Genomic DNA, 115,343 nt, shown 5'->3' with positions numbered 1-115,343 from the left:
TAGCTGATAAGTAAACAACGACAAATTTGTCACTTCGCGGTAGTAATCACTGGCAAGCTGATAATAAGCCTGCGCGTTAGTATTTTGTTGCCCTGCTTTGTTAGCATAACCAATCAAGGAAGATGCTGAGCCCGCCATTTGCCTAAGTGCATTATCAAGCAATGCTGTTTCATTACCTGAAAGTTTACCTAAAGCACGATACTTACCTTTTATATCAGTATCGAGTTGGCTTAATTGCAGATCTAACTGTTGTTTTAAATCAATTGGTAAAATGGCAAGTTGGGTGTCTTTTACTTGGCTAATTAAATCCGACGCTTTCCCTAAATACTGACTATCGCCCTGTGCTAAGTAATCTTCTAGTAAGCCTTTTAAATCAACAAGTATTTTATTTTTTAATTGATTATAAGATTGGTCTTGTTGTTCGAGTTTAACTAAGGTTTGACTTGCCCAGTACAAGGTTCCGCCTAACAGCAGGCTAGCCAATGCCAGCAAAATAGCCAGCAACCGAGTGAATGATGACACGCGCATGAAATTAAATTCCTTTGGGTAACTGCGCGTACACTATTAACTATTTATGACAATTTAATGAAAGCCGATATGAAACACTTATAACTTTATAGGAACAAAAATAAAAAATACGAATAAAGCTTCACACCATGGCGGCTTTGACATACACATCAAAGCGATTCTTTTTGGTTTTTATTTGCATGCTTGGCGTTTGGTTGTTTAAAAACGGTGCGTAGTCGGGGCGTTTAACTACCACTCGCTTGCTGGCAAGTGGGTAGGCAAATGCGAGTAAGTCATCAGCATCATTATCTGCGCCAACCAAGTCTTGAAACACCCGCATTTCTTTTTTAACCAGTGCTGACTTTTCACGGTGTGGAAACATTGGATCCAAATAAACCACATCTGGCATACTTTCGCATTGCGCGAGTAAGGTATGACTGGAGCCAAACACTAGGCTCATGTTTTGCTTCATCCACGGACCAATTTCATTATCGCTATAAGCACGTTGCAAACCATCATAAAGTAATGCTGCAACAACCGGATGGCGCTCATGTAAAATCACTTTACAACCCAGCGATGCTAACACAAAACCATCACGGCCAAGCCCTGCGGTCGCATCTAGAACAACGGGGGTCGCTCCTTTATTTAAACCAACCGCTTTGGCGATAGACTGCCCTTTACCGCCACCAAATTTACGACGGTGAGCCACTGCACCGGTAACAAAATCAACACTAATAGCGCCAAGTTTTGGTTCATCGGTTTTTCGTAAGCTTAAGCCTTGATCATCATAATGAAGTGAAAAGCCTTCGCTTTGTGCCGCCCACTCAGCGAGCCCAAAACGCAGCTCAATTTCATTAAGATAAGGACGTACTTCTTTAAAAGGACACTGTATAACCAAAATAAACTCCGACCGTGAATAGCTCGCGAAGTATATCAACTGCTAAGCGCCATAGCACTAAAATAGCTCAATATCCGTTTGCGAAGTAACGTCTTGAGTGTGCTCCGGCGTAGCAATTTTACTCAGGCTATCGATCAATTCGCTACGCGATTCAATAATGTGATTGAGCTGATGCTTAATAAAAGCCAAGTCATCATTCAAGACTGTTAACTGTAATTGTGTTTGCTCTAATTGCTCAACCTGCAATGCCAATGCTTGGTTCGCAGCAAAAGCGGGTTCATGCTGCATAAGTGCACGTAATTCAGATAACTGAGTTGTCAATTTAGCTACGGCTTCTTCGCGCGCCTCGCTACTGACAAATAATTGCGAAGAAAGCTCATTAAAAGCATTACCAACCGCATGCGCTTGGGCCAGTGCTTTTTCGTTTACTTCCATATCTTGGATTTTGGCATTGGTTACTTCCAAAATATGCGGGAATAAATCTTTATAGCGGCCATACAACACAACATCATCTAAAGGCATATTTTTAATTAAAATAGACACTTTCGGGTAATTAACAATAGTATGACTACTAAAATCAACAAAGCGATTAGAATAACGGTGCTTTTCTAATAACTCTTGCTCTAACGGACAAACACCACCGTCATCAGTGCACACAACCCCTAAATCTTGATACCAAAAAGCCACAACTACATCGAGATTTAACGGTCGGAAGAATTCAAAAAAATGGGCCGATAATGATTGCACATCATGGGCGTGATAGGTTTGCCCTACATAACGCATTATGCGACCCATATCGCCGGAGTCAGTCATGGCTATTTCAGCGGTGATCTGCGCGCGCTCTACATCATTTTTTAACTTAATAGAATGCTGACGATATTGATACAACACCCGAATACGCGCCATTAATTCCTCGGTATTAAAGGGCTTTACAATGTAATCGGCAGCACCGGCATTATAACCTTTAACACGTTCTGATAATTCGCTTTTACCCGACAAAAACATTACTGGGGTATCTTTGGTTTGCTCATTATTTTTCAGCTCACGACACACTTCGTAGCCCGTTTTCCCGGGCATTTCAACATCCAATAAAATAATGTCAGGGCTATATTTATAAGCTTGCCTTAAACCTTCTTCGCCATTTTTAGCATGAATTAACTGACAAAACCCCGCTAATGATTCCTCTATTACACGATGAACATATTTATCATCATCAATCGCCAGTACCAGTTTTGTCATGCCCAATTCCTTTTTATTAATTACTTAAAAAAGCATAGTACGGAGCCCTGATTTTGCGACAATTTATTACTCTAAATAGTAAAAAAGCGCCAAACGGCGCTTTTTAAAGATTAAATATACGTAGTGCTTAAGCTGCAATACCACTGTGGCGCAATAGTGCATCGACACTTGGCTCACGACCACGGAAGTTTTTAAACAACTCCATTGGCTCTTCACTGCCGCCTTTTTCTAAAATATGCTGCATAAAGGCTTGCCCAGTTTCTGGGTTAAAAATACCTTCTTCTTCAAATTTGGAAAACGCATCAGCTGAAAGCACTTCGGCCCATTTATACGAATAATAACCCGCGCTATAACCACCAGCAAAGATATGGCTAAAACCATGTTGAAAACGGTTAAACTCTGGTGCTTTAACAACTGATGTATGGCTACGTACTTCATCTAAACGCGCTTGAATTTGGCATTCTTCACCCGCTTGATAATCGTTGTGAATTCTAAAATCAAATAACGAGAACTCGATTTGACGCAGCATTTGCATGCCTGAGTTATAGTTTTTAGCTGCTAGTAGTTTATCCAATAACTCTTTAGGCAATGACTCGCCCGTTTCATAGTGACCTGAAATAAAGTTAAGTGCTTCTTCTTCATAACACCAGTTTTCTAAAAACTGACTTGGCAGCTCAACGGCATCCCATGCAACACCATTAATACCCGCAACTGGCGCGGCATCAACTTGAGTTAGCATATGGTGAATACCATGGCCAAACTCATGGAATAAAGTGGTGACTTCATTATGAGTAAACAGTGCAGGCTTATCGCCTACCGCTTTATTAAAGTTACACACTAAATACGCTACAGGCGTTTGTAACTCGCCATTGGCGCGTACTTTGCGACCCATGCAGTCATCCATCCACGCGCCACCGCGTTTGTGATCACGCGCGTATAAATCAAGATAAAAACGGCCACGCAGGGTATTGCTACTGTCGTAAATTTCAAAAAAGCGTACATCTTTATGGTAACTATCAATGTCTTTTAACTCTTTAACACTAATACCAAATAAACGATTTACTGTTTCAAACAAGCCGCTTAGTACTTTATCTGCGGGGAAATACGGGCGCAGTACTTCGTCTGATATTGCGTATTTCTCTTGCTTAAGCTTTTCACCGTAATAACCATAATCCCACGCAGCGAGTTGCTCAATGCCATGTTTTTCTTTAGCGTAAGCTTGTAGCTCAGCGAGCTCTTGCTCAGCTTGTGGTTTAGATTTAGCGGCTAAGTCTTCTAAAAATGAGAATACTTGCTCTGGCGTTTCAGCCATTTTAGTGGCTAATGATTTTTCAGCATAACTGGCAAAACCTAATAGTTGCGCAATTTCATGACGTAGTGCGAGTTCTTCGCTCATTATTGCTGAGTTATCAAATTCGCCCGCGTTAGGTCCTTGATCAGACGCACGGGTTACAAATGCCGTATACGTTTCTTCACGTAGTTCACGGTTATCTGCATAGGTCATAATAGGTAAATACGACGGGAAATCTAACGTAAATACCCAGCCATCTAATTCTTTGCTTGCTGCTGTATCTGCCGCTAACGCTAACGCCGACTCAGGTAAACCTGCGAGTTCGCTTTCATCAGTAATGTGCTTTTGCCAAGCCAATGTGGCATCCATCACGTTATTGCCAAATTTAGCCGCAAGTTCTGATAAACGTGCGCTGATCTCGCCGTAGCGCTTTTGCTGCTCAGGCGCCAAGGCGATGCCCGATAATTCAAAGCTACGCAATGCATTAGTAATAGTTTTTTGTTCAGCCGTACTTAACGTTTTAAACTCATCGCTGTTGTGCAGTGCGTTGTAGGCTTCATACAACCCTTGGTGTTGACCAACAAAGGTTGAATACTCTGAGATAAGTGGTAAACATTGTTCGTACGCTTCACGTAATTCATCGCTATTAACTACGGAGTTCATATGCGATACCGGAGAAAACATTCGCGATAATTTATCGTCAACTTCTTCAAGAGGTAACACTAAGTCCTGCCAAGTGAATGATTTATTAGCCAGCACTTCGTCTATTTTAGCGCGGCATTCGCTAATACCCGCTTTTAGCGCCGGCACAACATGCTCTGGCTTAATTTTTGAAAACGGTGGTAAGCCTTCAAGGCCTATTAGTGGGTTATTTTGTAAATCGCTCATATTAGCTCTCAAATCGTTTCGAATATGATTTTTAAGTTGGGGCGTACGTCTCGAAATACAAGGGGCTTTTAACGGGTCTGCCATGTGTTATTATCAGAGAAATACGTTTTATATAAACTTGAGGACTAAAGATGGCTCAGCATTTTGATTACATTGCGATTGGCGGCGGCAGCGGCGGGATAGCGTCAGCTAACCGTGCAGCAATGCGTGGCGCGAAAGTGGCACTAATTGAAGCAAAACATATGGGTGGAACCTGTGTAAATGTAGGTTGTGTACCAAAAAAAGTAATGTGGCATGGCGCTCAAGTTGCTGAAGCAATTAACTTATACGCCCCTGATTACGGCTTTAATGTTGAAGTAAAAGAATTCAACTGGAGTAAACTAGTAGAAAGCCGTGAAGCCTATATTGGCCGCATTCATAAAGGTTACGATAATGGCCTTGCTAAAAACGGCGTAACAGTTATTAAAGGCTTTGCTAAATTTGTTGACAGTAAAACAGTCGAAGTAGACGGCGAGCACTACACCGCCGATCATATTTTAGTGGCCGTAGGCGGTCGCCCTAGCATTCCAAATATCCCAGGTGCTGAACACGGCATCGATTCAAATGGCTTTTTTGAGCTGAATGAACAACCAAAACGCGTTGCCGTTGTTGGTGCCGGTTATATCGCGGTAGAGATTGCCGGTGTACTACATAGCCTAGGTACAGAAACCCATTTATTTGTTCGTAAAAATAAACCACTGCGCACCTTTGACCCATACATCATCGACACCCTTGTTGATATTATGGCCAAAGAAGGCCCGACGCTGCATACCGAATGCTTACCAAAAGAAGTAGTTAAAGAAAGCGATGGCAGCTTAACTATCCACTTTGAAAATGGCTACAGTCAAAATGTTGATCAAGTCATTTGGGCCATTGGCCGTACACCGACGACTGATAAGATTAATTTAGTCGCAGCGGGTGTTGAAGTAAACGAAGGCGGTTACGTTAAGGTAGACGAGTACCAAAATACCACGGCTAAAAATGTTTATGCTGTGGGTGATATCATCGAAGGCGGTATAGAGCTTACCCCTGTTGCAGTAAAAGCAGGCCGTACTTTATCAGAGCGTTTGTTCAATAAAGACCTGCCAGATGATTTAAAAATGGATTACAGCTTAGTTCCTACCGTGGTATTTAGCCACCCGCCAATTGGTACCATTGGTTTAACTGAGCAAGAAGCAATTTCGCAGTACGGCAACGAGAACGTAAAAGTGTATAAATCAAGCTTTGCTGCTATGTACACTGCGGTTACTCAGCACCGCCAAGCATGTAACATGATGCTAGTGTGCGCAGGCCCTGACGAGAAAGTTGTAGGCTTACACGGCTTAGGTTTTGCTGTTGATGAAATGATCCAAGGCTTTGCAGTAGCTATGAAAATGGGCGCAACCAAAGCAGATTTTGATGCCGTTGTTGCACTGCACCCAACTGGCTCAGAAGAGTTTGTTACTATGTAAATTTTTCTCTGGAAAAGTGAAACTTTACATTTGCTAACTCTGGAAAACGAACTAAGCTGACCAAGTAACGTACAATTTTTGGTCGGCTTTTTCATGCTCACAATAGTTCAATCAGATGATTTTAAAACTGAGATCCAAACTCCCTTTTGCAAAACAAAATCAAGCATTCAGCTAAAAGGCTTTCCAACTTTTTATGAAGATGGTGAATACGTCATGCCAATAAACCTTTGGATGAATCACCTCATTAACGTTAAGCGCGCAAAAAACATCAATTCAAACGTTCGTGCCATAAGTCGATATTGGCGCTTTTTAAAAAGCCATGAACTCTCTTGGAAAGACTTTCCAACTATCAAATCAAATAAGCCCACATATATTTTCCGAAACCAAGATCTTTTGGCCTCAGTGAAAGCCGGTGAGCTAAATAGTTCAACAGCAGCTGTATATATGAACCATATAATTAAATTCTACGAGTGGGCATATTACGAGAGGTTAATTAACTTCTCTAAGGAAAATAAACCATTTGAAGTAGAGTTTGTTAGCATCAAAACGACTGGGATGCTTGCGCATATCAATCGTAATTATGTTGTTAGAAGCTCAGACTTAAGGATCAGGGTCCCAAGGCGTACACCAGAGCAAAGCTTGAATCCCCTTACAGAAGATGAGGTAAAATTATATTCGCGAGCACTCAAAGAACAGTCAATTGAGTTCCAAATACATCAACTATTACAACTCATGTGCGGCCTTCGTATAGAAGAAGCCTGCACCTTTCCTGCTAATCTAGTGAATAGATGTGACCCGAATAAATACCATATTCAAGTTAGTATAGGACCTCATAACGGTGTACTCACCAAATTTGGCTCAGTCAGAACTATCGAAATTCCAACACTGTTAATGAACAAGATGCATCGCTACTTGATTAGTGAGCGTCGCCAGAAAAGAGAGTCTAAAACCGATAAACCGATTACGGAATTATTAATTACCAATCGAGGTAAACCATATACTACCAATGCAATACAGCGTCACTTTAGCTTAACTCGTAATTACATACGCAATGAGCTAAATACCCACTTTCAGCATAGAACTCACGATTTACGTGCAACTTACGGTACATTTCGCCTTGCGTCCCTTTTAGACGAAAAAGTTGGGTTGTCACCATTCGATGCTATGTCATTAATCATGGGGTGGATGGGACATAAAGATGAGAAAACAACTTGGCGATACCTGAACTTTATAAACCGAAGCAAGGCATCGATACGTGCAGTTTGCTTTTTAGATCAAGTTATGGAGTCAGTCATTAATGAGGATCTCTCGTGATTAACAAATCAAATTTAAATATTGACCTTAAACTTAAGTTAAATATTTATGGTGATCAATTTGTATACCCAGACTTTCAAAGATTTAGATACAAAGGCGTGCCTAAACTTTTTGAAATGCATCGGGGTACTTTGCTTAACCGAGACAACCAAATTATTAAGTGGTATCAAGCATTCAAAGCTAATACAGAATATACTGACACAACAATGAATACCCTTTTTAGAACATTTACACGGTATGTGAATATTTGTGACAGTATTCCAGTAAATCCAGATTCAAAAGAGGGTATCAATGCATTTGAAACAGCTCTAGTTCACAGCGTTAGAATTGGCAGCAAAAGTTCAAACACAGCAAAAGGTGAATTAAGTAGTATAAGAACAATAATGAAGATGCTAGATCACCCTGTTGATGAGTGGTTTTCTAAATTCAAACTATTTCGCAGCCAAATAAATCCAACTCAAGCATACTCAGAATCTGAATTGAAAAAGTTAATTAAAATACTAAAAGAACTATATTTTCAGCTTTCCAAGCAAATTCAAACCTCACCTAAAGAATACATTCAAGCAAGGAGAAGCGACCAATACGCGAACTTTTCTTTTAATAAAATCGAAGTGCCTGTAAGTGGTGCTATTACCAAGTGTTACTGTGCTGCATATTTCTTACTTGCCTATTACACATGGGCAAACGCTAGTACGATAAGAGATATGGATATCCCCAAATCTTCACAAAAAAAGGGACAGCAAGGTAAGTGGTTTGTGCAAACAGCGTTAAAGAAGAGAGCTAATAAATTTGTTACCATCGAGCTCGGCGATAATCTTAGCACAGACATTCCAAAGCATGCGCTAAATTTTATTAATGACCTTATCACCCTTACGCACGTGCTGTTTCCAGATGCCAATAGACTACTTCATCAATGTCTTAACGGGATAAATAAGCCCTTGTGCCCAACGCATATTCGTTCCAATATGAATTGGCTAATTAACATATTCGATTTGACTGATGACAATGGTCAACAACTTAGGCCTGAAGCTAAACGCTTTAGAGCTACAGGTGCATCTAATTACTTAGCGCTCACAGGAAACTCACTCGAAACATCCATGTTGCTCAATAACACACCTGATGTAGTGCGAAAACACTATAGCAGAGGTAACGAGTCAGAAAATAACGCCCAACTTCAAGCCACAGCTAACACCTTAGAAAATGCAATTAAATGTGGTGATATTAGTAGAGCACGAGAACAAACTCTTGAGCAAATGAATCTAGAAATACTACCCTATGATGAATTCGTAAACCGCTATGCTAAATCAGGGAATGGTCAAAAAACACCTTTAGGTACAGGTTGCAAAGACCCCTTTGATAACCATGGAGATCGTTTTCGAAGAAAGGCCTCAATCGATAGTGTGGACATGAGTCATCTCGCTTGTGCTGATTTATTGAATTGCTTTTCTTGCCCAAACCAAGTGCTGGTTGAAGAAGTTGATGATATCTGGTGTTTATTGAGCTTTTACGAAGCATTAGAGGATGCCAAAGAAGATCACCTCAACATGTCACACTTTAAAAACAATTTTGATCGAGTACTAAGCAAAATAAAGCAAGTGCTTTTTAGTATCGACTTAAAAGTACGCAGGCAAGCTGAGCGGAAGCTACATACCAATGGTCGTCACCCTTTTTGGCCCGATACGCTTAATTTGGTTTTATAAGAGGTGATTATGAGGCCACTACTAGCTACTCCAGAGGAAATTATAAAAGAGAACACTGTTCTTGTAGAGCGTGCAATACAGTATTATAAAAGTAAAGATTGGGATAACCTCAACAAAACCCCTGTAATGATAGATCAGGATGGGAACGTTTTAAGCCATTTCGGCGACCAAACCTGGGATGTAACACATTATATAGATGTCAAAATTGTTTCGAAAAAGCGGGCTTCTTTTACTCATTTAACAACCATTTCCTTGTTGCAAGAACAAAAATTACTCGCATTCCTTGGTTTATTTGCGGTTGGTACCCTAAGGCAAGGAGCAACGATTAAAACTACAACATTTTTAGAGAGAAATCTCAATTTAACCCAAGTATATAAATACATAGAATCTATCAAAGCAGATTCGATTTGTGTTCTGAACCATCCCATACAGTTTTCTAGGTTTTGCGAATATTTAAAGTCACTTAAAATGAGTGGACCATATATTTCTAAACTCATTGTTGCATTAAATTGGATTCAGGCTGTAAGAAAACAAACCCCCATAAAACTATCATTACCTTTGACGACATCAATTACAGAATTAGGCCGTCAATTAGGTTGCCCAACCAAACTAGAAAGTGAGCAGTTTTACGCTATACCATCACGCTTGATGCAACTCATATACTCAAAGGCTATCGAGTATATAGATACTTACTATCCTATTCGAGATACATTATTAGCTATCCAGACCGAGCAACAAGATAACTATGAAATAGGCAAGGCTGTTGTCGACAGAAAAATAAAAACAGGCCAGTGGAACTGGCTCACATCAAATTCACCTCACTACAAAGCTGAAATAACCAAAGCTAAACCACAAAAGCCAACTGACATACTTCAAAGTTACGCTTCAAACATTGAAATTAAGGGATTAATTCCCCTCAAGATCACTGAATTTGATTGGCTGTATTCTCACATTTTAATGTGTTGTTTTTTAGTTTGCGGTGCGTTTTCTGGTATGAGAAGAAGCGAGCTTTATGGACTACATTCTGATAGCTTTAAAACATTAAAACTTAAAGAACAGACATTTTATTCTTTGCAATCAATGCATAGTAAAATGACTCCTGCAGTTCCAGAAAAAGCTGAGTGGCTAACATCTCCAATAGCAGGAAAAGCGATAGAACTCGCATCAGCTTTAACTCAGAATATGCGTATTCAGCTAATGCTCTCTGATGATAGGCTGGATAACGAGCGTGCCTCCAGTATTTGGTTAGTACAGAAACTAAAAAGTCGAACACCAAACATATTTACAGGACCTCCTTTTGTCAAGCACTATCAAAGACTTGTAAAGGAAGCTGGCGCTATTGTAAACGAGCAAGACTATGAAGAATTTAAGCTTCTAAACCCCAACCTAAACATACACGCCTACAAACAGAAAATTATTGTTGGCAAACCATGGGCATTGACAACTCACCAACTCAGACGAACCTTTGCAGTATTTGGTAAACGCTATAATTTACTTTCTGACGTTGCCATTAAACAACAGTATAAGCATATATATTTACCAATGTCTCAATGGTACTCAGAAGGAGGCGTAGCAGCCAAAATAAAACATGTAAAAGTGGACTCAGAACTCAATAATTTACTTCAAGAAGTAGATAGAGAAGTCACTACACAACTGCTGCATCAGTGGTATAACTCAGATGACAAGCTATTTGGTAAGAAAGGTATAGATGTTGTTAAAGATAGAGAAAATACCGCTGTAAAATACTCATCTTGGGATGCATTATATGCTCAAGTATCTGCTGGTAGAATATCTATTGCTGGTACACTTCACTCCTACTGCATGGCTGGTTATGAATGCAGAATGGAAAAGGTAGTATCACCAACCAACTGCTTTAACTGTGAAAACGTTGTTATAGACGAAACAAAAGCACAAGCTTGGCAAAAACGACATCAGTGGATTGTTGAGACTATAACTGAAATGGAGCAGCATACTAAACTATCTCAATCGCAGCTAAGCCATTTTATTACGCAATTACGTGCAGCTGAAAAGGTTATGGACTACTTTGAGATAAGCTACACTCCATACAAACCCGAAATTGAGATCAGACAGCTTTGAGTAAGTCAGAGAATACAAGGTTAGAGCTTCTAAGCGCAATTGACAGGATACTTTCTGGCGATACAGTACGTATTGATGCCAAACGAGGTTTAAGTGCCATTGCAGTTGAGGAAGAAGCTAACCTTGGTAATGGCTCAGCTTACTATTACTCAGACGTCATTGAAAAAATTAAACTACTAAAATCAAAAGCTATAACAAAAAAGCAAGCACAGCAAAACTCAGATGTTACTAAGTTACGTGAAAAGCTTGCCAACGAGAAACGGTTAAAAGAAAAATATCGAGCGGAAATAGCCAGCTTAAAAGAGCAAATGGCACAAATGGCTTCTACCCACAATGCCCTAGCGCTTTCAAATCACCAGCACTTAAAAAAGATAAATGATCTTGAGTCAGAGTTATTTTTACTGAAGAAAAATTAATATATCTTCAATTGCTTAAAGCATCGCCTAAAAAATGAAACAAGGTTAAATGAGATGTACCCTGATGAAGTTCAACAATTAAAAAGCCATATAACAAATATTGCAGCTCAACATAATGGGTTAGCACTTACGATACTACAATATCAATATAAAGCGGCTGAACTAACAATGTGGAAAAGGTAAAATAATTATTTAACTGAATAAGTACAATTGTCAAAGGCAAGTTTCAACACATGAGCCGATTATTAGTATAGCTGACATTAAATGAATACTATTTAAATAAATTTAAATAAATTTAAATAAACATTAAAGCAGGTATTCTGATCGTTTGAACAAACCTTTACATTCCCGCCATTAGCTTCAGCTAAGGCTTTAACTATAGCGAGCCCTAAACCAGCGCCATCACTATGGCGTTGACGAGACTTATCTGATCGATAAAAGCGATCAAATAAATAAGGTAAATGTGCAGAAGGTATTTTCTCACCGGTATTACTCACACAGATACATACTTTTTCAGCAGATGTTATTTCACTACATACCGTAATTGATGACCCCTTCGGTGCATATCTTATAGCATTCGATAACAGGTTTGATAACAATTGACGAAAATGTAGCTTGTCACAATAAAAGCTGATGTTTTCACCTGCTTTATGAAGTATCAGCGATGACTCTTCAGCTAATGCATCAAAATACTCAAACAGCACCTCAATTTCTTCATGGCTGGATAAAATATCTTGGGCTGGTTTAATTAGGCCGTTTTGAGATTTTGCCAGCCAAAGCATGTCGTTAACCATCTTAGTTAGCCGCTCAAGCTCTTCGAGGTTAGAAAATAATAACTCTTGGTACTCTTCGGATTGTCTTTTTTTAGATAGACCAACCTGTGTTTGAGTTATTATATTGGTAAGCGGTGTACGTAGCTCATGAGCAATATCACTGGAAAAATTTGATAGGCGGATAAACTCACCTTGTAACCTGTCTAGCATTGCATTGAAAGATTGCACCATATTAACAAGCTCAATCGGTACTTGGCCTTCATCAAGCCTTACATCCATTTTATTAGTTTGGATATCATGCATTTTCTGGCTTAAACCACGTATTGGGTTGAGTCCTTGATGTATAGCAAACCAAGCCACCAATAAAATGAGTACCGCTGAACCAAACATAATAGCCCAAAGGCTTTGCTGAAATTGATTGAGAAAGTGTAAATGAAAGCTCATATCAATAGCAGCTGTGATCTTATAAAGTTGCTGCTCAGTACTAAAGTCACTCACTAAAGCGCGATAAGTATGTGTGTTTTTTTGCCATTCAACTATGTTGTTTTGGTTAAAACGGTTTGAGGTGGTTACTTTTAAAACAAATTCGCTAAAGTCTGTTGCCGTACTTTTATATATAAGCCTTCCTTGAGCTGTATTAACTTGATAATAAACCCCATGATGACCCGCCACGGCTTGAGATAACGCATTTCTAAGGTTTTTTTCCGACGCGTATGGCTTAGATAAAACGGATTTGACAGACTGTGTGATAACTTTTAATTCACCACTATCTTGTTGTAAAAAATGATGATTTATTGAGCTACTTATAAGCGAAGCGACGAGGGTTAAGCAGCCTATCACTGTCAAAGCAACAAACAATACCACTCGCATTGTTAAAGATAATGGTTTTTCATTAAGGCTCATCGGTTATTACCTCAAGCTTGTAACCCATGCCACGCACAGTGTGTATTAGCTTTACTGGAAAACCATCATCAACTTTACTTCTGAGTCTGCGAATGGCTACATCAATGACATTTGTATCGCTATCAAAGTTCATATCCCAAACTTGAGAAGCGATTAGTGAACGAGGAAGTACTTCACCCTCACGGCGCAGTAATAGTTCAAGTAAACTAAATTCTTTATTGCTTAGGAGTATACGTTGTTCGGCACGAAATACATTCCGCTTTTGAATATTAACTTGTAAATCATAGGTTTGCAAGATGTCTTCGGTTTTATGCGCGTTTCCGCGACGAAGAAGCGTGCGTACCCTTGCTAACACTTCAGAGAATGCAAAGGGCTTTATTAAGTAGTCATCAGCGCCTAATTCAAGCCCTTTTACTCTGTCATCGACACTGTCACGAGCCGATAGAAAAAGAACAGGAACGTCTTTATTCACTTCACGAATAGATTGTAAAATTCGCCAACCAGATACATCTGGCAACATTACATCCAAAATTATGACATCAAATAACTCAGTCATTGCTAAATGATGCCCATCGAGCCCATTACGTGCTAATGAAACTTGAAAACCAGCTTCACTCAGACCTTGCTTTAAGTAATCACCTGTTTTCACTTCATCTTCAACAACTAGTAAGCGCATGCAAAACCTTTATTAAAGTTATAATTATTGTCTGTTATAAGATTATGCCGTATTCACCGTAACAGCAACATGACATCAAGATTACAACTTTGTAATGTTCGCGTCATGTTAAAGACAGGTCTATTTTCTATACTTAATAACTATTCTGCTATGAAGGAGTAAGGAAATGGGGTTTAAAAAGTCATCACAACAGGTTAGCACACCACGAAGACGATTTGTTCAAGGCATAATTGCAGGTGGTGTACTTGCTGCTTTTCCGAGCGTGTTACATGCTGCATCATCTTTAGTAGCAGGAACACTAACAGGCACTGTGCCCGAATTAAGCGGCGAAGTCATAGATCTGGTCATAGATGAATCGCCGGTTAACTTTACCGGCGTAGTACGTATGGCGACAACAATTAATGGTTCTATACCCGCTCCAACCTTGCGCTTAAAAGAAGGTGATGATGTTACTATAAGAGTAACAAATAACTTATCAGTACCGAGCTCTATCCATTGGCATGGCATCATTCTACCTTATCAGATGGATGGCGTGCCAGGTATCAGTTTTAAAGGCATTATGCCGGGCGAAACCTTTATTTATAAATTTAAGCTACAGCAAAGCGGTACATATTGGTATCACTCCCACAGTGGTTTTCAAGAAATGACAGGCATGTACGGTGCATTAATTATTGAACCGCGAGAAAACGATATTATTAGTGCAGATAACGAGCATGTTATTCAATTATCTGATTGGACTGATGATGACCCTATGGCGCTGTTCCGTAAATTAAAAGTACAGAGTGATGTATTTAACTTCAATCAACCTACTGTTCCAGAGTTTTTCGATGACGTTTCAAGCAGCAGTATTTCAAATGCTCTACAGCGCCGAAAAATGTGGAATCAGATGCGAATGAACCCTACAGACTTAGCTGATTTATCTGCATCAGCAATGACTTTTTTAATGAACGGTAGTACTCCAATGGCAAACTGGCGTGGATTATTTAAAGTCGGTGAAAAGCTTAGGTTAAGGTTTATTAATGGCTCTAGTAATAGCTTTTTTGACGTGCGTATCCCCGAGCTAAAACTGACGGTTGTACAAGCAGATGGGCAAAACGTTGAACCAGTGACAGTTGATGAATTTAGATTCGGCCCTGGTGAAACCTATGACGTGATTGTTGAGCCAAAAAATGATGCGTATACGATTTTTGCTCAAAGCATGGACCGCTCAGGTTACGCAAAAGGAACTTTATCAACGGCACCTAATATTGATGCGCCAATACCTGCTCTGGATCCTGTTGAGTGGTTAACGATGACCGATATGATGGGCAATATGACCCACGGCGGTGAGCATTCTGCAATGGCTGGTATGTCAGGCATGAACTCTAAAAAAATGGATCATAGCGCAATGGGCCACGGTGCAATGGCGATGGATCATAGCAAACATGGTATGTCTGAAAACCCATTGGCGGTTGCCAGCTCTAAAGTGCGTCATGCAAAAACGGAGTATGGAGCCTCAGTTGATATGCGCGTTGATATGCCTAGAACAAATCTTGATGATCCCGGTATTGGTTTACGTAAAAATGGTCGCCGTGTTTTAACACTTGCAGATTTACACTCACTTGAAGGGATCACTAACCAGCAAGAGCCAGAAGCTGAAATTGAGCTGCATTTAACCGGCAACATGGAGCGTTATAGCTGGTCATTTGATGGCTTAGAATTTGGTAAAAGCACGCCAGTGCATATGAAGCATAACCAACGTTTAAGAGTTATTTTACAAAACGATACCATGATGACACACCCTATGCATTTGCATGGTATGTGGAGTGATTTAGAAAACGAGCAAGGTGATGTGCAAGTGCGACGTCATACGATACCTGTTCAACCCGCACAAAGAATCAGCTTCTTAACCACCCCTCACGATGTAGGGCGCTGGGCTTGGCATTGTCATTTATTATTCCATATGGATGCCGGCATGTTTAGAGAGGTAGTCGTATCATGAAACAATTAAAACTATCTAAATCATTAGGTTTATTAATGTTAACTGGGGCTTCATTAATTAGCTTCCCTTTATTAGCGCAAAGTGAAATGGCACAAAAGAGTAGCGCTAAGATGCAACCACAAGGGGGAGATGCACCTAAAGATGCAAGAGACCCTCATGCTTACTCTGCGGGAACAACTTTAACAGAAGGCCCATATGTGCTTGAGGGCAATGAGCGATTAACACTCGCTGATGAGCATCCATTTTACGCATTACTAGGCGATCGTCTTGAATATAACGAGCAAGCAAATGCAGGTGTATTTGACTTACAAGCATGGTACGGCACTACCTTTGATCGATTGGTAGTTAAAACTGAGGGGGATTTCAGCGAAGGAAGCCTTGAGGAAAACCAAACCGATATTTTATGGGGTCACGCCGTATCAGCATATTGGGATACTCAAGCAGGTGTTCGTCTTGATTACAATAAAGAAGGTGAAAATCGGCAATGGTTGGCTTTTGGCTTACAAGGTTTAGCCCCTTACTGGTTTGAACTTGATATGACAGCGTACGTAGGTGAGCGAGGCAGTACCGCATTTACGTTAGAGGCAGAGTACGAACTACTACTCACGCAAAAGTTAATTATACAACCGCGAGCCGAAATTACACTTTATGGCAAAAACGATAAACAAAACGAACTTGGAAGTGGCCTATCAAGCAGCGCGATTGGTTTTAGGGTTCGTTATGAGTTTACACGCCAGTTTGCGCCCTATATTGGCGTTGAATGGAGCAATAAATTTGGCAGTACCGCCGACTATGCCACATCAAGTGGACAAAGTAGCAATAACACCGCATTTGTTGCGGGTATTAAATTTTGGTTTTAATCATTTTAAATAAGAGGTAATTATGAAGTTATTTAATTCTGCAGTAGTTATTTTAGGTTTAGTGCTTACATTTTCCGCATCAGCGCATATATCACTCAAGCAATCAACACCTACGCAAGAAGCCATGTTAATGCAAAGCCCAGAGCAACTTTCGTTAACTTTTGGTGGTGAAGTAAGGCTAGCAAAAGTCATCATCAAAGATGAAAAAAATAAATCAATAAACTTTGATTTCAAACCTAGCTCCACCCCAAGCACAGACTTTAATTGGTCGCTGCCGAGTTTAGCACATGGTACCTACACGGTTAAATGGACAGTACTTGGGGGGGATGGACATAAAATGTCAGATTCGTTTTCTTTTATGGTACATCAAAGTGAGTCAAGTAATATGATGCAAGAACAATCTAATGCCCACAGCAAACACAATCATTAAGTAGCAGCATGATACAAGTAAGTGAATGGTCAGTACTTTTACTATTATTAAAGCTAGCAAGCTATAGTGCTTTGGCCGCACTTGCTGGTACTTTTTTAATTCGTTTTATTATCGCCAGTAATTTATCTGGTCATCACTTTATAAGTTTCTCTCAGTATTTAAAGCGCTGGCAAATTCAATGTGTGGCATTGGGTTTTATTGCTGTCATTTTACAAGTACCAATTGAAGCTGGTGCAATTGCAGAATCTGGTGTAGCGGGAATGCTAGACCCTTTTATGCAAGAGATTGTTTGGCAATCAGTTATAGGAGAACAAGCTCTTTTCAGAGGCGCAGCGCTTTTTGTGGCTATGATTGTTGCACTTAATTGGCGCATTAACATAAAGCACCGTTTTGCAGTGGTTATAAATAATACAGTTATGTTGGTTTTGCTTATATCTATTGCATATAGCTTCACTTTCACAGGTCACAGTGCAAATGAAAATGGGTTAGTAAAAAGCATTTTAACTTTTCACCTTCTTGCAATAGCAAGTTGGGTGGGGTCACTGTGGCCACTATATAAAAGCTGTACCATATTATCTGTTCATGAAGTTAAGAAGGTAATGCACCTGTTTGGGCACTTAGCCATCATCGTTGTATTTGTGCTGCTTATTTCAGGTTTAGCGCTTTTGCTTAATTACCTGCATTCGTTATCAGCGCTGTTCACGTCAAGTTATGGGCAATTAATTTTGCTAAAACTGCTACTAGTGAGCGCGATGCTTATGATGGGGGCTTGGCACAAACTAATTTTAGTTCCGAGAATCACCCAAAAACAGCATGTAGGTACACTAAAACGTTCCATCAGTGTAGAAATGCTGATAGCTGCTTTTGTACTTATTACAACAAGCGTGTTCACCACACTTGTTGGTCCCCCAAATTAATTTAATAAAAAGAGAGCAACATGTTTAATAACTCTGCAAAAATAATCATAACATCGCTATTACTTTTTGGCGCATTGAACTCACTAGCTGTAAGCGCACACAAGAATGAGGAACATGCAAATGAGCGTGTGTTATTTGTTGGTACCGATACCCCAGCTGCGCAAGCAGTAAGTGCCTTTCACCAAGCATTAAATCAAAGTGATCAAAAAAAAGCTCGCTCATTATTAGCTGATAACGTCATTATTTTTGAAGGCGGAGGCGTTGAGCGTTCTGCCGATGAATATGCAAATCACCACATGCTAGCGGATATGAAATACCTCAGTTCGGTTAATAGCAAACTATTAGAACATCAGGTTTATATAAGTGGTGATATCGCTTACTCCATTTCGCGAAGTGAAACGATGGGCAGCTACAAAGGTAAAGCCATTAACACAACGGGTATGGAGTCAATGACTCTAAAAAAGACCCGCAATGGCTGGAAAATCACACATATTCATTGGTCAAATTAAGGAAGTAACATGCGATTAACGTACATAACAACTGCACTTTCAGTGATGTTGGCGGTGTCTATATCAGTAAAAAGTATGGAAAACCCACACAGTGTATTGCCAGTCCAAGAGGCCATAGAAAAAGATAAAACAGAGATTGAGTTGACAGTTTATAAAAGTAAAACCTGTGGGTGCTGTAAAAAATGGATTGAGCATATTAATGAAAGTGGCATTAAAACAAAAGCAATAGATGTTGCTGATATGGGGCTAATTAAAGCTCAATATCAAATAAAGCCAAATATGCGCTCATGCCATAGCGCTGTTTCAGCCGATGGGTATGTTTTTGAAGGGCACGTGCCAGCTAAATATATAAAGCAGTTTTTAGCTGAACAACACCCTCAGAAAACGATCGGGCTGACAGTTCCGGCAATGCCTGTTGGCACGCCAGGTATGGAGATGGGCAATCGTTTTCATAAATATAATATTGAAGTACTTACTCAAGATTCACAGCAACATACTTATAAGCATATCAGCAAATACGCAGTGCAGTTTTAACTCTTATGGCATAGTTATTGAATTAGCCGTAAGTATTAATGCGATGATTAAATATATAGTGGGCTTACGCCTTATAAATTGTAAGTAATACCCCTTAGTATAAATAAAATACAAGTTGAACAACTGAAAAGGAGCCATTGTAATGTCACAGTATTTAAAATTTTTCTTAATGATAGCCACATCAACATTAGTCATGTTTGTACTAATGTATTTGAATAGTTATCAGCTAAGCCATGTGTTTTTTAGTGAAACGCGTACCTATATGGCTATTTATATGGGGGCTGCAATGGCGGTAGTTATGCTGTTGTTTATGCTAAATATGTATAAGGATAAAAAGAAAAACAGCGTAGTTTTAGGGATCAGCATTATTAGCTTTGTAGGCGCATTATTTTTAGTACGTTCGCAAATAACGGTCAACGATCAGTCTTGGATGTCAGCCATGATACCGCATCATTCAATCGCTATACTGACTAGTGATAGAGCTAATATCAAAGACAAGCGCGTCCAAGAGCTTGCAACAAATATTATTGAAGCACAGCGTCGTGAGATTAAAGAGATGCAGTGGTTACTGAACGATATAGAAAAAAATGGCCTAGCAGAAACTCAGGAACAAGCACAATCTAGAGCTGTACCGGATTTTAATGCTAAGTAAAATTTTATAAGAATACGTAAAAGGGAGCTAAACATGAGTAAATCAGCAGAGCTTTATAGAATGGCAACAGATGAGCATATTTGCCCATTTGGCTTAAAGTCAAAAGACCTTCTAGAACGCGAGGGTTATGATGTTAATGATCACTTATTATCTTCTCGTGAACAAACAGATAAATTTAAAGCAAAGCACAACGTAGAGACCACACCACAAACATTTATTGCTGATAAACGTATCGGTGGTTATGACGACTTACGTGATTACTTTGATAAGCCAAAAGCTGGACAGCAAGGTACAACTTACACCCCGGTTATTGCAATCTTCGCGGTCGCATTTTTACTAAGTTTGGCATTTAGTTTTGCAATGGGTCATGGATTAATTTCCATGAAAACCGTGGAGCTATTTGTTGCGTTAACTATGGCTGTGTTGGCAATACAAAAACTTCAAGATTTATTTAGTTTCTCAAATTCATTTATCACTTATGACTTAGTGGCGATGAAAGTAGTGAGGTATGCCTATGTTTACCCATTTTTAGAAGCGTTTGTTGGTATTGGAATGATAGCTGGGTTGCCAGCATATAGTATTGCTCCTATTTCATTATTTATTGGTGGTGTTGGTGCTGTTTCTGTTTTTAAAGCCGTATATATAGATAAGCGCGAACTCAAATGTGCATGTGTAGGCGGTGATAGTAATGTACCGTTAGGCTTTATTTCACTTACAGAAAACCTGTTTATGATCGCTGCTGGGATATGGATGCTTGCCAGGTAGAAGGTAAAGTATTTAATTTAAAAATATAATGAACAGTTTATTTATGGGGGTACCTGACCCAGTCTAAAGTCTGAATTATCTCTTTGAGTCCAGCATCAATCTGTTCTGACACTTCGAAGACCTCACCAACTTCGATTGCTAAATAGCTAAAAGTGTTTTTGACGATAAATAGTTAATTGGCACTGTAAAAACTCACAGTGCCAATTAACAATTAGATTAGAAATCGTTTTTCGATTTTACATCTACAAGCTGACCATTTTTAGCTATTTTGAAATAAACTTGTTCACTATCATTTGATGCTTGGATAATATAAGTATCATCGCTCTCGTTTACGACAGTAAATGCTTCTGAAGAAATACCTTTCCAAGAATCATTTAGTTTTCCAACCTCAAAACCATAGTCTTTAAAGGCCAATTTCTTTATTGATTTAGCTGCAATACTAATAGCTTGTTGATCGCTAACGTGACCATGATCACTATGTGCTAGAACACCAGTACTCATTAATGAAATACAAACTAATGCTATTGGAATTAATCTATTCATTGTTTTCTCCTATTAAGTTTTAAGTTTATTGTTTTAAGCCAATTACTTTATATTGTCCTTTTACTAAAAGCTGTATAGCTACGGGGTTATCTGAGTTGTTTTTCCAGTACCAGCCATGTGAGCCCCCAAATGGGGCGGTAAAGCTGCCCTTCATTTCGCTTAAATTGGCAATTGCATAGCTTTCGAAGTAACCGGTTGTGTCTCCTGCTGGCTCTCCGTGTAAATCAAAATGTAAAGAAGCGCCATCGGTCATCCATTCGTAGGTCATTTTTTCATATTGTTGCATCTCAAATTTATATTCAACCCCGCGATTTGCAGGGATAGTGACTTCAATTGTTTGAAACTCATCACTGCCCACTTGCAATGAATCTGATGTTTTAAGTGGTTTTTGCGCTGATGTCTGAGCTATTTTAGTAACGCCCAGTTGTTTACCGAGCCCGGTTGGATCAATGTTATATTCTGCCGGAAGGATAAATAGCACAAAGGCGATTATCGCAACTAATGAAGCGGTGATACTGGCTTTTATAAGTGTTTTTGAACTAACTGTATGTTGCATATATTTCTCTAAATTAATTAATTATATAGCCGGTTAATTGAAGGCCGACTAGCATTAAGCCGGCACTCATTAACGCACCGTTGATAAATGTTGAAAAACGATGAAATGACGGCCGTTTACGCCACACATTAATGGCAATTAAGATAACTGCGAGCGCTAAAAATTGGCCAAGTTCTACGCCAATGTTAAAGGCAATTAAATTTGTCAGTAATCCATCTTCGGGTAATTGAAACTCTTGTAACTTGGTTGCTAAGCCAAAGCCATGAAACAAACCAAAAATAAGCACAGCCATTTTTGTATTTGGCTGCCAATTAAAACAACGCTTAAACCCACCTAAGTTATCAAAGCCCTTATAAATAACTGAAAAACCGATAATAGCGTCAATTAAATAGGCATTAATCTGAATATCGCCAAGCACACCAAGTAGTAAGGTTGTGCTGTGGCCGATGGTGAACATGGTGACATACAGCAATACATCTTTGCTGCGATATAAAAAGAAGATCACACCGATTAAAAACAATATATGGTCGTAACCGGTGATCATGTGTTTTGCCCCAATATAAATAAATGGCACAAACTGTACACCTTGGTTTTGCTCTAAAAAAGCGCGAGTACTATCATCGACTCCGTGTGCTAATGCCTCAAAGCTTAATAAAGCCAAAATAAGCATTAAAATCACTATGCTAAAGTTTATTATTTTAGTTGGCATCAGATCGCTCCAACGTTTCACTTTCAGTCAAAATAGACTCCTTTTCTTTGTGTAAAAGTCGATAGAGTGCGGGGATCAAAAATAATGTTAGTAAGGTCGATGAAATGATGCCACCAATCACCACGGTCGCTAGAGGTCGCTGTACTTCTGAACCAATTCCTGTATTAAGTGCCATAGGTATAAATCCTAATGAGGCAACCAGTGCTGTAGTTATAACTGGACGTAAGCGAGTTAATGCCCCTTCTGTTATCGCTTGATTAAGCCCCATCCCTGAGCTGCGTAACTCACGAATAAACGATACCATTACCAAGCCATTTAATATGGCGATACCAGATAAAGCAATAAAGCCAACAGCAGCAGATATTGAAAATGGAATATCACGCAACAACAATGCTGCAATTCCACCTGTAAGCGCTAAAGGCACACCGGTAAAAATAATTGCAGCATCTTTAAGTGAGTTTAAGGCTAAAATAAGTAAACCTATAATCATTAACAATGTAACTGGCACAACCACACTTAACCGCTCAGAGGCCGATTGTAACTTTTGAAACGTTCCTCCATATTCAATCCAATAGCCGGAAGGGATCGTAACTTCATTTTCAATAGTCGCTTGAATCTCACCAACAAAACTTCCTAAGTCTCGCCCTCTAACATTAGTGGTTACTACAATACGCCGTTTGGCATTCTCACGATTAATTTGATTTGCACCATTAGTTAGCTTGATGGTAGCTAATTCTTGTAATGGTATAGAGCTTCCATTTGGTAAGTTAATAGGTAAGTAACCCAACTTTTCAACATTACTACGTTGCACTTCTTCTAAACGAACGACAATATCAGAACGAATATCGCCTTGATAAAACTTGCCTGCGATAGCTCCTCCTAATGCGGTAGCTAACTGTGACTGAATTTGTGCTTTGCTTATACCAAACTGACTTAGCTTTTCAGTATTGGGTATAATTTCAAGCATAGGTAGACCTGTTGTTTGCTCAACCATCAAATCAGCTACGCCATCAACATTTGCAATCGCAGATTCAATTTCTTTTCCTAACGTAGCGAGTGTTTCAAAGTCATCACCAAATACTTTAATCGCTAATTCTGCGCGAACGCCGGCAAGCAATTCATTAAAACGCATTTGAATTGGCTGTAAGAATTCATATCTGTTACCTGGAATAGGCTCGACTAGTGCAGCTAACTCTTCTACTATTTGAGCTTTAGATTTATTTGGGTTTGGCCACTGATCTCGTGGTTTTAGAATAATAAAGTTATCAGCTACGCTAGGTGGTACTGCATCTGTTGCTACATCCGCGGTACCAATTTTTGCAAATACGCGTTCTACTTCAGGCATCTGCGTAATTTTTTCTTCCAAGACTTTTTGTAGCTCAATCGCTTGGCTTAAGGAAGTACCTGGAATACGAAGCGCGTGCATAGCGATATCACCTTCATCAAGATTTGGTGCAAATTCGCTCCCTAAGCGTGTTGCTTGATAACCAAAAAATGTCACAAGTAAACAAGCGATTAGTACTACTGCCCAGCGGCCTTTTAATGCTAATGCGAGTACTGGTTTATAAACACGGCTTAACCCCAGCATAATATGATTAGGTTTTTCTTTAATTGGCTTTTTAAATAATAGGGCGACCATTGCAGGCACAAATGTGATCGAAAGCGCCATTGAACAAAGCAAAGCAATCACAACCGTTAATGCCATTGGATGGAACATTTTTCCTTCAACGCCTTCAAGCGCGAAAATAGGTAAATAAACAACGGTGATGATGAATACACCGAATAAAGCGGGTCGAATAACCTCTCGTGTAGCCGTAAAAACAATATCTAAACGTGCTTTTAAAGAAAGAGGGGTATCACCTCTCATACTTAAACGACGTAAGCAGTTTTCGACGATAATTATCGTACCATCAACCAATAGACCAAAATCTAATGCCCCTAAACTCATCAAGTTTGCACTGACTCGCGTATGTACCATACCGGTTATTGTCATCAACATTGCAAATGGGATCACTAAAGCCGTTAAAAATGCGGCTCTGAAATTCCCCAGTAATATAAATAATACAACAATAACTAAAATGGCCCCTTCGAGCAGGTTAGTTTGAACAGTATTAAGCGTTTTATCTACCAGTTTAGTTCGGTCATAGACGGCTTTTGCAACTATACCTTCGGGTAAACTGGCATTGATTTCTTTTAACTTTTCACCCACGCCTTGTGCAACTGTGCGGCTGTTTTCTCCTATTAGCATGAACACGGTACTCATCACCACTTCGCGGCCATTTTGAGTAGCAGCACCGGTACGAAGCCCCTTACCATCACTTATAGTGGCAACATCTTTAATAAACACTGCGCTACCGTCGATGGTTTTAATGGGTAAATTTGTGATTTCAGTTAAATCAGCCACCTGACCAGGGACGCGAATTAACCATTGTGCACCGCTTTTTTCAATAAATCCTGTGCCTTGGTTTTGATTGTTTTGACCAATAATATCAACAACATCTGCTGAGGTAAGATTATAAGCCAGTAGTTTTTCAGGTTTAAACGCAATGAGAATTTCTCGCTCGTAACCACCAATAGGGTTTACTTCAACAACACCTGGCACCCGCATTAATTGAGGGCGAATTGTCCAATCATGTATTGTTCGTAAATCAATGGGAGTTACCTCACTACCGTCGGGGTTTTTAGCGCCAGGTATAGCATCAACCGTAAACATAAAAATTTCACCTAACCCAGTAGCTATCGGGCCAAGCTCAGGTAAAAGGTTTATCGGTAACTCGGAACGAGCACTAGACAGCCGCTCATTAACCAACTGGCGAGCAAAGTAAACATCGGTATCATCAGAAAAAATAGCAATAACTTGCGATAAACCATAACGAGACACAGAACGTGTGTTTACAAGCCCTGGTAGCCCAGCTAATGCATTTTCGAGGGGAAAAGTAACGCGTTGTTCAACCTCTAACGGCGTATAGCCTGGCGCTTCGGTGTTGATCATAACCTGAACATTAGTTATATCAGGTACTGCATCAATAGGTAGTTTAGTAAAATTCCATAAGCCTAATCCTGCAATGGCTAATACCATGACAAGAACGAGGATATTTCGCTTTATAGCAAAGCGTAAAATCGATTCTAACATTACGCTCTCCTAGTGATCGTGTGACGCGCCAGACTTTTCAATATCGGCTTTGATGATGTAGCTATTTTCAGTAACATACTCAGTACCAGCAGGCAGTCCACCTAGTACCTCTACCCATGTTGCATCTGAACGACCCAGCTCAAGCATCCTGACTTCATATTCATCAGCGACTTTTGTATACACGACCGTAAAATCACGAAAGCTCTGTAAGCCTATTTTCTTTACCGCTAAAGGAACTTCAAAAGAAGCAGTTTCAATATCGGCTTTAACAAAACTCCCTTCCAACAAAGGCTCAGCCTGTTGTGCCAACGTAACCCACACCATTCTTGCCTGATCACTTCTAACTTTTGGCTCTATAAATGATACCTTACCAGCAATATTCACAAGACTACCTTCTGCCTTAATGCTCACTAGAGTGCCTTGAGATACTTTGCTGTAATCGCTCGGGTAGACTGCTAATTTAACGACAGATTGACTCGCGTCTGTGATAACAAGCAGTTCTCGGTTATTCGTTTGCTCACCTGAATTAGCCATTTGTTTTGCGACAAAACCAGCAATAGGCGATTTTATCTCATAGGGGTTTAAACTTTCATTACTTTCAATCGTCATTAAAGTTTGGCCTTTATTTACTTTATCGCCAAGCTTTACATTTAAGTGTGTAATAACACCTTCAAAACGTGCAAAAACAGTGCGGTGCGCACTCGGCGGTAACCAAACCTGTCCATAAGCAGGGATCGTTTGATGAAGCTTTTGAGACCCTGCAATTGCAGTTTCAATCGCCATTGCATCTGCTACTGCGGGTTCGATTTTTGTTCGCCCCTCTAGGTTATCGTATTGCCAACGATATTTTTTTCCTTGGTAGCTCGCATTTACTGTGACAATAAAAGAGTGCGGTTCGTAAATTTCCATATCCCCACGTAAAAAGTCACTTTGGCTAATAAACTTAATATCATCAATCACATTACCTAATCGGGTTAACGTAACCGTTAATTCAACATCGTCGGGATTAATTGGGTTTTTATTATCCGTTAACCATACTCTAAACTCAGGTGGTACGCCTGTTTCGAAAATCGCTAACTCCAATGCGAAGCTTCCTTCACGAAGCATACGACCATTATGCGGCCCTTTTTCAGGCTCTGCTTGCTCTGTAGTAGGTGTTGATACTGCGCTAGCGGGTAAATGTACCCCCGCGCTGAGGCCGAGTAATACGGCAACGGTTATGGAGGGAATAAAGTTTGTCGTTTTCATAAATAATCTCATTGTTCTATCGATGCGCCAGTAAGACGCTGAATTTCTATATGCTGTAAATGTAAGCTTTCATAAGCGCTAAGTAGTTCTGATTGCGCGCTTAATTGCGCCAGACGCACGCTACTCCACTGGTTGTAATTCAATTTACCAACGTTAAATGCTTGTTTTGCTTGGGTAAGCGCGGTTTCTAGCGTGGGAATGATTTCATTTTTTGAGGTGGTAATTACATGAACAGAATGCTTAACTTCTTGAAGCAAAGCATAAAGCTGGCTATTAGCTTGTTGAGTTAAACTCTTCGCTTGCGCTGTTAATACATCTTGCTCGGCACGTAACTTAGCGACCGTTCCGGCATTGCTGCCAGATGCTCCCCACGGAATAGAAACACCGGCCACGAGCCCAAAGTCATCCGTAGATTCATAGCGACGTAAGCCTGTTGTGAATTGCCATTGTGGTTTTGCTTCAATTTGAGCTAATTCAATGTGTGATTGTGCAATACGTTTTTGACTTGCTAACTGCATCAAACGAGGCGCATTTTTAAAGCGCTCGAACTGTGACTGAAAATCTACAATTTTAGGTAACTGCAATAAGTTACCTGTAAGTGTAAAGTCAGTGCGAGGCTCTGCCCACAAGGCTGAAAGCTGATATTTTCCGCTAGCTATTTCATGCTCAAGATCTTCGACAAGTAATTTTTGTTTAATTAGTTCAGCTTTGGCTAAATTTTTATCAATAGCCAACGACTGACCAATACGAACTCGTTTATCTATTGCATTTACAACTTCATTCGCTTGTCTTACTGCCATTTTATTGAGCTTTAGTGCCTCTTCTTTCACCAGTAGTTGAATAAATTGCTTCGCAGTCATCGCGGCTAAATCAAGTGCAATAATTTGTTTATCTAAACGTAACTGCTCAAGTTCAGACTGGCTTGCTTTTACGCGACTATCAATTTGCTCTTGTTGCATCAGCCAAGAGAAAGTTAAGGTTGATTGCATATTTTGCAAACCACTATGCTCACCTGTCCCAAAAGCATCTTCAACCATTAAGCCTATTTGTGGTCTTTGGCCTATACTTGCTTGCTTTATTTTGCCTTGCTGGGCTTTATCTCGATAAAAGAAGCCCTGTAATTGCGGGTTGTTAGCAAGCGTAAATGAGATGGCTTGCTTTAGATTTAATGTTTGATAAGCCTCAGCACTTGCAAAACACGGCAGTGCTGTAAAAGCCATCAATACTCCCACAAAAAACCGACTACCAATCGGTTTTTTGTGGGTAAAATGACTACTAAATGATTTCATTTTAATCCTTACTTAGTGGATGAAAAAAGTTTCGATAAGATGGTGGACACTATCGACAGTCGACAGTGTGAATAAAGTGATAACCACAAAGCTAAACAAGGTGATCATTAAAAGTAGCTTAGGCGTAGTGGAGATTGGCATTAACAATGTTTGTATACGCTGAGTTATTTGTTCATTACTAAAATGACTCATGTATATATTGTCATTCGTAATATGTTGTTGTCGTTGAAATCGAGCAACATTAATAAGTGCTTGAGCCACATCTAATCCATCAAAACTTTGCGTTGCACCGACATCAGCGATTTGTTCTGTTAAAGCCGTATAAGATTGCTGTAACGCCGCGCGCGTTGACGCAGGAAAACACCAACCAAATAGACTAAACAGTGTTTTAAAAAGCGGATCTCGGGCTTTTAAATGTGCTAGTTCATGCTGTATGACTATGTGTACTGTTTTTTCATCAAGTGCTTGTAATCCGCTGGTTATATACACTTTTGGATTGAAAAAACCAACAGTAAATGCCTCTGGTACAAGGTGGTCAATAACGTGTACAGACTGGTTGGGATAATCTTTGTGAGGTTGAGTATTTGATAAAGCCAACAGACTGCTCATTGCTGAACTATGTCTATTAAGACTAAAAAATGCATGTACGCTAGCGCTTGTCATCAAACAAGCTGCTGATATAAGTAATACCGAATGCCAACTATAGACAGAGAAAACCTCTAGGTGATGCCAGTGAGCAACCCCTTGCAACCAATTAGACATTTGGTTTTGATGTGCCTGCCAAAATACAGCTGCACACAATAATGAGATCCACCAAGGGCTGCTAATAGTTAACCAAAGCATGAACTTACGCTCGGTAAACTGGAAAATAGTAAGTTTTTTACAAAGCGAGGTGTGGAAGAAGGAAATCAATATGATCACACAAATAAAAGCGGTCACCGCTGCGCTCGCTAGATTTAAAAACACGGCCCAATTTCCAACAATCATGTTTACACTTTTCCGCTTCGTAGTTTTCGCTGTTGCTCTATAAGCTTTTCGAGCTCATCTAATTGTGTATCATTAAAATTAGTCGAAGTAGAAGAAAATGCAGCAATTAAACTGTTTTCACCCTCTTCAACAAAGTCAGCTGTAATATCATTTATTAAAGTAGCTATAAGCGAGTTACGATCAACTTTAGTTCGGTAATTATAAGCATGACCCTGCTTAGTTCTGCTAAGAAGGCCTTTTTTATAAAGTCTTTCAAGGGTGCTTTGAATAGTATTGAGAGTGCAGCCACGTGTTTTACCTAAACGACTGTGCACATGCTTTGCATCCGCTTCTTTAGAAGACCACAAATATTGAAGTACTAGTTTTTCTAATTCGCCTAACTGCATAATCAAATATCTCTTAACAACATAGCCATATCATGGCAAAATAAAAACCGATAGGCAATCGGTTTTTATTTTTTATTTAAAAAGGAAAGTAATACATGGGTTGGATAATTTTTAAATACTTAGTGACAGCAGCAATTGTTGTAGCGGTTTCAGAGGTCGCAAAGCGCAGTGATAAACTCGGAGCACTAATTGTAGCACTTCCATTGGTAACCATTTTAGCGATGATTTGGTTGTACGTTGAAAAACAGCCGCCAGAGAAAATTGCGAGTCATGCCTGGTACACATTTTGGTATGTTGTGCCTACCTTACCGATGTTTTTAATATTTCCATCATTACTACACCGATTTGGTTTTTGGCCATCACTCGGCCTCAGCGCCTTAATAACTTGTTTTATTTTTGGAGTGTTTGCATTCGTCGTTAGTAAATTTGGAATAAATTTATTACCCTAAAAGTTGTTTCTGAAATTAATAATATGGTGAAATCAAGGATGTAGCTGAGGCAATAATTTCGATACTTATCTCTAAAAAATTTCCCATTACTTAGCAGAGTCAAATAAAAGCTAGCCTTATTTATGTACTAAGAGTGATAATATAAACAGAATATGGCTCATTTTATGGAACTATAAAAATGCTTCTATAACTCTAGTTCTAAGTGATTTAATTTGTATACTGCTTAATGAACAACCTGAAAGCAGCTCATCATAAGCTATACCGCGTTCTGAAGTTAGGCCCCCTAGAACGAGTTTATCAAGGGTTTCTTTTAACTTATTATCCCTGTTTATCTTTGGCGATGTTAAAGGTCTAAATATATCTTCTCTCACCAAGATTGTGTCACATTCCATATCAACATAAGAGCAACTATCTGGTATATCAATATTAATACGCTCAGCAAACTCAACTAAGCTTGTTTCTGCAAATGTGAATAACCATGCGAATTCAATTTTACCTTTGCCAGACCTAAGAATGCGCCCTAGAACTTGCCTAAAATACAACTCTGTTTTTATAGAGCTTAAATGACAGCATACTTGTAGCCTAGGTATGTCGGTCCCTTCACTGATCATACCAACACTAACAATCCACTGTTCAGTAGATGACTTAAATAAATTAATTTTCTGTGTTGAATTATCGTGTAAGTAAGTAACTATGGTTGACGTTTGATTAAATTCTTCAATTAATAAACTATTTATCATTTCAGCGTGCTTAACTGAAGACGCGACAACTAAGCCTCCGGCAGTTGGGTTTGAAGCTCTTATCTCCGACAATTTTAATACGGCTAACTTTAGTAAATATCTAAGTGCAGAGTCATTATTAAGCACCTCTTGGTACGTTGAGTGAGCTTGCCTAACAAATTCAGCTATAGACCCATATGTATCGTGACCATCCGAAATATTATTGCTATCAACTAAAACTATTTTTGGCTCTCTACACACATTATCTCTAATGGCCTGACTCAAGCTGTATTGATAATCGCATATCAACTCACCTTCTGGGTCAGAATAGTTCACTAAAGCGATAGGAAGAGCGTCTGAGCGCCAAGGAGTGCCTGATAGCGCAAGCGTGTAAGTTGCAATATCCTGTAAATGGAAAACAACTCTCTCACCCCACGTATTGATTTTAGATTTATCTTGCGAGAACGAGCAATGGTGTATTTCATCAAAAATAAAAAATGTACGGTATTTACTTAGCCCATCCCAGGTACTTTGAGGAATGGAGCATAAACTTTGATAAGTCATTGAAACACCTACAGCCGTAAATGAGCCATCAAATGAACACCCAATTATTTTTCCAAATGTTCTTTTGATATTATTAGCCACTTCAACCGATGGTGAAAAGCAGATCACTCTGTCTATCATTTTTTTATCAAATAACGTTTTGGCCAATGATGCTGCCATTATTGTTTTACCAGCACCTGGAGTAGCCTGACATAGAAAGTGCTTATCACTAACAGCGTATTTCTTTACCGCTAACTCAACACATTCTTTTTGCCAACTTCTCAACATTGCCGTGCACCATTATCCAAAGAGGCCAATACAGTAGTTAAAGCGTTAACTTTTCCTAATAACTTAGCTGAATTATTTTTAGCATCATCTAATGCAGAGTAGAACAAGCTAAGGTGCTCAGGGAATCGCTTTTGTAGAGCTTTATATTCATCAACTTCCCCTAATAAAATTGCAAGCTCAGCCTCAAAGTGTTTCTTTTCATTTAATAAGGTTTCAACAAGCGGTGATGCTTGATTATCAGTATTACTGCTAATTGATTTTTCTTGTTCAATTACAACCTGTTTCGCCACAAACGTAACGTTATTAAACAGCTCAGTTTTAAAATATTTTTTATGGCGGCCACTTCCTTTTGAATTTAGGAGTTCCTTCCGCTCAAGAGCTGTCGTTTGTCTATAAATGAATTTACGTGCCTCATCTATATCTTGATATGTATCAGTTACGGTTAATAACTCATCCCTGAGCTCGACAATTGTAAAGCCATTGCACTCTTTTTCGATCAAAAGGGAATAAATATGTTGGTTTAATTTGATAACGTGGGGCATTTCTTATACTACAACAATTAAGAAAACTTAGGGTTGCTAAGTATATAGAACAATGCAAAACTTAGAAATACTAAGTTTTATGCTTGAGAGTGATTTTAAGAACATACCCACAAATCAGACTTAGGATTCCTAAGTGTACAAACTATTGTAAAACTTAGACAATCTAAGCTATTAGAGACTGAAAAAATGATACTTTTGTGTTCCAAAATCCAATCCCAATTAGACTCAAACAAGCCCGCGCTAAGTCAGGTATTACTCAAAAGCAGCTGGGGATACTTATCGGTATGGATGAAAACTCAGCGAGTGGTCGCATGAACCACTATGAAAAAGGCCGTCATATTCCAGATTTAACGACTCTAAAAAAGATCGCTGATGAACTAAATGTTCCATTGAATTATTTTTTCTGTGAAGATGAGACAACAGCAGAGCTAGTAATTGAAATATCAAAGTTAGACACGGAGAAAAAGCTTGAGCTAATCAAGGAACTCAAAAAATCAACTAAATAACTAAAGTTTAAGAATAAACAACCTGATACTAACTTGATATTTTTGGATTAAGTGCTGCGCCAACACATTAACTTTTATAACAATTGATCTGAGAGTATATTTTTAACAAACAAGAATTAAAAAAATCAATAAAGGGAAATTAATGTGAAAATTAAAATGTACCCAGCCGAAAATGGAGATGCATTTTTGATTTGCTCTTCCGATACTAATATTTTGATCGATGGCGGTTATGCAAAGACCTTCGATAAACACATAAAACAAGATCTCGATAACTTAGCGAGTAAAGGTAATATTCTAGATTTAGTTATTGTAACTCATATTGATGCTGATCATATTGGCGGAATTATCCGACTTTTATTACTGAACGAAAGTAAAATATTAAGTAAAGTTATCTCGATCAAAAAAGTTTGGCACAATAGTCTTCGAAGCCTTTCATTACCAAATAGTTCTGAAATTTCACAGGAAAGCTTAGAAATCCTGAAATCGTTCATAAGAAGAGGTCACCCCAAGAATTTAATTGCAGAAACTGAGCAAGTAGAAGAAATTAGCGCTAGACAAGGCAGTACACTAGCAACTTTGATAAATAAAGGTCGATATTGTTGGAATGAGAAACATGGTTTAAAAAACATATGCGTAGAAGAGAATTCATACACATCTCTTCCTAATGGTTCAATAAAAGTTATAACCCCTACAAAGTTAAGACTACAAGAACTTCTACACTCATGGAAAAAAGAGCTAAAGCGTTATGGACTTACTGAATCTGTTACATCAAATACAATTGTCGATGATGCATTTGAGCTAAGCTTAGAACATAGGCAAGAAGAAAATACCAAGCTCCCAGAATTAACATCTTCTGGCCAAAATATAAAGCTTGAGGATATATACTCACCTGATGAGTCAAAAACAAATGGAAGTTCAATTGCAACTATAATTGAGTTAGACGGTGTTAGAGTACTTATGCTAGCTGACGCTTGGGCCGAAGATATTATAGTTGAATTAAATGCAATGAAAGCTCAAGGCGATAACTTAGAGTTTGATGCAATAAAAATATCTCATCACGGTAGTATCCACAACACCAGCCCAGAGCTCCTAAAATTGATAGATGCACCGGCATTTTTTATTTCAACTAATGGTAGTGGAAATCATAATCACCCCGATTTAGAACCCCTTTGTGCAATCGTTGATAGAGAAGCGAATTTTATGAGAACTATTTACTTTAACTATTCAACCTCAGCATCTAGGAAGCTTAAAAACTATCAAACAACCACTGGAGCAACTTTCACAGTTGTAGAAAATGCTACAAATTGGATTAATATCAAAAAGGATTAAGATGCTAGATAAAACAGCACAATCAGCGACATGTAGAATTCAATGTGGTGAGGAGTCAGGAACTGGCTTTCTTGTGTCTTCAAAATTAGTATTGACAGCAAGCCATTGTTTGGAAGATCCGACTGAGAGTAACAATGAGGTTGATGTTGTTTTTGAATATGGCACAACCAAATTACCTCACAAAGCAAAAGTGCTGGATTATGATGAGAGCTTAGATGTAGCTCTATTAGAGCTCGACTCAGAACCCGACTTAACTCCGTTAACTATCAGTTGTCAGATGCCACTAGATGGTTCAAAGTTCTACTCTTATGGATGGCCAGTAGCTAAACTAACAATCGGTCACCGTTTAGAAGGAAAAATAATCCAAACTTTTGAAGCTACAAAACTAAAATCTGACATCGAAATTAGTATTAACCAAGAATTATCTCTAAGTAGTTATAAAGGCTTTTCTGGAGCTGCTTTAATATGCGATGAAGCTTGCGTTGGAATAATTCGAGTTTCAATTGAGAAAACATTACATGTCATTTCAACTTTCACACTACGACATTTTTTAGCTCAAAATGATATTCCAATAACACAAGAAGAAAGTTTGTCTAATAATGAAACCATAGCTTCACGATTTGAATTCGTGAAGCAGTTTGATGAACTACTCACCAAAAATTGCAATAGTTATAGGTTCATTAACGGCGCTCATGGGATAGGAAAATCCACTTTTTGTGATACTTACTCCCCATTGAATGACTCACTTGAACACTTCGCTACTTATTGCTTTTCGCAAAGTCAGAAGTCCAAAAATGCAGTACAGCTAGCACAGCCTATAGAGTTCTTTAATTGGCTAAATATGCAAGTATCAAAATTAATAAACGGGACTCCTATAAGGACAGATAACTATGATTACCACAGGTTAATAAAAGAAACAGAACAGCTCCTTTCCATAGCTTGCAATAAATATGATTTAAATAAAAAAGTAGGTATTTTATTTATTGATGGGCTTGACGAAATTTCTCGGCATGACCCTGCTTTATTAAGTAAGTTCATTGGGCTTTTACCAATACAACTACCTAAAGGCTTGATTATTGTTCTAGCAGCCCCTAACTATGAACAATTTGAAGCTCAATTGGGACAAAGGTTGAATAAAAGTTTATGTATTTCGCTCCCTCCCCTGAAATATAATTCAGCCCAAAGTTTCTGCTATACCAACCTATATAATGAATTTGCAGTACCTAAAACTGTAAACTTAATTTGTGAAAGAGCTCAAGGACACCCTCTATACCTTCGCTATTTAATAGACCTAGTAAACTCAGGATTAACTAAAAAAGAGTTATCTGATTTCCCCCTGATTGATGGAACAATCCGAAATTACTACGATTTACTTTGGTCACAGTTAAAAAACGATGAAGCTGCGGTAAATCTATTAGCAATTGTTGCTCGATTACGATGGGGGATTCCTATTAGTTTCTTTTCGGAGATTTTAAATAAAAGCGAACAAGCTATTCTAATAAGTACTCATAGTAGAATAAAACACTTACTTTTAAATGAGAATGAAACAACCGTCTATCACTCATCATTTTCAGACTTTTTGGTTGAAAAAACTCAATTGCTTGAGAAGAGTATTCAACTGAGACTATTTGAGTTTTGTGAAAAAAATCAAAAGAGTCAATACGGCTTACTTAATTTAATTTATCACGGCCTCAAGATAGAGAATGATGATAAATCTCATGTAATTCTATTATGTAATCAAAGTTGGGTAGATAAATGTGTCCTACAAGGAGTAGAGCCTGACACTTTGCAAATTGATATTCATAAAACCTTAGAGGCTGCAACACTGTTAGGTGATTTAGCTGAAACAGTTCGAATATTATTATTGTCCCAAAGAATTAATTTCCGCTATAGCGTTTTATTTGCTCAATCAGCTAGTTTGACAGCTGGAGCACTTATTTCTATTGGGAAACAAGAAGAAGTTTTGCAACATGTAGTTAGGTATGGTCAGTTAATAATACCTCCTCAAGAATCTTTCAAAATAGTTTTACACCTCTCGAATGAAGAAGCTAATCAAGAAGCTCTCAATCTAACAAGAACTACAGAGATGTTTATTGAGGACAAGTTTGAAAATTTATTAAGTGGAGATGGGATTCCATATGACGAATTTATGAACTTCTTTAGCTTGTACTCTCAACTTTTCATGCTTAAAACTCGACTTGGTGACGAATCCGCTTATAAGAAGTTCGTGAACTTTCAACTTTATTGGTCGGAAGTTATTTCATCCAACGCAAAAAATAAAGAGTATAGCGATGCGTTCAAAAACGAAATGGTAGCTAACTCCCAAGCAACCGCAATGTGCCTACTGGAACACTACGTGCCTATTTCAGAGCTACGCAAGATCTATCGAGGTCCTATCAGTGACTACACAGGAATTATTTTATCCTCGATTCCTATTTATTTTGAGTTATGTCGCTATTACGGCTTAACTGCCAATAGAAGTATACTTACAGTAGTTTTTAATGACCTTCTAACCATCATTGCTGAATGTGGTGGTGGAGTTAATAAACTAAATAGTGTAGCTACTAGCGCTCTTTTAACTCTCAATGCGCCAAAAGAAATTATAGAAACCTTTAGTAAAGAAATTGAAGAGTTGAGCTCCTTTACCTTCATCGGAGAAGACGGAATCACGAGTGATGAATACCTTTTCATTCAAAACATGTCTGACTGGCGACTAAAAGCATATGCTAAAACTTGCTTTAAATGTCCGAATTTTATCCCATTCACTAATAACAACTGGGAAGAAAGCATAAGCTCCATCTGTAAAATAGTTGCTTGGTGTAGTGGCAAAGCAAGAAAATACAATCAAAGTAGTGATGCTAAAGAGCTAGAAAATGTATGGGATATACTCAATAAAAGCGTTATTGATAATATAAAGTTTGTTTTGTCAGAGCGAGAGCAATGGCAAGATTCATATAACATACCTGAGGGTATTTTCCCGCTAATTTACAAGGAATTAGCTGAGACGATATCTCAAAGTTTTGAAAACAAAATTAGCTATTTAATAAACCATCTTAATACTCAGTTTGATACTCAATATGGAATATATTCAGAGGGATTTAGAAGAATACTTAAGAATACGATTGAGTGTTTAACGAGAAAAAAAATAGATTCTCAATCAGAAGATCTTGTTTTCAATTTAGTTCATCAATGGAACAAGTATGTAAGTCAAAATCTTAAAAATAGATATGAACTGATCCCTGAGCTTTTAGAAATAATTGCTTTATATAAAAAATTAGACGCACAAGAGGAAGCAAAAAGAACCTATGAGAGAGTTTTATCTCTTTCAATGGGGCCAAGCTGGTATAAAGAGGACCAATTTGGTTTATGCATTACCGCACTCGAATCTTTAAGTACTACTTCGAACTTAAAACATGAAGTTATCAAAGATATTGCAGGTATACTTGACGCAGCTAGCGGAGAAATGACTTTTCAAAGATTTGTTAGATACGCCAAAAGAGATCTTATTGGTGCCTTGTGTGTAAAAGGTAAGTATAAAATTGCTGTAGATTACTTTATTACACAAACATATGGCACATTAGAACAGATGCACATCGAAGTCACTCGAGATAACATTGACCGGCTCAATGAACTTAGGGGATCTCGCTTTCCTGGCAATGCTCTTGACGAGCAAGATTGCATAGTATTGATTGTTAAAAATATTTATAAAGTTGCTGACTGGCAGCTTTGCTGGGCTCTTCTAGAATGTTTTCAATTTGGAGACGATCGCCATTATAGCAGCTTTACCCAAGCATATGGATTAATCTTAAATAATATTTCAGATGACCAAAGTTCAGTGAGTAAAGCTTTTGATAGATTAGAAATAATCTGTGAGTCAGAATTTAATGACGAATTAAGTAAAGCTCAGTTTATTAATACAATTTTTTCAATTATTTCCGAGGGACTCAGAGAGCAGTTTGAAACAAAGTTTCAAACTGAATTAACTCTGATCAATGAGATTGAAAAAGAGGAAATTACAGATAATGATGAGTCGTTAGCTCCAAATGCTGATGTGCATAAAGATGAAAACTTAGGCCGTAACTCTGATGATATGGTTATTCCTGGTATATTTGGTAAACAGTCAGTAACCCAAATTGCAGAGAAGTTATTAGATAACGCTGAGAGTTTACTTCGCCGAAATAATTTCTCGAGTGCAACAAGTAAAATTTTAGCAGGGATGGAGGCAATGCAAGGTGGTGGTTGGACTATTTGGGGAGAAAGCCTATCAACAACTAGCAGAAGTCGTTTTCTATTGGCACAAACCACCGACTCAGTCCCAGAAATAGTAAAACTATTTTCTTCACTTATTTTAAATGAAACAAACACTCAGCGCTGGCAAATAGCTGAAGGGCTAGTTGATTGGCTGGGGAAGCGGTCATCACATGACATACAAAATAAACTACTAAAGTATACTATTGAGCATATCAATATAATAGTCGGAGATACTTCAGAATACATTACTAGCTACACAAAGGAAAAATCAAATAATAAAGTGGGGAGTAGTCTTGAGGAAAGTCTAACACAACTTTTATGCCATACTCTTAACCACCCTGCTTGGCTAAGAAGAGAAAAAGCAGCTGAGTTAACATCTTGGCTATCAAAATCTTATCCTTCTTTTATTAAATTTTTCAGCCCAAAAGCATTCTCTATGGACTCAGGATCACACTCAGATATTATTTGTGGTGCAATTGAGCTAATACCTTTTAATCTAAAGTTATGGGATCAACTTGCGGACACGCTAGATTTTGAATCTATATTAAACAACTGTAGACACACAGGGAGGTATTCTGTTTTAACTAAACTAGCTAATAAAGCTGTAATACAGGAATCTCAATCAGCACAAGATGCATTAAACATACTTAGGCATCGTTTTAATAAATATAATTCTTTAAATCATGATGAAATAGAGTTACCAGAATGGGCTGAGACTATCAAGTATGAGTGGGATAAACTTGTTCAATATGGTGCTATAAATAATGAAGTCGTAGCTAAAGCCGAAAAGATGATGAGGGAGATCTGCTCACCATTACCAATTGAAAAGGCTTTAGAGTTGGAAGAGTTATTGGCTGAAGGTTACTCTAGTAGCACTACTCCTCCCCAACGTTGGAAGGATAAAGTATTTTATGTATTCCAAGTAGCGCTTACTGATAATGCGTCTGAAAAGAACTATGAATACATAGGGAGTCTATTTAGACAATATAATCCTAATTCACTAACCAAAGAACGCATCATCAACTTTAACTCTCCTGTTGATAAATGGTTTAAATCTAATAAAATTACTCCAGTTCATGAAGGAAAAGTTTATTTAGACTACTGTGAGAGACTATTGTTAGAAGGTGAGCTAAAGTTTGTTAGACTAACAGCATATATTGCAGAGTCACAACAAAGCATCCCACTGATTTCTGGCAGATTTTTATCTACCGAACAAATCAATCAATCCAGTGTAAGTGACCTTGACACCTGCGCTAATGTGGTAGCCAATCCTGCATATTTTGGAGGGTTTACACCTGCAAACCCCGCATATCATTTTATGCAAATTACCAATATTAATAGCTCTGACATCACAAGAGGTTACTGGAAGTCAGGTCGTGTATTGGATGACTATAAAGGAGCACCGATGAATGAAGGGTGCTTCCTTGCTATAAATGAAAAGTCTTTCTATCGCGCTATTAACACTAACATTATTTGGCGGTTAGAAATTGATTTCAAAACTGTTGCACATATAACCTACAATTAACACTGGAGAAGTTATGAAGCTTGAGACATATGATACTCCCCATACTAGAGAAGAGTTTGAGTTGAGATTTCACTATCTCAGTGTTCAAATGAAACACGGTAAATGTCATTTCAATGGGAATATAACGATGGATGGATTAAAAAATATGAGAAAGCTACCAAATGGACGAATTGATTTTTTGAGTGTAAATGAAATGGCACGCTTAATGGCAAACCAAATTTACCATATGCGCAACATGAAACTCCCTGATGACAATTAATTTGGGGTGCTGAAATACTTACTAGCTCCCCTAAAGAAATACTCTTTAAATAATAAAAATTAATCATCAAAAGATAGACAAAGCTACTGTCAAAATTAGGATATATTAAATATGAATAGATCTGGAAAACTATTTTCCAGACCTCAAAAAAGTCCAAATTTCTTTGCTATTTTTCACTTTTTCTGGAAAAGCCTTCTAGACTAGGTAAAGTGTAGGTTTCCAGAGTATTTCCAGATTTGGATGTACAGAGTATGGTGGTACTATGAGATAAGCTTCGGGCTTCGGGCTTCGGGCTTCGGGCTTCGGGCTTCGGGCAAAGATTAAAACCTTGTGGTGCTGCCACAAGGTTTTTTTATGCCTATGATTACAAGGTGATGGTGAGTTGTTAAACTCAGTTAAAAGAATAAGAACGTAAACTACTTTGCAATCAATCTCTTTATTCCCTGTACACCTTGTACAGAGTATCTTTCTGTTCCAAATGTTATTTGGTGCATTATTAATTAATAGCCAAAAACAAAGTCGTTCCTTGGTGCTGCTATTTGTATTTCAAGGCTGTGTATGCGCCTTTAACCTGTTAGAAGGGTTAGGCCTTTCTGATTACTTAATCACACCGGCATTTACATTACTGTATGGGCCTATGATTTACTTTTTTACCTTGTCGATTACAGGTAAGCAGCCCTTTATAACATCACACTACGCGGTTCACTTAATTCCTGCGGCTATTTCCTTGGCCTCTACCCACTACACGCAGGCGATCATTTTACTCGGTTCGCTCAGTCAACTTGGCTACTTCTACTTTGCTTATGGCACTTTAAAGGGCTACCACAAACAACTTATGCATGCGCGCTCAGATGCTGAGAGCCTTAAGTTAAAGTGGTTGTTCAAAGCATTATTTATTTTTGCCATTATTGTCGTATTCGATTTGCTGCGCATGAATGTGCAACCAATCACGCCGCTCGATTTAAAGATGTACTGGTACTTATTAAACGAAATACTGTTACTGCTTATGTTTAGCTTTTTGTTGTTCCACACCATCAAGAATAGCTTTCAATTCGAGCCTGTCACATTACCTGAAGAAACCGAAGCTGAAGAAGCTGATTCGTCTGATGAGCAACTTGCACAGCAAATTTTCTCAACCATTGATAACTTGATTATTAATGAATCGCTTTATCGACAACCTAGGCTGTCACTAAACGACTTAGCAGATCAAACAGGGCTCGGTAGTAAAGAAATATCTTGGGCTATTAACAGCACAACGGGGAACAACTTTTGTGAGTACATCAACCAGCATAGAGTGAATGATGTTAAACGCGAAATAGAGCAAGACTCACCTCAAAAACTCAGCCTGATAGAACTGGCATTTCAAGCTGGCTTTAATTCTAAATCGACTTTTAATGCGGTGTTTAAAAAAGAAACGGGATTAACGCCGAGTCAATTTAAGAAGCAAACACTAAAAAACAGCTCATAAAACAGACAAAAAACGTCCTAAATCCTGTTTTAGGACGCTTTTTTACAGCCCAAACGCTAATTTAAACAAAAAACAGCTTTGAGACTCCAGATGTACAAGTCCTATTTTTTACTACTAATATTGTGCCTATTAATAAACTTTTCGGGTTCTGCGTTAGCAACGAATCATTCTTTAGAGGTAACGAATCAAGCCTTAAAAGTGCAACCAAATCGCGTTGGTGCAACAGACCCAATCGCTTACTTTCAATCGAAAACAGCAGCAATAGAATTTGCTAAACAACAAAACTGGGCTCTGGTGAATAAACTCACAAAACAGCTCATTAATGAATATCAAAATGATGGCGATACTTGGTATTTACTTGGTCTCAGTTATTTTCAATTGGCCGATTATCAAAATGCCAGCAATGCTTTGCAACGCGCACTTGCAATTGGGACTAGCTTAAAAGGCATTCCTAATGGGGCTAGTAATCCTAACGATTTAATGGTGAAAATTGCAGAGGCATACGCAGAGCTTAATAACCAACAGCAAGCCGAGTATTGGCTCAAAAAAGCACTGGCAGCAAGATGGGATGACCGCCCAACACTTGCTGGCACCAGCTTATTTAAATCTGGTACTAACCCTCACTTTGAACGCTTTGCGCAATCAACCAGTTATAAATCACTTGCAGGTAATAATTTGGAGACTGAACTCAATCGAGATCAAAAATGGCGCACCGATTTAGCGTTTTTAGCTGCAGAGATTAAACGTTTACACGTGGCAATGTATCAAAACATAAGCCCTCAACAATTTGCTGAAAAAGTAGCAAGCATTGATAAAGCGATTCCTATTATGATTGATCAGCAAATTATTTTTCAGTTTATGGAGCTAATTGCACTACTTGGCAATGGTCATAATTTATTGATCCCAGCATGGGGTGAAAAAGGCAACTTTCAGCAATTGCCATTTCAGTTTTATCAATTTAGTGATGGCTTATACATCACCAAAGCAAGTAGTGATTACCAGCAATATATTGGCTATAAAGTTGCAGCATTTGCCGATACACCAGCCGATCAAGCCCTTGAGTTAACTAAACGTGTTAATGCTCGTGATAATGAAATGCAAACCCTGTGGTTGGGCCCATATTATTTAAGTTTGCTTGATGTACTAAACGGGCTTGGCATTAGCAAAGGTAACGAGGTAACACTCACGCTCAGCTCACCAAAATGGGCTATCACCACAGTTACACCAGCGCTCAAGTCAATGCAATTTGCAGGTTTTCCTAAGTTACCAAAACTTACTGAACACCCTACGCTTAGATACTTAGCAAAAAACAACACGCCGTTTTGGAGCGAACAAATCAAAACGAATAAATTACTGTATGTACAATTCAATGATGTGCGAAATAGCAAAGATCTCACACTTGCTGAATTTGCTATGCAGCTACAAGCACAAATCAAACACGATGACATTGAGCATATGGTGCTAGACCTTCGCCATAACAGTGGTGGTAATGGCTCGCTCAACCCACCTATGGTGGCAACTGCCGCATTTTTTAAAGTATTAAAGCCACAAGGAAAGTTATTTATATTAATTGGCCGCAATACGTTTTCGGCAGGCCATGATGTAGCAGTTAAGATTGCCAATATAGTGCCAGCGATTTTTGTAGGTGAACCATCAGGCACCCGCCCTAACGTGGCTGGTGAAGCAGGCTGGTTTAACCTACCATACAGTAAACAAACAGGACTTATTTCGAGCCAGTTCCACCAGCAAAGCAGAGCTGAAGATCATCGTATTTGGTTAGCGCCCGATATGCCAATTACACTTTCTGCAAAAGATTACTTTGCAGGTGTCGATCCGGTGATGGATGCTGTTTTAACCATAACTAAGCAATAAACAGTGCTGGCATAAACCTTGTAACTATTCAGTTATAGCAACAATTTGCCCTTGTTTACTGTGTAATTAAGCAACTTTTACGCAGTACTCAAGGCATTTTTACAAGGAGGCACTGTGTCTAAATCTGCAATTTTATATCGCATGGTGACCGATGAGCATATTTGCCCCTTCGGTTTAAAATCAAAAGATTTATTAGAGCGACATGGTTACGATGTTGATGATCGTCACTTAACCAGCCGTGAGCAAACTGACGAATTCAAACAGCAGCATAATGTAAAAACCACGCCACAAACCTTTATTGATGATAAACGTATAGGTGGGTACGATGATTTGCGCGATTTTTTCAATCTGACCAAAGCGGGTCAACAAGGCACAACTTACACGCCAGTGTTAGCTATTTTTGCAGTCACACTATTACTCAGCTGCGGGTTTAGCTATGCCAATGGCGACGCTTTATTGTCTATGCAAAACTTAATGCTGTTTATTGCACTGTCGATGGCGGTGTTAGCAATTCAAAAGCTACAAGATTTATATAGCTTTTCAAACTCATTTATTACCTATGACTTACTTGCCATGCGCGTTGTGCCTTATGCTTATGTTTATCCTTTTATTGAAGCCTATGTTGCCATCGGGATGGTGGCCAAACTTCCGGCCTTAGCGGTGGCGCCGTTCTCGTTATTTATTGGTGGTATTGGTGCGGTATCAGTATTTAAAGCTGTATATATAGATAAACGTGAACTCAAGTGCGCGTGCGTCGGTGGCAACAGCAATGTACCGCTAGGTTTTATCTCATTAACCGAGAATCTATTTATGATAACAGCGGGTCTTTGGATGCTAGTTAGTTGATAAAACATATAACGGTTTTGCCCCTTTATTACTGTTCTACCGTGGTTAAATCTGCAAAATTTAGTTAGTATGGTCGCGTGTTATTTTTTATTAACGCTCCATCAATTAGGAATTTATGAACAAAGATTTACTGCTCCATCCGGTACTTATTTCACTAGCAATGATCACTATTGCGTTTACTCTTAAGGCGCTGGTTGACAGATTTGCGCGCCATAAAGCAGAAAAAAAAGAAAAAGATATTCGCTATATTTCGCACAATATTAAGCACTCTATTAACCTAGCAACGGTGCTATTACTGCTATTTGTATGGTCTACTGAAATCCAGAACTTTGCGCTGTCGATCGCGGCATTTGCAGTGGCTATTGTATTTGCGACCAGAGAGTTTATTCAATGTATAATTGGCTTTTTCTATTTAGTTACCACGCGCCCGTTTCGGGTTGGTGACTGGGTACAGGTTGGTGAATACTATGGTGAAATTGCTGAAACCGATTGGATCAAAACCACCATGCATGAAATTGACATGCACACCTATCAGTTTTCTCGCAAAACCATTTATATTCCGAATAATAAGCTGATCACTAACCCGATTAAAAACTTAAACTTTGTAAAACGTTTTACCACTCATCACTTTAGTATTGTGCGTAAAGAAAGTTTTAATCCGTATCCAATTTACGAAACTCTAACCACGAAAGCGAAGCAATATTGTGAAGAGTTTCAAGATGTGGCTGGTCGTTATAATTCGATTATCGAAAGAAAATTAGATGCAAAAATTTCTGGCCCTGAGCCTGAAATACACTTTAGCACCACCGAATTAGGCGAGTTTAAAGCCAGCTTCACTTTATTCTGTCCCACTGACAAGGCGCTGGGAATAGAGCATAAGCTAACTGCCTTTTTTATGGAGCTTTGGTACAGTGAAGCTGCAAAACAACAAAGCAGTAACTCTCACATATAATAAGAATATGCCACTATATGGACATAGTTTAACTCACTTGATTGAAACTGAAGTGAGTTAAGCTTTTAACGCTAGCCTCCCGATCTAATATCTCGCTCAAACTCAGTTTCAGTTTTTACTGGCTGACAAGTTGATTGAACCGTGCTCTTATTACTTTCATCTTCGTCAGAACTAAAGATTGTATAGTTATAGTCTGTCTCAACTTCACCACCTAAGCACTCATGCTCAGCAAACACCTCATTGCTATATCCGTCTGGCATTTCCTGTGACGCACACCCACTGAGGAGCAGAAGTGTTATTAAAATTGACATTACTTTCATATTAATCATCGTAAAAGAATACGTTATAAATTATAGTTCATACTCAAAATGCCATGAAGGAAACTTGTTGAGTAATGGCAGAAGTGCTTTTTCTTTTCTTAAATCACGACGCTCTCTCTCCAATAGCTCTCGCTCTCGGCGTAACTCTTTATTTTGGCTACTTGACGCTTTATCACTCGCTAATTCATTACTAATAGATTGCAACCGCCAATTAATCTCATTGAGTCGATCATCTATCTCGGCTTTTCTTGCTTCAAATTGATAACGCTCATTACCCTCTTGCCATGCTTTTCTAAACTGTGTGTCATTACAAACCCCGTTATACGCATCGCCTCGTAAACCGAGAGTAAAGCCATTTTCAGGTTCACAAAAGGCTGCGAGCCCCTGTTTGTAACCAGCTTGATAATCATCTAATTTTGCAATGATGCCAAATTCACTACAAGCAGATATGATTTCTCTGCCATGTTCAAATGTATACCCTTGCTCACCATGACTAAAACCTAGATTTGTCCAATTGGCCTGTATACATTCATCCTGAGACAAAGAAGAGCATCCTGATAGAGATAGTAGAAATAAAATAAACATACAACGGCTAAACATGCTATTTCCTAAAATGTCATAGACTATTCAAGTACCCATTTTAAGAGATACTCGTTTAAAGTGAATGATAAAAATGTAACAAGCTATTCTAATTCCGTTGAAGTTTAAAATTTACGACAAAACTTAATCCCTTCATCACTAAAAATAACATGAGGCACACTTATAATATTAAAAAGCTGCCTCATAGATATTTTCTTTATCTAACCGTTTGAGTCGGATTAGTTGGTACATTATTTTGCTTCATTATCCAACGGGCTATGTTATCTTTTCGCATGAACTTAACACCAGTATGCTGTTTTGCATACTGGATAAAATCATCAAGCGCTTTTACTCGTGCAGGTGTGCCTGCAATACGGTCATGAGCACTAATCGACATCATTCGTCTTCTGTGTTTTCCTTCAGCGTATAACACGTCAAACTCATCTTTTAACTCTTGTAAGTAGGCTTGGGCCGTCATTGCAGTGCTTCCTGAATAGCGCACAATGTCGTTATTACGAAAAGTATAAGGTACAACCACAAAAGGCTTATTATTTACTGGTGTAAAAGAAGGCTCATCACGCGATAGATCATCAATATGATAAATAAACCCCAGCTCTTGCAAAAGCGTAAGTGTATTTTTTGAGTGTCTCATCCAAAATGCATTAAAGCCAACCGGCCGCATGCCTGTCACTTTTTCGATAATATCTGCACTTTTAATATATGAAGCGCGCTCTTGTTCAACACTCATAGAATATTGTGGTGTCCATGTTTGGCCGTGACCCGATGCTTCATGCCCTCGTGAAACCACTTCTTTAGCAAGTGCTGGATTTAATTCCACAGCCCTACCCACCATATGAGAAGTAACTTTAATATTATGTTTATCCCATAGATCAAGTAATCGTGGGATCCCTTCATTCATCCCATACTGATACCAAGTAGGCGAAATCGTATCGTGATAACCCTGCTCTATTTGAGGAAACGGCCCTGCATCAGAGCTATCTTGTGCTGTTGCTTCAAATTGCATTGAAATAGAAATCACTAATTGTGCATCATCAGGCCAATAACCTGATTTATCAGATAATGGGGCCGCATTTAACAACTTACTGCTGCACAGTGCCATTAAAACAGTGAGTAAAGGTAAAGCCTTCATTTTTATCTCCTTAACTAATTAACGCGGTCCTGCCGTTACTGTGATCTCGGCTGTTTGCAAAGAATGCTGGTGTAAGAAAAACCCTGTAAGTGCACTTGTTGCCCCTTGTGGAACAGCTAATTTTTCTACATCCAATGCATACACTTTATAGGTGTAGCTATGCTTGCGCCCTTCTGGTGGACATGGCCCAAGGTATCCGGGCTTCCCCATATCTGTATTACCTTCAATGGCTCCTTTGGGCAAAGTCGTTGAAGATAGTGAGTTACTAGTAAGAGGAATATCATGTACTACCCAGTGCCAAAAACCACTGCCAGTTGGTGCGTCATTGTCATACACTGTCACGGCAAAGCTTTTGGCTTTCTTAGGCGCATTTTGCCATTTAAGTTGTGGCCTAACATTACTCCCCTGACAACCAAAGCTATTCCAATATTGCTCACTCTTTATTGCCTGCCCTGGCTGTAAATCAGGGCTCGATAAACTAAATTCAGCCGCAAAACTGGCACTACTAAACAGCCCGCTGATCAGTAAAGTAACTACTGAGTTTGAAAAATTAACCATTTTTAGCCCTTATATTTTCAGTTAAAAAAAGTTACTTTTGATACGCTGGGTAATCGGTATAACCTTTGGCTGTACCGCCAAACAATGTACTCCCATCGGTAATCGTGTTTAGTGGCAGTTGCTCTTGAATACGATACGGTAAGTCTGGGTTGGCAATAAAACGACGACCGAATGCAATGTAATCGGCAAGACCTTGTTCAATAAGCTGCGCACCTGAATGCTCGGTATAATTACCGGCAACAATAATCGCGCCACTAAAATACTGACGAAGTGCGGCTCTAAACTCTGGTGTTACACTGGGCGCATCGTCCCAGTCCGCTTCGGCAAGATGAATATACGCAATACCAGTTTGCTCAAATTGCTTTGCAGCTAATAAAATAGTGTCAATTGCTTCACTATCATCCATACCACGCTGAGTGATAAAAGGCGCTAATCTAACACCCACTTTATGAGCTCCAATGGCATTACTAATTGCGCTAATGATTTCACAGGCAAAACGAATACGGTTTTCTTGGCTACCGCCATATTCATCTGTGCGTTTATTTGCTGAACGTCTTAAAAACTGATCAATTAAATACCCGTTACCTCCATGTATTTCAACGCCATCAAAACCAGCCTCAATCGCGTTAATTGCCGCTTGCTTGTAATCATTTACTATTTCTTTAATTTCTTTAACACTTAGTGCTCGTGGGGTTGGGCAATCAAGCATCCGTCCTTCTCCATCATCGCCTACCACCCAAACTTGTGCATCTGGAGCAAGTGCAGATGGAGCAACTGGCGTTCCATCATGATGAAATGAAGAGTGCGACATTCTACCAACGTGCCACAGTTGTAAAAATATTTTACCACCTTCTTTATGCACAGCTTGTGTTACTTGCTTCCAACCTTCAATTTGTTCTTGCGTGTAAATACCTGGCGTAAATGAGTAACCTTTGCCCTGAGCAGAAATTTGTGTTGCTTCAGAAATAATCAGCCCCGCAGTAGCACGCTGCGCATAATACGTGGCCATCAGTTCAGTGGGAATATCACCCGGTTGCGCAGTTCGCGAACGGGTCATAGGTGCCATCACAATTCTATTTTGAGTGACCATGCCACCGAGGGTTTTAACTTCAAATAAGGATTCTATAGACATAACTAACTCTCTTATAAATAATGTTTATCTGGATTTAAATTAAATTTCATCACTACTAAATAGCATTTCGACCTTCATCTCTTCTGGTCCTTGTATAAATACTTGGTGCTCTAGTAGCTCTGGCACGGTTCGCTCGAAATAACTTATACCTGTTTGCGCTAAGCGACTTTTCAATCCTTGATAACCTATGCTGCGAATGGCAATGTGATCTACCACTCCTCGGCCTTGGATTTTGCTGTTTAATGCTGATAAGTAACCCTGTTGTGCTTTATTACCCGCGGCATTAACCAGATGAATCAAAGCAACGTTATCGCTGCCGTATAACCATGCCCCCTCGAAAGGAAAAGGCGGACGATACCCTTCACTTAGCCCAACTGAATTAATAAAGAACTGTCGCATCGCTTGGTAATCACAACTAGAAATTAATACATGATCTAAACGCATAAACTTTCTCTGTTGATAATAAGTACAACCAGTTTAACTATTTACTTAAATTTGATAATTGAGTTAATATCAAAAACACTATTCATTAATACTGAATTATAAAGAGTAAGGAACGATGGCTAAGATTGATGATATGCAGCTTTTTGTTCATGTGGTGCGCTCTGGCGGGCTTGCTGCAGCTGGGCGAAAAATTGGTTTATCGCCTGCGAGTATGACGGCACGTATCAACCAGCTTGAAAATCACTATCAAACCCGACTCTTAATACGTAATACTCGCAGTATTAAATTGACCGAGGCTGGAGAGCAATTTTATCAAGGCTGTTTAAGAGTAATTGCTGAAATTGATGCCACAGAGCAAAGTATTCAGCTTAGTAAAAACACCCTTTCGGGTAATCTCAAAATAACCGCACCCTCTGACTTTGGTAAACAGTTTGTTGCCCCTGCAATAGCTAAATTTGTAGCACAAAACCCACAAGTTAAACCACACCTGCATTTAACCGATGGCTTAGTCAATTTAGTTGAAGAAGGTATTGATATTGCTATTCGCTTTGGAAACTTACCCGATAGCAATTTGATTAGCCGAATGATCAAGGCCAATCAACGTGTGTTATGTGCTTCAGCTGAATATTTAAAAATACATGGCCAACCCTTGCAGCCAAACGATTTATTAAATCATCGCTGCCTAGTAATGGAGCGATTTGGTCAATCGATGAATGATTGGCATTTTAAAGATCAGGTAATTCGCGTCCCTGTGGCTATGAGTAGTAGTGATGGTGCGGTGATCAGACAATGGGCAATTGACGGTGCAGGGGTTGCTCTAAAATCAATGGTAGATATTAGCGATGATCTGACTAAGGGTAATTTAGTGACGATACTTGATGACTATATTCTCGGTTTTAGTAATAAAGATAAACAACAAATCGGCTTACAGTTTCTTTACCCATCTAGGCAATTTCAGCCACGACAAGTTGCCGCATTTATGGATTTTTTTCAGCAGCAAATTTAACAATAAACAGCCGACAAAAATAAAACCTTGAAAGCATGCACTTCCAAGGTTTTATTTGTTGTATTTGGCAGTAATAAAATTAAGCCGTGCCACCCACTGTTAGGTTATCTATTTTCAGGCTTGGCTGGCCAACGCCTACTGGTACACTTTGACCGTCTTTACCACAAACACCGACGCCTTTATCAAGCGCTAAATCATTACCTACCATAGAGATTTGTTGCATAACTTCAGGGCCGTTACCAATTAATGTGGCGCCTTTGATTGGCCGAGTAATTTTTCCGTTTTCAATTAAGTAGGCTTCTGAGGCACTAAATACAAACTTGCCTGAAGTGATATCTACTTGGCCGCCACCAAAGTTTGGGGCGAAGATACCTTTTTTAACTGTGCTAATAATATCGGCTTGGCTGTGCTCGCCGCCTAACATATAAGTATTGGTCATACGTGGCATAGGTAAATGCGCGTATGACTCACGGCGCGCATTACCAGTTGGGTTAACGCCCATCAAACGCGCATTCATTTTATCTTGCATGTAGCCTTTTAAAATACCGTTTTCGATAAGTACGTTGTACGCTGCAGGAGTACCTTCGTCATCCACATTAAGTGAACCTCGGCGATCGGCAATGGTGCCGTCATCAACTACAGTACACAGCTCTGATGCGACTTTTTGGCCCACTTTACCGCTAAATGCCGAGGCTCCTTTACGGTTAAAGTCGCCTTCTAGGCCATGACCTACGGCTTCATGCAGTAATACTCCTGGCCAACCTGCGCCAAGTACCACTTCCATCGTGCCCGCTGGAGCGTCAATAGCTTCAAGGTTTACTTTTGCTTGGCGTACGGCTTCTTCTGCGTATTCCATCCAACGGGGTTTACCATCCACCAGTTCTTTAAAGTAACCATAGTCTAAACGTGCGCCACCACCTGCGCCACCGCGTTCACGGCGGCCGTCTTTTTCAAGTAATACCGAACAATTTAAACGGATCAATGGGCGGATATCGGTGGCAAATGTACCATCGCTGGCCGCAATCAATACTTCTTCATACACCGCAGACATAGAGCTAATAACTTGCTCTGCGTCAGGAGCAAGCTCACGAATATAATTTTCAAGCTCACGTAATAAATTTACTTTGTCGGTATCACTCATGCTTTGAATCGGCTGCAGTGGTGAAAACTGCTGTTTTGCTGCTACATCACTAAATACCTGAATGGCTTTACTTTCACCTGCTTCGGCAATACTGCGCGCAGCGGTTGCGGCTTTGTTAAGTGCTTCTAAATTAATTGCATCTGAGTACGAAAAACCGGTTTTTTCGCCACTAACTGCGCGTACGCCGACGCCGCGTTCAACGTTGTACGAGCCTTCTTTTACTAAGCCATCTTCAAGCACCCATGATTCATGGTGGCTAGATTGAAAGTAAAGATCCGCGTAATCAACTTTATGCTGATGAATAAAACCAAGCGTTTTTTCGAGTTCTTCTCGATTTAGCTGGCTGTCGTGTAATAAATGCTGTTCAACCGTGTTCATAATAAATGCTCTCTAAATCGTTGGTGAGATTGCACTGGCATATCTCGACGAATGGCGTGTAAGCGGTTTAGATCTGGCTGACAACCAATAAACCCAATGCCATTTGCAAGCTCGCTGAGGACGTCGCCCCAAGGAGAAATAATAATACTGTGGCCGTATGTCGCGCGACCATTTTCGTGTTGCCCTACTTGCGCAGCAGCAATCACATAACTTTGCGTCTCTATCGCTCTGGCCGTTAATAACGGTTGCCAATGAGCTGCACCTGTTATGGTAGTAAATGCGCTAGGCACTAAAATAACCTCTGCCCCGGCTCGTTGCAAAGCACTAAATAAGCCACTAAAGCGTAGATCATAACATACTGTAAGACCTATTTTACCAAACGGTGAATCTACCACCACAATGTCACTGCCCGCTTCGGTGAAGTTAGACTCGCGATACGCACCAGTCCCATCAGCAACATCAACGTCAAATAAATGCATTTTATTATACTGGGCCAGCACTTCACCTTGCTCATTAAACAGCAAAGACGCTGCAAAATATTTGCCATGCTCTGTGGCAATCGGCACAGTACCGGCAGCTAGCCAAATATCATGTTGGCGACATAACTCACTTAATTGTTGTTGATAAACATCACTTTGCTTTGCTACAACAAGTGTTTCATGACCGCTATTAGCAAACACTAAGAAGCTTTCAGGTAAACACACCAGTAACGGGCGTATTGCAGGAAGCGTGGTTAACTGTTGTCTAAGTTGATTCATGTTGCCATCAGCACACAGCCCGGAGCACATTTGTAGAGCGACTATCATAGCTTGCATCGTTTAAGGCCTCATTGGGTGGCTGTATCTACAGCATCTTTGAGTGTTAACTCACTGGAGGCGGCGGCTTGAGGTTGGTTTTGTGCGGCTTGCGGAAGAGTCACTTCACGGCTTTTACGATCTACTTCTTTCACTACAGGATCAGTCATGCTACCGGTCACTTTAAAGTTAATCTCAGAAATAACGCGCGCCGAGTGGATCACTTTATCTATCGCCAGTGCCGCAAGCCCGGTTACCGGATTGACCATCCACGCAACAATCACCGGAATACTCGAGGTCACTTGTGGCGCAACCGCTAAATCGTAATCAATCTCCATGGTATTGAGGTTAGTATGGCCTTTAATCGTCAGATCAGCAGGCACCCCATCCATTTTCGTATCTTGCGTGTAAGCGATGCCTTTATCTACCTGCATGGTGCCTTGCAAACTGTTATAAAAAAAACCTTTCGAAAATACATCTCTAAAATCGAGTTTTAACTTACGCACTAATGAATCCAGGCTCAGCAACGAAAATACCCGTGCGCCGCCATCGCTTACCTCAGCTAAATGTCCTTCGCCTAAACGCCAATCTAAATTACCATTGAGGCTGGCAATATCAAATAAATAAGGCGCATCTTGCCATTCAAGCGTAAATTTAATATCTGCGGGTGAATCTTTAACTGTGGTGGTTATATCAAACTCATCAAATAGCTCACCAATGTCATCACTTTGCATATTACCGCTAAATTGACTTATGCCATCTTGCCAATGCCCTTTAGCACGTAACACATGCTTGCCTTTATCAACCACCAGCTCAGATATGGTGAGCTTATGACCATCGCCATAAAGCGATGCGCTGACTTTATCTAATTGATAGCTTGCCACTTTACAATCAGTACACTCAAATTCAATGGCCGGTATGTCACTCAACCAAGTGTAATCTTGAGGTGTTTCAGATGGCTGTAATTCGTCTGTAGTAGGGGTAAAGTTAACACGTAAATAATCACTGGCAATATGAATCGGCCGACTTGATTTATCTAGCGGAATAAGTACTTGCGAGCGTAATTCTTTGGCGTTTAGCCGTAAGCTCATGTCACTTGGGGTCGGCGCTAAACGCATTTCAAAATCATTAAATGCAATATCACCAATGGTTAATTGCTGAATGTTACCCACCACTTCTTTTAATGGTGGTAGTACGCCCTGCTCAGCTGATTCTGTTTGACTGATGGTGATGATCTGCTGGATCAAGCCAAGCCAAGGTAATAGATCGGTTTGCTCTAAATCAATTGCAACACTTAAGTCTTGCTGGTTTAAACCCAGATCATGCTCGCCTAAAATAAACTGTGCATTGGTTAGTTTGCCAACGTTATTCGCTAAGATGCCATTAAAATATAAGTTGTTATTAATATTAGCGGTGATCAAATTAGAAATATTATCACCTTGAATAACAGCCGTTAGCGGCCATACTTGATCGGCACTTTTAGTGTACGGTGCGGGCAGGTCACTACTGAGCCCTTCGAGTTGTGAGCTGACATTAGCGCGATAATCAAAGCCGTCCGTTAAAAAGTTTAGGGCAAGATTAATAGCCACTTCACTTTCACCATGCAAGTAACCTTTTAGTAAGTCTTGACCATGAGAAATTAACGTATCAGCATTTAACTGTGCTTTTATATCAACGTCAGCACGATAGTTTGGGCCAATATTTTTACCATTAAAGTTAACTTTCAGCGGCATTCCTAACCAACTTGCGTTAGCATTTTCTAAAGTGATCTGATCATCATTAAAATAGAGCTTACCTGTCACACCTTCAAGCTGAAGCCCAGGTTGTGCTAAATACACTGGCAGATCTTTTAAATTAACCATGCCTTTAGCTGTTACATCTAACTCATTTAAATCAACAAGTAGCTCAATATCAGCGCTGGCAGCGCCGTTACCTTGGATCACCTCAAATACATTTGCTAGTGGGTCAGCAATTGGCGTTGCTTTAAAAAACGGCAGTAATTTTTCCATCTCAGCACGTTTATTAATTTTTACGCTCAGTACATCTGCGTTCATTAGATCTGTAATACTGACATGCACGGCATCACCGACCGCTAAGTTAACAAGCCGCCCATGCTCAGAGTAAATATCCATACGCTGATTTTCAAAATATAATTTTGCACTCGCTTGAGTTACTGCAGGCCAATCAGGGGCAAATTGATAATTGGCGTTATCTACCTGCGCTAATACTTCAAACTGTCCTGAATTATCAGCAAACGGAAAGCCCGTTAATGGCCCAGAAAACAGCACTTGTGTTTGCGTAAGTTCACCACCTTTAATAGCCCCAGTTAAGTAATCAACTAAATTTTTAGTCATCACAGGGCGTGGGAAATAATGGCTGGCAACACTGGCATCTGGTGCAAATGCTTCTGCATATAAATCAAGCCGAGGCTGTTCGTCTAAGCTAAGCTTCATTTCGGCTGCAACAGTGACCTCATCATTATCAAGCCACATATTATCACTGCTGATCTGCCAACCTTGCTCACTATTGGCTAAATCAATTTGCATATTCAGTTGGTTATATTTGATTGGCTGGCTAAAAGTATCAGCGGTAAGTAACTCGCTATTTTCGCCAAACAGATTAATACGACCACGATCTTGATTTAACAAACCATCGACAAGTAAGCCCTGCACACCGGGCACACCTTGCTCTGCAAGCCAGCCCAATTGCTGGACTTCAAACCATAATTGCCATTGCTGTGTTGATGTAAATTGCACATAAGCGCGCTTAACTTGACCACTGGGTTGACGACTTAACAGCGGCTCTAATTCAGCAAAATCACTTAACTGGGCTAACCTTGTAACCAAATCAAAATCGAGTTCTTGCAACCAAATTTGTTGTTGCTTGTTATCCAGCTGTGCTTCAAATTGAAAGTCGGGCCAATGCTGTTGATCGTTTGAGAGCCGCACCCCTGAACTTTTTAACCGCCAACCTTGCTGCCAAGGATAAAGGTGAAAACCCCCTTCACTTAAACTAAATTGATGACTTTTTGTATCTTGCTGCCAATTAATAAAGCTTGGCAACCATTTAACTGTGACATCTTTGATCAGGCCTTTTTCAATACTCAACCATGATTCTAAGTTAATGTCAGAATTGAGCTGCTCTTTACTAGCATTAATATACTGAGCCAGCCATTTCGACACATCAACATTATTTGCTTGCACATAAATATCACCCAGCATGGTTTCTAGCGTCGATCCGGTTAATGCCAAGCGAGCATCAAATGTACCCACTGAAATCCCGGGCAATGCTAAAGTACCACTAGCTAAGTGTTGTTCGTATTGATTTTGCCAAACGATATCTTCAAGCATCACCCGACGCTCTTTACCATCTGCCAAGATAAAATTAAGACTACTATTTTCAACCGCAAAATGACCGGTTTTACCTAAGAATAAGCCTTCAATCAGCTCTTTTTGTTCAAACGATACCTCACTGCTGTTTGACTGCAACATAGTCAGCATATCAACATCAGCATGGAAACCGTTGATCACAAAGTAGTTAGATTTTAACTGTCGTGTTTTGATGGTTTCCCAGACGTTTAATTCAAGGCTAGCTTTAGCGATAGTCAGTGCGATGGGTGAGCTTTTATTATCTTCAAAGCTGATATCTTCCAAGACAATAGAAGGACCTTGGCCATGCCAGCTGGCAGAAATAGCCCCAATTGATAAATTAACCGCAAACTTATCATATAGGTAACTTTCAAGGTCACCTTTATAGTCATTGGCATACGGCAGGGTATATTTTAAAACCGAAACAACAACGGCAAGCAGTACCAGCGTTATGGCGAACACTTGCCATAACTTACGGATACAAAAAAAACAGACCGTCTTTGCTTTCATTACATCATAACCACATCAAACTGCTCTTGACTGTAGAGGCTTTCGGTTTGAATGCTCACTTGCTTACCAATAAATAACTCTAGTTCTGCAAGATTATGATACTCATCGTTAAGTAATGCCTCACTTACCGCGGGAGCTGCATAAACCATAAATTTATCAGCCGCGTAAGCACGGTTTACTCGGACAATTTCACGCAGTATTTCATAGCATACGGTTTCAACGGTTTTTTGTGAACCGCGCCCAGAGCAGGCCGGACATACATCACATAAAATATGTTCAAGACTTTCTCGAGTACGTTTGCGGGTCATTTCCACTAAGCCTAATGCCGATAAACCATTAATATTTGATTTAACGCGATCTTTACCCAGTGCAGACTCAAGTGAATGCAATACCCTGCGCTTATGCTCTTCGCTAACCATGTCAATAAAGTCGATAATGATAATACCGCCCAAGTTACGCAACCTAAGCTGACGGGCAATCGCAGAAGTTGCTTCTACGTTGGTGTTAAAAATAGTTTCTTCGAGATTTCGATGGCCAACAAAGGCACCGGTATTAACATCGACCGTGGTCATCGCTTCGGTTTGGTCGATAATTAAATAGCCACCTGACTTTAACGTCACTTTACGATGTAAGGCTTTTTGTATTTCACTTTCAACATCAAACAAATCAAAAATTGGTCGCTCGCCTGGGTAATACTCTAAAGCATCGGAAAGGATTGGTACAAACTCTGCGGTAAAGCTTTTTAGCTCTTCATAGGTTAGCTTTGAGTCAACCCGAATACGCTCCATGTCTTCCCCTACGTAATCTCGTAGAGTTCGAAATGCTAAGGTTAAATCTTCATGCAAAATACTTTCTTTGCTGGTTTTTTTACGTTTAGTGACGATTTTTTTCCATAGTTTTTTTAAAAACTCGGCATCGTGACGCAACTCAGCTTCGCTGGCACCTTCAGCTGCAGTACGAACTATAAAGCTGCCGTCTTCATCGCCATACTCACCTACAATGCTTTTCAATCGCGCGCGTTCTTCTTCGGTTTCTATACGCTGACTCACACCAACATGGGTGGCATCTGGCATAAACACTAAATAACGAGAAGGGATGGTGATGTCAGTTGTTAAACGTGCGCCTTTAGTACCCAGTGGATCTTTTACCACTTGCACCATAATGTATTGACCTTGGCGCACTAACTCGCGAATATCTTGTACTTTTTTGATTGGTTGCTCGTCAACACCTTCAACAATAGAGGCGCTATTTACAATATCAGACGCGTGTAAAAAAGCCGCTTTATCTAAACCAATATCAACAAACGCAGCTTGCATACCCGGTAACACTCGGCTTATTTTACCTAAATAAATATTACCGACGATACCTAAATTGCCAATACGTTCTAGTTGAATTTCTTGTAATACACCGTTTTCAATCAGGGCAACACGGCTTTCACTCGGGGTGACGTTGATCAGTAATTCTATACTCATGTTACCTACTTAGGAATTCGCTTAATAATTTTTCGCATTCATATAAAGGTAAGCCTACTACCGCAAAATAGCTACCGGAAATATTAGTAACAAAGCGCCCACCGAGTCCTTGTATGCCATAGCCACCGGCTTTGTCTTGTGGTTCACCAGTTTGCCAATATGCTGCTAATTCTTGTTCTGAGAGTGTTTTAAAACTCACTTGCGTGGTTACTACACAACTCATGACCTTGTGTTCAGTGGCAAATGCAATTGCCGTTAACACTTGATGACTGCGCCCAGATAAACGTTTTAGGGTTGCCATAAAGTCAGCTTTATCGCGGGGTTTACCAAGTGACTGATTATCTATGACCACCACGGTATCACTGCCGAGTACTGGGCGATCTGTGTATCCCATAGCAACACCAGTTTGGGCTTTTAGACGCGCTAAACGCTCAACAAGTTCAAGGGGTGTTTCGTCTGCTAGCTGGCTTTCATCAGCATCGACACTAAATTGTGAAAATTCGATACCAAGTTGAGTGAGCAATTCTTTGCGCCGGGGAGAAGCTGACGCTAGATAAATGGCGGTTTGCATTATCTGATCCTGAAATGACGGCGATATTTACGTAGCAATAAGAAAATCCAAGGCCAACTTAACATGCCAGTCACGACTGGCCATAAATACTGCGGGTTGAAATAAACGTCCATTAAAAAGTGATTAAGCCAAAATTGCATTAAGTGATATAAGGTTAAAAATAAGCCCACGAGTATCGCTTGCTGCCAAATTGAAAAATTACGAATTTTTTGAAAGTTACTTGCGGTTACAAAAATACAAATTGAGTAAGTGAGTGAATTAATTCCCAGCGGTGACCCTGTGGCTAAATCAATCAGCAAGCCAACTACCCAAGCCGTACCAATATTTAATCGATGTGGAACAGCTAAAGACCAGTACATTAATACTAATAACACCCAGTCAGGGCGAAAAGGCTCAAACGAAAAAGGCAATGGCATCAATGCCATGATCAACGCAAGGAAGATGCTCACGGCGATTAATAAAAAGTAACGACTATTCATTACTGATAGTTTCCTGCTGATTACGCCATAAGATCACTAATAAGCGAATACGATCTAACTGAGCTATCGGCTCGGCGTATACTTGAGCAAACGGGCGGCCCTCATCGCGATTAATTTCAGTTACCACCGCAACCGGGTAGCCCTCAGGAAAAGTGCCTCCAAGTCCTGATGTCACTAACACATCGCCAATCCGTACATCTAAACTATGGGGTACATGGGAGAGTTTAACTAAATTAATTTTACCAATCCCTTCAACCACGGTACGCACATCATTACGTAAAATACGTACCGGTGTGGCATGGGTTGTGTCGGTCATCAGTAACACCCGAGACGTCGTTGAGCCTACTTTGGTAAGTTGTCCGACGACCCCCATTTCATCAATCACCGCTTGGCCTTCACTGATGCCATCTATCGTGCCACGATTGATCACCACTTGATGGCTATAAGGATTTGAATGAACTGAGAGAACTTGAGCAATAATTTTACGATTTGACTGCTTAGCAGAAGAACCAAGTAACGCGCGTAGCTTTTGATTTTCTTTGTTTAAGAATTGATATTGCTGAAGCTGTTCGCTTTGCAGTAATTGTTTTTTCTTGAGGGCTTCGTTTTCAGTTAATAATTGATCGCGCGTGTGTAAGCTTTTAGCCCCGAGGCTAAATACTTCATAAGGTAAATTGGCTAAATACAATAACGGACTAACTAAGGTGTTTAAACTAGTGCGTACTGTGGTGCCACCTTGCGTATAACGATCGCCTACGATCAACACGATACTCAAAAGCACTGCGACAAAAAGTCGCAGCTGCAAAGAAATGGCACGCCCGAACATTAACTTCATTAGTCGTAACTAAATACATCACCACCATGCATATCAATCATCTCAAGTGCCTTACCGCCGCCACGCGCAACGCACGTTAATGGATCATCAGCAACCACAACAGGAATGCCGGTCTCTTCCATTAATAAACGGTCTAAATCTTTAAGTAATGCACCACCACCTGTTAATACCATGCCTTTGGCTGATATATCTGACGCCAGCTCTGGTGGCGATTGCTCAAGGGCAACCATTACCGCACTAACAATCCCCATTAATGGCTCTTGCAAGGCTTCTAATATTTCATGTGAATTAAGCGTAAATGAACGCGGAACACCTTCGGCAAGGTTACGGCCACGTACTTCAATCTCAATTGGCTCATCTGTTTTAAACGCAGAACCAATTTGATGTTTAATGTTTTCAGCCGTTGCTTCACCAATTAAACTACCAAAATTACGACGTACATAGTTGATAATTGCTTCATCAAACTTATCCCCACCAATACGTACAGATGATGAGTACACCACGCCGTTTAGTGAAATAATTGCAACTTCAGTGGTTCCACCACCGATATCTACAACCATTGAACCTGTTGCTTCTGATACCGGTAAACCGGCACCGATTGCCGCAGCCATTGGCTCTTCAATTAAATAAACTTCACGCGCACCTGCGCCCATAGCCGATTCACGAATTGCGCGTTTTTCTACTTGCGTAGCACCGCACGGTACGCAAATAAGCACACGCGGACTTGGACGTAAAAAGTTATTGTTATGCACTTGCTTGATAAAGTGTTGCAACATCTTTTCAGTTACATAAAAATCAGCAATTACACCGTCTTTCATTGGTCGAATGGCTTTGATATTACCAGGCGTTCGACCTAGCATTTGCTTTGCTTCAGTCCCTACTGAGGCAACACTTTTAGGACCACCAGCGCGTTCTTGGCGGATCGCAACTACAGATGGTTCATTAAGGACAATGCCTTCGTCTTTAACATAAATGAGGGTGTTGGCTGTACCCAAGTCGATCGATAGATCGTTTGAAAAAATACCACGGAGCTTTTTAAACATGAGGCTGGATGACCTTTGAAAAACGTTCTTATATTAGCTTATGCAACTTTACCATGCTGAATCAGTTCGGCAATAAAAAGTGCAGCTACCTTTGTTAATTGGGTAAAAAAGGAAGCAACGCTTCCTTTTTAAATTAATTTTATCGTTCGCGTACTAGACGAAAACCGATATAGTTTGCACGAAAGTCTGGCGCTAAAATCAAACGAGTTGAAGCACGAGCTAAACTAGGTGCAAAATTCCACGCACCACCTCGGACAGTAACATCCGCTTGTTCAGCTGACTTATGAGTCCATTCCCATACATTTCCTACCGTGTCGTAGAGACCAAACGCATTAGGTGCAAAGGAGCCAGTTGGCGATGCACTTTTATTTGACCACTCACTACCACACCATCCACAATTGGCTAAATTTTTACCTATTTCATTACCCCACGGGTATTCAGTTTTAGTACCAGCGCGTGCTGCATACTCCCACTCAACCTCATTAGGTAACCGGTATTGTTGACCTGTTTGACCAGACAACCAATCAGCGTATGCTTTCGCATCGTTGTAGGTTAAGCACACGGCAGGAAAATCACTGCCTTGCTCAAAACCTGGATTACGCCAGTTTAAATTTGCTTCCCAGACTGGTTCGCCATTTAAATAATAGGCGCAACCACGATTACGCTCAGCTTCAGTTTTATAATTAGTGTTGCTGACGAACTTTTGATAAGCACCGACTGTCACTTCTTTATTTTGCATCGCAAATGAGTTTGCAATGGTTTTTTCAACAACTGGACGCTCATTTGCAAGTCCATTACCATTGATATCACCCATTTCAAACTTACCTGCGGGAATGACTACCACGTCAGCAGCTGCGGCATTGCCTATAGCTGTACTGGTTACTGATGTCGTATTACGTTGCTCACTGGTGTATGTCGGTGCAGCAATCGACTCAGGCTTTTTTACCAACTTAGCATGAATCGTCTGCGGCTTTCGTAAATCAACACGCACGCGATAAGGTTTATAACCCTGCTTGCGAACTTCAACATCATGAATACCACTTGGTAAAGTCGTTGCTAAACGTGTTGAACCAAAACTTACGCCATCAATAAACACTTCGTCATCGTATACATTTGAACGCAGCGTGAATTCAATCATTTTATTACTATCAACGACCTGTGTATCAACCGTTGACATTGGTTTGACTGAATAATCGCGTATCGGTTGCTCGCTCAAGCGTGACACCGAAACGTTGGCATTATCCTGACCATCACTGAATGTTAACTGACTATCAGTAAAAGTAGTGTCATAACGAGTTTGATAAGTTGCCGTTAGCGGCGTGCCGTACTCTGAACAATAGCGATTATCAACACTCAATAAATTACATAAGCGACTGCTATTCACATCACCGCGCATAGTGACGCTTAAGTTAACGTTATAATTGCCTTGGCCGCTAAAAGCACTATTGACCACATGGCTACTTAAAACCTGTACTTGCGCACCAGCCATATTGCGCTTTGGTTCAACTAGGCGCTCTTCAGTTAAGTTAGCAAATATTTGATCTACAAAACGCTTGGTTGCTTTTTGTAAGCCCATTTGCTGGCCTCGTTGCTCACAGGCTGCCAATGTTTCTGTACGTTTACAGTTGATAGTGTGATTAACTTCTAGCGTCCCTTCACGGGTAAACTCATTACGTAAGCGCTCAACTCGGGCTGTTGTTAATTGTTCTTTTAAGCTTTCGAGTGTATTTAACTGGGTATGTTTTGCTACGCGAATTTGTTCAATGTCTTTGCGGTGGGATGCAATTGCCGCCAACTGCATCGCGATATCGTCTTTATTTTGCTTATGATCAACCACAGCTTGCTGGTATCGCGCCTGTGCAGCACTTATATCAATAGTGGGATCATCAATTAAACGACGATACATTTCATTCATGGCATCAAGTGCTTGATTTTTTTCTTTGTCCAGCTCAGTCGAACGAGTGCGTAATAAATCAAGTTGACTTTGTAACTGACTTTCTTCTTTTAAATGTTTTTCAAGTATCTGTGTAGCGTTATCGTATTCAGCTTGTTTAATACTGATCTCAGATTCAATTCCAGTAACTGTGGCTGTATCTTGTGCAAATGCACTTGATGCAAACAAGCTAGCTGAAATTAACAGAGATAAAGGAGCAATTCGCATATATTCCATTCCCAAAAAGCGGCAATTATTTGGTCATTATTTATTTTTTATAATTAAACTCTTATGCTATGTACTTGCAAGGCAAAACACAAGCTTTGTTCAAAAATTATCTGAGTTTATACCTAATTAGCCTCAAGATGCGAGCTTCAGTTGGAATTAAAAGTGATTTAAGCTAGGCATTAGTTGCAAATGATGGCTGTTCCCTTGTTAAGATCAGCCCCCTGTAAAAGTAACCTAATATAAATTAGCTTTTAACCAGCCCATAAAGCGCTTTATAGGAACCAACTTTGTGAAACATTAAGCTCTGAATTTTAAGCTGGTTTGACATACAGTTATTACCGTACTTCACGCCAGTAAATAACACGATCATTTCCTCTAAAACGGCCAAATTGTAAAATTCCTTGCGGATTTAACTGACTTGCGTCTCCTTGCCAATCCCACTCAAGCCAATTTTCTGTATCGTACTCAAGTGTAAAAATACCTGCGCCTTTAGGCTCAGCATAGATACCATTACTCGCTGGGTAAATGCCTTGTTCGAGTTGACCACTTCTTCCACTGCCATAAATATAACTGAGCTCAGGCGTGCTAGGAGTGATTTGTGTTATTTGTGGGTGTGCAAAGACAGTGCAATTATTATTAGTATCAAGTACAAACTCGCTGCCATTAAAATACTGCGCCTGCATAGGCACAAGTAAATTATCTAAATCAGACCCTGCATTATCACCCAGCACTAAGCGGCCAAAGCGAAAACTAATAGGCGTATCGTTAAGCACAACACTATTACAGCTGCTGTTTGCTGCGCAGTCGGTTGCTAAATTAGGATTATCGTCGGCAGCTGTTAATACAGCCCCTTCAATTCCCGTCACAGTTGCCATCAAATTTACACTTTCAAATGGGCCATCGGGATCATTAAAGCCGCGTCGAGCTAAAATAGTATCGCTATCACTTATAGTAAAAAGTCCTGCTAGGGCTGCGGTACTGCCCCACTGGCTAGCCTCTAAGTTTTGCAATCTAGGAGTTAAACTACTACCCGAGACATAATTTCCTACTTCACTGTTCTCTGCATTAATGCTTACCGTTGAATTAACAAACCCGCCTATATAGTTTTTCATTACTTGGTTATTTTGATTAAGCGCCTGAACAGTAAACCCTAACGTAAACGGTTCACTCAAATAAGTGCTATTGCTGCCATAACGGGTGCACTGTGCATTGGCTTGAATATTTTGTACCGCATATTGCGAAGGCGCAAAACGACCAACACGAGTAATCGCTCCGCGCACATCACCGGCCCCCAAATAGTCGGCATCTTTGAGCCCCGCAACTAAATCAATAATACCAACTTGGTCGTAGCTATAACTTGATATTGATTCACTTAAGTTACCGGTATCTGCAAACGCAACTAAATTTTCTTCTTGTAACGTACCCAGCACACCCGCTGTTGGCAAATAAACGCTGGGTTGCACATCCGGTTGCTCACCAATAAAGTGCTTAGCGACTGGATTACTTGAAATAGCACTGTAATTATCTGGGTAGCCATCATTATTGGTGTCTTGGTTATCAAGCCATTGCACCGCATTCATTTTTAGCGAAAATGACTCGCCGGTTAGTTTAAATAAACTGCCGCTGGCATCATTAGCTTGCGCACTGGTATCAGCAAAGTTCATTGCTAAACCAAAGGGCTTAACCACAAATTCATTTGAGCTACCCGTTAAATTCACCGATAAATTAGTCACGGGATCGAGCACTAAGTTTAATTTTGCATTCAAACTCAGTTTGCCAGCATCGGGATAATTAATCACAATCGGTGCTTTTGAATCACTATCAAACTTTAAAGGCACTGTTTGATAACTTTGACCAATGCTATGGGTTGTGCTGTTATTTGTTAGAGCAAGATTATCGATGCACGTAGAGCCTGCACTGCAGCTATAGGCTAAATCTATAGCCACCTCTCCACCAGCAGGAAAAGCAGCTTCGCACACTCCGGTTGTGGTATTCGTTTTCACAGCTTGGATTGCTAATTGTGATGCATTGAACCCGGTGTTTGACGGTTTACCTGATAATTGGTTTAAAATTGATGTGGTGTTATTAGTCTCATCGCTAAAAATAAACCCCGCGTCTGAAAAAGTAACCTTACAACCACCTAAGCCCACATTTGTACCACCAATATAACAACGTAGCGGCGCTGATGGGTCTGCAACATTATAACCAAATTGCACTTGCCCTGTAGTACGCTTAGCGAACTGTAAATCTGTAATGCCAGTAAAAGTTATCACCTCACCCGTCACCCAACTTTGTTGAGTACTATTATTTGGTGATAAATCTAAAGTGGATACTTCATCATAAATTATATCGCATGCATCATTAGCACAAGCAGTTAGCGTTAGTTCTTTGGCTTCGCAGGTAAGGCCTTTATTATCACTCATTGATAATCGGTAATGATCCAATAAAACCGGCGTATTAATACCACAAAAACCAGGAATGTTATTTGGTACTGCAGTACCAGTAAATGATGAACTTTCTTCAGCAATTATCTCCGTGCCTGAGGTGATCATGCCAGTATAATGAGCTTCTTGTGCAATGCGTACTTCACCTGTTGCCACTAAAAAAGCTGAAAAATCGACTGCGGCACCAATCGACACCGCACCATCTACATAAATCGCTAAATACGCCCCATTTTCTATTGTAATTTTAGTATTCGCCACAGTTAAAAATGACGTCGACAGTAACGTAGTAGAGTTTTGTAAAAAAATACGTGTGGGTGCGGTTACTCTATACTCAGGCGCAATCATGGTCATTTGTAACTCATCAAAAAAATAGTCACCACCGAGTGTTGTAGGAATTGCACTACCCGATGAGCCATCATTGGCCACTGTTGGTACTTGTGAAGCTTGTCCTGCAGTTAACGCATTTTCACCTTTTGCAGCGCAAGGCTGACCATTACAAAGAGGGATATTAGTTAATGCCGTTGAAATATAGTTTGTGGTCGTAAGCATATTCGCGTTGTTATCGGTGACTGTCACTCCTTGGACTAACTGAATTTGGCCATTGTTATAGGTTGCAATCGCACCGGGGAATAATGTGTCACAACTTAGAACATCGCCATTTGACACAAACGTACTGGTCATAGCTAAGATAGAGGCTTCTTCGTCTGGGTGCCTACGCTCATTGTCTCCATCACGGTCTTCATCAACAACTATTCCCAAACGCGTACGAGTCAAATTGCAACTTCGTAGCCAACCACCATCTTCGCCCACTCGGCTATTTTTACTTGCAACAACCAATGGAGCAGTAGCAAAATTATTTGAGAAATAAAAATAGTTACAACCGTCACTCCAACCATCGACATTGTAACCAGTAAAAAAGCTCTCCCATAAAACTTCTACCTGATTATCATCAACAAAGGTACGATTGTTGCCAGGCTCAACAACTAAATAAGCCACTTTTTCACTATTTATTAAGCCACTTCGTGTCTCTGAGGCTTCTAGCGCAATATTAACCCCCGAAGTTGTTAGCGAGTTAGTTTCTACGGCAATCGTTAAAAATGGTCGTAATGCATCTGTAGGTGGATTGCTTTCCAAACTATTAATGGTTTGTAGAGAGTGAAAAAAGTTCGGCCTAACAGCAAAAGGTTGAGCAAAATTTATTGCCTGATAACTTTTAGGCAAAACGTAGTTAGACTTAGGACCATATTGAATCTCTAATTGGATATCTGTACTGCCAACCTCCATTATTGTGCCATCTGGAAATTCATGAACACCGTACTCGACCGCTAAGTAATGTGCTCCCATAGTAATATGCTCACCGTCTTCCCCGGTAGGTTCCAAAGGTAGAGCTTCAAATCCGGTTGTTGTTACATTACGAATTCGTACAATCGCAGGATTACCCCCTTGATTAGTTGATAGCATAAACACCGCGGGAGGTGTTTCGTACTCTTGTTGAAAGTTTATCTTGGTCCAAATCGGTGAGACATAAGTGTCTTGCAACTCAATAAAGCGCCCTTCAATTTTAGGAACTACAGCAATGCTGTTAGCACTAAAGATCATTATGATTATGAAGATGAATAACTTATATATCATGGCAAAGTCTTCGCTTCGACAGAGAGTGTACGCTGAGTTTGCCAGTAGTCTTTACGACATGCTTCGCCGATAGCACAACTACTTGGCGAGCATGTGGCACGGCTTTGTAAATAAAAAACATTCACCGAGCCTGCGCTATTACTGCTATCAGGTACATTCAAGTATTGCTGACAAGTTATCGTTACTGTGCAGTTCTCTAAATACTGAGTTTGAAAAACAGGGGAGGTAGTTACTGCTGCACAGTTTAGTGCTGGACTATTAAGTGGAAATATTTCAGTTAGCCCGCTTTCTAACCCACTTTGTGCAGCTAAATAAGCGCGAGAGCCATAATACTCGATCACATTTTGCTGCGAAGATGCCGATAAAATCCTGACTAAAGCCAAGCCAAGTACTAGCATCACAACAATGATCACCAAAGTGACAATCAGTAGGTTACCACCTTGATAAGCTTTATTTATAACCGTTCTTTTTATTCGTGGGCTAAGGTACATTGGGTATATGCACCTCATGATTAAACATCATAGCTTCATTATCATTAAACGCCATAATCGCGTGAATGTTCAGCACTGCATTACGAGTTAATGCAATATCCCCAATTCTAAAAAATGCATTATTTGCTAGGTTATTTTCTATATGGAGCGCTAATAGATCACGTTTAACGCCTGTTGTAGCCTGTAGCTCAACTGCATCCAGCTGGGAGCTATTGAAGCCATAATCTTGATAACGATAAAGCTGTGTCCCTTCTACACAAAAACTAACAGGCGTCGCCAGTAAGTAAATTCGTTTTGCTGGTGACTCTTGTGCAAATGCTTGATCAAATTGCCATTGATCTAACTCACTGTTTGAAGATGATACGAAATTAGTTAATTGCAGACGTTTATTATTACTTACGTCGTAGACTTCTGCTGGATCTAATGGATAAATACTGGCCCAATCGCCAAGACTTGGTTGAGTTAAGTCATTTAATTCAAAATCTACTGCCGTAACAATAAAGGGAGCAGTGTTAGGTAAGTAGCCAGTGTAATGGGTAGCTGATTGAAAAGGCGTAAACTCAAGGCATTGGCTCAAACCACAGTTATTTTCACAGCTTAAACGTAAAGAGTTTGGCATCGCATGACGTAGCTCTTTTGCTAAACGTGTCAACATAAAGCGTGCTTGTGCTACAGCCTCTTGGCGCTCCACCCCTTGACTATAAATATTAAATCCAGAGTTAATAAAAGCAAAAGAAGTAACAGCCAGTATCCCCAATATAACCATAACAAGCAGAAGCTCTATTAAGGTAAATGCTGATTGTTTTAGGTACTTACTCATCAATAATTACCCTTATATGCACTAAAACCGTATTCTTCGCCATTGGGACTGCTTATAATTACCGTGACACGCTTTGCTAGTACACCATCGTTTGCTGTTGCGCTATTAAAGTCACTGTCATATACAACGGTAACGACCACATTAAAGCCTTGATATTGGGTAAGCACTTGACCCAAACTATTTGTTATAGGCTGATCACTCAATGCAATATAATCGTCAACATCATCATAAGTGGTGCGTGTTTCGCCCTCTTCTGAGCCTAAGTTCTCTGAGCTTGTACAATCTTCAGCATCTAATGAACTTTCAGAGCAACGCCTAAATGGCGGTGCACGCTCGCTGTGCTCATCAAATGACTTGGCCAAAATTTCATTCATTAATGATTGCCCTAACTCATTTGCCCGCAACTGTATGATAGGGTCTGCGCTTTGCCGTGCTTGAGGTGCAATTAACCCTGTAATAATCGTCAGTGCAATGGCAAAAATGACAATGCTGATAATCAATTCAATTAAGGTAAATCCATGATTATGGGCACGCATAAATAAGCCCTTCGCCACTGATACACACACCGGCAAGCGATATATCAATGCGACAAGTGCCATCACAACTTTGATCGCTTCGACCTAAAGGATCAAAATTAATCTGCGTAAATTGGGCCCCTTTATCGTCCAATGCAGTAAAAACAAAATCACTGCGCTGCGTTTTAATAGCTACTACTGAATCTTCCGGGTTATTTACATCAGCACCACCTGTGCAGGTATCCGGTGTCGGTCCTGCAATTAAGGTCGCGGTTATGTACAATTTATGACAACTCGTAAGCCCAGTATCTTGCATTGCTCGTAACTGAGCTGTTCTTAGCACTGCTAATACCCGATCGCGATATGCATAAGCGTCTTCCGTTGAACTCCCTAGAAACTTGGGCCCTGCCGTTACCGACAGGATACCCAAAATAACTAAGGTGATAATCAATTCAACCAAAGTAAAGCCACGCAATCGTTGCTTACACGTATATTTCATTGTTAATGAATTAACACTCATCCAATACGATATTAACTACTGGTGGATTATCTTTACTCGTTGCTGGTGTGTACTCAACACGGCAATTATCGGTTACAACATAACTATTAGGGAAGATAGTAACTATTGTGGTTTCACTATCACCATCGACCAGATTGAAATCAGCACCATTTACATTTGAAGCAACAGCAGTCACATCTGCAAAATCAATATCTAAGAATTTCTCAAATGCTTCAATGGTACCAACAGGGTAGCCATAATGAAGTGCTACGCCTTCCACTTCTGGGGTTACATTGGCGTCGTCATATGCATAATTTTGCACACTGGCAATTATCGCCTTACCATTGACTATATTCATCCCACTGCGAATAGAGCCTTGAACGCCCTCAAGTGTTGATGCATTGGCATCTCCTTGAAGATTCAAAAAGCGAGGGGCGGCAACAACAGCCAAAATACCTAAAATGACGATCACGATTATCAGTTCTACCAAAGTAAAACCAGCTTGTTTATTAACTACGTTACTTTTCATTGATTGCGTTTTCATAAGTAAGCCTCTTTGTTATTACTTAAGATTTAAAAATTTGTACTTTGCCTGTTACAGGAAAGTACGAAAATCCACTGGTGCCAACATATGGTTCACCATCTATTGGAATATTTTTCGCATCTAAAGAATGAGTTAAATAGTAAATGCATTGCAGTTTATCTGCGTTATACCTCACTAAAAACTTTGCATCTTTAACTACTGACGCGTCACTACCTAGGGTATTGCTTGGCGCACCTTGTAAAATCACATTCAGCACCTGTTGGCATTTGTAACTACTCATCACTAATGCCTGCGTGTTCTCTTGCTCTGTTTCATCACTTGTTGGCGTGCCTAATCGGCCATCAACACCAACAACTACACCTCCATAATTTATATGCGTAACAAACTGCGAAACCCCATTTCCAGATGGTCTCGCGTCCAGCTCCCATTGCCCCCTAATTAAACCAACAGCACTGGCAAAACCACCAGCAACGGCATCAATATTTGAACGATGGGCTCGCTCCTTAATATCTAAAAACTGCGGTACAGCAACACTCATTACAATCGCCAATAAAATAACCACAAGCACAAGCTCCAAAAGAGAAAAACCTGCTATATGGCCTGGTTTACTGGGCATTGTTAACCCCCTTTAATTGCAGACATCATGTTCCACATCGGCATAAAAATACCGAGCGCGAGAATTAGCACCATAACGGCAACTATCACTGTCAAAATAGGCTCTATCTTGGCGGTTAAACTACGTAAGTCGTAATCGACTTCTCGCTCGTAATAATCAGCGGCTTCTTGCAAAAGCTCATCAACTCGCCCTGTTTCTTCACCAACAGCCACCATTTGTAGCACTAACTGGGAAAAAAGCTCGCTACTCCTTGAGGCCCTTAACAGGCTGTCACCTTTTTCTATATCTTGACGAATATTTAAAATTGCACGTTCCATATAGGTGTTATCTACCGCTTTTGCCGTTAAAGACAATCCTGTAGTCATAGGTACACCAGAGCGCAATACCATGGCTAAACTTTGGCTATACCGTGCAAGTAATGAACGATGAATAATATTTCCAACAATGGGGATCTTTAATTTGTAGTGATCCCAGTTATATAACCCCTGCTCGGTTGCCAAATAGCGCCGCCAAGCGATCACACTGCCAATAAGAATGAGTAATAAAAGCCACCAGTAATTAACGAAGAAGTAACTTGTTGCCACCAAAATTTGGGTCATTAATGGTAGTTCTGCATCAAATTTCGCGAACATGGTGGCAAACACCGGGATCACAAATATATTTAAAATCACCATTGCAACTAATAATGCAGCAATAACAAAAGTGGGATAGCGCATTGCGGCCTTTATGCGTTTGCGCGTTTCTTGTTCTTTCTCAAAATAACTAGCGAGTTGGTGAAAAGCATCTTCTAACCGCCCTGAGCCTTCGCCAACCAATACCATTGCGATAGTTAATCTGCTAAAAACTTTATTGTGCATGGTCATGGCACTGGAAAGATCCCGACCTTGCTCTAGTTGTTTGATTATGTCTGTTAAAACCAGCTTAAACTCTTTATTTTGTGTGGTATCAGCTAACCCCACCATGGCACGAATAATCGGGATGCCAGCTTTGAGCAACGAGTACATTTGCCGCGAAAACATAATCATGTCTGCCAGGCCTATTTTTTCTTTGAATAGTTGCGCAAGCGGAAGGTTAATGTCGCTTTCTTTATCAATTTGGGTAATCGAGATCGGCGTAAATTGGCGTTTTAACAAGCTGTCGGCAACACCTGCCTGGCTGGCAGCTTCAAGTTGCCCCTTAATTAAAATGCCTTTTTGGTCTTTAGCTTGATAGTTATAAAGGTGCATCATCACCTCCTATCAATTCAGGGATATATTCAGCGACTTTAAATACTTCATCTAAAGTGGTTATCCCCTGCTTGGCATACCCTAACGCCATGGTAGATAACGGCGCAAAGTAAGGGTTGTTCTTGGCAGCCCGAGCAAAGCCTTGAGTGTCATTTTGACGAAGACACTCCATCATAGCTTCATCCATTTCGAGTAACTCAAAAATACCGACTCTCCCTTTGTAACCTAAGTGGTTACACGCAGTACAGCCTTTGCCATGAAAAAATGCGGTATTGTCTACATCAACATTTAGGTACTTTAACCAACTCGCTTCTTGCACATCAGGGTAGTATCGTTGTTTGCAGTTATCACAGACTCGCCTAACTAAGCGCTGGGCAATGATGGCTCTTAGTGAGCTGGCAACTAAATAGGCTGGTGCTCCCATATCAATTAGCCGCATAGCACTGGTTATAGCGTCATTAGTATGCAAAGTTGAAAGCACTAAGTGCCCTGTTAACGCGCCCCGCAGGCCTATATCAACCGTTTCTTTATCACGCATTTCCCCCACCATTAAGATGTCGGGGTCTTGCCGTAATGCTGTTCTTAATATGCTGGCAAAACTAAGCCCTATTTTATTTTTAATTTGCACTTGGTTTATCCGGCCAATACGATACTCCACCGGATCTTCTACAGTTATTATTTTATTTTCTGGCTGATTTAGCTCACTTAACGCCCCATATAAAGTGGTTGTTTTACCTGAACCTGTAGGCCCTGTTACCAAAATCATGCCATGAGGACGCTTTAAGATTGAGCGAAACCGCTTTAGCAACGCTGCTGGCATACCCGTTTCATCTAATGATAATAGCCCTGCAGATTGATCTAATAGCCGCATTACAACCGACTCACCATATTGCACCGGCATAGTAGACAAACGCACATCAATGCTATGTGTATGCACTTTAATATTAAAACGGCCATCTTGCGGTAAGCGTTTTTCTGATATATCTAAACCAGACATTAACTTAAGCCGCAGCACTAATGCTGAGGCTATTTTAACTTGATTGAGTACATGCTCCTGCAACACTCCGTCGACGCGTTGACGAATCCGTAACATACCTTCATCTGGTTCAATATGGATGTCTGATGCTCTGACTTGTACAGCATCTTCAAAAATCGATTGTAATAGCTTCACTACGGTAGCATCAGAGGATTCATCACCTAACGAATTTAAATCAAACTCTTCTACATCTTCGTACTCTTCATGTAACTGCTCGGCAAAGCTGGTAATTTCTTCTGTCCGCCGGTAAACGTTATCAAAAGCAGTCATGATCTGACTTTCTTGCACTACCGCTAAATCAATTCGCTTTGGCGCTAAAATTGGTGCGAGTTGATCAAGCCCTCTTAAATCGGCCGGATCACTCATCCCCACAAGTACTGAGTCACCATTATCTTCTATAACGAGCGCTCTATAGCGGCGCGCCATTACTTCAGAAAGCAACTTGGATACTTCAGGTGAGATTTTGCGTTGCGAAATATCTAAAAAGGGAACTTTTAATTGCTGAGCTAAAAACCTTAGTAATTGTGGCTCACTAATAAACTCAAGAGCAATTAACGTTGCACCTAGCTTACGCCCGGTTGCAGCCTGCACGTTTAACGCTTCACTCAATTGCGCTTCAGTGATCATGTTTTCTTCAACTAATAAATCACCTAACCTTAGACGTAGACTGGGTCTCATGACACACCTCCTAAGGTCTGCAAACGTTGCTTTGCATGTTTTAACACTGCAGGGTTTAAGTTACCCACTTCGATTGCAGCTAGGTAATAACGTTTCGCCGAGAGGTAATCACCTTGTGCATCTTTAGAAGTCGCCATAGCTAACCACCATTTACCTTGCTGAGGCTGTAACTGTGTTAATTGCTCAAAGCAAACCAATGCACGAGTATGATCACCTAACTGCTGCGCAGCAGTGCCTTTAAGCGCCCAATATTGCGCATCACCTTGGCTATCAAAATCATCGCTTAATAATTGTTGTACCACTGAATATTGCTTGCGCGTAATATAAATTTTACTAAGCTGCACTCGCCACTCGAGTACTTGCGAGTCAAACGCAATGCCATGTTCTAAAATACTTTGCGCGGATAAAATATCTTGCTGCTGAAAATAAGTTGCTGCGAGTAAACTTCTTGCAGCTATATTCCCTTTATCTCGATTAAGAATTTGGCTTAAATCATCTATGCCTTCCTGATATAAACCAAATTCGAGGGCTTGCTTAGCTTGGCGCAGTAGCTCAGCTATTTGCTGTTGCTCTGTTCGTTGCTGAGTCACTTTTTTAACCTGAAAACTACTTTGTTTATTGGCACTAGGCACTGTATTTGGCTCAACCGTGATAGCTGCAACCATGGGTTTTTCAGCTACAAACGGCTCTTTGGTGTCCGTTTTTACCGCTGCGACTTCTTCAATAATGGGTTCTACTTTAGCAACTGGTTTAATTACATCAGAGTTACTCACCACAGGAGCATTAATTAACACTGGCGTGTTATTTTGCTCAGCCTCTTTTGAGCTTTGAGCTTTGGTAACTAGATCCATTCGTTCTGGTAATTGAGCAGCATCATCACTTGCTGTAGGTAAATAAATATAGCTCAATACAACCACTAACAAGGCAATGGCGATTATTAGTAGCTTTTTAATAACACCATGCGAATCATAAACAGGGTCTACTACAACTGTACCTTGCTCATTTAACGAAGTTGTTGGCTGTCGCTGCTCAATATTTTTAAGCATAGAATTAATGACACTCATAGCCATTGCCTCCACGCCCAAATTATCATAATGGCAATAGCCGATAGACTCACCACTGCAATATTCCAACCATTGATGTAATTATTCACGGTGCAATCTTCGGTGTCTTTTACCGCAAGCTTTATGTGCCGGCTACTTACTGCGGTGAGCCCTTCACCGTAAGCTTGCAGCAAGGTTTTATGACATAAGATATTTACTAACCGAGGAATACCACGACTTGCTTGCGCTATTTTTAAGCCTAATTGCTTGGTAAATAGCGGTGCACCTTTAAAACCTGCGACCTGTAATCGATGATTAATATAGTAAATTACTTCGCCGCTAGTCATTGGTCTTAGCTGGTAAGAAAAGCTAATACGCTGGCGTAATTGGCGAACCCGTGTATGCGCTAGTTTTTCGTCTAATTCGGGCTGCCCAAACAGCACCACTTGAATCAGTTTTTCGCTTTCAGTTTCAATATTGGTAAATAGTCGTAACGCTTCAAGAGCATCCCAGCTTAGGCTTTGCGCCTCATCTATCAGTAAAACAACTTTTTTGCCTTCTTTTTGTAACGCTAATAAATGATGATTGATCAACTGACTTAGTGCTTGCTGATCTAATTGTTTATCAACGTCCATACCTAGCTCTACAGCGAGTGCCCAGCGTAGCTCATCTGGGCTTAAATATGAGTTAGGTAGATAAGCAACGGTGTAATCATGCTCAATTTGATTAAGTAATTTACGGCACAATAAAGTTTTACCCGTGCCGACCTCTCCTGCTACCTTAATAAACCCCTCTCCCATTTCAAGTGCAGTAATAAGCACCTGCATTGCTTCATTATGCGGTGCAAGCGCACAGAAAAACTCGGTGTTAGGGGTTAAGGTGAAAGGCATTTCACTTAAATTAAAAAAGCTCAAATACATAGCTAGTTCTCATACCAAGTATTAAGTAGTTGGCGGCTGCGTGTTTGCTGTTTTTTCCACGTATCTGGCATTACAACTGTTGGCTTTAGCAATATAACGAGCTCTTTCTTTTCTTGGCGTTTACTAATACTTTTAAATAAATTACCAAATAAGGGGATATCACCTAATACCGGTGTTTTAGACTCTTCATCGGTGGTTATCGTTTGCATTAAGCCACCAATCACAACAATTTCACCGCTTTGCGCACGAATTACCGTGTCTGATTCCCTAATGTTGCTTTGTGCTAACGGTAAAATAAACTCATCATTATTAAGGGTAATGACCTTTTGTTGCTCTTCAGTTTGAGTGACGGAGGGGTGAACATGTAAGATCACTGAGCCGTATTTGTCTATTTGTGGGGTTACATCGAGGGCAATCCCTGAAAAGAAAGGAGTTAGGTCAATTTCTGGGGTTGTTGTGGTGGCATTCCCTGTTACAGTGGTACTTGAAACATTCGTAACAAAATACTCATCTTGACCTACTTTAATGACCGCTTTTTGGTTATTAGTCGCAGTCACTCGGGGGTTTGAAAGCATCTGTACATCGCCCTGAGTTTCTAATAAGCTAATCACCCCAGTAAAGTCTGCGTTATTAATAACTAAGTTTGATACACCACCTAGAGCGGCCGTAATACTATTACTAATTTGCCCTGCTGCAGTGGTCGCGAACGACAGACTTGTACTGCCAATTGAACCCGCAATTTCGTTCCAATTAACACCTTGCTGGTATTCATCTTTAAGCGTGACTTCGACTATTTTGGCTTCTAAAATCACTTGTCGCTGTAAGTTTTCTTGGGTTTGCCGCAAAAAGTCCTTTAGCTGCATTATTTCACTCGGTAATGCATTAACCGTTACTAAGCTGGCTTGTGGGCTGGCGATAACATAGCGCCCATCACCGGTGCCAATCAAGGATTTTAAAGCCAGCTCTAGATCTTTCCAAAAGTCATTACTGTTAGTGGTTTGAATACGCGAACCGTTAAGTTCAATATTTTGATTATTACCAAACTCACTATCTTGTTGATTATTATTGTTATAGTTATTCGAACTATTGCTTTGATTAGAATTATTATTATCAGCCATTTGGCTCACACCACCAGCAACAACACTTACCGTAGACTGACCACTACGTTTCATCATTAAATAGTTAACAGGTATTGTTTCAGTGCGCATTTTTGCAGGTAGCACCTGTACAACTCGTCCTTCGTGAACAATATCAAGCGGGTACATACGTTTAATTACATTTATTACCTCATCAAAGGTAACATTTTTTAATGTGAGACTAATGGTGCCAGCTACCTCTGGGTGTATAGCAACGCTATATGGCGTATCGTCAGTTAAACCAGCAAAGAAAGCGCGCACTTCTACTTCATTTGCAGCCACTTCAAAACGCTTAACTGCCAACTCTGTATTAAGGCTTTGCTCGCTATCAAATGACGATAATAAGCTTTGCGTAACTTCATCGGGCACTGTCAACGGAGCTACTGTAGTTTGCTGCTCAGGCTGAGCTGTGAGCTCTTGCTCAATATGGGGCTTTATTTCTTTACCTGGAGCAAAACTATGGCAACCACCAAGGTAGATAGGTAACAGCAATAAAATAGTCAGCTGACTAGGTAATTTAATTTTTAATTTCATAATCATATAAATCTAATTTTATTTGCTTATTGTCATTCGCTAACACAACTTGCTTAGAGCTTATGGTTAGCACTTTATAGTCATTTATTTGATCGCCTACGGTATAAATCTGTCCTGAAATAATCGCTTTATAGCGGCCTGACCTTTTAATTATTGATTGCAGCTTGAGGCTACTTTGCTGATTTTTAACTACGCTAGTAGCGAGCAAATTTTGTGGCTTAGTTGGATCGGCCAACTGCTGCGCAACCACGTCTGCTGAGCAAACAAATAACCCAAGCACACTAAAGAGCAATAAATTTTTCATTCGCGCTCACCGTTGCTATATGTATGATTAATTGCGCCCGAGGGTAATCCTCTACTTGATAGTCAAAACGCTGGATTAAGAGTTTTTCTTTACTTTGTTTTAGCGATGCTAAATATTGTTGCAAGTTAAAATACTGTCCCTGTAATGTGAGCACCATTTGATGTTCAAAAAACAGTGTTTTAGCTTCGTTTGCACCAACCTTAGTAACATCGACAGCTTTAGGCTCTAACACTTTAAAACTAACAACCTTAACCTCGGTACTTTCTTTTAATAGCTGCTGCAACATATTAGGAACCCGTTCAGCGCTGACAAAGCCTTTGCTAAATTGGCTCAATTTTTCATCAGCAATAGTCAATTCACTCTTTGCCCGTTCTATTTGAGAGCGTAATTCTTTTGTGTAATCATTACTTAGAGCTTGCTCTAACATCGCTAATTGTGTTCTATTTTGAGTTATTTTTTGTTGTGCTTGAGTGTTAGCTTGGTGCTGTTTATTTGCTTGAATTTGCGTCGGCTCGACAATAAATAGATAGCCTAAATATAAAATAATAAATAACCCAGCAAATAAAATAGCCAATTTTTCTCTTATTTGCAGTGCAGCAAAACGCGCTTGATACTTCACCCAAATAGGCCAACTACGAGAGGATTTTTCAGTTTTCATGGCTGTCCTCCTTAGCTGCAACCTCTGTAGCTACATTAAATTCACTTAAGCCGTTTTTATCTTCAAACTCTAAAACCGAAAACTCTTTACCTGCAAAGTATCTTGATTGTTTTAAACTACTCAACCAAATAGGTAACTGAGCCGATTGACTTGCTTGCCCTTTTAAAGTCACTGTTTGCTCAGAAAACGTTACTTGGGTTAACCAAATACTTGCCACATGGTAACGCGCTAAATCAAGCATCACTTGGCTATAGTCCATACTCGATAAAGTTTGTGCAGCCTCCAAGTAACCAAACACTTGTTGTTTGTGGGCAATTTCTTGTTCCATCTTTTTTAACTGCTTAACAAACTGATCTTTATTTTGTTTCTCATCTAATTTAGCTTTCACAGCTTGTAACTGGGTGCTCATTTCATTTAATGTTAATTCAGTTTGTTGCGCCTCTATTTGGTTAAAGTGAACTGATAACGCAAACCCACCCCAACTTATGGCAATAACAAATAACGCTATGCCCCACAGAGCTAATAAACTTTGCAATGGCATTAAGTCACGACGAGGACGTAGTGATTTTTGGTAAAAATTAATTCTATTCTTCATTGCGCGGCTCTTTACTTTCAGCCATAGATATAGCTGCAGCTAGGGCATAGAAGTACTGACTATCTAAACCCTCTGATAAGGCAAGGTTAGGTTGAAAATCAACAACCTTAACTTGTAATAGCTCTGCAAGCTCAGCTCTGAGTGTTAAAGAAGATAAATCGTCGCATTGCAGCTGAATACTGCGTATAGGGGGCTGCTTAAGCTGACTTTCAAAAAAATCCATCGACCGTTGTACCTCTAAACCTAAAGCGTCAATGAACGCACTATTTTGATCTTTTTCTGTAATGCCTACAAAGCCATTTAGCCGCCTTGCCAATACAAGCTTACCGTCACAAATAATCAATATTCTCGGCTCATGTTCAACATGCTGCACCACCAACATATGCGCATCTTTATCTTTACCAAATAAAGTGAGTAATACCATTTCTTCTGACGTCATTGAGCGTAAAATTGCGTTGGTATCTGCAAAGCTATTAATGAACGGCTGAATCTGTGTTTTATCAGTAATAAACACATTCATTTTATTCGCTTGCATTGGTAATGAGATGGGATAATCAATAAAGTCTGCGATGATATTCTCTGGCGCAACGTTGACAAGGTCTTTCGTAGTCCATGGTAACGACTGCACAATTTCGTCATCTGTCAGGTTAGGTTTTTCCATTTGCACAATTTGATAATAGTGGTGAGGTATCACTAAATTAATCGCACAACGCAGCTTACTAACTTCATTTGTACAAGTTACAATTGCTTTTGTATAATCCCGAGGTTCTGTCACTACAACACTGTGGGTTTTATCGATTTGCCAGTGCCCCTGCAAGCGTTTTAAGCTTACAGCATTCACTGTTTTTGCATATGTAGCTATCCCTATTACACAATTCGAATCTAACCCTTGTTGCAACCAAGGAAATAATGAAAAAATCTTCTTTTTCATATAGCTACTTATGTTGGCTATTGATTTTTTAAGTATCGTATATTTTTACTAGCCCGCAAGTTTTCACATAAGAAAAAAGGAACTTGAATGCATAACTCTTTCACTATTGATGAAAATAGCCCGATACAACAAATAGATAGTACCAAGTTAAAAAAAAGAAATATTTCATTATGCATTAAACGTGATGATCTGCTACACCCGCTCATTAGCGGTAATAAATGGCGAAAACTCAAGTACAACTTAATTGAGATGCAAGCACAAAATAAACAGGAGTTAGTAACGTTTGGTGGCGCTTTTTCAAATCATATCCATGCCTGTGCTGCCGCAGGAAAGCATTTTAACTTAACAACCCATGGTATTATTCGCGGCCCTGAACTTGATCAACACAACCCCACCTTACAATTTGCTAAGCAATGCGGTATGCAGCTTCACCCTATAACACGTATAGAATACCGAGAGCGTAACACTCCAGATTACCTAGCTCAGTTACAAGCACGTTTCCCCAATGCATATATATTACCGGAAGGTGGCACTAATAAAGCCGCCTTGCTAGGTTGTAGAGAACTCGCCCAGTCATTACCTCTCGCTGATTATGTTTTATGCCCAACAGGTAGTGGCGGCACCCTAGCAGGACTGATTGAAGGCTGCGATAAGACTACTCAGGTTTTAGGGGTTGCGGTATTAAAGCAAGCTGATTATCTAGTGGATGAAATCAAATCTCTTAGTGCAATTGCTACGCAGCAGCAAAACTGGCAATTACTCACAGAGTTTCATGATGGTGGCTATGGTAAATTTAGTCCTAAACTTTGGCAGTTTTGCCAAATGATGCAAACCCAACATCAATTACCACTTGAGCCGATTTATTCAGGAAAAATGATGTACGCTTTATGGCAATTAATCGCACAAGGCTACTTTCCAGCAGGTAGCAGGATCGTTGCGATTCATACCGGCGGTCTGCAAGGCTTAGATGGACTGCGTTACCGCCAGTTAATAGATTAATTAACCATTACATTAGTAAACTCTTGCAAAGGCTCCGTAAAATAAAATCCTTGCGCGCCAATGACGCCCTGTTTTTTAAGCATATTGAGCTCTTGCTGCGTCTCAACACCAACACCGTATACGGGTAAGTTCACTCGCTCTGCACTGGCTACAATTTGGCGCACCACTTTTTGCTGCGTTACATTTTTATCAATGTCGTGGATTAAATCATAGCTAAGCTTGAGTCCTTTAATCCCTTTGTAAGGCGCTAATAAAGCGATTTTATCGTGCGATGAAACATTATCAATTGATACTGAGCTCCCCACTGATTTAATTGTACTAAAAGCAAAATTCAATCGCTGTTGATGTTGATAAAAATCCACCTCCGATATCTCAAACTGTAGTTTATCAGCGCCTTTTACATTTTTCATCCTTTGGCCAAACCAGCGCCAATAGTCATCAGAAAACCAATTAAATGCGTGTAAGTTAATACTCACGGTTAACGCACTTGTTTCACTTTCTAATAACTTAACAACTTGATCCAATACTGTTTTATCCAATAAAACAATCGCTGAATCATTTTTTAGTTGAGGAATAAATTGCTTAGCAGAAAGCATCCCTAAAGACTTATGACGAACCCGGATCAAAGCTTCATGCTGTAAAATATCACCACTGGCGAACTCAAATAACGGCTGAAAAAACAACATAAATTTCTTTTTGCCAATGTAATCAGCTAAGTTCTCATCGCTATTTGCCAGCACCGTTGAACGCGTATGGTTAAACGGTACCCGATGAGTATGCTGCCATGGGCTTTGTTTTGCTAATGCGAGTGCTGATTTAGTTAGCTGATAAACCACAGTTTGATCGGCACCATCGCGGTAATTACATACGCCTATTTTAATTTCTTTGCGAGATAAGTCACCGCGATAAAGCAAAGAAGCCTGATAAATAATTTGATGCAAGCGCTTAGTGTAAGCATCGATATCAGGTTGAGGTATATTCTCCAAGGTAATTGCCAGCCCACCTGAAGATAACAACTTAACTGATACCCGAGATAACTCTTTAAAGCCTTTGCTCACAATAAGTTTAAAGTGGCTTTCTAAATCAACGTTATCTGGAAATGGCTGTGTCCAATAAAGTAAAGCAAAAAGGTGGTTATGATTATTTTGGATACCGTACATTGCGGTAATTGCAACATCGTCAGCGGAACTTAATTTTCGCTTGGCTGTCAGTACTTTTGTACTATTAATAGCAATATCATTTAGTGCTAATTTAACCACATCTTTAGGCGCTTGTTGGCTGCTTGATACTTTACCACCAGTTAATAATGCAATTGAATCTACACCATCGCGCTGTTTAAATAGCAGTCGCCACCAGCGATAACTCCAAATAGCAGCGCCAATCATCACTAGGTTTAATAAAATAAATAGTGGGCTTTCAACAACCCAAAAAGGCAAATGATAAAGCTTTAAACTAACCGTTTTATATTTAAAGATATCACTCTTTTGGGCCATAAAAGCAGAATAATGAAACGAATCACTGCCTGATTCAAGCATAAAACCATGACTTTCAGCAAGTGCGGCAATGATCTCTTTATCTGCAATTGGTTGCAATTTTAAGTTGTAGATCTGTTTAGCTAATTGGCTCCCAGTGATGTGTACTTTTTGATGCAATATCTCCCCTAAAAAAAGATTAAATACTGTTAGTAAAAGCATAAAAGCAATTACATAAAGACTGAACATCCGCACTTGAGCATTTTTAAATTGAGTCACCATGGCTATTACGCTATTTGTATCAATAGCTAAAGTGTTGTTCAAGATCCTTATAAACACAAGGCTGAGAGCGGTGTTTAAATGTTAACGAACATTATGATGAATAAAACCATCGCATTTTTAGCTACCTAAGTCAGAATAAATATTTATAATTTTTAGCGCATCACAATTGCCTCCTAAAAATAACAAAACACTTATGATGTTTCACTTGTTTGTAATTTTTATCTATTTAGTCAACAGTTATCTAAGACAGCAAATATGGTAATGACTTCGAAAGGTTTATTACAATCACTCTGAAGCCATCAATTTTATTGATATTCGTTTAACTCCCCAGTATTACACGTAAAAGCTAAAGGTTCATCATCAACCGAAAAACTCTTAAAACGAGATTTACTAAATAAATACAAGCTATTATCTAACATAAAAGCCATTATACAGACAGACCTCAAATAAAGACGAGTTCCATATTATGTTTAGTCTTCAGTTAGCAGCGTAATTATTTTTTCTATCGTAAGATCCTTTTTCTCGCCTCTTGCGGATTTATCATAGGGGTCAACCTCAATATCAACAGGCACACCGAGCACTTCAGCATTTAGTCCCTCACAATTTTTATAGTATTCATTACTAAGTTCATAGACCCAACCATTAGGTAACATACGAGGGAAGGTATCTGATGTGGCCCCTGCAGTGGGTTCTCCAACCAAAGTAACCTTAGGAAGCGTTGACATAGCAAGTGCAAAACTCTCGCCTGCACTGAAAGTACCATTTGATGTCAGTAAATAGATATCATTTTGATAGTATGGTCTGCTATCAGGTTCTGCATAAACAGTAATTAGTTCATGAAGGCTACCAGCATAAAAAGTACTAATATCCCAAACTAAGGTATTACCAGATATAAACCTTTTGATTAACTCCAAGGCTTGAATATCATAGCCGCCTTCATTATCACGAATATCAATTATCAATTTTTGCGTACCATCCAATGCAATAAAAACCTCATCGAGCAAGTTATTAAATGCTTCGTTCGCATAGCTGATATCTTGGCGCTCTAGGTTATCGGTTTCAATAAAATTTACAAAGTGAGGCAGTGACAGATATCCAACTTGAATACCTTCAACATCAATGATCCCCCAGTTTGGGCTAAATGAGTTCAGTGTATTACGTGCAATAAACGCTGGCTGAGTTGCTTTATTTAGGTACTGCGTAATATTTTCTCTAACAAGTACAGTTTGCTCGATAATATAATTCTCAGCAGCTTCGCCTTTCAACTCTAAATCATGCGCTTCTTGTTCCAGTCGTTTTGCAAGTGTTAACTTAGCTTCAAAGCGGATTGGCTCTTCGTCTAAGTTATAATACAAGCGAGTATGACCATCACTCAAAATTTCTAATATTTCACTAATTATATTAATTAACTGCTCTTCGTCATTTCCATGTAACTTAGGAGCGTACACTTCATAGATATGCTCCCAATCAATGTTACGCTCCTTAAAAAAGGCGTAGTGATTTTGCATATCTAGCCAAAACAACTGAAAAATAACTTCGGCATCAAATTCATAGCTGTTACCGGCGATTGTATCTAGTATGCCGTCAGTGCAAACATCTTCAATGTTTTGTATAGATCTATATGAAGCAGGACCACTATCATACGGTCGTTCATAAATAAGTTGGTCTTTATACTTTTGGCTAAAAGAATCAAAAAGTGGCAAGGGGTCTAAAGTAATTATTGGATAACAGAAAGCTCCTGTTACCTGCCAAGTAACAACGGAATCACCGCTGATCTGTTTTATTTCACCATAAATATCCGAATACCAAAGCTCATTTCGCTGCTCTTTGATAATGTCACTTTGATCACTATCAGAGTTACATCCAAGTAAGCTGATACAAAATATGGTGACGACTAATTTAGCAATACATTTGATCATTACAACTTCCTATAAATTGAAATAAGAAGTTATTCTAATATTCAAAGCACTCTCGGTTTGTCACTTTAATGTCAGAGTTTCGTAATGCCTATTCGACAAAACAACTAGACAAATCAATAGTCAAACAAGCGCCACCAAACTGGCTTTTACTTATTTTTACATTCGCATCATGGCTAGACAAAATTTCTTTTACGATTGCAAGCCCTAGACCCACACCATGGCGCTTACCTGTCCTACTTTCATCAACGGTATAAAAGGGTTGAAAAACTAACTCTCGTTTGCCCTTGGCAATTCCTATTCCATCATCCTCAACTGTCAACAGCAAACGTCTACCTTGCCTAAGTAGTGACACATGAATCTGCTCTACAGCGTACTTATCCGCGTTAACAACTAAATTATGTATAACTCTTTTGATACCAGCGTTATCTACTCGCGCAAATATAGATTGTTGGACATCCAAAATAATAGGATGGTTACAGTACTTTTCTATAGACTTCGCATAGTTTTGAAGTGAATTGCTCAAATTAATTTCAGTAAAATTCAAAGATGAAGAAAACTGCTCTACTTTACTATATTCTAATATTTCATGGACTAAAGTATCCAGTTCGTCACATTCCTCAAATAACTCGTAAATAAGCTTTTCATTATTTGAGGACTTATCTAACAGCTCAAGCTTCAGTTGCAATCGAAAAATAGGGGTTTTTAGTTCGTGAGAAATTGCTCTTATCATATGCCTTTGCTGAGCAAACAAGCGCTCCAACTTCTCTGCCATGTGGTTGAAAGTTTCATTTACACGTCCAATAGCGAAAAGTCCAGTATCAGCACGCCCCGATAATTGGCCCTTTGCAATTAGTTTGCTTGCAAGCTCTAATCTAAAAAGTCTGTATTGCAGCCAAAGTGTATGCAATAAAAAAAGAAATAATATTAAACCCAAAGGCAGCCCATATTGAATAAAAAACAGAATGGTCTCGACATTATCTTTCACTCTAAATGCTGAAAATTGAATTAACTCATTCCCCTGTATTTTTGCTGTAACAGCTTGCAAATTCCCATCATGAACATTTTCTACAAGTATAGTTTGCGTCTGTTCTGAAGCTGGGGTACTAATAGTTTTAACAGTTAGGTTGCTTTGCTCCGAGATTCGCTTTAGCAAAGCAAGCCATTGTTCATTGCTCAGTGCTGGGCGAGCTGCATCTAAAGCATAAATGTAGGCTCTATAGTCTAATTCCACATCTTGCTTCAATTCAGTAGAAAAATAATCCGTAGCAAGTGAAGTTAAAAGGGGATTAATCGTTAAAAATATCAAAATGAAAATTAAGCTCTTTACCCCAAAGCGTATTAACAACATTCGGTTTCCTTGCTATTGACAATAATGTACCCCTTCCCCCTAACTGTAATGAGGTGGCGATAAGGTATATTATCCCCAATGACTTTGCGTATTTTCATTATTTTATTGTCAATTGTGCGATCTAATCCATCAAATTCCCTGCCATATAATTGCCGAGAAATATCATCGCGACTAATTATAGAATCTACATGTGAAGCTAAAAAATAGAAGAGATCAAATTCACTATCCGACATCTCAAGTTTGATATCGGATTGGCTTACAACTCTGGTGAGCAAATTAAATTTAAACGGCCCAACATTGAGTATATGATCCAATTTTCTTTTACTCTCAACTCCTTGAGCTAATCTGAGCAACTTGCGAAATCTAGCCAATATAATTCGAGGATTAACCGGCTTTTGAATAAAGTCATCAGCCCCCATTTCCAGTAAGGTGATCTCATCGATGTCGTCATTACTAGCCGTTAAGATAATCACTTTACCAAAATACTTATTCTGTAAAGCACGACACACCTCAAAGCCATCCACTTCGGGAAGCATCAAATCTAATAGGACAAAATCAGGTTGATGTAACAGCACATACTCTAAGCCACTAGAACCGCTATATATCGTGTTAACCAAAAAGCCATGCTTTTCAAAAAAACTCTTAAGCAATGCTGCAAGTTCTAGATTGTCTTCAATAATAGTCAATGACTTAGAAATAAATGTATTCCTTTACTTAATGCCTACGATGGTATTCATCTTTTGTTTTAGACACAATTTTACGCTTTCTTTAATATTGCCTTGAGATTCATCATGAGGCAAATTTTGATTTAATATTCTAAAAGCACAATTTAGTCTGCAAACTATTATTAAACTATCAGTTATATTATTAAATTAAATGATTTTCAGGTTAAGCTGGAGATTTAAAAAATGTTTAATCCCCCTGCTTATTCTTGTTTGCGTAATAACAAAAAAAACCTTTAAACTTAATATTTAAAGAGGCTTTCATTAATAATTACCACATTATTTCATAAGTACTAATAAAATTATAAATACTTATGAAATTGAAAAAGCCACTAAACAGTGGCTTCAAAGGATTTTTTAAACATTTTTACTTTTGTCTTTGGTTAGAAAGGGATATCGTCATCAAAATCGATAGGTGGTTCCATTGGATTTGATGCGCCGCCTTGCGGAGCACTTTGTGGCTTAGGTGCAAAACCACCTTGCGCTTGTCCACCACCTTGTGGAGCATAGCCGCCGCCACCTTGGTATTGATTACTTTGCTGTGGTGCTGCAGCTGGTTGCTGACGAGCTGCTGGCGCTTGTTGTGGCGCTGGTGCATACCCGCCGCTTTGCTGTGCTGCACTTTGCTGCTGAGCATACCCACCACCTTGTTGTGGTGCGCTCTGTTGTTGGCCGTAACCACCTTGAGATTGACCACCGTGGCTTTGCTGTTGGCCACCTTGGTAACCGCCACTTTGTTGGTCGCCACCACGGGCACCTAACATTTGCATTTGACCAGTGAAACCATCCACTACGATTTCAGTGGTGAATTTCTCTTGGCCTTGTTGGTCAGTCCATTTACGGGTTTGAAGTTTGCCTTCAACGTAAATTTGTGAACCTTTACGGCAATATTCACCAACAATTTCAGCTAACTTGCCAAAAAACACAACACGGTGCCATTCTGTTTTATCAACCATTTGACCGGTGTTTTTGTCTTTATAGCTATCTGACGTAGCTAGAGTAATATTCGCTACACCATTGCCGTTAGGCATATAACGTACTTCTGGATCTTGACCTAAATTACCAACCAAGATTACTTTGTTCACACCGCGTGCCATGGACCTTTCTCCTATAAACGTTATATTAAACCAGCCACTTTGCGGGCTTGGTCTAGGTCAAATTCTTTATCATCAATCTTTAAATAACTGCGATTTTCATCACAGACTACTGTTGCTTCAATTACGCCTGGTAAAGCAACTAAACGAGAAGCAAGGGTTTGCGCTTGCTGCTCGTTACTTAATTCTGTCATTAAGCTTATCATTTTACTGCGTGGCGGGACTTGCATATTCCACGCAAGGATAAGCCATATTACCCCAACAACTGCGGCTGCGGCAAACACTGCTTGCGGTGTTGTTGATTGCGCAACGTAACCGCCTAAAATACCACCTAAAAATGCACCAAAAAATTGTCCTGACGAAAACACTCCCATCGCCGAGCCTTTTTGGCTAGCAGGTGCTAAGCGCGATACTAATGCCGGCATCGTCGCTTCTAAAAAGTTAAAGGCAACAAAATACGCCAGCATACACATCGCCATGCCGATGATTGAGTCAACACCAATTGCCATTGCCAACATACTTAGAGCGAGCACTGCGATAGAGCCAACAAATGCCTGTTTCTCTTTTTCTTTGCGGATCGCAATGATCATCACTGGCGCCATTAATAAAAATGCCAGTAATAAAACGGGAATATATACTTGCCAATGCGCTTGTGCTGCTAAACCTTTGGCAATTAACTGCCCTGGTAAGGCGACAAAAATCGTCGTCAAGGTCAAATGTAATAGCATCACCCCTAAATCTAAACGTGCTAATTGCGGGTGCTTAATGAGTTTTTTAATATCGCTAACGCTTGCTAAGGTATCGCCTTTGGGGGCTTTGCTAACCGCTTTGGGGACCAAAAACAACACAATAAAAATACCCGCAACAGCCAAAATAGCAGTTAACCAGAACACTCCAGCAAGACCCCACGCTGCGGCAACCATTGGACCAAGTAACATAGCAATAGCAAAGCTCATGCCTATGCTCATACCAATCACGGCCATCACTTTTGGTCGTTGCTCATCGCGGCTCAAATCAGAAGCAAAAGCTAATAACGAGCTGGCAATTGCGCCCATCCCTTGTAATGCTCGCCCTAACGTGACCATTTGCATTGAATCAGCCGTGGCAGCAATCACCGAACCGATGGCAAAAACAGTTAAACCGCCAACAATGACTTTTTTACGGCCAATTTTATCCGATAACCAGCCCATGGGAATTTGTAACACAGCTTGTGTTAAACCATAGGCGCCAATCGCAAAACCAATCCATATAGGTGAAAATCCTGATAATTCTTGCCCATAAATAGCCAATACTGGCATCAACATAAATAGGCCAAGCATACGAAATGCAAACACACTCGCTAAGGAAACTGCGGCGCGTTTTTCTCGTGAATTGAGTGAAGAAGCTGTCATGATTCGCGTGTTCTTGCTGTCTATTAAAATTTGAGCAGGGATTCTACCACAAGCTTACAGAGAAATAATCGTCCCAATGCGATGATTTTTCATTGATCAAGGATTAATCTTCGCACGTATTATGAGATACTCAGTAAATCAATTTGGTAATGAAACGAGATAGCATGGAAAACATTGAAGTCCGAGGCGCCCGCACGCACAATTTAAAAGACATCAGCCTAACCATTCCCCGTGATAAATTAATTGTTATCACCGGTCTATCTGGTTCGGGTAAATCGTCTTTAGCATTTGATACCTTATATGCAGAAGGGCAGCGTCGGTATGTAGAATCTTTATCGGCCTATGCCAGACAATTTTTATCTTTAATGGAAAAACCGGATGTTGATCATATTGAAGGGTTGTCGCCGGCAATTTCAATTGAACAAAAATCAACGTCACATAATCCCCGCTCCACCGTTGGCACCATTACCGAAATATATGATTACCTGCGCTTAATGTTTGCCCGTGTCGGTGAACCGCGTTGCCCTACTCACGATTTGCCACTCGCTGCACAAACTGTTAGCCAAATGGTCGACACTGTGCTGGCGTTCCCAGAGGGCAGCAAGCTGATGTTGCTAGCCCCTGTTGTGAAAGAGCGCAAAGGTGAGCACGTTAAGTTGTTAGAGCAACTAGCCAGCCAAGGTTATATTCGCGCCCGTATTGACGGGGAAGTATGCGACCTTTCTGATCCACCGACTTTAGAACTACATAAAAAACACACTATTGAAGTCGTGGTCGATCGTTTTAAAGTGAAAGATGGCTTACAACAGCGTTTAGCCGAATCGTTTGAAACCGCGTTAGAGCTGTCAGCCGGTGTAGCAACTATTGCATCGATGGATGACGCAAACGCCGAAGAGCTGCTGCTCTCCGCCAACTTCGCTTGCCCAACGTGTGGCTACGCCATGACCGAACTTGAACCTCGGTTATTCTCATTTAATAATCCGGCAGGCGCATGCCAAAGTTGTGATGGTTTAGGAGTTCGTCAGTATTTCGACCCAAATCGAGTGATTCAAAACCCAGAGCTTAGTTTATCTGGCGGTGCCATAAAAGGCTGGGATAAACGCAGTTTTTACTATTTCCAGATGCTACAAGCCGTTGCTGAGCACTATAAATTTGATTTAGAAATGCCATTTCAGGAACTATCTAAAGATGCTAAAAAAATCATTTTAGAAGGTTCTGGCGATACAAAAATTGCTTTTAACTACCGCAACGACCGTGGCGACCTGATCACTCGTAACCATGAGTTTGAAGGCGTGTTAAATAACATGAACCGCCGCTATCGTGAGACAGAATCAAATTCCGTGCGCGAAGAGCTGTCTAAATATCAAACCAGCCAAGCTTGCCCAAGTTGTAAAGGGTCGCGCCTACGCCAAGAAGCGCGCAGTGTATTTATCGGTCAGACTAACTTACCCGCTATCACCAGTATGAGTATTGGTGAAGCCATGAGCTTTTTTGAGCAACTAAGCTTAACGGGCCAAAAAGGCCAGATAGCTGAGAAAATCTTAAAAGAAATTCGCGACCGTTTATCGTTTTTGATCAACGTAGGGCTAAATTATCTCTCTTTAGAGCGCAGTGCTGATACTTTATCTGGCGGTGAGGCTCAACGTATTCGCTTAGCCAGCCAAATTGGCGCAGGCTTAGTAGGCGTAATGTATGTACTTGATGAACCATCGATTGGTTTGCATCAACGTGATAATGACCGTTTACTACAAACGCTGATCCATCTACGCGACTTAGGTAATACCGTGATTGTGGTAGAGCACGACGAAGATGCCATACGTGCCGCCGATCATATTATTGATATAGGCCCTGGAGCTGGCGTGCATGGCGGTTATATCATTGCCCAAGGTACTCGTGATGACATTTTAGCTAGCGAAGAGTCAGTAACAGGGCAATTTTTATCTGGCCGACGCAAAATTGAAGTTCCCAAAGAGCGTCATAAAATCAACGATAAGTGGTTAGAGCTGTTTGGCGCTAGCGGTAATAACTTAAAAAATGTCGATTTAAAAATACCTTTTGGTTTAATGACCTGTATTACTGGCGTATCAGGCTCTGGTAAGTCAACGCTTATCAACGATACCTTATTCAAACTTGCTCATACCGAACTAAACGGAGCGACCACCGCCGAAGCCGCACCGTACAAATCAATTAGCGGCCTTGAGCATTTTGATAAAGTCATCGATATTGACCAAAGCCCGATTGGCCGTACCCCACGCTCAAACCCAGCCACATATACCGGTATTTTTACTGGCATTCGTGAACTGTTTGTAGGCACGCAGGAATCTCGCTCTCGTGGTTACAAAGTCGGTCGCTTTAGCTTTAATGTAAAAGGTGGCCGCTGTGAAGCTTGCCAAGGCGATGGCGTGATCAAAGTCGAAATGCACTTTTTACCTGATGTATATGTGCCATGTGATGTCTGTAAAGGGCAACGTTATAACCGTGAAACGTTAGAAGTGCAGTATAAAGGCAAAAACATCCATCAAGTATTAGAAATGACGGTGGAAGACGCACACGACTATTTTGATAAAATACCCGCCATTGCGCGTAAACTAAAAACCTTAATGGATGTGGGCCTGTCTTATATTCGCTTAGGCCAAGCCGCGACAACGCTCTCTGGTGGTGAAGCTCAACGGGTTAAACTCGCCCGCGAGTTATCTAAACGTGACACAGGTAAAACCTTATACATTTTAGATGAACCAACCACAGGCTTGCACTTTGCTGATATTGAACAATTATTAGTAGTACTGCATCGCCTGCGTGACCACGGTAATACGATTGTGGTTATTGAGCATAATCTTGATGTAATAAAAACAGCCGATTGGATCATTGATCTAGGTCCCGAAGGTGGTGCTGGCGGCGGTGAGATCCTCATTGCAGGCACGCCGGATGAAGTAGCCGAATGTGAGCGTTCACATACTGGCCACTATTTAAAACCCCTATTATCAAAATAGGGTTTTCGCTTTATGTACTAAGGTTGGCCGGTGTTAAGATACATAAAAATTGCCAGATGGCGTGCAAACAAACAGCTGAGGCAACAACAGCAAAATTTGCAACCTCATAAACTGCGCTTTTATGAGCAAGGTAAAGCTATTTGGTTTAATCTTAACACCGCGCAAAAGCTCTACTTATTGGCGTTAATCTGCCTAATCATCTTTCAAAGTGGTTGGCTATGCGCCAGTATCACTATCGTAGCGCTTACTATTGAGTTTTGGCCAAAGTTCAATAAGCTCTGGCATTCACTTGCTGGCAAAGCACTTATACTTATTTTCTATGCCAGTATCGCCAACTTTGTACTGGCCAATGCCAGTGGCATTGTGAATAATGTAACTCATGTTTCAGCAACACATTTTAATTACACCCACAATTTTGCCACGCTACTTTATTTACCACCCTGGGCGTTGGGCATCTCTCTATCGACATTACTATTATTACAATTGATATTGCCGTTCTATATTTTTATGCTCTTAATCATCAAACCGTTTGGTTCACAGCGGGTAAAGTTTATTAGCCAAAGCTATTCACCTTTACTTACAGCTTCTATACGGTTTTTTTTATCAACGATTGTAATAATCAATCTAATGTCTTTTGTTGATGACAAAGATACCGGTGCCGTTTTTGATGACATAGTAAGCAACTTCGTCAGCAGCAAGCAGCTCTCAAGTCGAGCACTAACAAAGCAACAAGAAGTTGAAGTTGTAGAAGAGCTCAGCCAAAAAATACATGGGCAACTACCAAGTGAAAATATTACCCAAACACCTTCCACACTGCCAGTAACTCCGACGGAAGAAGATGAAACCACTCAATCCGTACGATTATTCTTTAACACCAAAGGTTACTTTGAACGCAGCAAACGGTTAATTGCTATGTTTGCTTACACCTACGAAGCAGACCAATACTCCCGTTGCAAAAAATCTGACGACAGTAAATCGATTGAGATTAACGACTACGAAATTGTTGAAATTGCACCAGATAACAGCAAACCTTACGGTTACAGCTTTACGGTAAAAGCATGCCAATCGCCGGGCATTAAAGCGCCATAGCGGGCTACGGGCTACGGAAAATACTAAAGTCAGTTAATTAAAGTCAAACCTGTTTTTTAATTTGGCAATTACTTTGAGTTAATAGGTGGAAGCTGAGCTTTATATAATAAGCATGTTTATATCCCGCGAGCTAAATAGCTTGTTATCTGATGCTTTTAAGTTCAATCCCTGCAATACGAGTTATCAATTCATCGAGAAAGGACAAATCCACTATTTCGCCGTTACTAAATAGTCGGTAATCCGACTCCAAACCTGCCAACAATTCTCTTGCCTCAGCAACACCTTTAAAAAACTCGCTACTGCGTAAAATACACACCAAGAGATCATCTTGCAGCGCAATGCGCTGCTTTATTTCATGTAGACCTTGTCCTAAATAAGACTTGAGCGTCTTTAAATCAGAAGAAGATATACGTCCATTTTCGAACTTTAACGTAATTTTGAAGTATTCCATGAACTTAATCTCATAACGATTGCACTTAACACTTGAATTTAAATAAGATTAAAGCTGCTGCTTCGAGCCTAAATTTGTATATAACAGCAACAAAAAAGCCAGATATTCCGTTGTAGTTGGAACCATCTGGCTTTATATGATTAGTTATTAGCAAGCGTTACGGACGTGGAATAAATCCTAACGCGTTGTAAACAGACTTTAAGGTTATCTCTGCACGTGCGCTGGCTTTTTCAGCACCGGTTTTCATGATGTTGTTGAGCAATGCTTGATCTTCACGGATCTCTTTAAAGCGCGCTTGGATTGGCTCGATCATGCTCACTACTGCGTCAGCGGTGTCTTTTTTCAGATGGCCATACATTTTATCTTCGTATTCAGGCACTAACTCTTCAATTGAGCGCTTAGTTGCAACAGACATAAGTGTTAGTAAGTTTGATACGCCTGGTTTTTCAGTGCGATCAAAATAAATACGCGCTTGCTCGTCTGAATCGGTTACTGCTTTTTTAAGCTTTTTCTCGATCTTTTTTGGTTCGTCTAACATCATGATAAAACCATTTGGGTTTTCATCTGATTTAGACATTTTTTTCAGTGGATCTTGCAGGCTCATTACGCGCGCACCAAACTCTGGAATGTAAGGTTCTGGGATCGTGAAAACTTCACCATATAAGTTATTAAAGCGCGTTGCGATATCGCGTGTTAGTTCAAGGTGCTGCTTTTGATCATCACCTACTGGTACTTGCGCCGCTTGATAAAGTAAAATATCAGCTGCTTGTAATACCGGATAAGCAAACAAACCAACGTTTACGTTGCTGGTGTTCTTTGCTGACTTATCTTTAAACTGGGTCATGCGGTTAAGCTCCCCCATTTGCGCATAACAGTTTAGTACCCAACCTAGCTGTGCATGTTCAGGCACTTGCGACTGCACAAATAAAGCAGCTTTATCTGGATCAATACCACATGCAACATACAAAGCTATACCATCTAATACACGGGTTTTTAAAAGCTCTGGATCTTGGCGTAACGTAATCGCGTGCAAATCAGCTAACATAAAGTGACTATCATACTCTTCCTGTAGCTTTACCCACTGGTTAATAGCGCCAACATAGTTGCCTATTGTCATTCCACCGGTTGGCTGCATGCCACTTAACACTACTGGTTTACTCATGATGTTCCTTTATATTACAAAAATAAAAAATGCTAAAATTAAAAAATCGCTTAACGCTGGGTAAGAACAGGTATTATATCTAAGAAATTCTCACAGAGGTACTGTGGATTCAAATCAGCAAGATTTTCACCTTGGTTATAACCATAATTAACGGCAAGTACGTCTATATGTGCCGCTTGCGCCGCTAAGATATCACTTTTTGAGTCACCAATCATAATTGCTTGACTCACTGGTACATTTAATTGCTGACAAGCAAATAAAAGAGGCTCTGGTGAAGGCTTTTTGGCCATGTCATCACCACACACTATCACCTCAAAATGACTTCTCAAAGCGAGCTTATCAAGTAGCTTTTCAGTAAAGCAGCGGGCTTTGTTAGTGATCAACGCTTTTGGTATACCACGTAACGCCGCAAGGCCTGTTTCTACGTGTTGATAAAGCACACTGTATTCACCTACTTGTTGCTCATAATGATCATAAAAAAGCGCAATTGCTTTATCTGCTAATGCTGGATCTAGGTGTTCACTGACTTTCATGTCGCCACTGAGGCCTCGCTTAACCAGCATTTCAATGCCGTTACCAACCCAGCTTTGTACCAACCCCTGACTTACAATTGGAAAAGCTAAATCAGATAAAGTCAGATTCATCGCTATATATAAATCATAAACACTATCAACTAAAGTACCATCAAGATCAAATAAAGCGGCTTCATACTTCATTATTTTACACCCTCTAACTGGGCACGCATTTGCTCAATTACTTGTTGGTAATCTGGCTGATTAAAAATAGCAGAGCCGGCAACAAACATGTCAGCACCGGCTTGAGCCGCCGCCGCAATATTATCGACTTTAATACCACCATCTACTTCTAAACGAATAGCACGACCTGAATCATCAATTATTTTCCGTGCTTGGCGTAGTTTTTCCAAAGTATGAGGAATAAAACTTTGACCGCCAAAACCTGGATTAACCGACATTAATAAAATCACATCAAGCTTATCAATCACATGTTCTAAATAGCTTAAACTCGTCGCAGGGTTAAAGACTAAACCAGCTTGGCAACCATGATCTTTGATCAGCTGCAAAGTGCGATCAATATGTTCACTCGCTTCAGGATGAAAAGTAATGATTGAAGCACCAGCATCAGCAAATTGCGGTATTAAACTATCGACCGGTTTAACCATTAAATGCACATCAATAGGCGCAGTAATACCATAATCACGTAGCGCTTTGCACACCATAGGCCCAATTGTTAAGTTTGGCACATAGTGATTATCCATCACATCAAAATGAACTACATCTGCACCAGAAGCTAAAACACGCTCAACATCTTCGCCCAAACGGGCAAAATCAGCAGATAAAATAGACGGGGCGATAAGGTACTTTTGTAGTGTTTCTAACATAAACAATCCTTAGTGATATTAAAAATGCGCAAAATAGCAGGGCCATTAATTGCCATAATGTAACCTAAATCAAGCTATTCCCCAAGAATCCCAGTTAATTAAAGCTTTAACTCTATTTGAAGTTTTGCAACGGTTATATTTTAAACAGCAAAATATAAACATTATTTTTACCTTAACCTTCTAATTTTATTAATTTTTTATATTTGTTAAGGATAAATTAAGTTTGTTATTTGAGCATTTTTTATGTATGCTCTAGTGAGTAACACTATTATGGACTTAGTAAAATGCGTGCTTTTAAAATCGGGATCTTAACTGCGGCTGCTATAACTATCGGTACACTAAGCTATTTTTCAAAAAGTGATAATACACTTATCGCAGCTAACGATTGCGAATGTAGCTCAGGCCATTTAAAAATTAATAATGCAGTGCAATGTATGAAGGTCGAACAAGAATCAAGTTGGATGTCATGGATCACTGGTGATAGTCGCAGTGCACAATTTCATTATTTAGATTTACTTGAATTATTAACCAGCTCAGACGAACCACAAAAAGCACGTTCACTTAGTCCTAGGTTCTAGTAAAATGCGGCAACTGATCAGCGCTATACAAAGTGTTGTTGCGGCATTTTTTGGCGTGCAATCTGAACACAAGCGTCACGCTGACTTTAAACAACACTCGCCTACCAGTATTATTATCATCGCTATTATTTTATTTATATCTTTTGTAACCGCTATCTATGGCGTGGTGACTTGGGTGCTAAGTACATAGCCATCAACTCATTAACTTTATTGCGCGAACCACCTTTTGGGCTAATCGTCCGCTTAACTTGAATTTCAGCTAACGTTGCTTGGCTATATATTTTACGTGTCCATACAGTGTCATGATTCGAGATCAATACCGGTGTTTTGTTTTCAAATGCCGCTTGCTCAGCTAAATTAGCTAGATTCGCCTGATCATCTAAATTAAAGCCACCCTTAGCATAAGAGGTAAACGACGCCGTTTTACTCAAAGGCACATAAGGTGGATCGCAATAGATCACGGCGTTATCGGGTACTAATTTAAATACATCGTCATAACCTAAACAAGTAAACGTGGCTTGTTGCGCTTTTTCGGCAAAAAAGTACATTTCTTTTTCAGGAAAATACGGACGTTTATACTTACCGAACGGAACATTAAAAATTCCTTTCAGGTTATAGCGGCATAAACCGTTGTAGCCGTGGCGATTCATATATAAAAATAAAATCGCTCGCTCGTAAATGTCATTACTTTGATTAAACTGTACGCGGTAATCATAATATGCGTCAGGCTGGTTGTTTAAATCAACAAACAGCTTTTTAGCATCGCTGATGAATTCATCTGGAGAATTTTTTAATTCGTTATACAAGTTAATGAGATCAGCATTAATATCATTAAGAATATAATCTTTAAAATCTGTGTTTAAAAATACCGAGCCAGCACCTACAAACGGTTCAACTAAGGTATCAGCGTGTTTGCTCGCTTCATTTAAGCGCGCGCTAATATCTTCAACTAAGCTGTATTTTCCGCCAGCCCATTTAAGGAAGGCTCTGGTCTTTTTCTGCATCGGCTCTTTACTTCAAACTGGTGTGCCGCGATTTTACACTAAACAGTGTAAATTTACTGATCTAGTAACGCGATTTCTTGTTTTATTTTACTGATTTTTTTATAAAACGGCTGATTTTTACGCACCGCTTCAGGTAGGCTTGCTAGCGCTTCGCGAGCCGCATTTAAGTTATCAAAGCTGCCATAGGTTACCACCCACCACATTTTATCGTTGCGGCGTGTTTGATAGACTTTACCAAGTACTTGCAGCGACTGTTTAGCAACAAACTGCTCGGCGATTGTTTGCTGAGTTACCGCTAGTAACTGGATCACGACCTTACTATCCGGCTGTTGTAGATACCAAGCATTATCTGCTGGCATAATTTGCTGCGCTTGAGGAACAAGCTCTACCACAGTGGGTTCTTCAGCCAAGCTAGTCGTGATATCAACAGGCTCTGCAACTGGCGCTAAACTATCTAGTATTGCCGCAACATTATTTTCCTGAGTAGGATTATCAATAAGCGGCTTGTCTTGCTCTGGTTGAGCTTGTTGATCAGCTGATTGAGCATCTGTAGCTTCTACTTGTGAGGAATCTATTGTCACCGCTGGTTCTGTTACAGCTTGCTTTAAAGTATCGACTGCGATTGCCGTCGCCACTGGAGTTTCAGGTTGTGGCTGATAAAAATCATACCACCAACGGGTCATATCAGATTTATATAAAAAGCCAATGATGAGTAACATAATAATCACTAGCAGCGTTATTAAATGTACTCGCCAAGATACTTTATCAGTGACTACAACCTTAGCTGTATGCTGTGTTGGTTGCCACGCTAACAATAAACTCGGATTACCGTGTGCTTCGCGCAAAAAGGTTTGAAATACCGGGTCTTCATCATAAGGTAAATCATTAAAATAGCACTTCATCAACTGTTTACTTTCTGCTATTGAAAGTGCTTCAAGATGAATTTCAACAGCGCTTTTAAATTGCCCCACTGATTGCGATGCCAGTAAGACATATAAAGTAGTAGGACTATGCTTGGTAAGCGCTGTTAACTCTTCGACCATTTCTTCAGATAAATGCCGTCCACCATCTAACACCCATAAACATGGACCACAGTTTTGCTGTTTAGCTAGTTGGTAAAAATTTTCTGACAGGCTTAGGTTTTGATCAATTAACGGCGAGCGGAAGCTTTGTTCCAGTAACTCACTCATCAATTGCATATCACTCATACGCGCACTAAGCTGCACAAATGACTTATTAAAATCACTGTATTTATCAGTAATGAAGGTTTCGAGAAGATAACTTTTACCAAGTCCAGAAGGACCCAGTAAGACAATTAAATTTTGCCCATATTCAAACTGTAGGGCAATCCGATCAACCAAAGCCGCACGGCTAGGTAAGATTTGCGATTGCATTAGCGCCCTATTAAATTTCGGACCTGTTGATCTGATACATCATCAACCAACGCGCATTGACCAAACGCAGTAGGAAGAATAAAACGGATCGTGCCTTTTTTATTCTTTTTATCTTTACGCATATGATGAAGGAAATGTTCAGCAGTCATCACATCAGGGATCTCACTAGGCAAATTATATTGTGCTATTAAGGTAACGATCCTTGCAACTTCTTGTGCACTTAAATCACCACGAGTATGAGCTAGCTGTGCTGCTAATACCATGCCAGTGGCAACAGCTTCACCATGTAGCCATTGACCGTATCCCATTTGCGCTTCGATAGCATGTGCAAAGGTATGGCCTAAATTAAGTAACGCTCGAAGTCCTGCTTCTTTTTCATCCTGAGCGACAATCAGTGCTTTAATTTCACAACAACGAAAAATCACATGCTGAATGGTTTCTTCATCCAAAGCCTGTAATTGCGCGGTGTTGTTTTCTAGAAAAGTAAATAATTCTGTATCGTAAATTAAGCCATATTTAATAACTTCAGCCATACCGGCTGCAAATTCACGAGCAGGAAGTGTATGCAATGATTGAGTATCAATAAACACGGCTTGCGGCTGATAAAAAGCCCCAATCATGTTTTTACCCAAAGGATGGTTAACCGCCGTTTTACCGCCAACTGATGAATCAACTTGCGATAATAAGGTAGTGGGTACTTGAATAAACGGTACCCCGCGTTGATAGCAGGCCGCAACAAAACCAGTCAGATCACCGACCACACCACCACCAAGGGCGATTAAGCAAGTATCTCTGCCGCAATTGTTTTCAAGCAAAAATGCCGAGATTTTCTCAAACCATTCCAGTGATTTATATTGCTCACCATCAGGAATAATAAAACTTAGCGGATTTAAATCAGCTAATAACGCCATTGCATCGCTTAAGTACAAAGGTGCAATGGTGTCATTAGTGATAATGATAGGTCGACAATCACCAATATGATGATGCAGCCTGTCAGTCTGTTGAAGAGCAGATTGACCAATATAAATAGGATAACTTCGCTCGTCTAAATTAACTGTTAATTCAAGCATCGCTAGTATCCTTTCTTATTGGTATTTAAAAATCTAATTTCTCGATGATTTGATTAGCGACAACTTTAGCGCTTTGCTCATCAGTGCGTACAACAAAATCAGCTACTTCTTTATACAACGGTTCGCGTTCTTCAGCTAAGCGCTCTAATACATCACGAGGTGCTTCTTCTGTTTGCAGTAATGGGCGACGCTTGTCGCGCTGCGTGCGTGCAACTTGCTTTTCGATAGGTGTCTCTAGGTATACAACAATACCACGAGCCGAAAGCTTGTTTCGTACTTCTTTACTCATCACAGAACCACCACCAGTTGCAAGTACAATACCTTGCATTTCTGTTAGATCGCCAATGACAGATTCTTCACGAAGTCGAAAGCCTTCTTCACCTTCAAGATCGAACACCCAGGCAATATCTGCACCGGTACGGCGTTCGATTTCTTGATCAGAATCGACAAATTCAAGGTGCAATTGATCTGCAATGTGACGACCAATTGTGCTTTTGCCAGCCCCCATAGGGCCAACTAGAAATATATTACGTTTTTCAGCCATATCTTTTAGTACAAACGAACTCTAAAATTTGAAATAAAACCCCGCCTAACGACCTGGCCCCAAAATTAAGGAGGGGATTATCTCAGTAATTGATTGGGTATTTCAAGTCAATTAGAACAAAAAGCCAATTAACGAGCAATTAAAGTCAATAATTGCCCATTGTGTAAGAATAAATCAGTGTAAATTACTCTATTTGGATTTTCGGAGTAACGAAAATCAGCAATTCTTTCTTTTCATTAAACTCACTAGTGCTTCTAAACAGCACTCCTAGGTAAGGAATATCACCTAATAATGGTACTTTTTTAACTGAGTTAATGATTTGCTGCTGGAATATACCACCAAGTACCACGGTTTGACCATTCTCAACCAGTACTTGGGTTTGAATTTCTTGGGTATCAATTGCAACTGCAGGACCAGTTCCAGTTTGTACCGTATCACCTCGGGTATCTTGGGTAATGATTAAATCCAAGATAACTTTATTATCTGGGGTGATGTGTGGTGTTACCTCAAGACTCAATACTGCCTTTTTAAAGCTAACAGTTGTAGCACCACTTGAAGCAGATTCAACATACGGTATTTCGGTACCTTGTTCAATACGTGCTTTTTTCTGGTTGGCAGTAGTAATACGCGGACTTGCGATAATTTCACCACGGTTTTCTTCTTCAAGCGCGGTTAGCTCTAAATCAAGTAACGTGCCATTTGCTAATTTAGCAACGTGCATACCAATACTGCCAGCGGCACCTGTGATAGGCAAGTTTACATTAAGGCGATCAGAAATACTTGGAATGGTGCCGTTAGAAATCGTATTAGCACCTTCTAAGGTACCTGAAATACCATCAGTGCCTTGTTGATCACTAAACCCCCAACGTACTCCTAAGTCTTCTTTTACGTTATCACGTACAGTAACCATACGTGCCTCAATAATAACTTGTCTAACCGCTATATCCAAAGTTTCGACCATACGGCGAACACTTGCAATGCTTTTAACGGTGTCTTTAATTAACAAGGTATTGGTACGTTTATCAACGGATACACTGCCGCGAGCACTAATAATGCTGTTAGTGTCGGTTTTCAGTAAATCAGCAAACTCTTCCGCTTTAGCATAATTCAAACGAATATATTCACTATAAAGCGGCTCTAAGTCTTCAACTTGTTGTTTGGCTTTTAGATCTTTCGCTTCGCGGGCGGCAAGCTCTTCAGATGGTGCCACCATTAATATAGAGCCATCCATACGCTTATCTAAACCTTTAACGCGTAATACCACGTCAAGAGCTTGATCCCAAGGCACACCATCTAAACGCAGAGTTATGTTGCCACTGACTGAGTCACTGGTTACTAGGTTGAAATCATTATAGCCGGCAATAATTTGCAATACGGCACGCACAGAGATGTCTTGAAAGTTTAGGGTCATTGGGCGACCTTGGTATTCTTTACCACCTTCTAAATATGAACGTTGCGATTCATCTTTTTCAACTGTAAGTGTAAGAATATTTTCAATTTGTTGATAAGTGAATTTAAACGCGGCATTAGGGGTTATCACTACCCTACTCATATTATTTTCTTTAAATGTCTCAATTGAGCTCACTACAGTGCCAAAATCTAGCACATCTAGCTCATATAATAAGTCATCTAAAATATCGGTATGATGAAACTCAGCAATAATTTTACCGCCACTTTCATGCACATCAATCGCAGCTTGAGTATCTTGTAAAAAGACTAAGACTCGCGCTTCACCTTTTTCACCGCGACGAAAATCAATAGACTGGATTGAGTTGATGTAATTGCCAGTCACTTCTTTAGCGGTATTAGCATCTTGTTGTGACGTGATCGGATTATCGGAAACGTGTAATGAAACAAGGTTATTGTTCACCGTTGTTTGGTAAATTTTTAAACGCTCTAAATGAACAGTGACAATCAAGTTACCATCAACAGCTACACTATTAACTTTTTCAATACCTGCTTGGTTGATTTGTACTTCACTTAAACCTTGTTCAACACTAGCTGCATTAAAGCGCATTTCAATACGAGCCGGGTTATTAAATACCTGAACTTTTGGCTCTTCAGTCAGCTCTTCATCAAATACCAGCTGTAACTGTGTTTCTCCAGCTATTAGCGGGCTATAACGAACATCATACAATAGCGGCGTAGCCATTGCTGATTGCGTGATAAAAAGGGCAATAACAACAAACAAAGCCTGCTGAATGCGATTACTCCAAGATACTCCCTTATGCATTTTAATTTTACCTTTTTTATTTTTAACTAGTGCCATTGGATCCCGCCTCTAACATTTCCAGCTTCGTCAGGCGCTCTTTCCAACAACCAGACCCGTCGGGTATTAATTCTAACAATTCTATATAATCACTTTTAACATCTTGTACAACACCATGATACAAACCAATATGATTACCGATAGTAACTCGGTGTAAAGTATCATCTGCAGCTTTAATTAATGCCCATGTTTGGCCACCAGAACCCAGCGTGCCTTTCATTGCTAGGTTATCCAACGGATATTTCTCTAATACTTCACGCGTACGATCAGGATCAGGGTGTAAGCAGTTTTTAACTTGGATCATGTTATTTTGAATAATTTCTGGTTGCGGCGCAACAAAAGGACTACGTAGTTGCTGTGCATTGTATTCAAAGTGCTCAAATTGGGTCAGTTTTGGAATAGCCTCTACCTTAGGTGTAGTGCTGGCTTTTACCTGATCAATAAATTCTTTTTGCTCAGAAGTATCATCGTTACATGCGCTCACCAAAATACCGCTGAGTAAAACAAAGGCTAGTTTTTTCATTTTTTAGCCCCTACTTTCTTCACGCCGCCTTCATAGCGGTAAGTTTTGGCAACCACGCTAAATGTCAGTTTGCCTGAGTCTGAACTATTAATTGAAAAGTCATGCAAACTTACTATACGAGGAAGTTGCGCCACTTTACCAACAAAATCACCAAACTCATGGTAGCTACCTATTACTTCAATTTTAATCGGTAACTCAGTATAAAATTCTTTTTCCACTTCTGGTAACCAGCCAATTTTAAGAAAGGTTAAGCCACTGGTCGTGCCCACATAAGATAAATCATCAAGTAAGCCTGGTGTTTCGTTTGAAGTCGGTAAGCGCTTTAGTAGTAAAGAAAACTTTTCTTCCATTTCAACCATTTGTTGACGGTAAATTTCTAGATTACTGGCCACAGCATATTTCACTCGATAGGTACTGCGTAACTCAACTTCTTTACTAACTGCATTGTGGTAGCTATCTATTTCATCTGAAACCAATAAGCTGTAACTAAAAAACAGCACCAAGGCAGCTACAAAAGTACAGCAAATAACCTTGACAACTATTGGCCAATCGCCGATATTTTCAAGCTCAATTTCGTTCCATTCAATCTCTGTTAACGCTTTGATATCAAGGTTCATTATTTAACCTCTCCAATCTTATCAAAGGGTTTTACATAAAATTCCATATTAAAATCACTCAATAAACGAGACGATTTCTCCCCTGCAATAATGCCTTGCATTGTCGGCTTTTCGAGCAGATAGGAGTTTTGTACTTGGCGCAACATGTTTGACAAATAATTATTTGATTCGCTACGCCCAACCACATGAATTGCACTACCACGGCGCTCTAACTTAGTTAGATAAACACCCGTTGGTACAATTTTGGCAACTTCATCCATAATTTGTGTGCCTAAATTACGACTACTTTGCAGCTCTTCAATTAAGCGCATACGTTGCTGTAAGTTTTCTTTCTTTTTATCTAACTCACGAATTTCACTAATACGCCGATCTAATTGCCCTATTTCAGTTGAAAGGTAATTATTTTTAATATTTTGACCGTCTCGTAAACCACCGTAATAGCTACTCAATAAATACATACTGATAAAACTGCCAAGCACCACGAAAAATAAAATAGTGACAAATTTATTCTGCGATTGTTTTCGCTGCTGTTCGCGCCACGGCAGTAGATTTATATGTGGCATGATGAAAAACTCCTTAATGCCAAACCTGTCGCTATTGCAAATTGAGTACGATGACGCTGTAACACATTGCGATCGACATGGTGGGAAATATCCATATTTTCAAAAGGCTCAGCCACTATGGTATGAATACCTAGTTCTTCAATTAGCAATCGATCAAGGCCATCAATCATCGCTGTGCCACCAGTAAGCACAATGTAATCGATTTGATCTTTGCCACTGGTAGTTAAAAACATCTGCACTGCGCGGCGCACTTGCTGTAATAATGAGGTTTGAAACGGTGCCAATACTTCAAACGTATAGTTAGGCGGAAGATCGCCAGTAGTTTTGCCTATTTCAGCTTCATCAAAACTTTTATTGTAATAAGCCACTATGCTGTTGGTGTATTGATCGCCACCAAATACCTGGTCTCGGGTGTAAATCGTTTCACCGCCAAGTACCACACTTACCAACATAAGTACCGCGCCAATATCGACCACTGCTACACACTTATTAAATGCATCGCTTGGTAATTGCTGATAATACACATCCATTGCGCGACTCAGCGCATAGCTTTCTACATCAACTACTTTTGCTATTAAGCCAGCTGATTCTAAGGCACCAACACGGGCTTCAACACTTTCGGTACGCGCAGCTGAAAGCAACACATTCATTTTGGAAGGATCGGCTTCGTTGGTACTGAGCTTTTCAAAATCTAGGCTAACTTCATCTAAAGGATAGGGAATAAGGCTGTCGGCCTCGATTTCTATTTGCGACTCAAGCTCTGCATCGCTAAGCGTAACATCCATAAAAATTACTTTCGTAATGACGGTTTGTCCCGATACAGCCACTGCTGCCGAACGAATTGACTTAGGTAACTTACGCTTTAGCTTAGTAATGATATTACCAATTGCCTCAATATCTTGAATATTGCGCTCAGCCATTGTACCTTTTGGCATTGGCTCAATTGCTAGCGCTTCGAGCCTGTAGCCACTGTCCGTTTCATTCAGCAACACCGCTTTTATAGCATGTGAACCGATATCTATCCCTACCATCATCGATGAAGACTTACTCAATAGTTGACTTAGCATGTTCGCAACTTGGCCTTTGTTTTAAGAATAAACAAGTTATAATTTTTATATGAAAAAATACTATTCATTTTTTAATCAATATATACTAGCAGTCTCCGATTCTAATTGGGAGTCCATTTAGGGAAAATATAAGTGATTTTATTGAAACGAACTTTACAATTTTTTATCATCTGCGCGTTTTTAGGGCTCATTACCTTAGTAAGCCTTTATTATTACGTTAAATCTGATATCCCCAGTGTGCAAGTTTTAAAAGACGTGCAATTACAAACTCCTATGCAAGTCTTTTCGAAAGATGGTTTGTTAATCAACCAGTTCGGTGAAAAACGTCGCATTCCAGTGACTATAGAAGAGATCCCACAACCACTCATAAATGCTATTTTAGCTACTGAAGATAACCGCTTTTATGACCATATAGGTATAGATCCTATAGGTATTTTACGTTCAGCGCTCGTATTAATTTCAACTGGTGAGAAAAAACAAGGCGCAAGTACTATAACAATGCAGTTAGCTCGTAACTTCTTCTTAACACGTGAAAAGGCCTATATCCGTAAAGTAAAAGAGATCTTCATTGCGTTACACATTGAGAACTTACTTACCAAGGATGAAATACTCGCTTTATACCTAAATAAAATAGAGTTAGGTAATCGTGCTTTTGGTATCGGAGCCGCTGCACAAGTCTATTATGGAAAGCAACTAAACGAGTTAACTTTAGCGCAAATGGCAATGATTGCAGGCTTACCAAAAGCGCCGTCAGCTTTAAATCCGATCAGAAACCCAGTTCGCGCCAAGGCACGCCGTAATGTGGTACTCAGACGTATGCTCGATGAAGGTTATATCTCTCAAGCAGACTACAACCAAAGCTCTCAAGAACCAATTACGGCAAAATTTCATGGTGCCGAAATAGACTTATATGCGCCTTATATATCTGAAATGGTGCGTGCAGAAATGGTCGCTCGTTATGGCTACGAAAAAGCCTATAATACCGGCTTTAAAGTTTACACCAGTGTTGAATCTGACGTACAAGCCGCAGCGCAAAAAGCACTCGTTAATAATCTCCATGCATACGATATGCGCCATGGCTATCGTGGCCCAGAGCAGCAACTGTGGGATTTTGAAACGCAACCAGCCCTAAGTTCTAGTGAAATTTTAGCAAAGCTAAAACCGGTAAAAGAAATTGCCCCGTTATTAACAGCAGCAGTTTTGTCTGTAGCAGATCAAACGGCAACAGTGTTATTAAAAAGTGGTGAGCAAGCCACTCTAGACTGGGATAATCTCAAATGGGCACGCAAATACATTACCCGTTACCGTCAAGGTTTTCCTCCAAAAACCGCTACCGACATACTCAATCCAGGGGAGCAAATTTGGCTACGTAAAAATGACGATGGTAGTTATCTACTCAGCCAATTGCCTGAAGCGTCAAGTGCATTAGTATCGCTGGATCCGAATGATGGTCGCATTAAAGCGATTGTTGGTGGCTATAGCTTTGAACAAAGCCAATATAACCGAGCCGTGCAAGCAAAACGTCAGGTAGGTTCTAACATTAAGCCGTTTATTTATTCAGCGGCGCTGAATAATGGTTATACCTTAGCGTCTATTTTAAATGATGCACCAATCAATCAATGGGACAAGAGCCTAGGGGTCGCATGGCGACCAAAAAACAGCCCTGCGATATATAACGGCCCAATCCGTATTCGTCGTGCTTTAGCACAATCGAAAAACGTTATTTCGGTGCGCTTACTACGCGGGGTAGGCTTGCAGCGCACAGCTGATCACCTATTAAAATTTGGCTTTCAAAATAATGATATCAATCGCAGTGAATCGCTAGCTTTAGGTAGTGCGTCAATTACTCCTTTAGAGCTTGCCCGTGGCATGAGCACATTTGCCAATGGCGGTCATTTGATCACCCCTTATTTCATTAATGAGATTCAAGACTCTGCAGGTAATGTGTTATTTAAAACAGAACCACTATTAGCGTGTGATCCCGTTACTCCTCCGCTAACAACGACTCAATTTGAGTCTACTTCTGGGTTAAATACCAGCCAAGCAGCAAATCATTGTGCGCCGCGCATCATATCTAAACAAAACGCGTTTTTGATAGCTGATGCGATGAATAGCGCAATTTGGGGAGGCGGTAGTTGGGCTCATAAAACGGGTTGGAGTGGCACAGGTTGGCGTGCTCAGGTATTAGAACGTCGCGATCTTTCCGGTAAAACGGGTACTACTAATGACTCTGTCGATACTTGGTTTAGCGGCTTTAACCGTAATGTTATGACCTCGGTCTGGGTTGGATTTGATAATCCAGGTAACCCGCTTGGTCGCTCGACGTATAATAACAACATGGATAATACCCAGATCTCTGGTGCAGAATCTGGTGCTAAAACAGCTCAACCAGCATGGATTGACTTTATGCGAGTAGCACTCAAAGATAAGCCAGAAGCACCAATCGAGCCACCTGAAGGATTAGTGTCGGTACGAATCGATCTAGCAACGGGACTCTTGAGTCAAAAGAACGATTACACTAGTCGCTTTGAATACTTTGAAAAAGGCACCTCGCCCACTAAGTATGTGATGCAGCATGTAGAAAACGTGTTTGAAGAAGAGACTAAAACAGAAGAAGAGCTGTTTTAATATTACTCTATCGCGATATAAAATCGCTGCTACATAAAAAAAGCGCCAATCGGCGCTTTTTTTATTTTACAAACTCAGAGCTCATTTTAAGTTTTGTATTAACCAATATAAATCAGAATGCACGCCTGCTGCGGTAACTTCTTTGCCTGCACCAGGACCTTGGATCACCAACGCATTATCGCTATACCACTGACTGTTGATAACAAAGATATTATCACCTGGAGTTAAGTTAGCTAAGGCATCACCCTGTGTTGCATAAGCCAAACCGACTTTAGCGGTTACTTTGCCATCAGCAATTGTTAACGCACCGGTATAACGCAGTACTTTGTTTTCTTTGCCAGCTAACTGTGCTTTTTCAGCAATAAAGTCATCAAGCAACTGCTTATTAGCTAAAAAAGACTGCCAATCACCTTGCGCTAGTTGCTCTGGCATCAACGGTGTTAAGCCAATCTCATCAAGCTCTAAGGTGAGCCCTAATTCACGAGCTAAAATTAATAGCTTACGCTGCATATCACGCCCTGATAAATCTTCCCGTGGATCAGGCTCGGTGTAACCCATTTGCTGCGCTTGCAACACTAAATCGGAAAACGCCACACTGCCATCATAACTGCTACACAACCACGATAAAGTGCCTGAGAACACGCCTTCAATATGGGTAATACTGTCGCCACTGTTTTGTAAATCAGCTAACGCAAAATTAATTGGTAAACCCGCACCAACACTGGTGTTATAACGCCATAATAAGTTACGTTCAGCTAAATTACGGCGTAAATTTTGATACCAGTCATTATTTGCAGTGCCCGCATATTTATTAGCACTGATCAGGTGACAATCTAAATTTACAAACGCCGGGTAAAGCTTACTAAACGCTTCACTAGCAGTAATATCAATCAGCACTTTGTGTTCGTAATCGAGTTCGCTGATACGTGTCAGTAAATCAGCTTCTTGGTAATCTATTGCTTCGTTTTGCCACTGTGACTGCCATTGCTCAAGCACGATACCACTTGGGCTGAACAACATAGAGCGCGAGCGTAATAAACCAACCAGCTTAACGCTGAAGTGTTGCTGCAAACGATTAAGCTGCTGACTTAGTTGCTCAATAAATACTTCACCAACATTACCAAGGCCAGCAACAATAATGGCAAGCTCTTGGCCTTTGTTAATCAGCTTATCATGCAATAAGGTCAATACATCACTATCAATAGATTGATCCGTTAGTAGTAATATGTAGTCTGCGTCTTGATGGCTAAAGCGCGGCACTAAACTTTGCTCACTAAGCACTTGCGTTGCTTGTTCAAATAATTGCGCTACATCATTTCGTGGCGCCACAACAGCGCAACCATGTAAGTTCGACTCAATAATATTAGCGCGCCCTTGCAAATGACTCACCACCTGATGAGTCGCTGCTGCAGGCACTAGTAAGTAGGTATCGCCGTTTTTAATAAAATGATGCAAGCTGTGTTGAATAAGCTGACTTAATTCGCCAATTTCACCGCCACGCAGCTGATCAATGCGCAGTAAATCAATATTTTCTAAGGTAGTGATAAAACGCTTAGCTTTGCTGTAACCTTCTTTGACAATTTCTGTCGCGCTAGCTTCGCTGTCGTAACTACTGCGAACGACTAATTTGATATCAGTATTTTTTAATGGCGAGAGAGTTTTAGCATGTAACACTGGGTTGCCCAAACGCGCCAGTAAGTTTGCTTGGCCACGACATACTTTAGAATACTTAATCGCTTTTTTTACTTTACGAGGGTCGGTACTAAACACCCCTTGGGTATCAGTCCAAATTGATACCTGACTAGCATGACAATAACTGCTTAACAAAGTCGCGCTGTAATCACTGCCATTGCGCCCCAAAGTAACGGTATTTGCTTGGCAATCAGCGGCTATAAAACCGGTAACAATATTAATGCAATTGGCTGAAATTAACTCGGCACAGGCTTGTTGATTTTTTTGATGTAATAATTGCCCATCATTAAGGGTAAACAATTGACGAGCATCAACATCTTGAGCTGCAACATTTAACTGTTTTAAATAGCTAGCCAATAATCGTGCCGACCAAACTTCACCGTGAGCAAGCAATGCGGCTTCCTGTAAGCTTTGCTGTTGAGTTTGCTGTGCAATTAAGGCTAGCTCTTGTTCTAATACGTTTAATGCCGTATGTCGCGCTGCTGGACTCAATAACTGCTCGATCAAAGTACGTTGATGATTATCAAGCTGCAATAAAATATCACTCACTGCCTGTTGATCACCTTGCTGGTAACTATGCCATAACGTAACTAACGTATTGGTAGTTTTACCGGCTGCGGATACCACCACACAATCACCGGCTTCCGTATGGGCTAGAATAATATTTGCTACGGCCTGATAACGCTCTGCAGAACTAAGGCTAGAACCACCAAATTTATGAACTATATTTACCATTTTTTATTACCACAAAGCCGTATGTGCAGGAGTCAGTTTAAATGAGTTTGATTGCTCATCATCTTGTTGTTGAACAGAGGAAGCGATTACTTTTGCGCCGTGCTGAGCTTGACCTGGTTTCACTTTATTGAATACACGATCTAAGTCAGCGATTAAATCTTTTACATCTTCAATGCCCACCGAAATACGGATCAGGGTATCACCTACTCCCGCAGCAAGACGAGCAGTTGCCTCCATACCTGCGTGGGTCATAGTTGCAGGGTGACAAATCAAACTCTCAACCCCACCTAATGACTCAGCTAAGCTAAATTCTTCTAAGCTGGTCAAAAATTCTGCAGCATCATTAATATCACCTTTGATATCAAAGCTTACCATGCCACCAAAACCACGTTGCTGCTGTTTAGCGAGTTCATGCTGTGGATGAGATACTAATCCAGGGTAATATACTTGGCTTACATAAGGGGAGTTTTCTAGATATTGGGCAATAATAAAGGCATTTTCTTGATGCTGACGTAAACGAACATTCAAAGTACGTAAACCACGTAACGTTAAGTAGCTATCAAACGGGGCACCGGTAATGCCAATGTTATTAGCCCACCAAGCAAGCTCATCACCCAACTCTTGGGTAGCGGCGATCACCGCACCACCAACAACATCTGAGTGACCGTTAATATATTTAGTGGTCGAATGCACCACAATATCAACACCAAACTCAATTGGGTTTTGCAAAGCAGGTGATAAAAATGTGTTATCGGCACCAACCAACGCACCGCACTGCTTAGCAATCGTGGTGATCGCTTTAATATCGGTTAACCGTAAGATAGGATTACTCGGTGTTTCAATCCAAATTAGCTTTGGTTTTATCTCAAGAATTTTTTGATGATTTTCAGATTTAGTTAAATCTAAAACCACTAACTTTAATAAGCCACGCTTTTCAAGTGAGGTGAATAAGCGGTAACTACCGCCATAGCAATCATGTGGGATCACTAAGGTATCGTCACTGTTTAGCAGCTGAGTAGCTAAATGCACCGCAGCCATGCCCGTTGCAGTGATAATCCCCTTAGCGCCACCTTCAAGCTTAGCGAGCGTTTCAGCGAGTAAATCACGGTTTGGGTTGCCGCTACGGCCATAATCATATTGGCGCTTTTTATCAAAATCAGCAAATGAGTAGGTGGTCGATAAATGAATGGGAGGCACAACCGCGCCGTGATGTTTATCTGCATCAATACCATTGCGTACTGCAATGGTTGCTTTATTCTTTTGACTCATACCGTCACCTACAATTAAATGGATGTTTAGACGTCTAAAAGGTTAGAGGATCAAATTTAATAAGTCAAAGCATTTATGCGGTTTTAGCCGCAAGATTAGAAGTAAAAACATTTAAGCCTCTAGATGGCTAAAAAACAAGTATTTGACTATCTTTTTTAACACGATAGAATTTCGCCATCTTTGCGCTGCAAAAGGTCGCGCAAACAATTAACAACCTGAGGCAACGATACATCCTATGGCTAAATGGAATGGTGAATATATTCACCCATACGCAGAACACGGGAAAAAATCAGAACAAGTTAAAAAGATCACCGTTTCGATCCCGCTAAATGTATTAAAAGTTTTGACTGATGAGCGCACTCGTCGTCAAATTAATAATCTTCGCCATGCAACAAATAGCGAATTACTTTGTGAAGCATTTTTACACGCATTTACTGGCCAACCACTGCCAAACGATGAAGATTTACGTAAAGATAATCCAGAGAAAGTGCCTGAAGAAGTGAAAAAAATCATGCTTGAAATGGGTCTCGAAGTACCTGTACTCAACGAAGATTAAGTTATCATTTGTATATATTCCTGCTTCAGGAATTGGCTACAAAAAAACCTCAGTAACGTAAGTTGCTGAGGTTTTTATTATTGTGCCATTACCAATTGCAGCGAAGCAGCTACTCCATGTAGTTTTCCGGCATATCAATTTGTGCAACACCAGAATCAATTGCCGCTTGCGCTACTGCTTTGGCAATGCGCGGTAATAGACGCGGATCCATCGGTTTTGGAATAATATACTGCGCACCAAATTCAAGTGTCTCAACACCCGCCGCTTTTAATACTTCCGCTGGTACTGGTTCTTTAGCAATGCTACGAATAGCGTCAACCGCAGCAATTTTCATTTCATCATTAATTTTGCTTGCACGCACATCTAGCGCACCACGGAAAATAAATGGGAAACACAGCACGTTGTTAACTTGGTTTGGATAATCTGAACGACCCGTTGCCATGATTAAATCATCGCGAGCACCATGAGCAAGCACTGGTGAGATTTCTGGATCTGGGTTTGAACAGGCAAACACTACAGGTCGATCAGCCATTAACTTAAGATCGTCAGGAGAAAGTAAATTCGGGCCAGATACACCAACAAATACATCGGCATCAGCAATAACATCTTGCAGTGTGCGCTTATCTGTATTGTTAGCGAATAACTGTTTGTACTCGTTTAAATCATCACGACGAGTATGAATAACGCCTTTACGATCTAACATGTAAATATGTTCACGCAATGCACCACACTTGATCAGTAGCTCCATACACGCAACCGCTGCGGCACCGGCTCCTAAACAAACGATAATCGCATCTTCGATTTCTTTGCCTTGTACTTCAAGTGCGTTGATCATACCAGCAGCCGTTACAATCGCGGTACCGTGTTGATCGTCGTGGAACACTGGAATGCTACAACGCTCGATCAATGCTTTTTCTATTTCAAAACACTCTGGCGCTTTAATGTCTTCTAAGTTAATACCGCCAAACGTATCAGCGATGTTAGCAACTGTATTGATGAAATCTTCGGTGGTATTGTGTTTCACCTCAATATCTATCGAATCTAGACCCGCAAAGCGTTTAAATAATAACGCTTTACCTTCCATAACCGGTTTTGAAGCCAATGGACCTAAGTTACCTAAACCTAAAATAGCGGTGCCGTTAGTAATAACCGCAACCATATTGCCTTTACCGGTGTATTTGTAGGCATTAGCGGGATCAGCAGCTATTTCACGTACCGGTTCTGCAACACCGGGGCTGTATGCGAGTGCAAGATCCTGTACGGTTTCAGCTGGCTTTGTAAGCTCAACGCTAATTTTTCCTGGAACGGGGTGCGAATGGTAATGTAAAGCTTGTTCACGAAAGTCTGACATAACGCGATTTTATCCTGCAAGTAAGTTAAGTTGAAAGTGAGAGTAAGCAGTTCTTATATCTTATAGGGAACGATACCTATATTATAATTAAATTCAAGCAATATCAGGTCTATCCTGTTATATGCTATATCCGTTAATTTTATGCGTTTTGTCAGCATTTTTTGCAAAAAAGCTTCAATTTTCGGCTATAAAAACGCCACAAAGCATCAAAAAACCCATCTTAAAATGCTCATTATGCAACGCTTTAAAGCAAAAATAATGACCTATGACTAAAAACCATCAAAGTAAGACGTTAACAACATTTAACCGCAAAAGACCTAACTTTACCGACAAAAACGTTTAATTTATCGCTTTAACGAGAATGACAATATAGTCAACAAATCACTATTTGTCTGTTATTTACTCGCTATACTGGATATAAAAGTGGGAAATAGTCACAACATAATGAATGCGTAAAGCTGGAGCACTAGAGCAAGAAATAAAGACTAAAAGGCGGTGTTTTTAATAAATAGCAGGCATAAAAAAAGCACCCTAAGGTGCTTTTTCCGACAAAACAACAAGAATTACTTGCTGCTAAGTGAACCGAAACGCTTGTTAAAGCGATCAACACGGCCACCTGTGTCTAAAACTTTTTGCTTACCAGTGTAAAACGGGTGACACGCAGAACATACGTCTAAGTGAATGTCTTTACACAGAGTAGAACGAGTTTCGAATTTATTTCCACATGAACATGATGCTGAAATTACTTCGTACTTAGGGTGAATACCTTCTTTCATAGAAACCTCTAGTTAAGGCCGCATCGCTCTCCAAACCCGGAGTCTGGCACCATACGTCGTTAAAACAAATTATTTAGGACGCGTATTCTAAGCAACAACCCCACTTGCTACAAGCTTTAAATGTCGTTTTTGCTAATAAAATGAACAAAAGTTTTAAAGAAGGTATTTGCAGGTAGGTTTTCAGCCATAATTTTAGTACATTAACTCCCTTATTCGTTCTTGTTTGGGTTGTTATGAGTTTTGTTGAAGTTGCTATAAAAGTACCGTTGCATCGCACCTTTGATTATCGCATTCCAGAGCAACTAGATGGTTTATCGGTGATGCCTAAAGTCGGTGCGCGGGTATGGGTGCCATTTGGTAATCAGCGCAAAGTTGCGGTCGTACTGGCGCTAAAAACCAACACCGATGTGCCGGTTAATAAACTTAAAGCAGTGCTTGAAGTGATTGATGATGAAGCTGTTTTATCAGAGCGACATATCGAATTATTGCGTTTTACTGCGCGCTATTATTGCTACCCACTAGGTGAAACAATTCATATCGCCCTGCCTGGCGCGCTGCGTCAAGGACTGTGCCCAGATAAAAGCAG

101 protein-coding genes (2 of these 101 running past the window's edge) are annotated in these 115,343 nt (G+C 40.0%); 31 read left to right on the top strand and 70 right to left on the bottom strand.

Annotated elements, in window-relative coordinates; genetic code table 11:
• The 4 genes from H5186_RS06120 to prlC all read right to left on the bottom strand — a co-directional run.
• Window positions 1–528, bottom strand: partial view of a methyl-accepting chemotaxis protein gene (locus H5186_RS06120; RefSeq protein ID WP_182794243.1) — the 5' portion only. It extends 1,398 nt beyond the left edge of the window; only the first 528 of its 1,926 coding nucleotides appear in the window; its start codon is at window positions 526–528; its stop codon lies beyond the left edge, outside the window.
• A gap of 121 nt (window positions 529–649) precedes the next feature.
• Window positions 650–1,405 carry a class I SAM-dependent methyltransferase gene (locus H5186_RS06115; protein ID WP_145238699.1) on the bottom strand — a complete coding sequence of 252 codons (756 nt, stop codon included), beginning with the start codon at window positions 1,403–1,405 and terminating at the stop codon, window positions 650–652.
• 57 nt (window positions 1,406–1,462) lie between these two features.
• Window positions 1,463–2,644: a response regulator transcription factor gene (locus tag H5186_RS06110; protein WP_182794242.1), complete on the bottom strand. Its 1,182-nt coding sequence runs from the start codon at window positions 2,642–2,644 to the stop codon at window positions 1,463–1,465.
• A 127-nt stretch (window positions 2,645–2,771) separates the two neighbouring features.
• On the bottom strand, window positions 2,772–4,823 hold the full coding sequence (gene prlC, locus H5186_RS06105) for an oligopeptidase A (protein WP_182719252.1): 2,052 nt from the start codon (window positions 4,821–4,823) through the stop codon (window positions 2,772–2,774).
• 131 nt (window positions 4,824–4,954) lie between these two features.
• Between prlC and gorA the strand changes: the two genes are divergently transcribed.
• The 5 genes from gorA (at window position 4,955) to H5186_RS06080 (ending at window position 11,840) form a co-directional block, all read left to right on the top strand.
• Window positions 4,955–6,313: a glutathione-disulfide reductase gene (gorA, locus tag H5186_RS06100; protein WP_182794241.1), complete on the top strand. Its 1,359-nt coding sequence runs from the start codon at window positions 4,955–4,957 to the stop codon at window positions 6,311–6,313.
• A gap of 93 nt (window positions 6,314–6,406) precedes the next feature.
• Window positions 6,407–7,627 (top strand): site-specific integrase, encoded by a 1,221-nt coding sequence (locus H5186_RS06095; RefSeq protein ID WP_008467214.1) that lies wholly within the window; start codon window positions 6,407–6,409, stop codon window positions 7,625–7,627.
• Window positions 7,624–9,327, top strand: coding sequence for a hypothetical protein (locus H5186_RS06090; protein ID WP_182758718.1), 1,704 nt, complete (start codon window positions 7,624–7,626; stop codon window positions 9,325–9,327). Before H5186_RS06095 ends, H5186_RS06090 begins: the two co-directional genes overlap by 4 nt.
• A gap of 9 nt (window positions 9,328–9,336) precedes the next feature.
• Window positions 9,337–11,424 carry an integrase gene (locus tag H5186_RS06085; RefSeq protein WP_182758719.1) on the top strand — a complete coding sequence of 696 codons (2,088 nt, stop codon included), beginning with the start codon at window positions 9,337–9,339 and terminating at the stop codon, window positions 11,422–11,424.
• The gene (locus tag H5186_RS06080; protein WP_064668647.1) at window positions 11,421–11,840 is read left to right on the top strand and encodes a hypothetical protein; all 420 of its coding nucleotides are present in this window, start codon (window positions 11,421–11,423) and stop codon (window positions 11,838–11,840) included. The genes H5186_RS06085 and H5186_RS06080 overlap by 4 nt, the downstream gene beginning before the upstream one ends.
• 275 nt (window positions 11,841–12,115) lie before the next feature.
• Here the strand turns inward: H5186_RS06080 and H5186_RS06075 are convergent, their stop codons facing one another.
• The gene (locus H5186_RS06075; protein WP_182758720.1) at window positions 12,116–13,516 is read right to left on the bottom strand and encodes a heavy metal sensor histidine kinase; all 1,401 of its coding nucleotides are present in this window, start codon (window positions 13,514–13,516) and stop codon (window positions 12,116–12,118) included.
• Entirely contained in the window at window positions 13,506–14,192 is a 687-nt protein-coding gene (locus H5186_RS06070) for a heavy metal response regulator transcription factor (protein WP_182758721.1), read from the bottom strand. The genes H5186_RS06075 and H5186_RS06070 overlap by 11 nt, the downstream gene beginning before the upstream one ends.
• A gap of 166 nt (window positions 14,193–14,358) precedes the next feature.
• Here H5186_RS06070 and H5186_RS06065 point away from each other — a divergent pair, with 166 nt between their 5' ends.
• From H5186_RS06065 to H5186_RS06030, 8 genes are all read left to right on the top strand, one after another.
• Entirely contained in the window at window positions 14,359–16,173 is a 1,815-nt protein-coding gene (locus H5186_RS06065; RefSeq protein ID WP_024589686.1) for a copper resistance system multicopper oxidase, read from the top strand.
• Window positions 16,170–17,033 (top strand): copper resistance protein B, encoded by an 864-nt coding sequence (locus H5186_RS06060; RefSeq protein ID WP_024606961.1) that lies wholly within the window; start codon window positions 16,170–16,172, stop codon window positions 17,031–17,033. Before H5186_RS06065 ends, H5186_RS06060 begins: the two co-directional genes overlap by 4 nt.
• Window positions 17,034–17,055: 22 nt before the next feature.
• On the top strand, window positions 17,056–17,463 hold the full coding sequence (locus H5186_RS06055; RefSeq protein ID WP_024589684.1) for a copper resistance CopC family protein: 408 nt from the start codon (window positions 17,056–17,058) through the stop codon (window positions 17,461–17,463).
• An 11-nt stretch (window positions 17,464–17,474) separates the two neighbouring features.
• Entirely contained in the window at window positions 17,475–18,380 is a 906-nt protein-coding gene (locus H5186_RS06050; protein ID WP_182758738.1) for a copper resistance D family protein, read from the top strand.
• A gap of 20 nt (window positions 18,381–18,400) precedes the next feature.
• The gene (locus H5186_RS06045; RefSeq protein WP_002963268.1) at window positions 18,401–18,889 is read left to right on the top strand and encodes a DUF4440 domain-containing protein; all 489 of its coding nucleotides are present in this window, start codon (window positions 18,401–18,403) and stop codon (window positions 18,887–18,889) included.
• Between the two features lie 9 nt (window positions 18,890–18,898).
• Window positions 18,899–19,423 carry a DUF411 domain-containing protein gene (locus H5186_RS06040; protein WP_182758722.1) on the top strand — a complete coding sequence of 175 codons (525 nt, stop codon included), beginning with the start codon at window positions 18,899–18,901 and terminating at the stop codon, window positions 19,421–19,423.
• Between the two features lie 142 nt (window positions 19,424–19,565).
• Window positions 19,566–20,075 carry a DUF305 domain-containing protein gene (locus H5186_RS06035; RefSeq protein WP_016900198.1) on the top strand — a complete coding sequence of 170 codons (510 nt, stop codon included), beginning with the start codon at window positions 19,566–19,568 and terminating at the stop codon, window positions 20,073–20,075.
• 33 nt (window positions 20,076–20,108) lie between these two features.
• Window positions 20,109–20,840 (top strand): MauE/DoxX family redox-associated membrane protein, encoded by a 732-nt coding sequence (locus tag H5186_RS06030; protein WP_016900199.1) that lies wholly within the window; start codon window positions 20,109–20,111, stop codon window positions 20,838–20,840.
• Between the two features lie 216 nt (window positions 20,841–21,056).
• On the opposite strand, the gene H5186_RS06025 is transcribed toward H5186_RS06030, so the two are convergent.
• The 8 genes from H5186_RS06025 to H5186_RS05990 are packed head-to-tail and all read right to left on the bottom strand — an operon-like array spanning window position 21,057 to window position 29,691.
• On the bottom strand, window positions 21,057–21,383 hold the full coding sequence (locus H5186_RS06025) for a DUF6488 family protein (RefSeq protein WP_016900200.1): 327 nt from the start codon (window positions 21,381–21,383) through the stop codon (window positions 21,057–21,059).
• Between the two features lie 25 nt (window positions 21,384–21,408).
• Complete coding sequence (locus H5186_RS06020) at window positions 21,409–21,939, bottom strand: hypothetical protein (protein ID WP_165724355.1); 531 nt, start codon at window positions 21,937–21,939, stop codon at window positions 21,409–21,411.
• Window positions 21,940–21,952: 13 nt separating this feature from the next.
• Window positions 21,953–22,648, bottom strand: coding sequence for a HupE/UreJ family protein (locus H5186_RS06015; protein WP_165724357.1), 696 nt, complete (start codon window positions 22,646–22,648; stop codon window positions 21,953–21,955).
• Entirely contained in the window at window positions 22,638–25,781 is a 3,144-nt protein-coding gene (locus H5186_RS06010) for an efflux RND transporter permease subunit (protein WP_182758724.1), read from the bottom strand. The genes H5186_RS06015 and H5186_RS06010 overlap by 11 nt, the downstream gene beginning before the upstream one ends.
• Window positions 25,782–25,790: 9 nt before the next feature.
• Entirely contained in the window at window positions 25,791–27,029 is a 1,239-nt protein-coding gene (locus H5186_RS06005) for an efflux RND transporter periplasmic adaptor subunit (RefSeq protein ID WP_182794240.1), read from the bottom strand.
• 8 nt (window positions 27,030–27,037) lie between these two features.
• Window positions 27,038–28,318: a TolC family protein gene (locus H5186_RS06000; protein WP_182758726.1), complete on the bottom strand. Its 1,281-nt coding sequence runs from the start codon at window positions 28,316–28,318 to the stop codon at window positions 27,038–27,040.
• Between the two features lie 12 nt (window positions 28,319–28,330).
• Window positions 28,331–29,305 carry a M56 family metallopeptidase gene (locus H5186_RS05995; RefSeq protein ID WP_182758727.1) on the bottom strand — a complete coding sequence of 325 codons (975 nt, stop codon included), beginning with the start codon at window positions 29,303–29,305 and terminating at the stop codon, window positions 28,331–28,333.
• 2 nt (window positions 29,306–29,307) lie between these two features.
• Window positions 29,308–29,691, bottom strand: coding sequence for a BlaI/MecI/CopY family transcriptional regulator (locus tag H5186_RS05990; RefSeq protein WP_008467191.1), 384 nt, complete (start codon window positions 29,689–29,691; stop codon window positions 29,308–29,310).
• Between the two features lie 95 nt (window positions 29,692–29,786).
• Here H5186_RS05990 and H5186_RS05985 point away from each other — a divergent pair, with 95 nt between their 5' ends.
• Window positions 29,787–30,140, top strand: a complete 354-nt coding sequence (locus H5186_RS05985) for a DUF3147 family protein (RefSeq protein WP_008467186.1) — start codon at window positions 29,787–29,789, stop codon at window positions 30,138–30,140.
• A 170-nt stretch (window positions 30,141–30,310) separates the two neighbouring features.
• On the opposite strand, the gene H5186_RS05980 is transcribed toward H5186_RS05985, so the two are convergent.
• Window positions 30,311–31,690 (bottom strand): DEAD/DEAH box helicase, encoded by a 1,380-nt coding sequence (locus H5186_RS05980; protein ID WP_182758728.1) that lies wholly within the window; start codon window positions 31,688–31,690, stop codon window positions 30,311–30,313.
• Window positions 31,684–32,190: a hypothetical protein gene (locus H5186_RS05975; RefSeq protein ID WP_259399588.1), complete on the bottom strand. Its 507-nt coding sequence runs from the start codon at window positions 32,188–32,190 to the stop codon at window positions 31,684–31,686. The genes H5186_RS05980 and H5186_RS05975 overlap by 7 nt, the downstream gene beginning before the upstream one ends.
• Before the next feature lie 239 nt (window positions 32,191–32,429).
• Here H5186_RS05975 and H5186_RS05970 point away from each other — a divergent pair, with 239 nt between their 5' ends.
• The 8 genes from H5186_RS05970 (at window position 32,430) to H5186_RS05935 (ending at window position 45,240) form a co-directional block, all read left to right on the top strand.
• Complete coding sequence (locus H5186_RS05970; RefSeq protein ID WP_165724362.1) at window positions 32,430–32,738, top strand: helix-turn-helix domain-containing protein; 309 nt, start codon at window positions 32,430–32,432, stop codon at window positions 32,736–32,738.
• 144 nt (window positions 32,739–32,882) lie between these two features.
• Window positions 32,883–34,067: an AVAST type 1 anti-phage system MBL fold metallo-hydrolase Avs1a gene (gene avs1a / locus H5186_RS05965; protein ID WP_165724364.1), complete on the top strand. Its 1,185-nt coding sequence runs from the start codon at window positions 32,883–32,885 to the stop codon at window positions 34,065–34,067.
• A 1-nt stretch (window position 34,068) separates the two neighbouring features.
• The gene (avs1b, locus tag H5186_RS05960) at window positions 34,069–39,843 is read left to right on the top strand and encodes an AVAST type 1 anti-phage system protease Avs1b (protein WP_165724365.1); all 5,775 of its coding nucleotides are present in this window, start codon (window positions 34,069–34,071) and stop codon (window positions 39,841–39,843) included.
• A 13-nt stretch (window positions 39,844–39,856) separates the two neighbouring features.
• Window positions 39,857–40,102, top strand: coding sequence for an AVAST type 1 anti-phage system protein Avs1c (avs1c, locus tag H5186_RS05955; RefSeq protein WP_165724367.1), 246 nt, complete (start codon window positions 39,857–39,859; stop codon window positions 40,100–40,102).
• 421 nt (window positions 40,103–40,523) lie between these two features.
• Window positions 40,524–41,570 carry an AraC family transcriptional regulator gene (locus H5186_RS05950; RefSeq protein ID WP_182794239.1) on the top strand — a complete coding sequence of 349 codons (1,047 nt, stop codon included), beginning with the start codon at window positions 40,524–40,526 and terminating at the stop codon, window positions 41,568–41,570.
• Window positions 41,571–41,768: 198 nt separating this feature from the next.
• Window positions 41,769–43,442, top strand: a complete 1,674-nt coding sequence (locus H5186_RS05945) for a hypothetical protein (RefSeq protein WP_182794238.1) — start codon at window positions 41,769–41,771, stop codon at window positions 43,440–43,442.
• 114 nt (window positions 43,443–43,556) lie between these two features.
• Window positions 43,557–44,288, top strand: a complete 732-nt coding sequence (locus tag H5186_RS05940; RefSeq protein WP_182760726.1) for a glutaredoxin family protein — start codon at window positions 43,557–43,559, stop codon at window positions 44,286–44,288.
• 115 nt (window positions 44,289–44,403) lie between these two features.
• A complete protein-coding gene (locus H5186_RS05935) occupies window positions 44,404–45,240 on the top strand; it encodes a mechanosensitive ion channel family protein (protein ID WP_145238627.1) in 837 nt (278 codons plus the stop codon).
• A gap of 71 nt (window positions 45,241–45,311) precedes the next feature.
• Here the strand turns inward: H5186_RS05935 and H5186_RS05930 are convergent, their stop codons facing one another.
• The 6 genes from H5186_RS05930 to H5186_RS05905 all read right to left on the bottom strand — a co-directional run bounded on the left by H5186_RS05930 (window position 45,312) and on the right by H5186_RS05905 (window position 49,423).
• Window positions 45,312–45,551 (bottom strand): hypothetical protein, encoded by a 240-nt coding sequence (locus H5186_RS05930; protein ID WP_259399852.1) that lies wholly within the window; start codon window positions 45,549–45,551, stop codon window positions 45,312–45,314.
• Between the two features lie 39 nt (window positions 45,552–45,590).
• Window positions 45,591–46,160: a DUF2799 domain-containing protein gene (locus tag H5186_RS05925; RefSeq protein WP_182760724.1), complete on the bottom strand. Its 570-nt coding sequence runs from the start codon at window positions 46,158–46,160 to the stop codon at window positions 45,591–45,593.
• Window positions 46,161–46,356: 196 nt separating this feature from the next.
• Window positions 46,357–47,259 (bottom strand): polysaccharide deacetylase family protein, encoded by a 903-nt coding sequence (locus H5186_RS05920; protein ID WP_310737033.1) that lies wholly within the window; start codon window positions 47,257–47,259, stop codon window positions 46,357–46,359.
• Between the two features lie 48 nt (window positions 47,260–47,307).
• Window positions 47,308–47,847, bottom strand: a complete 540-nt coding sequence (locus H5186_RS05915) for a YbhB/YbcL family Raf kinase inhibitor-like protein (protein WP_010390480.1) — start codon at window positions 47,845–47,847, stop codon at window positions 47,308–47,310.
• 31 nt (window positions 47,848–47,878) lie between these two features.
• A complete protein-coding gene (locus tag H5186_RS05910) occupies window positions 47,879–48,979 on the bottom strand; it encodes an alkene reductase (protein ID WP_182794237.1) in 1,101 nt (366 codons plus the stop codon).
• Window positions 48,980–49,018: 39 nt separating this feature from the next.
• Window positions 49,019–49,423, bottom strand: a complete 405-nt coding sequence (locus tag H5186_RS05905) for a lactoylglutathione lyase (protein WP_145238608.1) — start codon at window positions 49,421–49,423, stop codon at window positions 49,019–49,021.
• A 115-nt stretch (window positions 49,424–49,538) separates the two neighbouring features.
• On the opposite strand from H5186_RS05905, the gene H5186_RS05900 reads away from it, so the two are divergent.
• Complete coding sequence (locus tag H5186_RS05900; protein ID WP_182740315.1) at window positions 49,539–50,429, top strand: LysR family transcriptional regulator; 891 nt, start codon at window positions 49,539–49,541, stop codon at window positions 50,427–50,429.
• A gap of 79 nt (window positions 50,430–50,508) precedes the next feature.
• On the opposite strand, the gene tldD is transcribed toward H5186_RS05900, so the two are convergent.
• From tldD to H5186_RS05775, 25 genes are all read right to left on the bottom strand, one after another.
• On the bottom strand, window positions 50,509–51,948 hold the full coding sequence (gene tldD, locus H5186_RS05895) for a metalloprotease TldD (protein WP_182794236.1): 1,440 nt from the start codon (window positions 51,946–51,948) through the stop codon (window positions 50,509–50,511).
• Window positions 51,945–52,754, bottom strand: coding sequence for a carbon-nitrogen hydrolase family protein (locus tag H5186_RS05890; protein ID WP_182740324.1), 810 nt, complete (start codon window positions 52,752–52,754; stop codon window positions 51,945–51,947). The genes tldD and H5186_RS05890 overlap by 4 nt, the downstream gene beginning before the upstream one ends.
• A 20-nt stretch (window positions 52,755–52,774) precedes the next feature.
• Complete coding sequence (locus H5186_RS05885; RefSeq protein ID WP_182794235.1) at window positions 52,775–56,620, bottom strand: YhdP family protein; 3,846 nt, start codon at window positions 56,618–56,620, stop codon at window positions 52,775–52,777.
• Window positions 56,620–58,092: a ribonuclease G gene (rng, locus tag H5186_RS05880; protein ID WP_149982651.1), complete on the bottom strand. Its 1,473-nt coding sequence runs from the start codon at window positions 58,090–58,092 to the stop codon at window positions 56,620–56,622. Before rng ends, H5186_RS05885 begins: the two co-directional genes overlap by 1 nt.
• Window position 58,093: 1 nt before the next feature.
• Window positions 58,094–58,663, bottom strand: coding sequence for a nucleoside triphosphate pyrophosphatase (locus H5186_RS05875; RefSeq protein ID WP_149982650.1), 570 nt, complete (start codon window positions 58,661–58,663; stop codon window positions 58,094–58,096).
• Window positions 58,663–59,142, bottom strand: a complete 480-nt coding sequence (gene mreD, locus H5186_RS05870) for a rod shape-determining protein MreD (protein ID WP_149982649.1) — start codon at window positions 59,140–59,142, stop codon at window positions 58,663–58,665. Before mreD ends, H5186_RS05875 begins: the two co-directional genes overlap by 1 nt.
• Window positions 59,135–59,977, bottom strand: a complete 843-nt coding sequence (mreC, locus tag H5186_RS05865) for a rod shape-determining protein MreC (RefSeq protein WP_182717725.1) — start codon at window positions 59,975–59,977, stop codon at window positions 59,135–59,137. Before mreC ends, mreD begins: the two co-directional genes overlap by 8 nt.
• Window positions 59,977–61,020 (bottom strand): rod shape-determining protein, encoded by a 1,044-nt coding sequence (locus tag H5186_RS05860; RefSeq protein WP_145238587.1) that lies wholly within the window; start codon window positions 61,018–61,020, stop codon window positions 59,977–59,979. The genes mreC and H5186_RS05860 overlap by 1 nt, the downstream gene beginning before the upstream one ends.
• Before the next feature lie 139 nt (window positions 61,021–61,159).
• Window positions 61,160–63,181 carry a formylglycine-generating enzyme family protein gene (locus H5186_RS05855; protein ID WP_182717724.1) on the bottom strand — a complete coding sequence of 674 codons (2,022 nt, stop codon included), beginning with the start codon at window positions 63,179–63,181 and terminating at the stop codon, window positions 61,160–61,162.
• 335 nt (window positions 63,182–63,516) lie between these two features.
• On the bottom strand, window positions 63,517–67,257 hold the full coding sequence (locus H5186_RS05850) for an H-type lectin domain-containing protein (RefSeq protein WP_182760717.1): 3,741 nt from the start codon (window positions 67,255–67,257) through the stop codon (window positions 63,517–63,519).
• Window positions 67,254–67,748 carry a pilus assembly PilX N-terminal domain-containing protein gene (locus H5186_RS05845; RefSeq protein ID WP_182717722.1) on the bottom strand — a complete coding sequence of 165 codons (495 nt, stop codon included), beginning with the start codon at window positions 67,746–67,748 and terminating at the stop codon, window positions 67,254–67,256. Before H5186_RS05845 ends, H5186_RS05850 begins: the two co-directional genes overlap by 4 nt.
• Entirely contained in the window at window positions 67,738–68,568 is an 831-nt protein-coding gene (locus H5186_RS05840; RefSeq protein ID WP_182740311.1) for a type II secretion system protein J, read from the bottom strand. Before H5186_RS05840 ends, H5186_RS05845 begins: the two co-directional genes overlap by 11 nt.
• A complete protein-coding gene (locus tag H5186_RS05835; protein WP_182740310.1) occupies window positions 68,568–69,104 on the bottom strand; it encodes a prepilin-type N-terminal cleavage/methylation domain-containing protein in 537 nt (178 codons plus the stop codon). The genes H5186_RS05840 and H5186_RS05835 overlap by 1 nt, the downstream gene beginning before the upstream one ends.
• Window positions 69,091–69,582: a type II secretion system protein gene (locus H5186_RS05830; protein ID WP_182740309.1), complete on the bottom strand. Its 492-nt coding sequence runs from the start codon at window positions 69,580–69,582 to the stop codon at window positions 69,091–69,093. The genes H5186_RS05835 and H5186_RS05830 overlap by 14 nt, the downstream gene beginning before the upstream one ends.
• Before the next feature lie 10 nt (window positions 69,583–69,592).
• Window positions 69,593–70,126, bottom strand: a complete 534-nt coding sequence (locus H5186_RS05825) for a prepilin-type N-terminal cleavage/methylation domain-containing protein (RefSeq protein WP_182740308.1) — start codon at window positions 70,124–70,126, stop codon at window positions 69,593–69,595.
• A 22-nt stretch (window positions 70,127–70,148) separates the two neighbouring features.
• Entirely contained in the window at window positions 70,149–70,742 is a 594-nt protein-coding gene (locus tag H5186_RS05820) for an agglutinin biogenesis protein MshB (protein ID WP_182794234.1), read from the bottom strand.
• Window positions 70,743–70,744: 2 nt separating this feature from the next.
• Window positions 70,745–71,968 carry a type II secretion system F family protein gene (locus H5186_RS05815; protein WP_182717749.1) on the bottom strand — a complete coding sequence of 408 codons (1,224 nt, stop codon included), beginning with the start codon at window positions 71,966–71,968 and terminating at the stop codon, window positions 70,745–70,747.
• The gene (locus H5186_RS05810) at window positions 71,955–73,682 is read right to left on the bottom strand and encodes a GspE/PulE family protein (protein WP_182794233.1); all 1,728 of its coding nucleotides are present in this window, start codon (window positions 73,680–73,682) and stop codon (window positions 71,955–71,957) included. The genes H5186_RS05815 and H5186_RS05810 overlap by 14 nt, the downstream gene beginning before the upstream one ends.
• Window positions 73,679–74,746 (bottom strand): lipopolysaccharide assembly protein LapB, encoded by a 1,068-nt coding sequence (locus H5186_RS05805; RefSeq protein ID WP_182717715.1) that lies wholly within the window; start codon window positions 74,744–74,746, stop codon window positions 73,679–73,681. Before H5186_RS05805 ends, H5186_RS05810 begins: the two co-directional genes overlap by 4 nt.
• Window positions 74,743–75,645, bottom strand: a complete 903-nt coding sequence (locus tag H5186_RS05800) for an ExeA family protein (protein ID WP_182717714.1) — start codon at window positions 75,643–75,645, stop codon at window positions 74,743–74,745. The genes H5186_RS05805 and H5186_RS05800 overlap by 4 nt, the downstream gene beginning before the upstream one ends.
• Before the next feature lie 2 nt (window positions 75,646–75,647).
• The gene (gene mshL, locus H5186_RS05795; RefSeq protein ID WP_182717713.1) at window positions 75,648–77,315 is read right to left on the bottom strand and encodes a pilus (MSHA type) biogenesis protein MshL; all 1,668 of its coding nucleotides are present in this window, start codon (window positions 77,313–77,315) and stop codon (window positions 75,648–75,650) included.
• Complete coding sequence (locus H5186_RS05790; RefSeq protein ID WP_182717712.1) at window positions 77,299–77,619, bottom strand: agglutinin biogenesis protein MshK; 321 nt, start codon at window positions 77,617–77,619, stop codon at window positions 77,299–77,301. Before H5186_RS05790 ends, mshL begins: the two co-directional genes overlap by 17 nt.
• Window positions 77,597–78,277 (bottom strand): type II secretion system protein GspM, encoded by a 681-nt coding sequence (gene gspM / locus H5186_RS05785; RefSeq protein ID WP_182717711.1) that lies wholly within the window; start codon window positions 78,275–78,277, stop codon window positions 77,597–77,599. Before gspM ends, H5186_RS05790 begins: the two co-directional genes overlap by 23 nt.
• Window positions 78,267–78,872 carry a PilN domain-containing protein gene (locus tag H5186_RS05780; protein ID WP_182717710.1) on the bottom strand — a complete coding sequence of 202 codons (606 nt, stop codon included), beginning with the start codon at window positions 78,870–78,872 and terminating at the stop codon, window positions 78,267–78,269. The genes gspM and H5186_RS05780 overlap by 11 nt, the downstream gene beginning before the upstream one ends.
• On the bottom strand, window positions 78,862–79,803 hold the full coding sequence (locus H5186_RS05775; protein WP_182740304.1) for an MSHA biogenesis protein MshI: 942 nt from the start codon (window positions 79,801–79,803) through the stop codon (window positions 78,862–78,864). The genes H5186_RS05780 and H5186_RS05775 overlap by 11 nt, the downstream gene beginning before the upstream one ends.
• An 87-nt stretch (window positions 79,804–79,890) precedes the next feature.
• Here H5186_RS05775 and H5186_RS05770 point away from each other — a divergent pair, with 87 nt between their 5' ends.
• A complete protein-coding gene (locus H5186_RS05770) occupies window positions 79,891–80,802 on the top strand; it encodes a 1-aminocyclopropane-1-carboxylate deaminase/D-cysteine desulfhydrase (protein WP_182794232.1) in 912 nt (303 codons plus the stop codon).
• Here the strand turns inward: H5186_RS05770 and H5186_RS05765 are convergent.
• The 6 genes from H5186_RS05765 to H5186_RS05740 all read right to left on the bottom strand — a co-directional run bounded on the left by H5186_RS05765 (window position 80,799) and on the right by H5186_RS05740 (window position 89,030).
• On the bottom strand, window positions 80,799–82,454 hold the full coding sequence (locus H5186_RS05765; RefSeq protein WP_182740302.1) for an EAL domain-containing protein: 1,656 nt from the start codon (window positions 82,452–82,454) through the stop codon (window positions 80,799–80,801). The genes H5186_RS05770 and H5186_RS05765 overlap by 4 nt on opposite strands.
• Before the next feature lie 572 nt (window positions 82,455–83,026).
• Complete coding sequence (locus H5186_RS05760; RefSeq protein WP_182794231.1) at window positions 83,027–84,475, bottom strand: S41 family peptidase; 1,449 nt, start codon at window positions 84,473–84,475, stop codon at window positions 83,027–83,029.
• Window positions 84,476–84,563: 88 nt separating this feature from the next.
• On the bottom strand, window positions 84,564–85,823 hold the full coding sequence (locus tag H5186_RS05755) for an ATP-binding protein (RefSeq protein ID WP_182740300.1): 1,260 nt from the start codon (window positions 85,821–85,823) through the stop codon (window positions 84,564–84,566).
• A complete protein-coding gene (locus tag H5186_RS05750; RefSeq protein ID WP_182740299.1) occupies window positions 85,814–86,509 on the bottom strand; it encodes a response regulator transcription factor in 696 nt (231 codons plus the stop codon). The genes H5186_RS05755 and H5186_RS05750 overlap by 10 nt, the downstream gene beginning before the upstream one ends.
• Window positions 86,510–86,928: 419 nt before the next feature.
• Window positions 86,929–87,642, bottom strand: a complete 714-nt coding sequence (gene ssb, locus H5186_RS05745) for a single-stranded DNA-binding protein (RefSeq protein WP_182760701.1) — start codon at window positions 87,640–87,642, stop codon at window positions 86,929–86,931.
• A 20-nt stretch (window positions 87,643–87,662) separates the two neighbouring features.
• Window positions 87,663–89,030 carry an MFS transporter gene (locus H5186_RS05740; RefSeq protein WP_145238569.1) on the bottom strand — a complete coding sequence of 456 codons (1,368 nt, stop codon included), beginning with the start codon at window positions 89,028–89,030 and terminating at the stop codon, window positions 87,663–87,665.
• Between the two features lie 164 nt (window positions 89,031–89,194).
• Here H5186_RS05740 and uvrA point away from each other — a divergent pair, with 164 nt between their 5' ends.
• Window positions 89,195–92,020 carry an excinuclease ABC subunit UvrA gene (uvrA, locus tag H5186_RS05735; RefSeq protein ID WP_182767496.1) on the top strand — a complete coding sequence of 942 codons (2,826 nt, stop codon included), beginning with the start codon at window positions 89,195–89,197 and terminating at the stop codon, window positions 92,018–92,020.
• Window positions 92,021–92,050: 30 nt separating this feature from the next.
• Window positions 92,051–93,109: a hypothetical protein gene (locus H5186_RS05730; protein WP_182740298.1), complete on the top strand. Its 1,059-nt coding sequence runs from the start codon at window positions 92,051–92,053 to the stop codon at window positions 93,107–93,109.
• 142 nt (window positions 93,110–93,251) lie between these two features.
• Here the strand turns inward: H5186_RS05730 and H5186_RS05725 are convergent, their stop codons facing one another.
• The 4 genes from H5186_RS05725 to rpe form a co-directional block, all read right to left on the bottom strand.
• Window positions 93,252–93,560 carry a hypothetical protein gene (locus H5186_RS05725; protein ID WP_145238560.1) on the bottom strand — a complete coding sequence of 103 codons (309 nt, stop codon included), beginning with the start codon at window positions 93,558–93,560 and terminating at the stop codon, window positions 93,252–93,254.
• Between the two features lie 157 nt (window positions 93,561–93,717).
• Window positions 93,718–94,722, bottom strand: a complete 1,005-nt coding sequence (gene trpS / locus H5186_RS05720) for a tryptophan--tRNA ligase (RefSeq protein WP_145238557.1) — start codon at window positions 94,720–94,722, stop codon at window positions 93,718–93,720.
• A 50-nt stretch (window positions 94,723–94,772) separates the two neighbouring features.
• Complete coding sequence (locus tag H5186_RS05715; RefSeq protein WP_182717701.1) at window positions 94,773–95,438, bottom strand: HAD-IA family hydrolase; 666 nt, start codon at window positions 95,436–95,438, stop codon at window positions 94,773–94,775.
• Window positions 95,438–96,121 carry a ribulose-phosphate 3-epimerase gene (rpe, locus tag H5186_RS05710; protein ID WP_182717700.1) on the bottom strand — a complete coding sequence of 228 codons (684 nt, stop codon included), beginning with the start codon at window positions 96,119–96,121 and terminating at the stop codon, window positions 95,438–95,440. The genes H5186_RS05715 and rpe overlap by 1 nt, the downstream gene beginning before the upstream one ends.
• A 284-nt stretch (window positions 96,122–96,405) precedes the next feature.
• Between rpe and H5186_RS05705 the strand changes: the two genes are divergently transcribed.
• Window positions 96,406–96,699: a hypothetical protein gene (locus H5186_RS05705; protein WP_145238548.1), complete on the top strand. Its 294-nt coding sequence runs from the start codon at window positions 96,406–96,408 to the stop codon at window positions 96,697–96,699.
• 4 nt (window positions 96,700–96,703) lie between these two features.
• The gene (locus tag H5186_RS05700) at window positions 96,704–96,889 is read left to right on the top strand and encodes a DUF2970 domain-containing protein (protein WP_182717699.1); all 186 of its coding nucleotides are present in this window, start codon (window positions 96,704–96,706) and stop codon (window positions 96,887–96,889) included.
• On the opposite strand, the gene H5186_RS05695 is transcribed toward H5186_RS05700, so the two are convergent.
• From H5186_RS05695 to H5186_RS05655, 9 genes are all read right to left on the bottom strand, one after another.
• A complete protein-coding gene (locus H5186_RS05695) occupies window positions 96,852–97,703 on the bottom strand; it encodes a Dam family site-specific DNA-(adenine-N6)-methyltransferase (protein ID WP_149982636.1) in 852 nt (283 codons plus the stop codon). The two genes, H5186_RS05700 and H5186_RS05695, sit on opposite strands and share 38 nt — an antisense overlap.
• 53 nt (window positions 97,704–97,756) lie before the next feature.
• Window positions 97,757–99,097, bottom strand: a complete 1,341-nt coding sequence (locus H5186_RS05690; RefSeq protein ID WP_182794230.1) for an AAA family ATPase — start codon at window positions 99,095–99,097, stop codon at window positions 97,757–97,759.
• Window positions 99,097–100,167 carry a 3-dehydroquinate synthase gene (aroB, locus tag H5186_RS05685; protein ID WP_149982634.1) on the bottom strand — a complete coding sequence of 357 codons (1,071 nt, stop codon included), beginning with the start codon at window positions 100,165–100,167 and terminating at the stop codon, window positions 99,097–99,099. The genes H5186_RS05690 and aroB overlap by 1 nt, the downstream gene beginning before the upstream one ends.
• A gap of 25 nt (window positions 100,168–100,192) precedes the next feature.
• Window positions 100,193–100,711 (bottom strand): shikimate kinase AroK, encoded by a 519-nt coding sequence (aroK, locus tag H5186_RS05680; protein ID WP_008466255.1) that lies wholly within the window; start codon window positions 100,709–100,711, stop codon window positions 100,193–100,195.
• Between the two features lie 184 nt (window positions 100,712–100,895).
• Window positions 100,896–102,980, bottom strand: a complete 2,085-nt coding sequence (locus tag H5186_RS05675; protein ID WP_149982633.1) for a type IV pilus secretin PilQ — start codon at window positions 102,978–102,980, stop codon at window positions 100,896–100,898.
• Window positions 102,967–103,503: a pilus assembly protein PilP gene (locus H5186_RS05670; protein ID WP_182717697.1), complete on the bottom strand. Its 537-nt coding sequence runs from the start codon at window positions 103,501–103,503 to the stop codon at window positions 102,967–102,969. Before H5186_RS05670 ends, H5186_RS05675 begins: the two co-directional genes overlap by 14 nt.
• Window positions 103,500–104,120 carry a type 4a pilus biogenesis protein PilO gene (locus H5186_RS05665; RefSeq protein ID WP_149982631.1) on the bottom strand — a complete coding sequence of 207 codons (621 nt, stop codon included), beginning with the start codon at window positions 104,118–104,120 and terminating at the stop codon, window positions 103,500–103,502. The genes H5186_RS05670 and H5186_RS05665 overlap by 4 nt, the downstream gene beginning before the upstream one ends.
• Window positions 104,120–104,683, bottom strand: coding sequence for a PilN domain-containing protein (locus H5186_RS05660; protein WP_149982630.1), 564 nt, complete (start codon window positions 104,681–104,683; stop codon window positions 104,120–104,122). Before H5186_RS05660 ends, H5186_RS05665 begins: the two co-directional genes overlap by 1 nt.
• Complete coding sequence (locus tag H5186_RS05655; protein WP_145238520.1) at window positions 104,671–105,750, bottom strand: pilus assembly protein PilM; 1,080 nt, start codon at window positions 105,748–105,750, stop codon at window positions 104,671–104,673. Before H5186_RS05655 ends, H5186_RS05660 begins: the two co-directional genes overlap by 13 nt.
• Before the next feature lie 132 nt (window positions 105,751–105,882).
• Between H5186_RS05655 and H5186_RS05650 the strand changes: the two genes are divergently transcribed.
• Complete coding sequence (locus tag H5186_RS05650) at window positions 105,883–108,378, top strand: penicillin-binding protein 1A (protein WP_182740293.1); 2,496 nt, start codon at window positions 105,883–105,885, stop codon at window positions 108,376–108,378.
• Between the two features lie 81 nt (window positions 108,379–108,459).
• Here H5186_RS05650 and metL read toward each other — a convergent pair whose 3' ends face one another.
• Together metL and metB are read right to left on the bottom strand one after the other, a co-directional pair.
• Window positions 108,460–110,805 carry a bifunctional aspartate kinase/homoserine dehydrogenase II gene (gene metL / locus H5186_RS05645; RefSeq protein ID WP_182794229.1) on the bottom strand — a complete coding sequence of 782 codons (2,346 nt, stop codon included), beginning with the start codon at window positions 110,803–110,805 and terminating at the stop codon, window positions 108,460–108,462.
• A 6-nt stretch (window positions 110,806–110,811) separates the two neighbouring features.
• Entirely contained in the window at window positions 110,812–112,074 is a 1,263-nt protein-coding gene (gene metB / locus H5186_RS05640; protein ID WP_182760697.1) for a cystathionine gamma-synthase, read from the bottom strand.
• A 235-nt stretch (window positions 112,075–112,309) separates the two neighbouring features.
• On the opposite strand from metB, the gene metJ reads away from it, so the two are divergent.
• The gene (metJ, locus tag H5186_RS05635) at window positions 112,310–112,630 is read left to right on the top strand and encodes a met regulon transcriptional regulator MetJ (RefSeq protein WP_016709540.1); all 321 of its coding nucleotides are present in this window, start codon (window positions 112,310–112,312) and stop codon (window positions 112,628–112,630) included.
• A gap of 109 nt (window positions 112,631–112,739) precedes the next feature.
• Here the strand turns inward: metJ and H5186_RS05630 are convergent, their stop codons facing one another.
• Together H5186_RS05630 and rpmE are read right to left on the bottom strand one after the other, a co-directional pair.
• Window positions 112,740–113,981 (bottom strand): malic enzyme-like NAD(P)-binding protein, encoded by a 1,242-nt coding sequence (locus tag H5186_RS05630; protein WP_145238508.1) that lies wholly within the window; start codon window positions 113,979–113,981, stop codon window positions 112,740–112,742.
• Between the two features lie 563 nt (window positions 113,982–114,544).
• Window positions 114,545–114,757, bottom strand: coding sequence for a 50S ribosomal protein L31 (gene rpmE / locus H5186_RS05625; protein WP_145238505.1), 213 nt, complete (start codon window positions 114,755–114,757; stop codon window positions 114,545–114,547).
• Window positions 114,758–114,990: 233 nt separating this feature from the next.
• On the opposite strand from rpmE, the gene priA reads away from it, so the two are divergent.
• A protein-coding gene (priA, locus tag H5186_RS05620) for a primosomal protein N' (protein WP_182717693.1) crosses the window boundary here: on the top strand, window positions 114,991–115,343 show its 5' portion. It continues 1,834 nt past the right edge of the window; 353 of the gene's 2,187 nt are visible here — the first part of the coding sequence; its start codon is at window positions 114,991–114,993; its stop codon lies beyond the right edge, outside the window.

The organism is Pseudoalteromonas sp. SG41-2, assembly GCF_014164535.1.
Lineage (GTDB): Bacteria > Pseudomonadota > Gammaproteobacteria > Enterobacterales > Alteromonadaceae > Pseudoalteromonas > Pseudoalteromonas rhizosphaerae.
The sequence above is the reverse complement of the archived record's forward strand: the minus strand, read 5'-3'. Positions and strand labels throughout refer to the sequence as shown.

Coding starts and splice junctions, on each gene's coding strand:
- mshL (WP_182717713.1), bottom strand. CDS start 77,315: ATGAAATTAAAAATTAAATTACCTAGTCAGCTGACTATTTTATTGCTG.
- H5186_RS06035 (WP_016900198.1), top strand. CDS start 19,566: ATGTCACAGTATTTAAAATTTTTCTTAATGATAGCCACATCAACATTA.
- H5186_RS05925 (WP_182760724.1), bottom strand. CDS start 46,160: ATGTTTAGCCGTTGTATGTTTATTTTATTTCTACTATCTCTATCAGGA.
- H5186_RS06020 (WP_165724355.1), bottom strand. CDS start 21,939: ATGCAACATACAGTTAGTTCAAAAACACTTATAAAAGCCAGTATCACC.
- H5186_RS05740 (WP_145238569.1), bottom strand. CDS start 89,030: ATGACAGCTTCTTCACTCAATTCACGAGAAAAACGCGCCGCAGTTTCC.
- H5186_RS05875 (WP_149982650.1), bottom strand. CDS start 58,663: ATGCAAACCGCCATTTATCTAGCGTCAGCTTCTCCCCGGCGCAAAGAA.
- H5186_RS05670 (WP_182717697.1), bottom strand. CDS start 103,503: ATGAAAAAACTAGCCTTTGTTTTACTCAGCGGTATTTTGGTGAGCGCA.
- H5186_RS05690 (WP_182794230.1), bottom strand. CDS start 99,097: ATGCAATCGCAAATCTTACCTAGCCGTGCGGCTTTGGTTGATCGGATT.
- prlC (WP_182719252.1), bottom strand. CDS start 4,823: ATGAGCGATTTACAAAATAACCCACTAATAGGCCTTGAAGGCTTACCA.
- H5186_RS05815 (WP_182717749.1), bottom strand. CDS start 71,968: ATGCACCTTTATAACTATCAAGCTAAAGACCAAAAAGGCATTTTAATT.
- H5186_RS05850 (WP_182760717.1), bottom strand. CDS start 67,257: ATGATATATAAGTTATTCATCTTCATAATCATAATGATCTTTAGTGCT.
- H5186_RS05665 (WP_149982631.1), bottom strand. CDS start 104,120: ATGAACCTTGATATCAAAGCGTTAACAGAGATTGAATGGAACGAAATT.
- H5186_RS06060 (WP_024606961.1), top strand. CDS start 16,170: ATGAAACAATTAAAACTATCTAAATCATTAGGTTTATTAATGTTAACT.
- H5186_RS05900 (WP_182740315.1), top strand. CDS start 49,539: ATGGCTAAGATTGATGATATGCAGCTTTTTGTTCATGTGGTGCGCTCT.
- H5186_RS06045 (WP_002963268.1), top strand. CDS start 18,401: ATGTTTAATAACTCTGCAAAAATAATCATAACATCGCTATTACTTTTT.
- tldD (WP_182794236.1), bottom strand. CDS start 51,948: ATGAACACGGTTGAACAGCATTTATTACACGACAGCCAGCTAAATCGA.
- H5186_RS05995 (WP_182758727.1), bottom strand. CDS start 29,305: ATGATTGTTGGAAATTGGGCCGTGTTTTTAAATCTAGCGAGCGCAGCG.
- H5186_RS05910 (WP_182794237.1), bottom strand. CDS start 48,979: ATGTCTATAGAATCCTTATTTGAAGTTAAAACCCTCGGTGGCATGGTC.
- rpmE (WP_145238505.1), bottom strand. CDS start 114,757: ATGAAAGAAGGTATTCACCCTAAGTACGAAGTAATTTCAGCATCATGT.
- metB (WP_182760697.1), bottom strand. CDS start 112,074: ATGAGTCAAAAGAATAAAGCAACCATTGCAGTACGCAATGGTATTGAT.
- H5186_RS06065 (WP_024589686.1), top strand. CDS start 14,359: ATGGGGTTTAAAAAGTCATCACAACAGGTTAGCACACCACGAAGACGA.
- H5186_RS06010 (WP_182758724.1), bottom strand. CDS start 25,781: ATGTTAGAATCGATTTTACGCTTTGCTATAAAGCGAAATATCCTCGTT.
- H5186_RS05675 (WP_149982633.1), bottom strand. CDS start 102,980: ATGGCACTAGTTAAAAATAAAAAAGGTAAAATTAAAATGCATAAGGGA.
- H5186_RS05835 (WP_182740310.1), bottom strand. CDS start 69,104: ATGCGTGCCCATAATCATGGATTTACCTTAATTGAATTGATTATCAGC.
- rng (WP_149982651.1), bottom strand. CDS start 58,092: ATGAGTATAGAATTACTGATCAACGTCACCCCGAGTGAAAGCCGTGTT.
- H5186_RS06040 (WP_182758722.1), top strand. CDS start 18,899: ATGCGATTAACGTACATAACAACTGCACTTTCAGTGATGTTGGCGGTG.
- H5186_RS05775 (WP_182740304.1), bottom strand. CDS start 79,803: ATGAAAAAGAAGATTTTTTCATTATTTCCTTGGTTGCAACAAGGGTTA.
- H5186_RS05780 (WP_182717710.1), bottom strand. CDS start 78,872: ATGAAGAATAGAATTAATTTTTACCAAAAATCACTACGTCCTCGTCGT.
- gspM (WP_182717711.1), bottom strand. CDS start 78,277: ATGAAAACTGAAAAATCCTCTCGTAGTTGGCCTATTTGGGTGAAGTAT.
- H5186_RS05840 (WP_182740311.1), bottom strand. CDS start 68,568: ATGAGTAAGTACCTAAAACAATCAGCATTTACCTTAATAGAGCTTCTG.
- H5186_RS05930 (WP_259399852.1), bottom strand. CDS start 45,551: ATGTCAATTTTAATAACACTTCTGCTCCTCAGTGGGTGTGCGTCACAG.
- H5186_RS06025 (WP_016900200.1), bottom strand. CDS start 21,383: ATGAATAGATTAATTCCAATAGCATTAGTTTGTATTTCATTAATGAGT.
- uvrA (WP_182767496.1), top strand. CDS start 89,195: ATGGAAAACATTGAAGTCCGAGGCGCCCGCACGCACAATTTAAAAGAC.
- H5186_RS05770 (WP_182794232.1), top strand. CDS start 79,891: ATGCATAACTCTTTCACTATTGATGAAAATAGCCCGATACAACAAATA.
- H5186_RS05990 (WP_008467191.1), bottom strand. CDS start 29,691: ATGCAGTTAGGCGAATTAGAAAAACTAGTACTTCAATATTTGTGGTCT.
- gorA (WP_182794241.1), top strand. CDS start 4,955: ATGGCTCAGCATTTTGATTACATTGCGATTGGCGGCGGCAGCGGCGGG.
- H5186_RS05660 (WP_149982630.1), bottom strand. CDS start 104,683: ATGCCACATATAAATCTACTGCCGTGGCGCGAACAGCAGCGAAAACAA.
- metL (WP_182794229.1), bottom strand. CDS start 110,805: ATGGTAAATATAGTTCATAAATTTGGTGGTTCTAGCCTTAGTTCTGCA.
- H5186_RS05755 (WP_182740300.1), bottom strand. CDS start 85,823: ATGTTGTTAATACGCTTTGGGGTAAAGAGCTTAATTTTCATTTTGATA.
- H5186_RS06055 (WP_024589684.1), top strand. CDS start 17,056: ATGAAGTTATTTAATTCTGCAGTAGTTATTTTAGGTTTAGTGCTTACA.
- H5186_RS06070 (WP_182758721.1), bottom strand. CDS start 14,192: ATGCGCTTACTAGTTGTTGAAGATGAAGTGAAAACAGGTGATTACTTA.
- H5186_RS05820 (WP_182794234.1), bottom strand. CDS start 70,742: ATGCCCAGTAAACCAGGCCATATAGCAGGTTTTTCTCTTTTGGAGCTT.
- H5186_RS05790 (WP_182717712.1), bottom strand. CDS start 77,619: ATGAAAAATTTATTGCTCTTTAGTGTGCTTGGGTTATTTGTTTGCTCA.
- H5186_RS05805 (WP_182717715.1), bottom strand. CDS start 74,746: ATGAGTGTCATTAATTCTATGCTTAAAAATATTGAGCAGCGACAGCCA.
- H5186_RS06075 (WP_182758720.1), bottom strand. CDS start 13,516: ATGAGCCTTAATGAAAAACCATTATCTTTAACAATGCGAGTGGTATTG.
- H5186_RS06015 (WP_165724357.1), bottom strand. CDS start 22,648: ATGCCAACTAAAATAATAAACTTTAGCATAGTGATTTTAATGCTTATT.
- H5186_RS05915 (WP_010390480.1), bottom strand. CDS start 47,847: ATGGTTAATTTTTCAAACTCAGTAGTTACTTTACTGATCAGCGGGCTG.
- trpS (WP_145238557.1), bottom strand. CDS start 94,722: ATGAGTAAACCAGTAGTGTTAAGTGGCATGCAGCCAACCGGTGGAATG.
- H5186_RS05810 (WP_182794233.1), bottom strand. CDS start 73,682: ATGAGACCCAGTCTACGTCTAAGGTTAGGTGATTTATTAGTTGAAGAA.
- H5186_RS05705 (WP_145238548.1), top strand. CDS start 96,406: ATGCGTGCTTTTAAAATCGGGATCTTAACTGCGGCTGCTATAACTATC.
- H5186_RS05845 (WP_182717722.1), bottom strand. CDS start 67,748: ATGTACCTTAGCCCACGAATAAAAAGAACGGTTATAAATAAAGCTTAT.
- H5186_RS05980 (WP_182758728.1), bottom strand. CDS start 31,690: ATGTTGAGAAGTTGGCAAAAAGAATGTGTTGAGTTAGCGGTAAAGAAA.
- rpe (WP_182717700.1), bottom strand. CDS start 96,121: ATGTTAGAAACACTACAAAAGTACCTTATCGCCCCGTCTATTTTATCT.
- avs1b (WP_165724365.1), top strand. CDS start 34,069: ATGCTAGATAAAACAGCACAATCAGCGACATGTAGAATTCAATGTGGT.
- mreC (WP_182717725.1), bottom strand. CDS start 59,977: ATGAAGTTAATGTTCGGGCGTGCCATTTCTTTGCAGCTGCGACTTTTT.
- H5186_RS05890 (WP_182740324.1), bottom strand. CDS start 52,754: ATGATAGTCGCTCTACAAATGTGCTCCGGGCTGTGTGCTGATGGCAAC.
- H5186_RS05830 (WP_182740309.1), bottom strand. CDS start 69,582: ATGAAATATACGTGTAAGCAACGATTGCGTGGCTTTACTTTGGTTGAA.
- H5186_RS06000 (WP_182758726.1), bottom strand. CDS start 28,318: ATGAAATCATTTAGTAGTCATTTTACCCACAAAAAACCGATTGGTAGT.
- H5186_RS05715 (WP_182717701.1), bottom strand. CDS start 95,438: ATGAAGTATGAAGCCGCTTTATTTGATCTTGATGGTACTTTAGTTGAT.
- aroK (WP_008466255.1), bottom strand. CDS start 100,711: ATGGCTGAAAAACGTAATATATTTCTAGTTGGCCCTATGGGGGCTGGC.
- avs1c (WP_165724367.1), top strand. CDS start 39,857: ATGAAGCTTGAGACATATGATACTCCCCATACTAGAGAAGAGTTTGAG.
- H5186_RS06005 (WP_182794240.1), bottom strand. CDS start 27,029: ATGAAAACGACAAACTTTATTCCCTCCATAACCGTTGCCGTATTACTC.
- H5186_RS05905 (WP_145238608.1), bottom strand. CDS start 49,423: ATGCGTTTAGATCATGTATTAATTTCTAGTTGTGATTACCAAGCGATG.
- metJ (WP_016709540.1), top strand. CDS start 112,310: ATGGCTAAATGGAATGGTGAATATATTCACCCATACGCAGAACACGGG.
- H5186_RS05920 (WP_310737033.1), bottom strand. CDS start 47,259: ATGGCACTGTGCAGCAGTAAGTTGTTAAATGCGGCCCCATTATCTGAT.
- H5186_RS05855 (WP_182717724.1), bottom strand. CDS start 63,181: ATGCGAATTGCTCCTTTATCTCTGTTAATTTCAGCTAGCTTGTTTGCA.
- H5186_RS05700 (WP_182717699.1), top strand. CDS start 96,704: ATGCGGCAACTGATCAGCGCTATACAAAGTGTTGTTGCGGCATTTTTT.
- ssb (WP_182760701.1), bottom strand. CDS start 87,642: ATGGCACGCGGTGTGAACAAAGTAATCTTGGTTGGTAATTTAGGTCAA.
- mreD (WP_149982649.1), bottom strand. CDS start 59,142: ATGAATAGTCGTTACTTTTTATTAATCGCCGTGAGCATCTTCCTTGCG.
- H5186_RS05985 (WP_008467186.1), top strand. CDS start 29,787: ATGGGTTGGATAATTTTTAAATACTTAGTGACAGCAGCAATTGTTGTA.
- H5186_RS06095 (WP_008467214.1), top strand. CDS start 6,407: ATGCTCACAATAGTTCAATCAGATGATTTTAAAACTGAGATCCAAACT.
- H5186_RS06110 (WP_182794242.1), bottom strand. CDS start 2,644: ATGACAAAACTGGTACTGGCGATTGATGATGATAAATATGTTCATCGT.
- H5186_RS05760 (WP_182794231.1), bottom strand. CDS start 84,475: ATGATCAAATGTATTGCTAAATTAGTCGTCACCATATTTTGTATCAGC.
- H5186_RS06085 (WP_182758719.1), top strand. CDS start 9,337: ATGAGGCCACTACTAGCTACTCCAGAGGAAATTATAAAAGAGAACACT.
- H5186_RS05885 (WP_182794235.1), bottom strand. CDS start 56,620: ATGAAAGCAAAGACGGTCTGTTTTTTTTGTATCCGTAAGTTATGGCAA.
- H5186_RS05630 (WP_145238508.1), bottom strand. CDS start 113,981: ATGTCAGACTTTCGTGAACAAGCTTTACATTACCATTCGCACCCCGTT.
- H5186_RS06030 (WP_016900199.1), top strand. CDS start 20,109: ATGAGTAAATCAGCAGAGCTTTATAGAATGGCAACAGATGAGCATATT.
- H5186_RS05695 (WP_149982636.1), bottom strand. CDS start 97,703: ATGCAGAAAAAGACCAGAGCCTTCCTTAAATGGGCTGGCGGAAAATAC.
- aroB (WP_149982634.1), bottom strand. CDS start 100,167: ATGCTTGAATTAACAGTTAATTTAGACGAGCGAAGTTATCCTATTTAT.
- H5186_RS05655 (WP_145238520.1), bottom strand. CDS start 105,750: ATGCTAAGTCAACTATTGAGTAAGTCTTCATCGATGATGGTAGGGATA.
- H5186_RS05800 (WP_182717714.1), bottom strand. CDS start 75,645: ATGTATTTGAGCTTTTTTAATTTAAGTGAAATGCCTTTCACCTTAACC.
- H5186_RS05725 (WP_145238560.1), bottom strand. CDS start 93,560: ATGGAATACTTCAAAATTACGTTAAAGTTCGAAAATGGACGTATATCT.
- H5186_RS05935 (WP_145238627.1), top strand. CDS start 44,404: ATGAACAAAGATTTACTGCTCCATCCGGTACTTATTTCACTAGCAATG.
- H5186_RS05825 (WP_182740308.1), bottom strand. CDS start 70,126: ATGAAAACGCAATCAATGAAAAGTAACGTAGTTAATAAACAAGCTGGT.
- H5186_RS05860 (WP_145238587.1), bottom strand. CDS start 61,020: ATGTTTAAAAAGCTCCGTGGTATTTTTTCAAACGATCTATCGATCGAC.